This is a genomic window from Micromonospora mangrovicola, from assembly GCF_047200535.1.
Lineage (GTDB): Bacteria > Actinomycetota > Actinomycetes > Mycobacteriales > Micromonosporaceae > Micromonospora.
The window spans coordinates 1-114,569 of sequence record NZ_JBJZOG010000008.1; the positions used below are offsets into that span (position 1 = coordinate 1).

98 protein-coding genes, 2 pseudogenes and 1 riboswitch (1 of these 101 running past the window's edge) are annotated in these 114,569 nt (G+C 74.3%); of the genes and pseudogenes, 28 read left to right on the top strand and 72 right to left on the bottom strand.

Annotation, left to right across the window (positions count from 1 at the left end):
• Window positions 1-108: 108 nt before the first annotated feature.
• From recA to ACL02O_RS05260, 5 genes are all read right to left on the bottom strand, one after another.
• On the bottom strand, window positions 109-1,158 hold the full coding sequence (gene recA / locus ACL02O_RS05240) for a recombinase RecA (RefSeq protein ID WP_412816898.1): 1,050 nt from the start codon (window positions 1,156-1,158) through the stop codon (window positions 109-111).
• 185 nt (window positions 1,159-1,343) lie between these two features.
• Window positions 1,344-1,544 carry a DUF3046 domain-containing protein gene (locus ACL02O_RS05245; RefSeq protein WP_073832642.1) on the bottom strand — a complete coding sequence of 67 codons (201 nt, stop codon included), beginning with the start codon at window positions 1,542-1,544 and terminating at the stop codon, window positions 1,344-1,346.
• 5 nt (window positions 1,545-1,549) lie between these two features.
• Window positions 1,550-2,932 carry an MFS transporter gene (locus ACL02O_RS05250; RefSeq protein WP_412816800.1) on the bottom strand — a complete coding sequence of 461 codons (1,383 nt, stop codon included), beginning with the start codon at window positions 2,930-2,932 and terminating at the stop codon, window positions 1,550-1,552.
• 68 nt (window positions 2,933-3,000) lie between these two features.
• The gene (locus ACL02O_RS05255) at window positions 3,001-4,143 is read right to left on the bottom strand and encodes an acyl-CoA dehydrogenase family protein (protein WP_412816801.1); all 1,143 of its coding nucleotides are present in this window, start codon (window positions 4,141-4,143) and stop codon (window positions 3,001-3,003) included.
• Between the two features lie 96 nt (window positions 4,144-4,239).
• Window positions 4,240-4,968 carry a GNAT family N-acetyltransferase gene (locus ACL02O_RS05260; protein ID WP_412816802.1) on the bottom strand — a complete coding sequence of 243 codons (729 nt, stop codon included), beginning with the start codon at window positions 4,966-4,968 and terminating at the stop codon, window positions 4,240-4,242.
• A gap of 94 nt (window positions 4,969-5,062) precedes the next feature.
• Here ACL02O_RS05260 and ACL02O_RS05265 point away from each other — a divergent pair, with 94 nt between their 5' ends.
• Window positions 5,063-5,716 (top strand): 4a-hydroxytetrahydrobiopterin dehydratase, encoded by a 654-nt coding sequence (locus tag ACL02O_RS05265; RefSeq protein ID WP_412816803.1) that lies wholly within the window; start codon window positions 5,063-5,065, stop codon window positions 5,714-5,716.
• Window positions 5,717-5,724: 8 nt separating this feature from the next.
• Here the strand turns inward: ACL02O_RS05265 and ACL02O_RS05270 are convergent, their stop codons facing one another.
• The gene (locus ACL02O_RS05270) at window positions 5,725-6,426 is read right to left on the bottom strand and encodes a UdgX family uracil-DNA binding protein (protein WP_412816804.1); all 702 of its coding nucleotides are present in this window, start codon (window positions 6,424-6,426) and stop codon (window positions 5,725-5,727) included.
• Window positions 6,427-6,644: 218 nt separating this feature from the next.
• The gene (locus ACL02O_RS05275) at window positions 6,645-7,982 is read right to left on the bottom strand and encodes an aminotransferase class I/II-fold pyridoxal phosphate-dependent enzyme (RefSeq protein WP_412816805.1); all 1,338 of its coding nucleotides are present in this window, start codon (window positions 7,980-7,982) and stop codon (window positions 6,645-6,647) included.
• 38 nt (window positions 7,983-8,020) lie between these two features.
• Here ACL02O_RS05275 and ACL02O_RS05280 point away from each other — a divergent pair, with 38 nt between their 5' ends.
• Together ACL02O_RS05280 and leuE are read left to right on the top strand one after the other, a co-directional pair.
• On the top strand, window positions 8,021-9,268 hold the full coding sequence (locus ACL02O_RS05280; protein WP_412816806.1) for a bifunctional pyridoxamine 5'-phosphate oxidase family protein/GNAT family N-acetyltransferase: 1,248 nt from the start codon (window positions 8,021-8,023) through the stop codon (window positions 9,266-9,268).
• Window positions 9,265-9,933, top strand: coding sequence for a leucine efflux protein LeuE (leuE, locus tag ACL02O_RS05285; protein ID WP_412816807.1), 669 nt, complete (start codon window positions 9,265-9,267; stop codon window positions 9,931-9,933). The genes ACL02O_RS05280 and leuE overlap by 4 nt, the downstream gene beginning before the upstream one ends.
• A gap of 23 nt (window positions 9,934-9,956) precedes the next feature.
• On the opposite strand, the gene ACL02O_RS05290 is transcribed toward leuE, so the two are convergent.
• The 10 genes from ACL02O_RS05290 to ACL02O_RS05335 all read right to left on the bottom strand — a co-directional run bounded on the left by ACL02O_RS05290 (window position 9,957) and on the right by ACL02O_RS05335 (window position 20,361).
• Window positions 9,957-10,880, bottom strand: coding sequence for a sporulation protein (locus ACL02O_RS05290; protein ID WP_412816808.1), 924 nt, complete (start codon window positions 10,878-10,880; stop codon window positions 9,957-9,959).
• Window positions 10,881-11,025: 145 nt separating this feature from the next.
• Window positions 11,026-12,090, bottom strand: coding sequence for a hemolysin family protein (locus ACL02O_RS05295; protein WP_412816809.1), 1,065 nt, complete (start codon window positions 12,088-12,090; stop codon window positions 11,026-11,028).
• Entirely contained in the window at window positions 12,087-13,442 is a 1,356-nt protein-coding gene (locus ACL02O_RS05300; protein ID WP_412816810.1) for a hemolysin family protein, read from the bottom strand. The genes ACL02O_RS05295 and ACL02O_RS05300 overlap by 4 nt, the downstream gene beginning before the upstream one ends.
• A 161-nt stretch (window positions 13,443-13,603) precedes the next feature.
• Window positions 13,604-13,936, bottom strand: coding sequence for a monovalent cation/H(+) antiporter subunit G (mnhG, locus tag ACL02O_RS05305; RefSeq protein ID WP_412816811.1), 333 nt, complete (start codon window positions 13,934-13,936; stop codon window positions 13,604-13,606).
• Entirely contained in the window at window positions 13,933-14,196 is a 264-nt protein-coding gene (locus ACL02O_RS05310; protein WP_412816812.1) for a monovalent cation/H+ antiporter complex subunit F, read from the bottom strand. Before ACL02O_RS05310 ends, mnhG begins: the two co-directional genes overlap by 4 nt.
• Window positions 14,193-14,852: a Na+/H+ antiporter subunit E gene (locus ACL02O_RS05315; protein ID WP_412816813.1), complete on the bottom strand. Its 660-nt coding sequence runs from the start codon at window positions 14,850-14,852 to the stop codon at window positions 14,193-14,195. The genes ACL02O_RS05310 and ACL02O_RS05315 overlap by 4 nt, the downstream gene beginning before the upstream one ends.
• Complete coding sequence (locus tag ACL02O_RS05320) at window positions 14,849-16,357, bottom strand: Na+/H+ antiporter subunit D (protein WP_412816814.1); 1,509 nt, start codon at window positions 16,355-16,357, stop codon at window positions 14,849-14,851. The genes ACL02O_RS05315 and ACL02O_RS05320 overlap by 4 nt, the downstream gene beginning before the upstream one ends.
• Window positions 16,358-16,532: 175 nt before the next feature.
• Window positions 16,533-17,015: a Na(+)/H(+) antiporter subunit C gene (locus ACL02O_RS05325; RefSeq protein WP_412816815.1), complete on the bottom strand. Its 483-nt coding sequence runs from the start codon at window positions 17,013-17,015 to the stop codon at window positions 16,533-16,535.
• Window positions 17,012-19,846, bottom strand: a complete 2,835-nt coding sequence (locus tag ACL02O_RS05330) for a Na+/H+ antiporter subunit A (protein WP_412816816.1) — start codon at window positions 19,844-19,846, stop codon at window positions 17,012-17,014. The genes ACL02O_RS05325 and ACL02O_RS05330 overlap by 4 nt, the downstream gene beginning before the upstream one ends.
• Before the next feature lie 170 nt (window positions 19,847-20,016).
• Complete coding sequence (locus ACL02O_RS05335) at window positions 20,017-20,361, bottom strand: hypothetical protein (RefSeq protein ID WP_412816817.1); 345 nt, start codon at window positions 20,359-20,361, stop codon at window positions 20,017-20,019.
• Window positions 20,362-20,538: 177 nt separating this feature from the next.
• Here ACL02O_RS05335 and ACL02O_RS05340 point away from each other — a divergent pair, with 177 nt between their 5' ends.
• From ACL02O_RS05340 to ACL02O_RS05355, 4 genes are all read left to right on the top strand, one after another.
• Entirely contained in the window at window positions 20,539-25,176 is a 4,638-nt protein-coding gene (locus tag ACL02O_RS05340) for an ATP-dependent helicase (RefSeq protein ID WP_412816818.1), read from the top strand.
• Window positions 25,177-25,319: 143 nt separating this feature from the next.
• The gene (locus tag ACL02O_RS05345) at window positions 25,320-26,114 is read left to right on the top strand and encodes an SAM hydrolase/SAM-dependent halogenase family protein (RefSeq protein ID WP_412816819.1); all 795 of its coding nucleotides are present in this window, start codon (window positions 25,320-25,322) and stop codon (window positions 26,112-26,114) included.
• A gap of 78 nt (window positions 26,115-26,192) precedes the next feature.
• Complete coding sequence (locus ACL02O_RS05350; RefSeq protein WP_412816820.1) at window positions 26,193-27,011, top strand: DNA-formamidopyrimidine glycosylase family protein; 819 nt, start codon at window positions 26,193-26,195, stop codon at window positions 27,009-27,011.
• 187 nt (window positions 27,012-27,198) lie between these two features.
• Window positions 27,199-30,819: a hypothetical protein gene (locus ACL02O_RS05355; protein WP_412816821.1), complete on the top strand. Its 3,621-nt coding sequence runs from the start codon at window positions 27,199-27,201 to the stop codon at window positions 30,817-30,819.
• Window positions 30,820-30,826: 7 nt separating this feature from the next.
• Here the strand turns inward: ACL02O_RS05355 and pspM are convergent, their stop codons facing one another.
• The 7 genes from pspM to ACL02O_RS05390 form a co-directional block, all read right to left on the bottom strand.
• The gene (gene pspM, locus ACL02O_RS05360) at window positions 30,827-31,606 is read right to left on the bottom strand and encodes a phage shock envelope stress response protein PspM (protein ID WP_412816822.1); all 780 of its coding nucleotides are present in this window, start codon (window positions 31,604-31,606) and stop codon (window positions 30,827-30,829) included.
• Window positions 31,607-31,623: 17 nt separating this feature from the next.
• Window positions 31,624-32,484, bottom strand: a complete 861-nt coding sequence (locus tag ACL02O_RS05365) for a PspA/IM30 family protein (protein ID WP_412816823.1) — start codon at window positions 32,482-32,484, stop codon at window positions 31,624-31,626.
• A gap of 173 nt (window positions 32,485-32,657) precedes the next feature.
• Window positions 32,658-33,107, bottom strand: a complete 450-nt coding sequence (locus tag ACL02O_RS05370) for a helix-turn-helix domain-containing protein (RefSeq protein ID WP_412816824.1) — start codon at window positions 33,105-33,107, stop codon at window positions 32,658-32,660.
• Between the two features lie 221 nt (window positions 33,108-33,328).
• Complete coding sequence (locus ACL02O_RS05375) at window positions 33,329-33,910, bottom strand: CinA family protein (protein ID WP_412816825.1); 582 nt, start codon at window positions 33,908-33,910, stop codon at window positions 33,329-33,331.
• 55 nt (window positions 33,911-33,965) lie between these two features.
• Complete coding sequence (gene pgsA, locus ACL02O_RS05380; RefSeq protein ID WP_412816826.1) at window positions 33,966-34,547, bottom strand: CDP-diacylglycerol--glycerol-3-phosphate 3-phosphatidyltransferase; 582 nt, start codon at window positions 34,545-34,547, stop codon at window positions 33,966-33,968.
• A 47-nt stretch (window positions 34,548-34,594) separates the two neighbouring features.
• The gene (rimO, locus tag ACL02O_RS05385; RefSeq protein ID WP_412816827.1) at window positions 34,595-36,091 is read right to left on the bottom strand and encodes a 30S ribosomal protein S12 methylthiotransferase RimO; all 1,497 of its coding nucleotides are present in this window, start codon (window positions 36,089-36,091) and stop codon (window positions 34,595-34,597) included.
• Between the two features lie 59 nt (window positions 36,092-36,150).
• On the bottom strand, window positions 36,151-37,077 hold the full coding sequence (locus ACL02O_RS05390; protein ID WP_412816828.1) for an ornithine cyclodeaminase family protein: 927 nt from the start codon (window positions 37,075-37,077) through the stop codon (window positions 36,151-36,153).
• A 95-nt stretch (window positions 37,078-37,172) separates the two neighbouring features.
• Window positions 37,173-37,237: riboswitch (guanidine-III (ykkC-III) riboswitch) on the top strand.
• A gap of 56 nt (window positions 37,238-37,293) precedes the next feature.
• On the opposite strand from ACL02O_RS05390, the gene ACL02O_RS05395 reads away from it, so the two are divergent.
• Window positions 37,294-37,608: a DMT family transporter gene (locus ACL02O_RS05395; protein WP_412816829.1), complete on the top strand. Its 315-nt coding sequence runs from the start codon at window positions 37,294-37,296 to the stop codon at window positions 37,606-37,608.
• 99 nt (window positions 37,609-37,707) lie between these two features.
• On the top strand, window positions 37,708-37,953 hold the full coding sequence (locus ACL02O_RS05400) for a hypothetical protein (protein ID WP_412816830.1): 246 nt from the start codon (window positions 37,708-37,710) through the stop codon (window positions 37,951-37,953).
• Between the two features lie 126 nt (window positions 37,954-38,079).
• On the opposite strand, the gene ACL02O_RS34515 is transcribed toward ACL02O_RS05400, so the two are convergent.
• Window positions 38,080-40,509, bottom strand: coding sequence for a DNA translocase FtsK (locus ACL02O_RS34515; protein ID WP_459560881.1), 2,430 nt, complete (start codon window positions 40,507-40,509; stop codon window positions 38,080-38,082).
• A pseudogene (locus ACL02O_RS34520) lies at window positions 40,492-42,015 on the bottom strand (DNA translocase FtsK 4TM domain-containing protein); the annotation flags it as partial. The pseudogene ACL02O_RS34520 and the gene ACL02O_RS34515, both read right to left, overlap by 18 nt.
• A gap of 113 nt (window positions 42,016-42,128) precedes the next feature.
• On the opposite strand from ACL02O_RS34520, the gene ACL02O_RS05420 reads away from it, so the two are divergent.
• Genes ACL02O_RS05420 through ACL02O_RS05430 form a run of 3 tightly spaced genes read left to right on the top strand, consistent with a single transcriptional unit; the run spans window position 42,129 to window position 44,485 of the window.
• Window positions 42,129-42,608, top strand: a complete 480-nt coding sequence (locus ACL02O_RS05420) for a type III secretion system chaperone family protein (protein ID WP_412816831.1) — start codon at window positions 42,129-42,131, stop codon at window positions 42,606-42,608.
• The gene (locus tag ACL02O_RS05425; protein ID WP_412816832.1) at window positions 42,605-44,185 is read left to right on the top strand and encodes a type III secretion system chaperone family protein; all 1,581 of its coding nucleotides are present in this window, start codon (window positions 42,605-42,607) and stop codon (window positions 44,183-44,185) included. The genes ACL02O_RS05420 and ACL02O_RS05425 overlap by 4 nt, the downstream gene beginning before the upstream one ends.
• A 9-nt stretch (window positions 44,186-44,194) precedes the next feature.
• The gene (locus tag ACL02O_RS05430; RefSeq protein WP_412816833.1) at window positions 44,195-44,485 is read left to right on the top strand and encodes a YciI family protein; all 291 of its coding nucleotides are present in this window, start codon (window positions 44,195-44,197) and stop codon (window positions 44,483-44,485) included.
• A gap of 58 nt (window positions 44,486-44,543) precedes the next feature.
• On the opposite strand, the gene ACL02O_RS05435 is transcribed toward ACL02O_RS05430, so the two are convergent.
• The 5 genes from ACL02O_RS05435 to ACL02O_RS05455 form a co-directional block, all read right to left on the bottom strand.
• Window positions 44,544-46,232 carry a ribonuclease J gene (locus ACL02O_RS05435; RefSeq protein WP_412816834.1) on the bottom strand — a complete coding sequence of 563 codons (1,689 nt, stop codon included), beginning with the start codon at window positions 46,230-46,232 and terminating at the stop codon, window positions 44,544-44,546.
• Between the two features lie 52 nt (window positions 46,233-46,284).
• Window positions 46,285-47,211 (bottom strand): 4-hydroxy-tetrahydrodipicolinate synthase, encoded by a 927-nt coding sequence (gene dapA / locus ACL02O_RS05440; RefSeq protein WP_412816835.1) that lies wholly within the window; start codon window positions 47,209-47,211, stop codon window positions 46,285-46,287.
• Window positions 47,212-47,264: 53 nt separating this feature from the next.
• A complete protein-coding gene (gene thyX, locus ACL02O_RS05445; protein ID WP_412816900.1) occupies window positions 47,265-48,002 on the bottom strand; it encodes an FAD-dependent thymidylate synthase in 738 nt (245 codons plus the stop codon).
• A 289-nt stretch (window positions 48,003-48,291) separates the two neighbouring features.
• On the bottom strand, window positions 48,292-48,852 hold the full coding sequence (locus ACL02O_RS05450) for a DUF2752 domain-containing protein (protein ID WP_412816901.1): 561 nt from the start codon (window positions 48,850-48,852) through the stop codon (window positions 48,292-48,294).
• Window positions 48,853-48,985: 133 nt separating this feature from the next.
• Window positions 48,986-50,215 (bottom strand): winged helix-turn-helix domain-containing protein, encoded by a 1,230-nt coding sequence (locus tag ACL02O_RS05455; RefSeq protein WP_412816836.1) that lies wholly within the window; start codon window positions 50,213-50,215, stop codon window positions 48,986-48,988.
• A gap of 168 nt (window positions 50,216-50,383) precedes the next feature.
• On the opposite strand from ACL02O_RS05455, the pseudogene ACL02O_RS05460 reads away from it, so the two are divergent.
• Window positions 50,384-50,728 (top strand): annotated as a pseudogene (locus ACL02O_RS05460) (GNAT family N-acetyltransferase); the annotation flags it as partial.
• Window positions 50,729-50,743: 15 nt separating this feature from the next.
• Here ACL02O_RS05460 and ACL02O_RS05465 read toward each other — a convergent pair.
• Window positions 50,744-52,054 (bottom strand): glycosyltransferase 87 family protein, encoded by a 1,311-nt coding sequence (locus ACL02O_RS05465; RefSeq protein ID WP_412816837.1) that lies wholly within the window; start codon window positions 52,052-52,054, stop codon window positions 50,744-50,746.
• 35 nt (window positions 52,055-52,089) lie between these two features.
• Here ACL02O_RS05465 and ACL02O_RS05470 point away from each other — a divergent pair, with 35 nt between their 5' ends.
• Window positions 52,090-52,668 (top strand): GNAT family N-acetyltransferase, encoded by a 579-nt coding sequence (locus ACL02O_RS05470; RefSeq protein WP_412816838.1) that lies wholly within the window; start codon window positions 52,090-52,092, stop codon window positions 52,666-52,668.
• A 105-nt stretch (window positions 52,669-52,773) separates the two neighbouring features.
• On the opposite strand, the gene ACL02O_RS05475 is transcribed toward ACL02O_RS05470, so the two are convergent.
• From ACL02O_RS05475 to truB, 8 genes are all read right to left on the bottom strand, one after another.
• The gene (locus ACL02O_RS05475) at window positions 52,774-53,241 is read right to left on the bottom strand and encodes a GNAT family N-acetyltransferase (RefSeq protein ID WP_412816839.1); all 468 of its coding nucleotides are present in this window, start codon (window positions 53,239-53,241) and stop codon (window positions 52,774-52,776) included.
• A gap of 49 nt (window positions 53,242-53,290) precedes the next feature.
• The gene (locus ACL02O_RS05480) at window positions 53,291-54,217 is read right to left on the bottom strand and encodes a helix-turn-helix domain-containing protein (RefSeq protein WP_412816840.1); all 927 of its coding nucleotides are present in this window, start codon (window positions 54,215-54,217) and stop codon (window positions 53,291-53,293) included.
• Between the two features lie 204 nt (window positions 54,218-54,421).
• Entirely contained in the window at window positions 54,422-55,189 is a 768-nt protein-coding gene (gene dapB / locus ACL02O_RS05485; protein WP_412816841.1) for a 4-hydroxy-tetrahydrodipicolinate reductase, read from the bottom strand.
• A gap of 218 nt (window positions 55,190-55,407) precedes the next feature.
• Window positions 55,408-56,781, bottom strand: coding sequence for a M16 family metallopeptidase (locus ACL02O_RS05490; protein WP_412816842.1), 1,374 nt, complete (start codon window positions 56,779-56,781; stop codon window positions 55,408-55,410).
• A gap of 147 nt (window positions 56,782-56,928) precedes the next feature.
• Window positions 56,929-59,283 carry a polyribonucleotide nucleotidyltransferase gene (locus ACL02O_RS05495; protein ID WP_412816902.1) on the bottom strand — a complete coding sequence of 785 codons (2,355 nt, stop codon included), beginning with the start codon at window positions 59,281-59,283 and terminating at the stop codon, window positions 56,929-56,931.
• 224 nt (window positions 59,284-59,507) lie between these two features.
• Window positions 59,508-59,777, bottom strand: coding sequence for a 30S ribosomal protein S15 (rpsO, locus tag ACL02O_RS05500; RefSeq protein WP_043962418.1), 270 nt, complete (start codon window positions 59,775-59,777; stop codon window positions 59,508-59,510).
• 205 nt (window positions 59,778-59,982) lie between these two features.
• Complete coding sequence (locus tag ACL02O_RS05505; protein ID WP_412816843.1) at window positions 59,983-60,909, bottom strand: bifunctional riboflavin kinase/FAD synthetase; 927 nt, start codon at window positions 60,907-60,909, stop codon at window positions 59,983-59,985.
• A 44-nt stretch (window positions 60,910-60,953) separates the two neighbouring features.
• Entirely contained in the window at window positions 60,954-61,838 is an 885-nt protein-coding gene (gene truB, locus ACL02O_RS05510; RefSeq protein WP_412816844.1) for a tRNA pseudouridine(55) synthase TruB, read from the bottom strand.
• A 111-nt stretch (window positions 61,839-61,949) separates the two neighbouring features.
• Here truB and ACL02O_RS05515 point away from each other — a divergent pair, with 111 nt between their 5' ends.
• Entirely contained in the window at window positions 61,950-62,963 is a 1,014-nt protein-coding gene (locus ACL02O_RS05515) for a hypothetical protein (RefSeq protein WP_412816845.1), read from the top strand.
• A 43-nt stretch (window positions 62,964-63,006) separates the two neighbouring features.
• Here the strand turns inward: ACL02O_RS05515 and ACL02O_RS05520 are convergent, their stop codons facing one another.
• From ACL02O_RS05520 to rimP, 12 genes are all read right to left on the bottom strand, one after another.
• On the bottom strand, window positions 63,007-64,338 hold the full coding sequence (locus ACL02O_RS05520; RefSeq protein ID WP_412816846.1) for an MATE family efflux transporter: 1,332 nt from the start codon (window positions 64,336-64,338) through the stop codon (window positions 63,007-63,009).
• 51 nt (window positions 64,339-64,389) lie between these two features.
• Window positions 64,390-64,947 (bottom strand): P-loop NTPase family protein, encoded by a 558-nt coding sequence (locus ACL02O_RS05525; protein ID WP_412816847.1) that lies wholly within the window; start codon window positions 64,945-64,947, stop codon window positions 64,390-64,392.
• Window positions 64,948-65,480: 533 nt separating this feature from the next.
• Window positions 65,481-65,690 (bottom strand): DUF6186 family protein, encoded by a 210-nt coding sequence (locus ACL02O_RS05530; RefSeq protein WP_412816903.1) that lies wholly within the window; start codon window positions 65,688-65,690, stop codon window positions 65,481-65,483.
• The gene (locus tag ACL02O_RS05535; protein WP_412816848.1) at window positions 65,690-66,097 is read right to left on the bottom strand and encodes a hypothetical protein; all 408 of its coding nucleotides are present in this window, start codon (window positions 66,095-66,097) and stop codon (window positions 65,690-65,692) included. The genes ACL02O_RS05530 and ACL02O_RS05535 overlap by 1 nt, the downstream gene beginning before the upstream one ends.
• Before the next feature lie 65 nt (window positions 66,098-66,162).
• Window positions 66,163-67,209, bottom strand: a complete 1,047-nt coding sequence (locus ACL02O_RS05540; protein ID WP_412816849.1) for a DHH family phosphoesterase — start codon at window positions 67,207-67,209, stop codon at window positions 66,163-66,165.
• Window positions 67,206-67,688: a 30S ribosome-binding factor RbfA gene (gene rbfA, locus ACL02O_RS05545; protein WP_412816904.1), complete on the bottom strand. Its 483-nt coding sequence runs from the start codon at window positions 67,686-67,688 to the stop codon at window positions 67,206-67,208. Before rbfA ends, ACL02O_RS05540 begins: the two co-directional genes overlap by 4 nt.
• Window positions 67,689-67,881: 193 nt before the next feature.
• Entirely contained in the window at window positions 67,882-68,175 is a 294-nt protein-coding gene (locus ACL02O_RS05550) for a DUF503 domain-containing protein (RefSeq protein ID WP_412816850.1), read from the bottom strand.
• Window positions 68,176-68,249: 74 nt separating this feature from the next.
• A complete protein-coding gene (locus tag ACL02O_RS05555; protein ID WP_412816851.1) occupies window positions 68,250-69,317 on the bottom strand; it encodes a TRM11 family SAM-dependent methyltransferase in 1,068 nt (355 codons plus the stop codon).
• Between the two features lie 80 nt (window positions 69,318-69,397).
• Window positions 69,398-72,373, bottom strand: coding sequence for a translation initiation factor IF-2 (gene infB / locus ACL02O_RS05560; RefSeq protein ID WP_412816852.1), 2,976 nt, complete (start codon window positions 72,371-72,373; stop codon window positions 69,398-69,400).
• A 93-nt stretch (window positions 72,374-72,466) separates the two neighbouring features.
• Entirely contained in the window at window positions 72,467-72,802 is a 336-nt protein-coding gene (locus ACL02O_RS05565) for a YlxR family protein (RefSeq protein ID WP_412816853.1), read from the bottom strand.
• Between the two features lie 16 nt (window positions 72,803-72,818).
• Entirely contained in the window at window positions 72,819-73,862 is a 1,044-nt protein-coding gene (gene nusA / locus ACL02O_RS05570; protein ID WP_412816854.1) for a transcription termination factor NusA, read from the bottom strand.
• Complete coding sequence (gene rimP, locus ACL02O_RS05575) at window positions 73,859-74,572, bottom strand: ribosome maturation factor RimP (protein WP_412816855.1); 714 nt, start codon at window positions 74,570-74,572, stop codon at window positions 73,859-73,861. Before rimP ends, nusA begins: the two co-directional genes overlap by 4 nt.
• 231 nt (window positions 74,573-74,803) lie before the next feature.
• On the opposite strand from rimP, the gene ACL02O_RS05580 reads away from it, so the two are divergent.
• From ACL02O_RS05580 to ACL02O_RS05610, 7 genes are all read left to right on the top strand, one after another.
• The gene (locus tag ACL02O_RS05580; RefSeq protein WP_412816905.1) at window positions 74,804-75,256 is read left to right on the top strand and encodes a hypothetical protein; all 453 of its coding nucleotides are present in this window, start codon (window positions 74,804-74,806) and stop codon (window positions 75,254-75,256) included.
• Entirely contained in the window at window positions 75,253-75,705 is a 453-nt protein-coding gene (locus tag ACL02O_RS05585; protein ID WP_412816856.1) for a ferritin-like domain-containing protein, read from the top strand. The genes ACL02O_RS05580 and ACL02O_RS05585 overlap by 4 nt, the downstream gene beginning before the upstream one ends.
• Before the next feature lie 70 nt (window positions 75,706-75,775).
• A complete protein-coding gene (locus ACL02O_RS05590) occupies window positions 75,776-76,357 on the top strand; it encodes a PadR family transcriptional regulator (RefSeq protein ID WP_412816857.1) in 582 nt (193 codons plus the stop codon).
• Between the two features lie 43 nt (window positions 76,358-76,400).
• On the top strand, window positions 76,401-77,117 hold the full coding sequence (locus ACL02O_RS05595; protein ID WP_412816906.1) for an ABC transporter ATP-binding protein: 717 nt from the start codon (window positions 76,401-76,403) through the stop codon (window positions 77,115-77,117).
• Entirely contained in the window at window positions 77,114-79,816 is a 2,703-nt protein-coding gene (locus tag ACL02O_RS05600) for an FtsX-like permease family protein (protein ID WP_412816858.1), read from the top strand. Before ACL02O_RS05595 ends, ACL02O_RS05600 begins: the two co-directional genes overlap by 4 nt.
• 43 nt (window positions 79,817-79,859) lie before the next feature.
• Window positions 79,860-80,345, top strand: coding sequence for a nitroreductase family deazaflavin-dependent oxidoreductase (locus ACL02O_RS05605; RefSeq protein WP_412816859.1), 486 nt, complete (start codon window positions 79,860-79,862; stop codon window positions 80,343-80,345).
• A gap of 195 nt (window positions 80,346-80,540) precedes the next feature.
• Complete coding sequence (locus ACL02O_RS05610) at window positions 80,541-81,278, top strand: nucleotidyltransferase domain-containing protein (RefSeq protein ID WP_412816860.1); 738 nt, start codon at window positions 80,541-80,543, stop codon at window positions 81,276-81,278.
• A gap of 71 nt (window positions 81,279-81,349) precedes the next feature.
• Here the strand turns inward: ACL02O_RS05610 and ACL02O_RS05615 are convergent, their stop codons facing one another.
• Both ACL02O_RS05615 and map read right to left on the bottom strand, forming a co-directional pair.
• On the bottom strand, window positions 81,350-82,066 hold the full coding sequence (locus ACL02O_RS05615; protein ID WP_412816861.1) for a VIT1/CCC1 transporter family protein: 717 nt from the start codon (window positions 82,064-82,066) through the stop codon (window positions 81,350-81,352).
• The gene (map, locus tag ACL02O_RS05620; RefSeq protein WP_412816862.1) at window positions 82,063-82,920 is read right to left on the bottom strand and encodes a type I methionyl aminopeptidase; all 858 of its coding nucleotides are present in this window, start codon (window positions 82,918-82,920) and stop codon (window positions 82,063-82,065) included. The genes ACL02O_RS05615 and map overlap by 4 nt, the downstream gene beginning before the upstream one ends.
• A gap of 65 nt (window positions 82,921-82,985) precedes the next feature.
• On the opposite strand from map, the gene ACL02O_RS05625 reads away from it, so the two are divergent.
• Complete coding sequence (locus ACL02O_RS05625; protein WP_412816863.1) at window positions 82,986-83,330, top strand: STAS domain-containing protein; 345 nt, start codon at window positions 82,986-82,988, stop codon at window positions 83,328-83,330.
• Window positions 83,331-83,367: 37 nt separating this feature from the next.
• Here the strand turns inward: ACL02O_RS05625 and ACL02O_RS05630 are convergent, their stop codons facing one another.
• The 7 genes from ACL02O_RS05630 to ACL02O_RS05660 all read right to left on the bottom strand — a co-directional run bounded on the left by ACL02O_RS05630 (window position 83,368) and on the right by ACL02O_RS05660 (window position 94,216).
• Window positions 83,368-87,024 (bottom strand): SpoIIE family protein phosphatase, encoded by a 3,657-nt coding sequence (locus tag ACL02O_RS05630; RefSeq protein ID WP_412816864.1) that lies wholly within the window; start codon window positions 87,022-87,024, stop codon window positions 83,368-83,370.
• Window positions 87,025-87,289: 265 nt separating this feature from the next.
• On the bottom strand, window positions 87,290-87,994 hold the full coding sequence (locus tag ACL02O_RS05635; protein ID WP_412816865.1) for a gamma-glutamyl-gamma-aminobutyrate hydrolase family protein: 705 nt from the start codon (window positions 87,992-87,994) through the stop codon (window positions 87,290-87,292).
• 105 nt (window positions 87,995-88,099) lie between these two features.
• Complete coding sequence (locus ACL02O_RS05640) at window positions 88,100-88,867, bottom strand: 3-oxoacyl-ACP reductase (RefSeq protein ID WP_412816866.1); 768 nt, start codon at window positions 88,865-88,867, stop codon at window positions 88,100-88,102.
• Between the two features lie 5 nt (window positions 88,868-88,872).
• Entirely contained in the window at window positions 88,873-90,228 is a 1,356-nt protein-coding gene (locus ACL02O_RS05645; RefSeq protein ID WP_412816867.1) for an aldehyde dehydrogenase family protein, read from the bottom strand.
• A gap of 120 nt (window positions 90,229-90,348) precedes the next feature.
• Entirely contained in the window at window positions 90,349-91,713 is a 1,365-nt protein-coding gene (locus tag ACL02O_RS05650) for a glutamine synthetase family protein (RefSeq protein WP_412816868.1), read from the bottom strand.
• A gap of 63 nt (window positions 91,714-91,776) precedes the next feature.
• Window positions 91,777-92,580 carry a FadR/GntR family transcriptional regulator gene (locus ACL02O_RS05655; protein WP_412816869.1) on the bottom strand — a complete coding sequence of 268 codons (804 nt, stop codon included), beginning with the start codon at window positions 92,578-92,580 and terminating at the stop codon, window positions 91,777-91,779.
• Between the two features lie 70 nt (window positions 92,581-92,650).
• The gene (locus tag ACL02O_RS05660) at window positions 92,651-94,216 is read right to left on the bottom strand and encodes an amino acid permease (protein ID WP_412816870.1); all 1,566 of its coding nucleotides are present in this window, start codon (window positions 94,214-94,216) and stop codon (window positions 92,651-92,653) included.
• A gap of 362 nt (window positions 94,217-94,578) precedes the next feature.
• On the opposite strand from ACL02O_RS05660, the gene ACL02O_RS05665 reads away from it, so the two are divergent.
• Window positions 94,579-95,511, top strand: a complete 933-nt coding sequence (locus tag ACL02O_RS05665) for a sulfotransferase domain-containing protein (protein ID WP_412816871.1) — start codon at window positions 94,579-94,581, stop codon at window positions 95,509-95,511.
• A gap of 33 nt (window positions 95,512-95,544) precedes the next feature.
• On the opposite strand, the gene ACL02O_RS05670 is transcribed toward ACL02O_RS05665, so the two are convergent.
• The 5 genes from ACL02O_RS05670 to pcaF form a co-directional block, all read right to left on the bottom strand.
• On the bottom strand, window positions 95,545-96,291 hold the full coding sequence (locus ACL02O_RS05670) for an MBL fold metallo-hydrolase (RefSeq protein WP_412816872.1): 747 nt from the start codon (window positions 96,289-96,291) through the stop codon (window positions 95,545-95,547).
• Window positions 96,292-96,336: 45 nt separating this feature from the next.
• Window positions 96,337-96,837, bottom strand: a complete 501-nt coding sequence (locus tag ACL02O_RS05675; RefSeq protein ID WP_412816873.1) for a DUF456 domain-containing protein — start codon at window positions 96,835-96,837, stop codon at window positions 96,337-96,339.
• Between the two features lie 79 nt (window positions 96,838-96,916).
• Window positions 96,917-99,079 carry a putative bifunctional diguanylate cyclase/phosphodiesterase gene (locus tag ACL02O_RS05680; protein ID WP_412816874.1) on the bottom strand — a complete coding sequence of 721 codons (2,163 nt, stop codon included), beginning with the start codon at window positions 99,077-99,079 and terminating at the stop codon, window positions 96,917-96,919.
• Between the two features lie 6 nt (window positions 99,080-99,085).
• Window positions 99,086-99,904 (bottom strand): SAM-dependent methyltransferase, encoded by an 819-nt coding sequence (locus tag ACL02O_RS05685; protein ID WP_412816875.1) that lies wholly within the window; start codon window positions 99,902-99,904, stop codon window positions 99,086-99,088.
• Between the two features lie 230 nt (window positions 99,905-100,134).
• Entirely contained in the window at window positions 100,135-101,340 is a 1,206-nt protein-coding gene (gene pcaF / locus ACL02O_RS05690) for a 3-oxoadipyl-CoA thiolase (RefSeq protein WP_412816876.1), read from the bottom strand.
• A 108-nt stretch (window positions 101,341-101,448) separates the two neighbouring features.
• Here pcaF and ACL02O_RS05695 point away from each other — a divergent pair, with 108 nt between their 5' ends.
• The 4 genes from ACL02O_RS05695 (at window position 101,449) to ACL02O_RS05710 (ending at window position 105,710) form a co-directional block, all read left to right on the top strand.
• Complete coding sequence (locus ACL02O_RS05695) at window positions 101,449-102,414, top strand: glutathione S-transferase family protein (protein ID WP_412816877.1); 966 nt, start codon at window positions 101,449-101,451, stop codon at window positions 102,412-102,414.
• The gene (locus ACL02O_RS05700; RefSeq protein ID WP_412816878.1) at window positions 102,407-103,021 is read left to right on the top strand and encodes a DUF998 domain-containing protein; all 615 of its coding nucleotides are present in this window, start codon (window positions 102,407-102,409) and stop codon (window positions 103,019-103,021) included. Before ACL02O_RS05695 ends, ACL02O_RS05700 begins: the two co-directional genes overlap by 8 nt.
• Window positions 103,022-103,288: 267 nt before the next feature.
• Window positions 103,289-104,581: a dicarboxylate/amino acid:cation symporter gene (locus ACL02O_RS05705; protein ID WP_412816907.1), complete on the top strand. Its 1,293-nt coding sequence runs from the start codon at window positions 103,289-103,291 to the stop codon at window positions 104,579-104,581.
• A 61-nt stretch (window positions 104,582-104,642) separates the two neighbouring features.
• Window positions 104,643-105,710, top strand: coding sequence for an NADH:flavin oxidoreductase/NADH oxidase (locus tag ACL02O_RS05710; protein ID WP_412816879.1), 1,068 nt, complete (start codon window positions 104,643-104,645; stop codon window positions 105,708-105,710).
• Window positions 105,711-105,804: 94 nt separating this feature from the next.
• Here the strand turns inward: ACL02O_RS05710 and ACL02O_RS05715 are convergent, their stop codons facing one another.
• From ACL02O_RS05715 to ACL02O_RS05740, 6 genes are all read right to left on the bottom strand, one after another.
• Window positions 105,805-109,308, bottom strand: a complete 3,504-nt coding sequence (locus ACL02O_RS05715) for an ATP-binding cassette domain-containing protein (RefSeq protein WP_412816880.1) — start codon at window positions 109,306-109,308, stop codon at window positions 105,805-105,807.
• Window positions 109,309-109,406: 98 nt separating this feature from the next.
• Window positions 109,407-110,000, bottom strand: a complete 594-nt coding sequence (locus ACL02O_RS05720) for a TetR/AcrR family transcriptional regulator (RefSeq protein ID WP_412816881.1) — start codon at window positions 109,998-110,000, stop codon at window positions 109,407-109,409.
• 86 nt (window positions 110,001-110,086) lie between these two features.
• Entirely contained in the window at window positions 110,087-112,237 is a 2,151-nt protein-coding gene (locus ACL02O_RS05725; RefSeq protein ID WP_412816882.1) for a YhgE/Pip family protein, read from the bottom strand.
• A complete protein-coding gene (locus tag ACL02O_RS05730) occupies window positions 112,234-112,953 on the bottom strand; it encodes an ATP-binding cassette domain-containing protein (RefSeq protein WP_412816883.1) in 720 nt (239 codons plus the stop codon). The genes ACL02O_RS05725 and ACL02O_RS05730 overlap by 4 nt, the downstream gene beginning before the upstream one ends.
• A 121-nt stretch (window positions 112,954-113,074) precedes the next feature.
• A complete protein-coding gene (locus tag ACL02O_RS05735; protein WP_412816884.1) occupies window positions 113,075-113,914 on the bottom strand; it encodes a GNAT family N-acetyltransferase in 840 nt (279 codons plus the stop codon).
• Window positions 113,915-113,993: 79 nt separating this feature from the next.
• Window positions 113,994-114,569, bottom strand: the end of a protein-coding gene (locus tag ACL02O_RS05740) for an MFS transporter (protein WP_412816885.1). It continues 651 nt past the right edge of the window; only the last 576 of its 1,227 coding nucleotides appear in the window; the start codon falls outside the window, past its right edge — the gene reads right to left on this strand; the stop codon is at window positions 113,994-113,996.

Genomic DNA, 114,569 nt, shown 5'->3' on the forward strand with positions numbered 1-114,569 from the left:
GACCGCCACGGCGGGGCCGGGGCGTGGTGTTGGTGTCACCCGCGCGAGGCGGGCTGGCGTCCCAGCCGCGTCCCGTACGGGCGCGTCGTCCTGCCATGGATCAGCAGATCAGAAGTCGACCGGCGGCAGCTCCGGGCCGCCGGCGGCGTCGCCCGCGCCGCCGATCCCGACGCCGAGCTTCTCCAGGATCTTCTTCTCGATCTCGGCGGCCACGTCCGGGTTCTCGCGGAGGAACTCGCGGGCCTTCTCCTTGCCCTGGCCGAGCTGGTCGCCGTCGTAGGTGTACCAGGCGCCGGACTTGCGGATGATCGCCTGCTCCACGCCGACGTCGATCAGCGAGCCCTCCCGGGAGATGCCCTTGCCGTACATGATGTCGAACTCGGCCTGCTTGAACGGCGCGGCGACCTTGTTCTTCACGACCTTGACCCGGGTCCGGTTGCCGACCACGTCGGTGCCGTCCTTGAGGCTCTCGATGCGGCGCACGTCGAGCCGGACCGAGGCGTAGAACTTCAGCGCCCGACCACCGGTGGTGGTCTCCGGGCTGCCGAACATCACGCCGATCTTCTCGCGGAGCTGGTTGATGAAGATCGCCGTGGTGCCGGTGTTGTTGAGCACACCGGTGATCTTCCGCAGCGCCTGGCTCATCAGCCGGGCCTGGAGACCCACGTGGCTGTCGCCCATCTCACCCTCGATCTCGGCGCGCGGCACCAGGGCGGCGACCGAGTCGATCACAATGATGTCGAGCGCGCCGGAGCGGACCAGCATGTCGGCGATCTCCAGCGCCTGCTCACCGGTGTCGGGCTGGGAGACCAGCAGGGCGTCGGTGTCGACACCGAGGGCCTTCGCGTACTCCGGGTCGAGCGCGTGCTCGGCGTCGATGAAGGCGGCGATGCCGCCGGCCCGCTGGGCGTTGGCCACGGCGTGCAGGGCCACGGTGGTCTTACCGCTGGACTCCGGGCCGTAGATCTCGATGACCCGGCCGCGGGGCAGGCCGCCCACGCCGAGTGCCACGTCGAGCGCGATGGAGCTGGTCGGGATGACGGCGGTCTGCACGACCGGCCGCTCCCCCAGCCGCATCACCGAGCCCTTGCCGAACTGCTTGTCGATCTGAGCGAGAGCAAGGTCGAGCGCCTTCTCCCGGTCCTGGCCTGCCGCCATCGTCGCCACCCCTGCCTTCGCCGGCGTCTTACCTGAGCTTCGCGTCACGCGGGACACGCTAGGCGCTGGGTCCGACAGAAAACCAGCCGACGGGCCGCGAGCTGTGGACGAGCACCCCGCTGTGGACAATAGCCGAACAGGTGTACGACTCGACAAGCGACACGCCGAAGTAGTGAACGGGCCGCTCAGCGTAGTCGCGCGGGCACCCGGTCGGGATAGGCGGCGACCACCGCCCGCCAGACCACGTGGGTCTCCTCCCCCGCCGCCAGGGCCTGCTCGATGGTCCGCCCACCGAGCTGGGACAGCACCTGGTCGCTGGCGATGCTGGCCGCGTAGCCCGGCCCGAACGCCTCCTCCAGCCGCGCCCAGAAGTCGGTCAGTCGCACCGTGGTCAGCCTTCCTCGCCGAGTGTGGCCTCCTGCGGAAGCCGGAGCCCGTCCGGTGCCGTCGACGGCACCGGACGCAACGCTAGCGCCACCAGCGGCGCCACCGCGATCGCCGCCAGCAGGGTCAGCGTCGGATAGCCCGCGGTCCGCATGACAAACCCGCTGGCCGCCGCCGCGCCGGCCCCGGCCAGGCCCATGGTCAGGTCGGAGAGCCCCTGCACGCCCGGCCGCGCGGCGGTCGGCACCGACTCGGACAGCAGGGTCGAGCCGGCCACCATGGTCCCCGACCAGCCCAGCCCGAGCAGGGTCAGCCCCACCGAGAGCTGCGGCGTGTGGTGCCCGGCGGTGCCGGCGACCGCGCACGCGGCCAGCAGCAGCGCCACCCCGCCGAGGATCACCGGGCGGCGGCCCACCCGGTCGGTGAGCCAGCCCACCACCGGGGAGAGCGCGTACATGCCGGCGATGTGCAGGCTCAGCACGATGCCGACCACCCGGAGCACGTCCGCGTCGGAGTGCGACTCCCCGAGGCGTACCGGAGTCATCGACATCACCGCGACCATCACCAGGTGGCCCACCGCCACCGCGGCCATGCCGAGGCGCGCGGCCGGCAGCCCGCGCACCGTGCGCCAGGCCGCCACCATGCCCGCGCCGCGCCGGGCCGACGACGACCCGGGCTCGGCGCGTCCGGCGTCGCGCTGCGCCCCGGAGCCGCCGGCGACCGGGTCGGCCGGGGTGTCGGCGGCCGCCAGCCGGCGCGCGGTGAGCAGCGGATCCGGCCGGAGCAGCACCAGGAGCACGACGGCGGCCAGGGTGAACGCGGCGGCGCTGAAGGCGAACGGGCCGGCGAGCGCGGGCAGCCCCCAACCGCTGGTGGTGTGGTCGGCGAGCGCGGCGAAGTTCGGTGCGGCCACCGCGCCGATGGTGGTGGCCCAGACGACCAGCGAGAGCTGGCGGGCCCGGCGGGCCGGCTCGGCCAGGTCGACGGCGGCGTAGCGGGCCTGGAGGTTGGCCGCCGTGCCACCACCGAAGAGCAGCATGCCGAGGAAGAGCAGCGGCACCAGGTGGACCACGGTGGCGACCACCACCACCACGCCCCCGACCGCCCCGGCCAGGTACGCCGTCGCCAGGCCCGGCCGCCGCCCCCGGGCTGTCATGATCCGGGTGACCGGGATGGCGAGCAGCGCCCCGCCGACCACCGCGGCGCTCTGCGCCAGCCCGGCCAGGGCGGTGCCGGCGACCCGGGCGGCGAGCAGCGCCCCGACCGAGATGCCGATGGTGACGCCGATGCCGCCGATGATCTGGGTGAGGAAGAGCAGGCGCACGGTGCGCCGCTGGATCGGGGCGACATCGAGCCGGGCCGGGGCCGGCGCGGTCAGTTCGGTGGCCATGCGGGTGCTCCTCGGTAAGGGGTGACCCATCCTCCCGCACCCGACCGGGCCGGCGACACCCGGTTCTGCTAGAGGCCGAGGCCGCGGCCGATGATCTCCTTCATGATCTCGGTGGTGCCGCCGTAGATGGTCTGCACCCGGCCGTCCAGCCAGGCCTTCGCCACCGGGTACTCGAGCATGAAGCCGTAGCCGCCGTGCAGCTGGAGGCAGCGGTCGGCGACCTTGTTCTGCAGCTCGGTGGTCCACCACTTGGCCTTCGCCGCGTCGGTCACCGAGAGCCGCCCGGCGTTGAACTCGGCGACGCAGTGGTTGACGAAGGTTCGCGCGATGGTGACCTCGGTGTCCAGCTCGGCCAGGAGGAAGCGGTTGTGCTGGAACTTCCCGATCGGCCGGCCGAACGCCTCGCGGGAGCGGGCGTAGTCGAGGGTGAGCGCGAGCAGCTTCTCGGTGGCGGCGACCGCGGCCACGGCGATGCTCAACCGCTCCCGGGGCAGGTTGGCCATCAGGTGGTAGAAGCCGTGGTTCTCGGTGCCGATCAGGTGCTCCGCCGGCACCCGGCAGTCGTCGAAGAACAGCTCGGCGGTGTCGTTGGCCTTCAGGCCCACCTTCTCCAGCCGCCGGCCCCGGGTGAAGCCGGGGGTGCCGGTCTCCACCACCACCAGGCTCACCCCGTGCGCGCCCTGGTCGGGCGCGGTCCGCACCACCACCACGACGAGGTCGGCCTGCTCGCCGTTGGTGATGAACGTCTTCTGCCCGTTGATCACGTACGTGTCGCCGTCGCGGACCGCGGCGGTGCGGATGCCGGCCAGGTCGCTGCCGGCGCCCGGCTCGCTCATCGCGATGGCGGTGACCAGGTCGCCGGAGCAGAACCCCGGCAGCCAGCGCTTGCGCTGGTCCTCGGTGGTCAGCTCGGTCAGGTACGGGGCCAGCACGTCGTTGTGCAGCCCGAAGCCCAGCCCGGAGCAGCCGGCCGCGACGACCTCCTCGACCAGCACCGCGTTGAACCGGAAGTCCCGCTGGCCGCCACCGCCGTACTCCGGGTCGACGTCCATGCCGAGCAACCCGGCCGCGCCGGCCTTGCGCCACACCTCGCGGTCGACGATCCCGGCGGCCTCCCAGCGCGCGTGGTGCGGCACGGCCTCCCGGGCGAGGAACTCACGGCACAGGTCCCGGAACTCTTCGTGGACGGGCTCGTACAGATGCTGCTCCATGCGGGCCAGTGTGGCACCGCCCACCCGCCCTGCCCAGAGGCGAGCCGGGCACGCAGCCGGCACACCCGGTACAACGTGCGCGCCGCGGCGGACCGGTCAGCCCCACCAGGTGGCGTCGGCGACCGGGACGAAGCCGAGGGACTCGTAGAGCGGCCGACCGGCGCGCGCCGCGGTGAGCGTCATCGGCACGTCGCCGAAGCGGCCGAGCACGTCGTGCAGCAGGGCCCGGCCCACGCCCCGCGACCGGTGCTCGGGGAGGCTGGTCATCCAGTAGAGGCCGACGCCCTCGTCCCGGATGGTCAGGCAGGCGCCGGCCGGCCCCCCGGTGGCTTCGGTGACGTCCCGATGGACCAGGAAGAACCGGGTTTCCGGCCGGTCCAGCAGCGCGGCCGGGAACGCCGCGCCCGGGCGGTACGGCTGGAACCGCTCCAGCGGGAAACCGTGCACCACCACCTCCTCGGCGGCGGCGAGCTGGTCGGGGTGCTCGACCGGGGTGACCGGCAGGGACGGGCCGGGCACCGGCCCGGGGCGGCGGATCAGCACCGGCAGGGTTCGCGGGGTCAGGCCGAGGTCGGCGAGGTCGAGGCGGGCGAACTGGTCCTCGACGACGACCGGGCCGGTCCGCGCGCGGACCAGCGTGGCCAGCTCGACCCGGTCGTCCCGGGCCGGCTCCGGGTCGAGCAGGAGGATCCGCAGCCCGGCACGCTCGTCGCCGGCGACGGCGAGGAACCCGGACCGGCGCAGCAGCGCGTGCCCCCGGGCCTCGGCGAGCGCGGCCCAGAGGGCGGCCGCGTTCCGGACGGACAGCTCAAGATCGCTCGTCATGTCCCCGACGCTAGGTCCTCCGCCCGGCCCGGCGCAGGTCCATTCCGCCGTCGCCGCGCTGGTCCATGTCACCCGGGCAGGCCAGCATGACGGGATGACCACACTCACCGGATCACAGATCGCCGACGAGAAACTGGACGGCTGGACGTACCTGCTGGGTGCCCTGCAGACCCGGATCCGCACGCTGAACTTCGCGGCCGGGCTGTCGATCGTGGACGCGATCGGCGCGGCGGCCGAGCGGCTGAACCACCACCCGGACCTGGACCTGCGCTACGCCCACGTCGACGTGCGGCTCTGGTCGCACGACGTACGCGGGGTCACCGCCCGGGACGTCCGGCTGGCCCGGGCCGTCTCGGCGATCGCCGCGGCCGCCGGGGTGGACCTGGCGCCCACCGGCGTCTCCCGACTCGAACTCGCCCTGGACAGCCCGGACTTCGCGGCGGTGTTGCCGTTCTGGCGGGCGGTGTTCGGCACCGGGCACCTGGCCGGGCCGGGGTTCGGCGACGAGCTGCGCGACCCGGCCGGCACGCTGCCCACGGTGTGGTTCCAGGAGTCCGGCCGGGAGGAGCCCCGGCAGCGCTGGCACCCGGACGTGTGGGTCGACCCGGCGGAGGTGCGGTCGCGGATCGACGCCGCCCTGGCGGCCGGCGGGACGCTGGTCAGCGAGGCGGCGGCACCGCACTTCTGGGTGCTGGCGGACGCGGACGGCAACCGGGTCTGCCTCTGCACCTGGCAGGGCCGTGACTGACCGGCGCCTCAGCCGGCCAGGGCGCGGGCGGCCACCGTCAGGTCCTTGACCAGACCGTCGTACGCCACATCCTGGTTGTCGGCGCGCAGCACCGCGGACGGGTGGATGGTGGCCAGCAGCCGGGTCTCGGGGGCGTCGGCCACCTTCCCGTCGCTGTCCACCGGCACCCGGGCGAAGTCCTCCGGACGTTGGGCGGCGGCGGGCCAGGGCATCAGTTCGCCGCGCTGCTTCGTCACCCGGAACGCCGGGCCGAGCAGCGCCTTGGCGGCGGTGGCGCCGAGCACCACGATCATCTCCGGGCGGAGCCGGGCGAACTCGGCGACCAGCCACGGCCGGCAGGCGGTGATGTGCACCCGGTCCGGGGTCTGGTGGATGCGCCGCTTCCCGCGCAGCTCGAAGCGGAAGTGCTTCACGGCGTTCGTGATGTACACCCGTCCCGCGTCGATGCCGGCGTCGTCCACCGCGCGACGCAGCACCCGGCCGGCCGGTCCGACGAACGGCAGGCCCTGCTTGTCCTCCATGTCGCCGGGCTGCTCGCCGACGAAGACCACCTGAGCGCTCTCGTCGCCCCGGCCGAAGACGGTCTGCGTGGCGTCGTGGTAGAGCTCGCAGCCCCGGCAGCCGGCAGCGGCGGCGCGTAGCTGGTCGATGGTGTCCGCCTGCGGCGGGATGAACTCCTGGGCTCCGGGCGGGCTGTCGGTGTCGGCCATGCCGACTTTATATACCGGTTTCGTCAGCGACGCCCGGCCCGGGCATCAGTAGCCGCCGCCACCACCGCCGCGCGAGGCCAGCGCGATCGCGATGATCACCAAAATGAGCACCACCACCGCCACACCGATCCAGACCCCCTTGCGGGACCCGTTCGAAGCCACGTCGCCCACCTCCCAGCCGGTGATACCCGTCGGAGCCCGGGACATGCGGGCCCGGGTCAGGCGGTGAAGCCGGCGGGGGTCGGGCGGAGCGCGCGGGCGACGGCCTCGGCGAGCGGGTCGAGATCGGACCCGTCGAGCGGGCTGACGGTGATCCGCACCCCGGGCGCGGCGGCGATGCGGTGCGGCGCGCCGGGTGCGACCGACCAGCCGGCGTCGCGCAGGGCGGTGACCGCCAGGGTCTCGTCCGGCACCGGGATCCAGATGTTGATCCCGGTGCGGCCGTGGGCGGAAACCCCGTGCGCCGCGAGGGCCTCGACGAGGCCGTCCCGGCGACGCTCGTAGCTCTCCCCCGCCCGGCACACGAGGTCGGCGGTGGCCGGGTCGCGCCACAGCGTCAGGACCAGGCGTTGCAGCACGGTGGAGACCCAGCCGGCGCCGACCCGGGCCCGGCCGGCCACCCGGGCCACCGTGGCCTCGTCGCCGGCCAGCACCGCGAGCCGCAGGTCGGGGCCGTAAGGCTTGCTCACCGACCGGACGAAGGCCCACGTCGGGGTCGCCCCGGCGAGCGGGTGCAGGGGTACGCGGGCCAGTTCGGCGGCGTGGTCGTCCTCGATCAGCAGCAGGTCGGCGCGGCCGGCGAGCAGTCTCCGCAGCGCGTCGGCGCGGGCGGCGGTGACGGCGGCGCCGGTCGGGTTCTGCGCCCGGCTGGTGACCACCAGGGCGCGCGCCCCGGCGGTCAGGGCGGCCCGGACGCCCGGCTCGGTCGGGCCGTCGTCGTCGACGGGCACCCCGATCACCCGCAGCCCGAGGGCGGCGACCAGGTCGAGCAGGTTGGCCCAGCCCGGGTCCTCGACGGCCACCGCGTCGCCGGGGCGCAGGTGCGCGGCGAGCAGCCGCTCGATGCCGTCCAGCGCGCCCCCGGTCACGGTGATCTCCTCGGCCGGTACGCCGTCGGCGGTGAGCCGGTCGCGGGCGACGGCGGCCAGTTCGGGCAGGACGGCGCTGGCCGCGTAGCCGGTGGGGGGCCCGATCTCGGCGGCGAGCGCGGCCAGGTGCGGGCCGAGCGGCGGCAGCAGCCGGCTGTCGGGCTGACCGGTGGAGAGATCGCGGGCGCCGGGCAGCGGCGGCGGCAGCAGCGCGGCCCGGCGGGTGGCCACCGGCGGACGGGGCCGGACCCGGGTGCCGTGCCGGCCCGCGGTGACGACCAGGCCGCGCTGCCGCAGCTCCTGGTACGCCCTGGCGACGGTGGCCGGGCTGACGGCCAGCTCGGCGGCGAGGGCGCGGACGGCGGGCAGGGGGTCGCCGGGGGCGAGCGCGCCGGTGCGGATACCGCTCTCCACGCTCGCCGAAATGGCGGCCGACGTCGCGCCGCCGATCTGATAATGTGCTGCCACAGTTCGGTGATTGTACTAGAACAAAGGTGGGATGTCTCATGTACCCCCGGACCGAACGGACCACCGCCACCCGCTACCGCGACCGGATGCACTACGACCGGGCCACCGCACACGACCTGCTCGACGAGGGGTACCACTGCGCGCTGGCGTTCACCGTGGACGGTGAGCCGCGCGTCCTGCCCACCCTGCACGTCCGGATCGACGACACCCTCTACGTGCACGGCTCCACCGGCAGCCGGCCGCTGCTCGCCGCCCGCGGTGAGGCGGGGCTGCCCGTCTGCGTCGCCGTCACCCACCTCGACGGCCTGGTCCTGGGCCGGTCCCAGTTCCACCACAGCGCCAACTACCGCTCGGTGATCGCGCACGGCACCGCCCGGCCGGTCACCGACGAGGCGGAGAAGGCGCGGGTGCTGACCGCGCTGGTGGAGAAGCTGGTCGCCGGCCGCAGCACGGACAGCCGGCCGCCGACCCGCCGGGAACTGGCCGAGACGGCGGTGCTGGCCCTCCCGCTGCGGGAGGTCTCGGTCCGGATCCGGGCCGCCGGGGTGCTCGACGAGCCGGCCGACTACGACCTGCCGTACTGGGCCGGGGTGCTGCCGCTGTGGCTCACCCGGGGCACGCCGCAGCCGGATGCGGGGGTGGACGTGCCGCTGCCGGCGTACCTGCGGCCGGCCCGCTCGCCCTGGCTGGAGCCGGTGGTGCTGCGCGGCGAACACGTGGTGCTGGAGCCGCTCGACCTCGCCCACGCCGAGGACCTGTACGCCGCCCTCGACGACGAGGAGGTGTGGCGGCACGTCGGCAGCCCGCGCCCGGAGAGCGCCGAGCAGATGGCCGGCTACGTCAGCGCCGCGCTCGACGCCAACCGGCGCGGGGTCCGGACGCCCTGGGTGCAGCGCTGCGCGGTGACCGGGGCAGTGGTCGGCACCACCTCCTACTACGAGCCCGACCCGGAACTGCGCGCCGTGGAGATCGGCTTCACCCAGCTCGGCCGCACGTGGTGGCGTACCGGGATCAACACCGAGGCGAAGCTGCTGCTGCTCACCCGGGCCTTCGAGGAACTGGACGCGGTCCGGGTCACCTGGCAGACCAGCACGCTCAACGAACGGTCGCAGCGGGCGATCGAGCGACTCGGCGCCACCCGGGAGGGGACGCTGCGGTCCAACCGACGGCGCGCCGACGGCACCTGGCGGGAGTCGGCGCTCTATTCGATGCTCGCCGAGGAGTGGCCGAACGCACAGGCCAGGCTGCGGGAAAGGCTTCGACCGGCGGTGCCCGCGGCGTCATGATGTCCGGCGTGCTGGGTATCACCGACATCTGGACGTACGTGCTGGGGACCGTGGCGATCGTGCTGCTCCCCGGGCCGAACTCGCTCTTCGTGCTCTCCACCGCCGCCCGGCGCGGGGTGGGGACCGGCTACCGGGCCGCCGGCGGAGTGTTCGTCGGCGACTCGGTGCTGATGTTCCTCTCCGCCGCCGGGGTGGCGTCGCTGCTCAAGGCGTACCCGCCGCTCTTCCTGGTGATCAAGTACGCCGGTGCGGCGTACCTCGGCTACGTGGGGTTGACCATGCTGCGCGGCGCGTGGCGGCGCTGGCGCGACCGCAACGACCCGACCACGCCGCGGCTGATCGACGCGGCGGAGCCGGCGGCGCTGCGCAGCCCGTTCCGGCGGGCCCTCGTCATCAGCCTGCTCAACCCGAAGGCGATCCTCTTCTTCATCTCCTTCTTCATCCAGTTCGTCGACCCCGGGTACGCCTGGCCGGCGCTGTCGTTCCTGCTGCTCGGGCTGATCGCCCAGGTGGCCAGCGCGCTCTACCTGACCGCGCTGATCTTCGCGGGCACCTTCCTGGCCACCCAGTTCCACCGCCGCCGGCGGCTCGCCGCCAGCGGCACCACCGCCGTGGCGATGCTCTTCCTCGGCTTCAGCCTCAAGCTCGCCACCTCCTCCGCGTAGCCGGCGGCCGGGACGGGCGCGGCTCAGGTGCCGTCGCCGCCCCCGCCGCCGACACCGGCGGCACCGGCGGTGCCACCGAGGCCGTAGCCCGGTGCGACGGGCTCGTCGGGCGGGCGGCTGACGTGGGCGGACTCGCGGATCGCCGCGGACCGGTCGGAGTGTGCGGCGGCGGCGGCGTGCCGGTTGATGGCGTGCCGCAGCCAGCCGTCCACGGTGGCGACCCAGTCCCGCCGCTCGGCCCCGGCGTGCGAGACCCGGAACCGGCTGATGCTCTGATGGGTGACCCCGGCCAGGGAGAGCCGGCGGTCCGCCCAGAGCAGCACCTCCAGCCCGGACGCGCCGGTCACGAAGATCACCTCAAGCTCGGTGATCGGGCCGGCGTACAGCGGGGCCACCCAGTAGCCCAGCCGCTCGTGGAACGGCAGCGTCTGCTCCACCCCGGGCAGGCGGCCCTGCTGCAGGCCCGCCTGCCGCATGACGAAGCCGAGGCTGTCCAGCGCGGCGAGCACGTGCTGCTGGGTCGGCAGCGGGTGGACGAAGACCGGCACCATCGCGCCCTGGTCCAGGTCGGGATCGACCGACACCTCGGTCCGCAGCCCGGTGCGCAGGCTCATCAGCGGGACTCCGCCGAAGATGGTCACCGGGGTCTCCCACGGCAGCGGAAGGGCGAACTCCACCGCCCGCCGCCGCCCCGCCGGCACCACGAACCGGCCGGCGATCGGCACCTGGTGATACTGCATCAGCCGCCGGGGCGAGCCCGGATCCTCCGGCTCGACCTGGGCGACCAACCCGAGCCGGATGTGCCGGACCGCGACGTCCGTGCCACCGGCGGCGAGGGTCACCCGGCCGGGCAGGCGCAGCCCCGGCCGGCTGCTCGGGTTGGGCAGGGTGGTGCTCACCGAGAGGCCGGTCCACACCGACTCCGACGACACCCCGGTCAGCCGCATCCCGCGCTCCTCCCGTCCTCGCCCGGCGTTTTCCCGCTGGCCGTCCGACCACTCCTGGCGGTCGGGGGGCGGCGTCGCGCGGGCCCGGAGACGGGCCGGCCGCCGGTCCTCGGCGGACCGGCGGCCGGACGGAACGGGACGGGTGTCAGCGCATCCGGCGGCCCCGGGGCACCGGGTCGGTCTCGTCGTCGAACTCGCCGATGACCTCCTCGAGGAGGTCCTCCAGCGCGACGAAGCCGACCGGCCGGGTCGGACCGCCGCCGTTGCGGACCAGCGCCAGCTGGGCCTGCCGGCCGCGCATCGCCGCGACCGCCTCGGTGACCGTGGCCTCCCCGGGCAGGGTGAACGCCGGCGTCATCAGTTCCCCGGCGGTGGCCGCCCGGCCGGTGGTGACGGCCCGGACGGCCTCGCGTACGTGGACCAGGCCGCAGACCTCGCCGCCGCCGTCCACCACGGCCAGGCGGGACCGGCCACTGTCCCGCGACACGTGCTCGATCCGCTCGGCGGTGTCCTCCCGCCGAACCGTGACGATCCGGTCGAACGGCTCCATCACCTGCGCCACGCGGGTGCCCTGCAGCTCCAGCATGCTGGTGAGCAGCTGGTGCTGCTCGGCACCGAGCAGCCCGTGCTCCCGGGACTGCTCGAGCAGGATGCGCAGCTCGTCCGGGCCGTGCACCTGGGCGAGCTGGTCCTGCTGGCGTACGCCGACCAGCCGCAGGACCGCGTTCGCGAGGGCGTTCAGCGCGGAGAGCACCGGGCGGGCGACCCGGGCGAAGGCCCGGAACGGCAGCGCCAGCAGCATCGCCGAGCGCTCCGCGTCGGTGATCGCCCACGACTTCGGGGCCATCTCGCCGACCACCAGGTGCAGGAAGGTCACCAGCGCCAGCGCGAAGAGCAGCCCGACCAGCTGGCTGACCGCGGCCGGCAGCCCGACGGCGTGCAGCAGCGGGCTGAGCAGATGCTCGATCGCCGGCTCGGCGAGGGCACCGAGCCCCAGGGTGCACAGGGTGATGCCGAGCTGCGCGCCGGCCAGCATCAGGGTCAGCTCGCGGACGCCGTCCAGCGCCGCACGGGCCGCCCGCCCGCCGCCGGCGGCCAGCTGCTCGAGCCGGTACCGCTTCGCCGCGACCAGCGCGAACTCGGCGGCCACGAAGAAGCCGTTGAGCGCCAGCAGCACCACGGAGAAGAAGAGCGCGAAGCCGGGGCTCATGCCGCCTGCTCCCCGCGCTCGGCGGCGGCCATCCGCAGCCGCACCGAGTCGGCCACGTGCCGGTCCACGGCCAGCACCTCGACCAGGGCGCGCGGCTCGACGTCCGGCTCTTCGCCGTCGGCGGCGAGGGCGATCTCCAGCTGGTCGCCCACCTCGGGCACCCGCCCCAGCTCCCGCATGACCAGCCCGGAGAGGGTGTCGTACTCGGGTGCCTCGGGCAGCGCGATGCCGGTGCTGTCGGCCACCTCGTCGATCCGCCAGCGCGCCGGCACCACCCAGGAGCCGTCCTCCTGCCGGGCCGGGGCGCGCTCCGGCGGGTCGTCCTCGTCGCGGATCGGCCCGACCAGTTCCTCGGCGATGTCCTCCAGCGTGATCACCCCGGCGAAGCCGCCGTACTCGTCGACCACGCAGGCGAGCTGCCGGTGCCCGACCCGCAGCCGGTCCAGCACCGTCGGCAGCGGCAGCGTCTCCGGCACCAGCAACGGGGGTACGGCCACCGCGTCGACCGGGGTGGTGGCCCGCTCGGCCGGAGGCACGCCGAGCACGTCGGCGATGCCGATGACACCGACCAGGTCGTCGACGCCCTCGGCGCCCCGGACGGGGAAGCGGGAGTGGCCGGTGTCGAGCAGCTCGACGACCCGGCTGACCGGCTCGTCGGCCCGTACGGTGTGCACGTCGACCCGGGGGACCATGGCCTCGCCGGCGGTCAGCTCCCGGAAGTCGAGGCCCCGGTCGAGCAGGTCCGACATCGCGGCGTCGAGGTGCCCCTCCTCCCGGGACTCGGCGATGATCTGTTCCAGGTCCTCCGGGGTGGCGCCGCTCGGCAGCTCCTCGATCGGCTCGATGCCGACCCGGCGGAGCAGCCGCACGGCGGCCCGGTCGAAGAGATTGATCAGCGGTCCGGCGACCTTCAGGTACATCAGGGTGGACCGGGCGAGGGCCCGGGCCAGGGGCTCGGCACGGGCGATGGCGAGGTTCTTCGGGGCCAGCTCGCCGAGGACCATCTGCACCACGGTGGCGATGATCAGGGCGAGCGCCACCGACAGCGGCAGCGCCACCGCACCGGCGACCCCGGCGAGGCCGAACAGGTCGGCCAGCCCGGCGCCCAGGTACGGCTCGGCGACGTAGCCGACCAGCAGGGCGGTCACGGTGATGCCGAGCTGCGCGCCGGAGAGCATGAACGACAGCCGTCCGGTCACCTCCAGGGCGCGGGCTGCGGCCTGGTCGCCACCGTCGGCGAGCTGCTTGAGCTTGCCCCGGTCCACGGCGACGTAGCCGAACTCCTGCGCCACGAAGTAACCGGTGGCGGCGGTGAGCACGATGATGAGGACGAGTCCGACGAGGATCAGCACGGGAGGTTCAGGGCTCCCGGGGCCGTCGGGGCGAGAGGTAGCCGGGCACGACCCGGCTGGCTACTGCTGCCCTCCTGGGCAGAGGAGTCGATCATGCACCCATTTTATCGGCGTCGGCTGGGCGTCCGCTGAGGGTGCCCGGAAGCCTCCCCACCGTCCGCTTACCGACCGGCCAGCTCGTCGGTGTCCAGCAGGTCCGGGTCGGTCCGGCCGGACCGGTACGCGGCCCGCCCGATCATCTGCGCGGCGACCGGCGCGGTGGCCAGCTGAAAGAGCGCGACCAGCCCGATCATCCCCAGGTCCGCGGGGCTACGCAGGCGCAGCGCCAGCCCGAGGAGGAGCAGCAGCACGCCGAGCACCTGCGGCTTGGTGGCGGCGTGCATCCGGGCCAGCACGTCCGGGAAGCGCAGCACGCCGATCCCGGCGGCCAGGCTGAGCAGCCCGCCGGCCACCAGGCAGGCTGCGCCCAGCCAGTCGGCGACGACGGCGCTCACGCCTCCTGCCGGAGGGCGAAGCGGACAAGCGAGACCGAACCGACGAAGCCGAGCAGGGAGAGCACCACCAGCACGGGCACCGTGGTGGGGTGCCGGTTGATCGCCGCCTCGGCGCCCACCGCGCCGAGCATGGTGGAGAGCAGCAGGTCGGCGGCGACGATCCGGTCCAGCAGCGACGGCCCCCGGTAGATCCGGGCCAGGGCGAGCAGCGCGGTGACCGAGAGCAGCCCGGTCAGCGCGACGGCGAGGAGCGTGGTCACGGGTGGGTCCTCCTGTCGACGGGTTCGGTGCGGAGTTGGCGTACCTCCTCGGCGGAGCCGACGGCGCGGACGATGCGCCGCTCGACGGTGAGGACCCGGTTCCGGCTGCGGGCCAGGTCCTCGGGGCCACGGACGTCCAGAACGTGCACGTAGAGGACGCCGTGCCTGCGGTCCACCTCGATGATCAGGGTGCCCGGGACCAGGGAGATCACCTCGGCGGTGAGGGCCAGGTTGAGGTCGGTGCGGACCCGCAGCGGAACCGCGATGATCGCGCTGCGTGGCCGGCAGCCGGGGCGGACCGCGATCGCGGCGACGTGGATGCTGGCGATGACCAGCTCCGCGCCGAAGGTGACCGCGAGGACCAGCAGCGCGCCGGGGCGCAGCCGGCCACCGAAGGTGACCGGCGGGAGTGGGAAGAAGAGCAGCACGGCGACGCCGACGACGATGCCGCCGAGCAGGTTGCCCCAGGAGAGCTCGCCCCAGAGCAGCAGCCACACGACCACCAGCCAGCCGAGCGCGACGGCCTGGTCCCGGCGCCGCCCGCCGCGACCGACCGCGGGTGGGGGCGGGCCGTCGTCGGCGGCCGTCGGCCGGCCGGCCGACGCCAGTGCCTCGTCGTCGCGGGCCTGCCGGCCCGGGGGCAGGTCGTCGGTCATCGCCGCTCCATCGGCAGCACGGCCCGCACGTACGGGGTGCGTAGGCGCAGGTCGGTGGCGGCGTCCGTGGTGACCCGGAACAGCGGCCCCGCGGCCAGGGTGAGCGCCACGCCGAGCGCCACCAGGGCGGTGGTGGCGCCGACCATCAGCCCCGGCAGCCGGACCGTCGGTCGGGTGGTGGCCAGCCGGGGCGCCCGCCAGAACGCGATGTTCCACACCCGGGAAGCGGCGTAGAGGGTGAGCAGGCTGGTCAGCGCCCCCGCACCGACCAGCACGCCGGGCAGCACCCCGCCGGCCGCCACGCCGGCCTGGAGCAGGCCGAGCTTGCCGAGGAAACCGGAGAACGGCGGGATGCCGGCCAGGTTCATCGCCGGGACGAAGAAGAGCACGGCGAGCCACGGGGCGATCCGGGCCAGCCCACCGAGGCGACGCAGGTCGGTGCTGCCGGCCCGCTCCTCGACCAGGCCGGCGACCAGGAAGAGGGTGGTCTGGATGGTGATGTGGTGCACCACGTAGAAGATCGCCCCGGTGAGGCCGGCGGCGGTGCCCAGCGCCACCCCGAAGATCATGTAGCCGATGTGGCTGACCAGGGTGAAGGAGAAGAGCCGCTTCATGTCGTGCTGGGCGACCGCGCCGAGGATGCCGACCAGCATGGTCAGCCCGGCCAGGACCAGCAGCAACGGGTCGACCCGGCCGCCGGGGAAGAGCAGCGTCTCGGTGCGGATGATCGCGTACACGCCGACCTTGGTGAGCAGGCCGGCGAAGACCGCGGTGACCGGGGCGGGCGCGGTCGGGTAGCTGTCCGGCAGCCAGGCGGAGACCGGGAAGACCGCCGCCTTGATACCGAAGGCGAGCAGCAGCATCAGCTGCAGGGACAGGCGTACGCCGCCCGGCAGGGCGTCCAGCCGTCCGGCGAGCTGGGCCATGTTGAGGGTGCCCGTGGCCGCATACACCAGGCCGACCGCCGCCAGGAAGATCATCGAGGAGAGGACGCTGACCACCACGTACGTCGAGCCGGTCCGGATCCGGACCTCGGTGCCGCCGAGGGTGATCAGCACGAAGCTCGCCGCCAGCAGGATCTCGAAGCCGACGAAGAGGTTGAACAGGTCACCGGCGAGGAAGGCGTTGGTCACGCCGGCGGTGAGCACCAGATAGGTGGGGTGGTAGATGCTCACCGGAGCGGTCTCGCCGGTCTCCCCACGCCCCTGCCCGATGGAGTAGAGCAGCACGCAGAGGGTCACCGCCGAGGAGACCACCAGCATCAACGCGGACAGCTGGTCAGCGACCAGCACGATGCCGACAGGTGGCGGCCAACCACCCACCCGGACCACCACCGGCCCGTGCCGGTACGCCTCGACCAGCAGCACCGCCGCGATCACCACGTTGCTGGCCAGGCCGACCACGCTGACCGTCCGCTGGATCTGGGGCCGGCCGGCCAGGATCAGGGTGAGCGCGGCGCCGAGCAGCGGCACCACCACCGGCAGCGGCACCAGGGCGGGGGTCATGGGCCCCCCTCCGCCCGCGACTGCGGGGCTCGCAGAACCGGCTCACTCCTCGCGCTCACGGTGCCGGCCTCTGCTCGCGACTGCGGGGCTCGCAGAACCGGCTCACTCCTCGCGCTCACGGTGCCGGCCTCTGCTCGCGACTGCGGGGCTCGCAGAACCGGCTCACTCCTCGCGCTCACGGTTGCTTCCCCCGCCGGCGTAGCCGGCGCAGCGCCGGCCCGGGATCCACCTGCTCGGGGTCCCTGTCGGGCCCCTCTCCGCCGAGGTCCGCGGTGGACACCTCGTTCCGCTCGGCCAGCCGGGCGACCTGCCGGTCCTCCAGGTCGTCCTGCACCTCGTCGTCACCGCTGAGATGCCAGCTCCGGTAGGCGACCGCGAGCAGGAACGCGGTCAGCCCGAACGTGATCACCACGGCGGTCAGCACCATGGCCTGCGGCAGAGCGTCGCTCATCTCGCCGTTCGACACCGTGCCCACCAACGGCGCGGCACCGGACCGGCCACCGAGCAGGATCAGCAGGTTCACCCCGTTGCCCAGCAGGATGACGCCGAGCAGGATCCGGGTGAGGCTGCGTTCCAGCAGCAGCGCTCCGCCGGTGGCGACGAGCACCCCGACGGTGATCACCAGGACCAGGGTGGGTCCGGTCGCGCCCCTCGTCATGTCGGATTCCCCTCCCGCTCGACCACCAGCCCTCGGGCCGGCTCGCCGGCCGCCTCCACGTGCCGGTCCACCTCGGCGCCGAGGCTGCGCAGGATGTCCAGCACCAGCCCGACCACGATCAGGTAGACGCCGATGTCGAAAAAGAGCGACGTGACCAGGTAGTAGTGGCCGATCAGCGGCAGCCAGAGGTTGACCTTGACGCTCTGCAGCACGTCGCCGGTGAGCAGCAGGCCGAGCACGCCGCCGCCGACCGAGACGGCCAGCCCGGTGCCGAGCACCGTCCCGGCCCCGACCGGGGCCGCCTCGGCCAGCTCATACCGGCCGCCGGCCAGGTAGCGGAGGATCAGCGCGAGGCTGGCGACCAGCCCGCCGGAGAAGCCGCCGCCCGGGGCGTTGTGGCCGGAGAAGAGCAGGAACAGCGAGAAGAGCAGCACGGTGTGGAAGATCAGCCGGGTGACCACCTCGAAGACGATCGAGCGACGACGCGCGTGCAGGGTGGCCCCGCCGCGCAGCCACACCGTGCGCCGGTCGCGGCGGGGTCCGGCGGGGCGGGGACGGCGGGGCCGGGGACCGGTGCGGGACCGCTCGAAGATCAGGCTGGCCACCCCGGTCGCGGCCACCACCAGCACCGCGATCTCCCCCATGGTGTCCCAGGCCCGGATGTCCACCAGAGTCACGTTGACCACGTTGTGTCCGTAGCCCTCGGCGACCGCCAGGTCGGGGAAGGCCGGCGAGATCGACGGCGCACGGCGGGCGCTCGCCGCGGCCAGGGCGAGGCCCGCCGTCACCAGCCCGGCCGCGACCCCGATGCCCCGGCGTACCCAGCGGCTGCGGCGCAGTGGGCGGGCCGAGAAGCGTTCCGGCAACCGCCGCAGCACCAGCACGAAGACCGCGATGGTGGCGGTCTCCACCAGGAACTGGGTCAGCGCCAGGTCCGGCGCGCCGTACAGGACGAACATCATCGCGGTGCCGTAGCCGGTGACCCCGACCAGGAGCATCGCGGTGAGCCGGCGTCGGGCGCCGACGGCGAGCAGCGCGGCCACCGCGATCACCACGCAGACCACCAGCTGCACCGGGGTGTCCCAGACCGCGATCTCGTTGCGCCACGGCCGGGTGAGCAGCATCGCCGAGCCGGGCACCAGCACCAGGGCGAGCAGGACCGTGCCGAGGTACTGCGGCAGCGAACCCCGCTGGGTCGCGCTGGTCACCTCGATGGCGAACCGGTCGAACCGGTGGGTCAACCACTCGTACCCCTGGTTCCCGCCGACGGGGAAGCGCAGCCGGGCCAGCGCCGGGGTGAGCGGGCCACGGACCAGGTGCAGCAGCACGCCTCCGCCGACGGCCACGGCGGACAGACCCAGCGCCGCGGTCGGCCCGTGCCAGAGCGCCAGGCGCTCGCCGACCGGGCCGAAGAGTTCGGCGTACGGGCTGAGCAGGTCGCCGAGCGGGCCGGCGGCGGGACCGGCGGCGAGCCCGGCCACCGCGAGCAGGCCGGCTGGTGCCAGCATCGCCGCCGGGGGCCGCTCGATCGCGGTGGCCGGAAGATTGGGGCGCGTGGCGAAGGCCCCCCAGAGAAACCGGATGCTGTACGCGACGGTGAGCGTGGTGCCCGCCACCAGCCCGGCGAGCACCAGGGGCCGTCCGGTGAACGCGGCGAGCACCGCCTCCTTGGCCACGAAGCCGAGCAGCGGCGGCAACCCGGCCATCGAGGCGGCGGCCAACGCGGCGATTGCGGCCAGCGTCGGGGCGGCGCGGGCCACGCCGGACAGCCCACGCAGGTCCCGGGTGCCGGCGCTGTGGTCGAGGATGCCCACGACGAGGAAGAGCGGCGCCTTGAACAGCGCGTGCGCCAGCAGCATCGCCGTGCCGGCGAGCGCGGCCTGCGGGGTGCCCGCCCCGAGCACCAGGACGATCAGGCCGAGCTGGCTGACCGTGCCGTACGCCAGCAGCAGCTTCAGGTCGGTCTGCCGCAGCGCCGCCCAGCCGCCGATGATCAGGGTGACCAGCCCGGCGAGCACGGTCACCGGACCCCACGGCCCGACCGGGGCGAGCGCGGGGCCGAGCAGCCCGACCAGGAAGACGCCGGCCTTCACCATCGCCGCCGCGTGCAGGTAGGCGCTGACCGGGGTGGGCGCGGCCATCGCCACCGGCAGCCAGGAGTTGAACGGGAACACCGCGGACTTGGCGAGGGCCCCGGCGAGGATCAGCAGCACGGCCAGGATGAGGTACCCGCCGCCGGACAGCGGGACCGTGGTGATCAGGGACCACCGGTAGCCGCCCGCGTGGTGGCCGAGCAGCAGGAAGCCGACGAGCATGGCCAGCCCGCCCAGGGTGGTGACGGTGAGCGCCTGGGCGGCCGCCCAGCGGCTGGACCGCCGTTCGGTGCTGTGCCCGATCAGCAGGTAGGAGAAGACCGTGGTCAGCTCCCAGAAGACGTAGAGCAGCAGCAGGTCGTCGGAGACGACCAGCCCGAGCATGGCCCCGGCGAAGGCGACCATGACGGCCGCGAACTGGGCCAGCCCCACCGAGCCGGCGTGGAAGTAACGCGCGGAGTAGACCAGCACCAGCGCACCGACGCCGCCGACCAGCAGCAGCATCAGCCAGGACAGGGTGGTCACCCGCAACGCCACGTCGAGCCGGAGCTGCGCGATCCACGGGTACGTCTCGATTACCGCGCCGCCGTGGCGGACCGCGCCGGTGTGGGCGACCGCCCAGCCGAACGTGGCGGCCGGGGCGAGCGCGAGCAGGTGGCAGGCACGCGGACCCCACCGGCGGACCAGCAACGGCGCGAGCAGGGCCGCCACCAGGTGCAGGATCAGCAGGACGAGCACGCGCACTCCACGGTCGAGGTGGCAGCGCGCGGGGCACGCTGCGGCCACGACCGATCAGACGTCACATCGCCGCCGCTGCGGGCGCTTTTCCGGAAACCCACCCGCCGGGCCCGCCTGCCCCGGCCCGGCCCAGGTCGGGTGGAGCTCGGATCTCATCGCGAACGCCTCGGTCAGCGACGGGACGGGTGGCTCTCCACCAGCAGGTCGGGGCGGTCGAGCTGGCGGGCGACCTTGTTGACCATCCGTTGGGCGGCGGCGAGGGAACGGACCGGAAGCAGCTTGCCCCGGCTCTCCCGGCGCAGCACGAAGTAGTGCACCGCGGCACGGACCAGCCCTCGGTCGGCGGCGCTGGAATGGGCGGTGGCGACGACGAGTTCGCGCAGGCAGCGGGCCAGTTCCTCGGCCAGCTCCAGCTCGGGGCCGTGCAGGCCGGTGCGGAGCACGGCGAGATGGCCGTCGACCTTGCGGATGAGCACGTCGGTCCCGGGCCCGGAGCCGCGCTCCTCGACGATCATCCGTGCCCTCCACCCGACGTGCGTTGGGAGTGAAGTTACTTTATGTTGTGCGTCACAAGCAAGCAGTTAAGTAAGACTTAACGTAAGTAATATCCCAAGCGCGACGTAAAACACCGACCCGGACAGAACAGCGCTCGGCACCGAGTGAATGTCACATCCGCGAGGCAGGATGGAGGCGTGGCGAACGAGGTGACCGGCGGGGACGCGGCCGTGCTGGCGGATTTCGGCTCCGCGACCCGGGAATGGTTCGGCGCCGCCTTCGCCGCCCCCACCGCCGCCCAGGCCGGTGCCTGGCGCTCCGTCGCCGCCGGGCGCAACGCCCTGGTCGTCGCCCCGACCGGCTCCGGCAAGACCCTGGCCGCCTTCCTCTGGTCGCTGGACCGGCTGGCCAAGGAGTCGCCACCGGCCGAGACCCGACACCGCTGCCGGGTGCTCTACGTCAGCCCGCTCAAGGCCCTCGCCGTCGACGTCGAGCGCAATCTGCGCGCCCCGCTCGCCGGCATCCGGCAGGCCGCCACCCGGCTCGGCCTCACCCCGCCGGACATCACCGTCGGCATGCGGACCGGCGACACCCCGGCCGACGAGCGGCGCGCCTTCGCGCGCACTCCGCCGGACATCCTCATCACCACACCGGAGTCACTCTTCCTGCTGCTCACCTCCGCCGCCCGGGACTCGCTGCGCGGGGTGCGCACAGTGATCGTCGACGAGGTGCACGCGGTCGCCGGCACCAAGCGCGGCGCCCACCTGGCCCTCTCCCTGGAACGTTTGGACGCGTTGCTGGAGACACCGGCCCAGCGCATCGGGCTGTCGGCCACCGTCCGGCCGATCGACGTCTGCGCCCGGTTCCTCGGCGGCGCCCGGCCGGTCGACGTGGTGCAGCCGCGCAGCGGCAAGACCATCGAGGTCAGCGTGCAGGTGCCGGTGGAGGACATGACCCGCCTAGACGAGCAGGAGTCGCCGGAGGACGACCTCGGCGGCATCGGCCCGCGCCGGGCGTCCATCTGGCCGGCGGTCGAGGAGCGGGTCTTCTCGCTGATCCGGTCGCACCGGTCGACCATCGTCTTCACCAATGCACGGCGCAGTGCGGAACGGCTCTGCGCCCGGCTCAACGAGCTGGCCGCCGAGGAGCTGGCGGCGGCGTCCACGGCCGCCGGCAGCCGCACCGCGCAGGGCGGCGGTCCGGACGCCGCCGGGGCGTCCGGTGGGCCGGCGGGGCCGTTGCGGGCACCGCGCCAGCCGGCGGAGATGATGGCCCAGTCCGGGGCGGCGACCGGCGCGCCGCCGGTGATCGCCCGGGCCCACCACGGCAGCGTCTCCCGGGAGGAGCGCAAGCACATCGAGGAGGCGCTGAAGTCGGGGCAGCTACCCGCCGTGGTCGCCACCTCCAGCCTGGAGCTCGGTATCGACATGGGCGCGGTCGACCTGGTGGTGCAGATCGAGGCCCCGCCCAGCGTCGCCGCCGGTCTGCAACGCGTCGGCCGGGCCGGGCACCAGGTCGGTGCGGTGTCCCGGGGCGTGGTCTTCCCGAAGCACCGGGGCGACCTGCTCTCCTGCACCGTGGTCGCCGAGCGGATGGCCGACGGCGCCATCGAGGAGCTGCACTACCCGCGCAATCCACTCGACGTGCTGGCCCAGCAGATCGTCGCGATGGTGGCGCTGGAGCCGTGGCGGCTCGGCGACCTCGCCGTGCTGGTCCGCCGGGCCGCCCCGTTCGCCGAGCTGCCCGACTCGGCGCTGCACGCGGTGCTCGACATGCTCTCCGGGCGGTACCCGTCGACCGCTTTCGCCGAGCTGCGGCCCCGTCTGGTCTGGGACCGGGCCACCGACCTGCTCACCGGCCGTCCCGGCGCGCAGCGGCTCGCGGTGACCAGCGGCGGCACCATCCCCGACCGGGGGCTGTTCGGCGTCTTCCTGGCCGGTGCCGAGCGCGCCGCCCGGGTCGGCGAGCTGGACGAGGAGATGGTCTACGAATCCCGGGTCGGCGACGTGTTCCTACTCGGCTCGTCGTCCTGGCGGATCGAGGAGATCACCCCCGACCGGGTGCTGGTCTCGCCCGCCCCCGGCCAGGCGGCCCGGATGCCGTTCTGGAAGGGCGACCAGCTCGGCCGGCCGGTCGAGCTGGGCCGGGCCATCGGCGCCCGGGTCCGGGCGCTGCTGCGCCAGGGCGACGACGACGCCGTCGCCACGCTGCGCGCCGGCGGGCTGGACGACTGGGCCGCCGGCAACCTGATGGCGTACCTGCGGGAGCAGAAGGCGGCCACCCGCTCCCTGCCCGACGACCGGACCGTGGTGGTCGAGCGGTTCCGCGACGAGCTGGGCGACTGGCGGCTCGCCGTGCACTCGGTGCTCGGCGCCCGGGTCAACGGCCCGTGGGCCCTCGCGATCGGCCGTCGCCTCGCCGAACGGTACGGAGTGGACGCCCAGGTCATGCCCTCCGACGACGGCATCGTGGTCCGCCTGCCGGACACCGCCGACTCCCCGCCCGGCGCCGACGTGGTGGTCTTCGAGCCCGACGAGATCGCCCAGCTCGTCGAGGAGTCCGTCGGCACCTCCGCGCTCTTCGCCGCCCGGTTCCGCGAGTGCGCGGCCCGGTCCCTGCTGCTGCCCCGCCGCGATCCGCGCCGCCGGCAGCCGCTCTGGCAGCAGCGCCAGCGCGCCGCGCAGCTGCTCGACGTCGCCCGCGAGTACGCCGACTTCCCGGTGACCCTGGAGGCCGCCCGGGAGTGCCTGCAGGACGTCTTCGACCAGCCGGCGCTCGCCGAGCTGATGCGCGACCTGGCGGCCCGCAGGGTACGCCTGGTCGAGGTCGAGTCCGAGCGTCCGTCGCCGTTCGCCCGCTCGCTGCTCTTCGGGTACGTCGGCGCGTTCCTCTACGAGGGCGACGCGCCCCTGGCCGAGCGCCGGGCCGCCGCCCTGGCCCTCGACTCGGCCCTGCTCGGCGAGCTGCTCGGCCGGGTCGACCTGCGTGAGCTGCTCGACCCGGCGGTGCTCACCGAGACCGAGCGGCAGCTGCGCTGGCGCACCGAGCAGCGGCGCCCCCGCGACGCCGAGGACGTGGTCGAGCTGCTCCGGGTGGTCGGCGACCTGAGCGAGCCGGAGCTGGCCGAGCGGGGCGTGCCGGTGGCGTGGCTGGCCGAGCTGGAGGCCGCCCGGCGGGTGCTGCGGGTCCGGATCGCCGGCGCGGAGCGCTGGGTGATCGTCGAGGACGCGGCCCGACTGCGCGACGCGCTCGGCGTGGCGCTGCCGGTCGGGGTGGCCGAGGCGTACCTGGCGCCGGTGGCCGACCCGCTCGGCGACCTGGTCGCCCGGTACGCCCGTACCCACGGCCCGTTCGCGGCGGCCACCTGCGCCGCCCGGTTCGGGCTCGGCGTGTACGTCGTCGAACAGGCGCTGCGCCGGCTCGGCGGCACCGGTCGGGTGGTCTCCGGCGAGTTCGCCCCGGACAGCGTCGGCACCCAGTGGTGCGATGCCGAGGTGCTGCGCCTGCTGCGCCGCCGCTCCCTGGCCGCGCTGCGCCGGGAGATCGAGCCGGTGCCGCCCCGGGCGCTCGCCGGGTTCCTGCCCCGCTGGCAGCAGGTCGGCTCGTCGGCCCGGGGTGTGGAGGCCCTCGCGGCCACCCTCGAGCAGATGCAGGGCGCCGCGGTGCCCGCGTCCGCGCTGGAGCGCCTCGTGCTGCCCGCCCGGGTGGCCGACTACTCCCCGGCGCAGCTCGACGAGCTCTGTGCCAGCGGCGAGGTGGTCTGGGCCGGGTCCGGGGCGATCTCCGGCGGCGACGGCTGGGTCATCCTGGCGTACGCGGACACCGCCCCGCTGCTGCTGCCGCCGCCGGACGAGGCGCTGGCCCTGACCCCGCTGCACGACGCCGTGCTGGAGGCGCTCGGCGACGGTCAGGCACTCTTCTTCCGCTCGCTGTCGGACCGGGTGGGGTCCACCGACGACACCGCCCTGGCCGCCGCGATCTGGGACCTGGTCTGGGCCGGGCACCTCACCAACGACACCCTCGCCCCGCTGCGGACGGTGCTCGGCGGGGGCGGGGCCCACCGCGCCCGGCCGTCCGCGCCGCGGACCCGCTACCGCCGGCCCGGCCGGGTGGCGCTGCCCAGCCGGGGCGGGCCGCCCACCGTGGCCGGCCGCTGGTCCCGACTGCCCGAACGTGACCTCGACCCGACCCGCCGGGCCGCCGCCCTCGCCGACCTGCTGCTGGAGCGGCACGGCGTGGTCACCCGCGGGGCGGTCGTGGCCGAGCAGGTGACCGGCGGGTTCGCCGCCGTCTACCCGGTGCTGTCCGCGTTGGAGGAGCGCGGGGCGGCCCGGCGCGGCTACTTCGTCGAAGGGCTGGGGGCCGCCCAGTTCGCGGTGCCCGGGGCGGTCGACCGGCTCCGCGCGCTGGCCGACCCAACGGACGAGAGGCGGGGGCGGGGCGGGCCCACGATGGTGCTCGCCGCCACCGACCCGGCCAACCCGTACGGAGCGGCGCTGCCCTGGCCGGAACGGGTGGTCGACTCGGGTGACGGGGCGACCCCGGCCACCGGGCACCGGGCCGGACGCAAGGCCGGCGCGCTGGTCGTGCTGGTCGGCGGCGACCTGGTGCTCTACGTGGAGCGGGGCGGGCGGACCATCCTCTCCTTCACCGACGACACCGACGCGCTCGCGGCCGCGGGCAAGGCGCTCGCCGACGCGGTGCACTCCGGGGCGCTCGGGGCGATCTCGGTGGAACGCGCCGACGGCGAAGCGGTGCGCTCCTCGCCGCTGCGCGACGCGCTGACCGCCGCCGGCTTCCGCGCCACCCCCCGCGGCCTCCGCCTGCGCGGCTGACCTCCGCGGCGGCGGACGGGTGTGGGAAGTCCACGGGCGCGGCCGTCAGGGTGTGCCGGGCGCCGAACGGCGGGCCGGGCGGGCACCGCCGGTCGACCGCGCATGCCGGTCCGTGGCTCCCGGTCACCCGTTAGCCTTCCGGCATGGCCCCGACCGCCTGGATCTCGCTGACCACCGACTACGGCCTGAGCGACGGCTTCGTCGCCGCCTGCCACGGAGTGATCGCCCGGATCGCCCCGGCGGCCCGGGTGATCGACGTGACCCATCTGGTGCCGCCGGGAGACATCCGGCGGGGCGCCACGGTGCTCGCCCAGACCGTGCCACACCTGCCGTACGCCGTTCACGTCGGCGTGGTCGACCCGGGCGTCGGCACCGCCCGACGCGGGATCGCCCTGGTCACCCCGGGTGGTGTGCTCGTCGGGCCGGACAACGGGCTGCTGCTGCCGGCCGCCGCGGCGCTCGGCGGCGTCACGTCGGCGGTGGCGCTGACCGATCCGGGCTGGCAGGCCCCGGAGGTGTCCCGCACCTTCCACGGCCGGGACGTCTTCGCGCCGGTCGCGGCCCGGCTGGCCACCGGCGGGGCACCGGCCGACGCCGGCCCGGCGGTGGACCCGGCGACGCTGGTCCGTCTCCCGGCGCCGATGCTGCGCCGGGAGGCCGGCGGGTTCACCGCCGAGGTGCTCACCGTGGACCACTTCGGCAACGTGCAGCTCGCCGCCGGACCGGCGCTGCTCGACGAGGTCGGGCCGGCGCCGCTCGTCGCGGGCCGGCCGACCGTCCGTGGCCGGACCTTCGGCGACGCGCCCGCGGGTGGGCTGGTGCTCTTCGTCGACTCGGCCGGGCTGGTCGCGGTGGCGGTCAACGGCGGCCGGGCCGCCGACCGGCTCGGCCTCGCCCCCGGCGACCTGCTCACCGTGCGCGCACCCGACGCCGGCTGACCCGCCCCCGGCCGTCGGGTCCGATGTGCGGCACGCCGGTCAGGGCCGGTCCGGTCGGGGGTGAGGGAGGATGGAGGGGTGCCCGAAGGCGACACCGTCTGGAACACCGCCCGCGTCCTCCAGCGCGCCCTGGCCGGTGCCCGGCTCACCGGCAGCGACTTCCGCGTGCCGCAGCTCGCCACGACCGACCTGACCGGCTGGACCGTCCGGGAGTCGGCCAGCCGGGGCAAGCACCTGCTGCTCCGGCTCACCGCCCCGGCCGAGGCCGGCGGGCCGGCGGCCGCGCGGGACTGGACGCTGCACTCGCACCTGCGGATGGACGGCGCGTGGCGGGCGTACACCCCGGGCGAGCGGTGGGCCGCCCGTCCGGCGCACCTGATCCGGGTCGTGCTCCGCTCCCCCGGCGCGGTCGCGGTCGGCTATCACCTGCACGAGCTGGCGCTGATCCCGACCGCCGAGGAGGAGTCGCTGGTCGGCCATCTGGGTCCGGACCTGCTCGGCCCGGACTGGGACCCAAACGAGGCGGTCCGCCGGCTGGCCGCCCACCCGGACGCGACCATCGGCGAGGCGCTGCTGGACCAGCGCAACCTGGCCGGGGTGGGCAACCTCTACAAGTGCGAGCTGCTCTTCCTGCGCGGGATCTCCCCGTGGACCCCGGTCCACGCGGTGCCCGACCTGCCCGGCACGGTCGCCCTCGCGCAGCGGCTGCTGGCCGCCAACCGCGGACGGTGGACGCAGAGCACCACCGGCTCGTTGCAGCGGGGGCAGACCAGCTACGTGTACGGCCGCCGGGCCCAGCCGTGCCGGCGCTGCGGCACCGCCGTCCGCAGGGAGGAGCAGGGCGAACGGGTGACCTACTGGTGCCCGACCTGCCAGCCGGAGCGCCTCGCCGGCTGACCGCGACGCTCCGGTCCCGTGGAACTTCCACGAACCGGCAAGATCCCCCCGAGATACGGACGATTGGGTACTTCCCTCCCCACCGGCCGGCGTCGCATGCTGCGGTGGAGTGCTCACCGATCGTCAGCAGCACGTACGTCCATCACGCCGGGGTGGTGGACGGCGCGCCCCGACCCCGGGGAGAGCCATGGCCCTGTTCCGCAGATTCCGGCCGGGCTGGGCGGACCGTGCCGTCCGGACCGCCGAGGACCCCACGCCGACCGTGCCCGCCGCCCGGGCGGCCGAGGTGGCCGAGGAGACCGGCGCGGCGACGCCGACCAGCCTGGATCCGGCGGCCGTGCCGCGCTGCTTCGGTCCGGTGCCGAACTTCGCCGGGTCGCCGCTGCCGGCGCTGGACCCGGACGGACGACCGGTGCCCGGCACCGGCATCCGCAAGTTCGTCGACGCGCTGCCGGTGCCGGGTTCGCTCGCCACCCCCGGGCTCGGGGCCCGGCTGCCGGTGGCGGTAGCCGACACCATCACCTGGCCGGGCTGCGACTACTACGAGATCGGGTTGCAGGAGTACACCCAGCGACTGCACCGGGACCTGCCGGCCACCCGGCTGCGCGGCTACCGCCAGCTCAACCTGGGCACCGACGACGCCGGGCACAACACGGTCAGCCCGCCGGACCGGCCGTGGCACCTCGGCCCGATGATCATGGCGCGGCGCGGCCGGCCGGTCCGGATCAAGTTCATCAACCAGCTCCCCACCGGACGGGCCGGCGAGCTGTTCCTGCCGGTCGACGAGACCGTCGACGGGGCCGGCGTCGGGCCGCTGGGCGGTCCCGCGCCCTACCCGCAGAACCGGGCGGTACCGCACCTGGCCGGGTCGCAGACCGCCTGGATCAGCGCCGGCAACCCGTGGCAGTGGGTCACCCCGGCCGGCGAGATCACGCCGTACCCGACCGGGGTGGGGACGACGCCGGTGCCGGACATGCCGGCGCCGGGCGCCGGAGCCACCACGCTCTACTTCCCGAACGACCAGAGCGGCCGGCTGATGTGGCTGCACGACGACACCCTCGGCCTGTCCCGGCTGACCGTCTACTCCGGGCAGCTCGCGCTCTACCTCCTCACCGACCCGGCCGAGGAACGACTGGTCGACGACGGCGTGCTCCCCACCGACCAGCTTCCACTGGTGATTCAGGACAAGACCTTCGTGCCGGACGACGCCCAGCTCGCGGCGCAGGACCCGACCTGGGACCGGGACCGCTGGGGCGCCAAGGGCAGCCTCTGGCACCCGCACGTCTACCAGCCCCGGCAGAACCCGTACCGGAGCACCGGGAGCAACCCCACCGGCCGCTGGGACTACGGCCCGTGGACGCACGACCCGGACGGCGGCGCCAGCCCGTGGGTGGCCCCGGTGCCGAACCCGCACCACGACCCGGTCGCCGAGCCGGACGAGCCGCCGCTGGCGCCGGGCGTGCCGCACCCCTCGGCGGTCCCCGCGGCATACGGGGACACCCCGCTGGTCAACGGGGTGGCCTACCCGTATCTGGAGGTGGAACCGCGGGCGTACCGGTTCCGGATCCTCAACGCCTGCGCGGACCGCAGCCTCAACCTCCAGCTCTACCGGGCCTGCTCGGACGAGCCGATGTGGACCGACGCCGGCGGCCCGGCCGAGCCGGAGGCCGGCGAGGTGCCGATGGTCGACGCGGTGCGAGCGGCCGGGCGGCCGGCGTACTGGCCCACCGACGGGCGCGAGGGTGGGGTGCCCGACCCGCGCGCCGCCGGCCCGGACCTGATCCAGATCGGCAACGAGGGCGGCCTGCTGCCCGCCCCCGTGATGCTGGTCAACCGCCCGGTCGGCTTCCGGTACGACCGGCAGGACCCGACCGTGCTCAACGTGGACGGGCACACCCTGCTGCTCGCCCCCGGCGAGCGGGCCGACGTGGTGGTGGACTTCGCCACCGTCCCGCCGGGCAGCACGTTGATCCTCTACAACGACTGCCCGGCCCCGCTGCCCCGCTTCGACCCCCGCTACGACCACCACACCGACGCCCCGGACCGCACCCCCACCGGCGGCCTGCCCGCCACCCTGCCCGGGTACGGCCCGAACACCCGCACCCTGCTCCAGTTCCGGGTGGCCGGCACCCCGGCCGCGCCGTACGACCGGGCCCGGCTGGCCGCCCGCCTCCCCGGCGCGTACGCGCAGAGCCAGCGACCGCCGATCGTGCCGCAGCCGGCGTACGACGCGGCGTTCGGCACCCGCACCCCCCGGGAGACCCTGGTGCCGGCGCGCGGCACCTCGGTCACCTTCACCCCGGCCGGGTCGGTCGCCCCGGTGACCCTGCCCCTCGAGGTCAAGTCGCTCGGGCAGGTCTTCGAACCCCGCCACGGCCGGGCGGTGGGCCGGCTCGGCGTCGGCCACCCGCTCGCCGGTCCGATCGCCCCGGGGACGCTCCCGCTCGGGCCGGTCGACCCGGCCACCGAGGTGCTGTACGCGACCGATCCCGCCACCCCGGTCGGCGGGCCGGCCGACGGCACCCAGTTCTGGCGGATCGTGGGCGACGCGCCGGCCACCCACCCGGTGCACGTCGAGGGCGGCGACCTGCAAGTGGTCAACCGGGTCGGCTGGGACGGCACCATCCGCCCGCCCGACGGCGGCGAGCTGGGCTGGAAGGAGACCGTCCGGGTCAACCCGCGCGAGGATGTGATCGTGGCGCTGCGCCCGGTCCCGCCCACCCTGCCCTTCAAGATCGGCGACAGCGTACGGCTGCTCGACCCGGCCCGCCCGCCCGGCGTACGGCTCGACGCCAGCCCGGTCAGCCCGGTCGACGGGCGGCCGTCGATCGTGGTCAACCAACCGGTCAACCTGGGCTGGGAGTACCGCTGGGGGAGCCGCGCGGCGGGGCTGCGCGACCAGGGCATGAGCCGGCCGCTGGTGCTGCGGGTCGCGCCGAAGGCCCCGACCGGGCTGACCGCCACCCCGGCGCCCGGCTCGGCCACCGCGCTGCCGGCCATCGCGCTCGCCTGGACGGGCAACGGCAGCCGCCCGCCGGCCACCAGCCACCGGCTGCAACGAGCCACCGACGCCGGCTTCACCGCCGGGCTGACCGAGATCACCGTGGCGGCCACCGCCACCCGGTACACCGACGCGACGGTGACCCCCGGGGTCACCTACCACTACCGGATCCGGGCGGAGAACGCGGTGAGCTGCTCGGCCTGGTCGAACAGCATCCCGGCCGCCGTGCGGCTCAGCTCCCCGGCGAAGCTGACCGCGGCCGTGCCGCCGGCCGCGCCGCTGCGGGTCGCGCTGCGCTGGGCGAACCGGTCGTTCGCCACCGGGGTGGACGTGCAGCGGGCGACCAACCCGACGTTCACCAGCGGACCGGGCACCACCGCCATCACGGTCGGCGAAGCCCACCTCGACCCGGCGGTCGCCCCGGACACCACGTACTACTACCGGGTCCGCACCACGTACCTGGGTGCGGCCTCACCCTGGTCCACGGTGGCCACGGTGACCACCCCAGCCCGCCCGGCGGTGCCCACCGCGGTGTGCGCCACCGCCACCGCGCCCACGCCGGACACCGCCGTGGTGATCCTGAACTGGGCGGCCGACACCTCGACCGGCCCGGGCTCCGGCTTCGTCGTGCAGCGGGCCACCGACCCGGGCTTCAGCCGGGAGGTGGAGAACTTCACCGTCACCGGCCGGGGGTTCACCAACACCGGTCTGGCCCGGGGCGTCGTCTACCACTACCGGATCCGCGCGTACAACGTGGTCGGCACCTCCACCTGGACCACCCCGGTCCCGGTCACCACCCCCGACTGACCGCGGGTCAGGGGGTGCGGAGCGGCGGGTGTGCGGTGCGGAGTTCGGCGAGGGCGGCGGCGACGCCGTGCAGAAGGTCGGTGGCCTCGGTGAGGCGGGACGCGGCCGGATGTTCGGTGGTCGGCCGGGCGTCCTCGGCGAGGTAGCCGGCGGCGGCCACCACCAGCCGCTCGTACGCGGCCACGCCGCTCTCCAACTGGGCGGCCAGGGTGGCGTGCGCCTCGGCGAGCGACCCCCGGGCCTCCGCCGGGGCCAGCTTGAGGGCGCGTTCGACACCGGCCACCCGGTGGGCGAGGTCGCGCAGCGAGCGGTCGGCCTCCGCGGCCTCGCGGACGGCCGGCTCGGCCAGCCCGTCGAGCCGAACGGCCATCCCGGCCAGGGTCGACGACGCCCGGTCCAGCCGGGCCCACGCCTGCGCCACGGTGGTGCCGCGCAGCGCCAGGCGGGACCGGGCCCGGCGTACCTCGGCGAGGACGCCCGGGCCGACGGGGAGGCGCTCCACGGCGGCGACCAGCCGGGCGCGGGAGCGGGCCGCGGCCTCGGCCGGATCGAGGGCGGGCGGTGCCGGCACGGCGGCGAGGGCCCGCAGGTCGGCCCAGCGCCAGGCGGCGACCGCGATGGCGCTGCCGGCGGCGCCGGCCCAGACCGCGTCCGGCAGGCCGAGCCCGGCGTACGGGGTCAGCACCGCCGCCGCGCCGCCGAGCCCGCCGGCCAGGACGCTCCACCGGCGTGCGGAACGCCGCAACCGGCGCAGTCGACGAAAGTGTCGCGCCCGCTCGTCCGCCATCGTCCGCTCCCCGCGTCTCAGCTGGTGGTGGTCTCCCCGGTGCCGCGCTCCCGGCTCATGCTGGCCCGGATCTGGTCGAGGCGGGCGGCGGCCGCCGGGTCGGCGGCCGGGGCGGGCTGCCCCACGGCCGGGCGCTCCTGCCCGCCGGTGAGCTGCTCGCCGGCCATGCTCGACCGGATCTGCTCCAGTCTCGCCGATCCGGCCGAGTCGAGCGTCGCCTTCTGGATCTCCAGCATCCGGCCCTCGACCGAGTTGCCGGCCAGTTCGGCCCGGCCCATCGCGTCGGCGTACCGGCGCTCGATGCGGTCCCGGACCTCGTTCAGGGACGGGGTGCTGCCCGGGGCGGTGAGCGAGGACATCGACTCCAGCGAGCGGGCCACGCTCTCCTGCATCTTGGCCTGCTCCAGCTGGCTGAGCAGCTTGGTCCGCTCGGCCAGCTTCTGCTGGAGGATCATCGAGTTGTTCTCGACCGCCTTGCGCGCCTGAGCGGCCGCGCCGAGCGCCTGGTCGTGCAGGGTCTTCAGGTCCTCGGTGGCCTGCTCGGCGGAGACCAGCTGGGTGGCGAGGAGCTGGGCGGACTGCTCGTACCGGCCCGCCTCGGTCTCGTCACCGCGGGCACGGGCCTGGTCGGCGAGGACCAGGGCCTGCCGGGCGTTCGCCTGGAGCTGCTCGACCTCGGACATCTGCCGGGACAGCTTCATCTCGAGCTGGCGTTGGTTGCCGATCACCGCCGCCGCCTGCTGGACCAGCGCCTGGTGCTGCCGCTGGGCCTCCTCGATGGCCTGCTGGATCTGCACCTTCGGGTCGGCGTGCTCGTCGATCTTCGCGCCGAAGAGCGCCATCAGGTATTTCCAACCCTTGACGAACGGGTTCGCCATCTCCGCGTTGTCCCCTCAGTAGCGTCGCGCCGCCTCGACCGGGCCGGGCGGGATCGACCGGTGAGTCGCGCGGTGTGCCTCCATCGTCCCAGGCGTACACCAGCGTGACACCTGGACAACCCTGATCAACAGTACGCGGCGGCCGCCACCGGAGGCCATGCCCTGACGCGGGTTCAGGCGGCGCAGACCACGTCGCGGTCCGCGGGGCGGACCCGGGTGCTGCGCAGCGTCGCCTTGAGCGGCGAGTCCTGCCGGACCTGGACCGACACCGACCCGTCCGAGGAGACCTGCCGGACGCCCCGGTTGGTCGCCTTGCGGACCACCGGCGGGGCGACCGGCGTCGGCTCGACCGGCTCGCCGGCCACCGGCACCAGCACGCCCGGCATCTGCTCGGCCAGGGCGACCGTGTCGCTGACCTCACGGAGCAGCTCGGAGAGGCGGGCGCCGAGCGCGTCGCAGATCGCGGCCAGCAGCTCGCTGGACGGCTCCTTCTGACCCCGCTCGATCTCCGAGAGGTAGCCGAGGCTCACGTTGGCGGCGGAGGAGACCTCACGGAGGGTGCGGTGCTGCCCCTGCCGGCGCGCCCGCAGTGCGTCACCGATCACCCGGCGTAGCAGGACCATCGCACCTCCCCCTGACGGGACCACCATCTCCGGCCGACCGTACCGCGCCGGACGCGGTCGCCCGCCCCCGACGCCGACCGTCGGAGCCTTCCCGCAACCGTACCCGTTGCCGGGCCCGCCGACATCCCGCCCCACCCCTCGAATTGCGCCGTTCCGGCCGCCGGGACGGTTTCCGGCCCGGCCGGCCGGCGCGCCCGCGGTCGGGCGTGTCGCCACCCGGCTCACCGGCGGCCCGCTCCGGCCGGGTCGGCAGCGTCGACCAGGCCGGTCGCGGTCGGGTCCGCCGCGTCGGGACCGCCGTTCGCGGCCTGGATCCGTTCGGTGAGCAACCGCAGCGCCTCGATCACCGCGGCCCCACGGATCCGGTCCCGCCCGCCGTCGAGGTCGAGCCGGCGGACCGTGGTGCCGCCGGGCCCGGCGGCGGCGACGTACACCAGGCCGACCGGCTTGCCGTCCTGCGGCTCCGGCCCGGCCACGCCGGTGGTAGCCAGGCCCCAGTGGGCGCCGCACCGCCGACGCCCACCCTCGGCGAGCGCGGCGGCCACGTCCGGGTCCACCGGTCCGCGCTCCCTGAGCAGGTCCTCGGGTACGCCGGCCAGCTCCGACTTCAACTCGGTGGCGTAGACCACCAGGCCGCCCCGGTAGACGCCGCTCACTCCGGCGATCTCCACGATCGTGCTGGCGAGCGCCCCGCCGGTGAGCGACTCGACGGTCGCCAGGGTCTCGCGCCGTTCGTGCAGGCTGTGCACGACGAACGCGGCCCGACCCGCCTCGACCCGCTCGTGCGTCGCGTCCGTCCCCATGGTCAACACCTCTTCCCCGGCGACCCGGCCCTCATCCTTGCAGCCGCAGGGGCGGTCAGGGAGTGGGGCGGCGCAGGCGCACGGCCTGGGCGACGTAGTCGAAGCCGGTGACCACGGTGACCACGACCGCCGCGCCCATGATCCACGGACCGACCTCGGCCAGCGCGGCGGGCATCGGCCAGAGGTACCAGGTGATGGCGAGGATCTGGAGCGCAGTCTTGATCTTGCCGCCCCGGCTGGCGGCGATGACGCCGTGCCGGATCACCCAGAACCGCAGGGCGGTGATACCCAGCTCACGGGCGAGGATCACCGCGGTCACCCACCAGGGCAGGCGGTCGTAGACGGAGAGCAGCACCAGCGCGGCGCCGGTGAGCGCCTTGTCGGCGATCGGGTCGGCGACCTTGCCCAGCGAGGTGACCAACCCGAACCGGCGGGCGATCCAGCCGTCCACCAGGTCGGTCACCGAGGCGATCACGAAGATCAGACAGGCGACCATCCGCCAGCCGGCGTGGCTCATCCCGGACGCGACCACCGTCGCGGCGAAGACCGGCACCAGCACCAGCCGCACCGCGGTCAGCACGTTCGCGGCGTTGAACAGGGGCACCCGGGACGCCACCGTCGACTCCGCCCCGGTCATACCTGGCACCGCACCACGTGGCTCCCCCGCTCCGTCCGGGCCCGTCGTCACCGTGCCGCGCCGGGCGCCGCCGAGATCATCTCATCCGGCACGGCGACCAGGTCGACACCCTCGGTCGCGGTGACCGTGGCCCGGACCAGGTCGCCCGGTCGCAGCGCGGCCAGGTCGACCCCGCCGTCGGCCGGCGCGACCAGGGTGGTCGAGCCGTCGACCTCGGGCGCCTGGTGGGCCGCACGCCCCTCGACCACGCCGTCGGTGACCGTGTCGACCAGCACCTCGACCGTCGAGCCGAGCCGCTCCTCGGCCCGCTGGGAGCAGAGCTCGTCGGCGAGCGCGGCGAGCTTGTCGTACCGCCGCTTGACGGTGGCGGCGCTGACCTTGCCGGGCAGGCCGGCGGCCTCGGTGCCGTCCTCGTCGCTGTAGTCGAACACGCCGATCGCGTCCAGCCGCGCCTCGGTCAGGAACCGGACCAGCTCGTTGACATCCTGCCGGGTCTCGCCCGGGAAGCCGACGATGAAGTTGCTGCGCGCGCCCGCCTCCGGCGCCAGGGCGCGGGCGGAGGCGAGCAGCTCCAGGAAGCGGTCGGTGGAGCCGAACCGGCGCATCCGGCGCAGTACCGGCTCGCTGGAGTGCTGGAACGACAGGTCGAAGTACGGCGCGACGCCGGGCGTGGTGGCGATCACCTCGACCAGCCCGGGCCGGGTCTCGGCCGGCTGGAGGTAGCTGGCCCGGACCCGGACGATCCCGTCGATCGCGGCGAGCTGCGGCAGCAGCTTCTCCAGCGCCCGGGGGTCACCGAGATCCTTGCCGTACGAGGTGGAGTTCTCGCTCACCAGCACCAGCTCGCGGACGCCGGTCTTGGCCAGCCACTCCGCCTCGGCGAGCAGCTCGTCCGGGGTGCGCGAGACGAACGCCCCGCGGAACGCCGGGATGGCGCAGAACGCGCAGCGCCGGTCGCAGCCGCTGGCCAGCTTGAGCGAGGCGACCGGCCCGGTGTCGAGCCGGTGCCGCAGCACCTGCCGCAGATGCGCCGGGGTGCGCTCGTCGGGCTCGGTGGTCACCCGGGTCGGGGTGCCATGGCCGGGCAGCGACACCGCCGCCTCGCGCCGCTTCACCGGGGTGAGCGGCAGCAGCTCCCGGCGGTCCCGCGGGGTGTGCGCGTCGATGGCCTCGCCGGCCACCACCGCGTTCAGCCGGGCGGAGATCTCCGGGTAGTCGTCGAAGCTCAGCACCGCCTGCGCCTCGGGGAGGCTCTGCGCCAGCTCGCGGCCGTACCGCTCGGCCATGCAGCCGGCGGCGACCACCCGGGCGCCGGTGTCGGCGGCGGCGAGCAGCGTCTGGATCGAGTCCTGCTTGGCCTTCTCCACGAAGCCGCAGGTGTTCACGACCACCACGTCGGCACCCTCGCCGTCGGTGGTCACCTGCCAGCCGTCGGCGTGCAACCGGGCGGCCAGCTCCTCCGAGTCGACCTCGTTACGGGCACAGCCCAGCGTCAGCAGGGCGACGCGGCGGCCGTTGTCGTTAGGGGAGGTGGCAGACACCATCCGAGGGTACCGGGCCGCGCCGGGAACCCGACGACACCCGCCCGCCGGCATCGGCGACCTCACACCACCGGCGCGGCGCCCACCCGGGCCAGGCGGTCGAGCAGGAAGACCTCGGTGCCGGCCAGGCCGGTGGAGCAGAAGACCGAGATCTGGTCCGCGCGGGTGCGGCCCGGCGCCGCCCCGGCCAGCACCGCACCCAGGTCGCGCAGCCGGCCGGCGTACGGCTCGACGGCGGCCAGCATCGGCGGGCTGTACGCGGCGGCCTGCGCGGGCGAGTCGGTGACCAGCACCTCGGCGGCGTCCAGCAGGTCGGGGCCGAACTCGTGCCGGTTGACCTGCTTGAAGCCGACGGTGTTGACGTGGGTCCCCGGGGCGAGGTCGGACGCCGCGAGCACGGGGGTGGTGCTGGTGGTGGCGAGCACCACCACGTCCCGCTGCCGCACCGCCTCGGCGGCCGAACCGACCGCGCGGGCGGGCACGCCCAGCTCGGCCCGGACCCGGGCGGCGAACGCCTCCCGGCGAGCCGACGAGCGGCTGTGCACCGTCACCTCACGCAGGGGGCGGACCGCGGCGGCGGCCCAGACCTGGCTCCACGCCTGGCGGCCCGAGCCCACCACGCCGAGGGTGGCCGCGTCCGGGCGGGCCAGCGCGTCGACCGCGACCCCGCCCAGTCCCCCGGTACGCCGGGAGCCCAGCTCCTCACCCACGGCGATGGCCCGTACCGCGCCGGTGCCCGCGTCGTGCAGCACGACGAGTTGGCCGCTCTCCGGGTGCCCGAAGGTGTCGTACGACCGGAATCCGTACCACTCGCCGGTGAGGTGGCCGGCGGTGAGCACCATCCGGCCGCCGCCGAGCGGCGCGGACGCCCGGGGCGGGGCGATCAGCCGACCCTCGTACGCGGCCAGCAGCGCGTCCCGCATGGCGGCGACGGTGAGCGGGGCGTCCACGGCGGCGGCGACGTCCTCGTCGGAGAAGAGCACGGTCATGAGGACCATGATGCAACCTGAAGTTCGCGTTAACTCCAGTGGTGGTGGTCTTCGTCACCGTACCGGCCCCGTCGTCCCGCCGGTGCTACCGTCGGGCTCGGCGGCCCCTGCCGCCCCGGACGAGTGGTGGGCGTACCCGGTGAGGCCAAGACGCCCCGCGTGACCCCGCCCCGTCCCGGCCACCACGGCCGGGCCCACCCGTCAGAGGTGATCGTCATGGCCTGGTTCGTGCTGGTGCTGTCCGGACTGCTGGAGGCAGCGTGGGCGGTCGCCCTCGACCGCAGCGCCGGCTTCAGCCGCCTCCTCCCCTCGACCGCCTTCGTCGTCTCGCTGGCGGCGAGCATGGCCGGCCTGGCGTACGCGCTGCGCGACATCCCGCTCGGCACCGCCTACGCGGTCTGGGTCGGTATCGGGGCGATGGGCACGGCACTGGTCGGCATGGTCGCGCTGCGTGAGCCGGCCACTCTCCCCCGGATCGGCTGCCTGCTGCTGGTGGGCGCCGGTGTGGTCGGGCTGAAGCTCTTTCGCTGAGCTGCCTGAAACAGCCTCCGCGTCCGGTTTGGTGGCGGGTGCGTCGCGGGTAGTGATTGCTCACCCCACCAGAAGGATCGATACATTACGGAGGACACCATGGCTGACCTGCATGCCACCGCCCGCCCGCGCAGCAGCGCGGCACGCGTCTGCACGATCATCGCGTTCGTGTTCGCGGTCATCGCGATCTTCTTCCTGCCGCCGCTGTTCGGCCTGGTCGGCCTGGTGCTCGGCATCGTCGGCGCGGTGCTCGGCGACAAGCCGCTCGGCTGGTACGCCGCCGCCGCGAGCGTGGTCGGCGCCATCCTCGGCATGATCATCGGCTACGCGATCATGAACTCCTGAGCCACGCCTACCAGCGAGGGCCCGCCGGTCTCCGGCGGGCCCTCGGCGTGCGCGGACCGTCCCCGACTCGGCGCCACCTCGCCGTCCCTGAGCCGAGCCGAAAGGGCCGGGCAGGGGCCGACCGGGTCAGTCCTCGGCACCGCGCAGGCCGACCAGGACCTCCTCCAGCTCGTCCGGCTTCACCAGGACGTCGCGGGCCTTCGAACCCTCGGACGGACCGACCACGCCCCGGGTCTCCATCAGGTCCATCAGCCGGCCCGCCTTGGCGAAGCCGACCCGCAGCTTGCGCTGGAGCATCGAGGTCGAGCCGAACTGCGAGGTGACCACCAGCTCCACCGCCTGCACCAGCAGGTCCAGGTCGTCGCCGATGTCCTCGTCGATCTTCTTCTTGCTGTCCTGCGCGACGGTCAGCACGTCCGGACGGAACTCCGGCTCGCGCTGGTCCTTGCAGAACTTCACCACGTCGGTGATCTCGCGCTCGGTCACCCAGGCGCCCTGGATGCGGATCGGCTTCGACGCGCCCATCGGCAGGAAGAGGCCGTCACCCCGGCCGAGCAGCTTCTCCGCGCCCGGCTGGTCGAGGATGACCCGCGAGTCGGCCAGGGACGAGGTGGCGAACGCCAGCCGGGACGGCACGTTCGCCTTGATCAGGCCGGTGACCACGTCCACCGAGGGGCGCTGGGTGGCCAGCACCAGGTGGATACCGGCGGCCCGGGCGAGCTGGGTGATCCGGACGATGGAGTCCTCCACGTCCCGCGGCGCGACCATCATCAGGTCCGCCAGCTCGTCCACGATCACCAGCAGGTACGGATACGGCCGCAGCTCCCGCTCGCTGCCCGGCGGGGTCTTGATCTCGCCGTTGCGCACCTTGCGGTTGAAGTCGTCGATGTGCCGGACCCCGTTGGCGGCGAGGTCGTCGTAGCGCATGTCCATCTCGCGGACGACCCATTCCAGGGAGTCGGCCGCCTTCTTCGGGTTGGTCACGATCGGGGTGACCAGGTGCGGGATGCCCTCGTAGCCGGTCAGCTCGACCCGCTTCGGGTCGACCAGCAGCAGGCGTACCTCGTCCGGGGTGGCCCTGGTCAAGATGGACACGAGCAGGGAGTTGAGCAGACTGGAGTTGTGAGTCGGGACGAGGGTGCGACCGGCCAGAAACAGATGACTCGGGCTGTCCACCTGGATGCACCGCACCGGGACCGACGGCACCGGTCGCACATCCACGATAAAACGCCGTGAGGTGCTCGGACGACTTTCCGTAACCTGGCGGACCAGCTTCCGGGTGAGCCGGAAGACCTTGTCCTTCGGGGTGAAGTGGATGCGGTAACAGGTCGAAGTCTCGGGGCGTCTGCCCTTGACCGCCCTCGTGGTCATGGTCGCCTGGTAACCGAGGCCGAGAACGAGATCGAGGGCATCGTGCGCGAGCCGCTCGCAGGTGAGTGCGAGTTCGACACCACCGCGCTTCGACACCGTACCGTCGGTGTCCAACAAGCCGGCCAGCAGTGCCCGTCGCTGGCTCTCGGACGCCCGCAGGTAGGCCGGCGGAATGTGCTTCTCACCGATTTCTCGGAAGAGAGCGCCCATCGTGCGGTACGGCACACGATCCTCGACCGGAACCGACTCCGCCGGCAGGTCGCCCTCTGGCACCGCCCCCTTGCGGGCCCAGTAAACGGCAGTGACAGACACCCCGACCCGTCGGGCGGCGGCCGGCCCGCTCATGCCCTGCTCCGTCAGGCGCAGGGCTTCCAGGATGCGGAGCTTGCGTTCCTGCCGGTTGGAAATCGTGTACTGGATCCGGCCGCCGGGCTGCTTGATGACCTCGTAGCCATCCAGCCGGATCTGGTCCAGGATCTCGTCGTCGGCACAGGTCAAGCTGGCCGCGCCTGTCGTTCCGTCCCCTAGCCAGCAGCCCAGGGTGTACGGCGCGATGGGCAGCTCCTGCTCGGGGCAGAGCAGCGGCCGAGCCACATCGACCGCGTGGTTCGCCCACTGGCCGTTGGGGCCTACGCGCAGGCTCGCCGCGATCTCCCGGGTTGTCACAGTCTCTTCGTCGTGGTGCCTTCTACCGCCCGAACGGCCGGGGGCAAGGATCCGCTGGGACAGCGCCTCATACACGCGGTGGCGAGAGTAGGTCGGCACCCATCGGGTGATCCGGCGACCGCCACGGTGGTACGGCATCCGGCCAAGTGACTGTTCCTTCGGCACCTCCCGGAGCACCTGGTAGAGGAGGTTCCGGAACTGCTCGCCGAGATCCGTCACCACCTCGCTGGTGGATACCGGCCGATCAGGCTCGTCCAGCACCTCTCGAGTCCGACGAGAGATCAGCTCACGATCAGCTTCCGCCCAGTAGGAGCCGTCCTTCCACCGGTGCTTGCGCTGAGTGCGTCCGGCCCGAGTTGTCGTCCGCCACTCGTGGCCGGCGTCGGCCACGATGACCGTGCCGTCCGAGAACTCGACCTCGTAACACGGGCGACCGTGCATGACAGGGGTCGCCGCAAGCACCGTGCACGGCCGCCCGTCTTCGTCGAACACCTGATCGCCCACACGCAGGCCACCCATCGTGGACCAACCGACAGGCGTGGCGATCGGCGTGTCCATGGCCAGAGCCTTACCGGCTCCGGTCGCGCCTGCCACAAGAATGTGCGGCATCTTGGCCAGGTTGGCGACGACGTAACCGCCCTCGATGTCCTTGCCCAGCGCCACCACCATCGGGTGGTGGTCGCTGGTGGCCGCCCGCGACCGCAGCACGTCGCCGAGCGCCACGTTCTCCGGGTCGGTGTTGGGGATCTCCACGCCGACCGCGCTCTTGCCCGGGATCGGGCTGAGGATCCGCACGTCCGGCGACTTCACCGCGTACGCGATGTTGCGGGAGAGCTGGGTGATCCGCTCGACCTTGACGCCCGGACCCAGCTCGACCTCGTACCGGGTGACCGTCGGCCCGCGGGTGAACCCGGTGACCGCGGCGTCCACGTCGAACTGGTCGAAGACGCCGGTCAGCGCCGCGATCACCTCGTCGTTGGCCTTGCTCCGGGTCTTCGGTGCCGCGCCGCTGCCCAGCATGTTGGCCGGCGGCAGGGTGTAGTCGCCGGCCATCCCGGTGAGCGCGAGCTGCTCGGCCCGGGTGGGTAGCGGCGAGTGCTCGGGCGGCTTGCGGCTCGCCGGCACCTTGCCGGGCCGCTTGCGCGGCAGTACCAGGGTGTCCTGCAGGTCGACGCCGTCGAGGTCGTCGGCCGGGTCCTCCTCGGGGTCCAACGGCGGCGGCAGCCGCTTGGCCGGCCGCTTCCGGGCCGGCTTCGGCGTCTCCTCGGTCTCGGCGTCCGGCCCCGCCGGCGACGCGACCAGGGTGCCGGCGAGCAGCCCGAGCCGCTCGGGGATCTTGTTGATCGGGGTCGCGGTGACCACCAGCAGGCCGAAGAGCAGCAGCAGGACGAGCAGTGGCACCGCCACCCAGGCGGTGACCGCGGACTCCAGCAGGTTGCCGACGCCGGCGCCGATCAGGCCGCCCGCGTAGTCGCGCTGAACCGCGTCGACCGGCTCCTGTCCGATGTGCAGCATCGCCGCGGTGGCGAGCAGCATCGAGCCCCAGCCGACCAGGCCGCGACCGCGGTGCGCGGGGTCGGCGGGGGTACGCAGCAGCCGCCAGGCGCCGATCATCAGCAGCACCGGCAGCACGATGGCGATCGCGCCGAGGAAGAGCCGGACGGTGTCGGCGAGGCGGGCGCCGACCGGGCCGGCGCCGCCGAACCAGATGGCCACCGCACTGAGAATGGCGAAGCCGAACAGCAGCAGCCCCGCGCCGTCGCGGCGATGCTCCGGGTCGAGGTCACGGGCGGAGGCGGCCTGCCGCCCGGCGGCCCGGACCGCCCAACCCAGGCCGTGCGCCAGCCCCATCCACAGGGCGCCGACCGCCCGTCCGACGTAGACGGCCGGGCCGGGCCGGGCCGCCGGCCGCCGCCGGGGAGCCGCCCTGGTGGACTTCTTGGCCGGCTGGCGGGCACGGCTGTTCGTGGTACCGCGCGGCGACGCGCCGCGCCGCCGGCTCGCCTGAGAGGTACGGCCCGCCATAGAGTCACCGTAACGGCGGGACCCGGCAGATCGCCGCTTTTCCGGGTCGTGTCCGCGCGTCGCAGCACGGACCGGGCCGTCGTCTGTGTTATTCGCCTCAGAAGGGATGCCCGATGGCGTCGCCGGAGATCGAGGACGGTCCGGACGGCCCCCTGGCCGGACACCCGCAGACGCTGCGGCCACTGACCGTGCAACTGGTCGCCGCCGTGCTGGCCGCCCGCGGGTACGCGGTGGTCCAGGACGCCGACGGCGACCTGGTCGGCCGCTGGGCGGAGAGCCTGATCTGGTTCCACCGCCGGGGCGCCGACGGGGAGCTGCTCCAGATCCGCACCGTCACCGCGCCCCGCTTCGGCATCGAGCAGGTGCCCGCCCTGTACGCCTTCTGCAACTCGTGGAACCACGACCGGCTCTGGCCGAAGGCGTTCGTGCACGTCGCCGACGACGGGCTGGCCCAGGTCTGCGGCGAGGTGACCACCGACCTGGAACGCGGGGTCACCCCGCACCAGCTCGACCAGCTCATCGACTGCGGCGTCTCGGCCGGCTGCCAGCTGGCCACCGCCGTGGACGGCCTGCCCGGCGGGTCGGTCCCATGACCACCTCCCGCGACCGGGGGCTGGCCGACGCCCTCGCCGACGCCCTCGACCTGCCCGACGGGGAGGCCCGCTGCGCCGAACTGGACCGGATCGCCGCGCGGGCCGACGCCACCGGCGACGTGCGAACCGGGCTGGCGGCGCGGCTCGCACTGATGGAGGCGTACCTGCACCTGGGCGAGCGGTGGCGGCTGGTGGAGGCGGTCCACCGCTGTCTGGCTGTGCTGGACGGCACCCCCGGGCTGGCCGACAGCCGCCCCGGCGACGTCGACCGGCTGCACCGGCACCTGCGGCAGGCGGTCGAGGCGGTCCTCGGCACCCCCCGGGTCGGCCTGGACCAGGCCCGGTCTCTGTTGGACGACCTCGCCGACCGGCTGGGCCCCGACGCCGAGCCCGTGGCCGAGCTGCGCTGCCGGCTCGCCGACCACCTCGGCGACGAGCCGACCGCCCGGCGGGAGTACGACCGCTGGCGCGCCGCCCTCCCCCACCCGGCCGCCGGCTGCCCCGGCTGCGCGCCGGCCCGGCAGGCCGAGCTGCTGGCCGGCTGGGGCGAGGCGGCCGAGGCCCTGGCGGCGCTGGCTCCGGTGCGCGACGGCGCGGTGGACTGCACCGACCAGCCGGAACGGGCCCTGGTGGCCGGGCTGCTGCCGTGGCTGCGCACCGGCGAGGCGGCGCGGGCCGCCCGGGCGCACGTCCGGGCGTACCGCCGGCACCGCCGGGAGGGCGCGGCGTTCCCGCTGCTCGCCGGGCACCTCCGGTTCTGCGCGCTGGGCGGGCACCTGGCGCACGGGCTGGACGTGCTGGCCGAGCAGCTGCCCCGGCTGGACCACCCGGCGGACGACCTGTCCGCGATGGAGTTCGCCGCCGCCGGGTCGCTGCTCTGCGCGCTCGCCGTCGAGGCCGGCCTCGGCGAGCGGCGGATCCACCGACCCGGTCACGGCGCCCGGCCGGCGGCCGAGGTCGACGTGTCCACCCTCGGCGCACACCTGCAGACCCTCGCCACCACCCTCGCGGGCAGCTTCGACGCCCGTAACGGCACCGGGCACCAGTCCGGCCGGATCGCGTCCTGGCTGGCCGGGCGGCCGCTCGCCGAGCCGGTGCCGCTGCCCACCGAGGACGAGGTCGACGACGGTCCCGAAGACGAGCCGGGCCCGCCGGGCGAGGAGGAGCTCGCCCCGCTGAGCCTGGCGCTGCTCACCGCCGCCCTGGACGCCCGGGGCGACGGGTACGCGGTGGAGCCGGACGGCACGGTGGTCGGGCGGTGGGGCTCGGCGGTGGTCCAGTTCCGCCGGATCGGGCAGCAGGGGGAGATCCTGCACGCCCGGGCGGTGGCGACCCGCCGGCTCCCGGCCACCCGCCGGGCCGAGGCGTACGCGTTCTGCAACGCCTGGAACCACGACCGGCTGCTGCCCGCCGCGTACGTGCACGACCCGGGCGACGGGGCGCTGGTGCTGGCCGCCGACGTCACCACCGACCTGGCGTACGGGGTGGCCCCGGCACAGCTCGTCGTGCTGGTCACCGCCGCGGTGAGCACGGGGGTGGCGTACGCCGACGCGGTCACCGCACTGCCCGGCGGCTAGCATGCCCGGGTGTTCGTGGTGACCCTGAGCTACCTGACCGGCCTGGACCGGGTCGACGCCGCCCTGCCCGACCATCTGACCTGGCTGGACCGCCAGTACACCGACGGCATCTTCCGCGCCTCCGGCCGCAGGGTTCCCCGCACCGGCGGGGTGATCCTGGCCGCCGGGGTGGACCGCGCCGAACTGGACCGCCGGCTCGCCACCGACCCGTTCGCCGAGCGGGGCGTGGCCGCGTACGAGGTCACCGAGTTCGTCGCCAGCCGGGTCGCCGCCGGCCTGGAGCCGATGCGCGAGGGCTGACCCGGCCCGGACCGTGGCGAGGCCGGCCCACCGCGGACGGCGGGCCGGCGGGCGACGGTCAGACCTCGACGACGGTCGGGACGATCATCGGGCGTCGACGGTACGCGTCGTTGACCCAGCGACCGACGGTGCGCCGGACGATCTGCTGGAGCTGGTGCGGGTCGGTGATGCCGTCCGCGGCGGCCCGGTTCAGCGCCTCGGTGACCAGCGGGACCACCGGGCTGAACGCCGCCGGGTCCTCGGAGAAGCCCTTCGCCGAGACGGTCGGGCCGCCGACCACCTTGCCCGTGACCGAGTCGACCACGACGGTGGCGGCGATGAAGCCGCCGTCGCCGAGGATCCGCCGCTCGGTGAGCAGCGACTCGCTGACGTCACCGACCGCGAGCCCGTCGACGTAGACGTACCGGCTCTTCACATGGCCGACCAGGCTGGCCCGCCCGTCGACCAGGTCGACGACGTCGCCGTCCTCGCAGAGCACCACCCGGTCCGGCGCGACGCCGGACTCGATGCCGAGCCGGGCGTGCGCCCGCAGGTGCCGCCACTCGCCGTGCACCGGCATCAGGTTGCTCGGGCGGGTGACGTTGAGCAGGTAGAGCAGCTCGCCGGCGGGGGCGTGGCCGGAGACGTGCACCTTGGCCACGTCCTTGTGGATCACGGTCGCGCCGGCCCGGGCCAGCCGGTTGATCACCCGGTAGACCGAGGTCTCGTTGCCGGGCACCAGCGAGCTCGCCAGCACCACGGTGTCGCCCGGCGCGATGGTGATGTGCCGGTGGTCGCCGCTGGCCATCCGGCCCAGCGCGCTCATCGGCTCGCCCTGCGAGCCGGTGGACATCAGCACGATCTGCTCGGGCGGCAGCGCGGTCGCCTCCTCCAGCCCGACCACCAGGCCCGGCGGGATGTTGAGCAGGCCGAGGTCGCGGGCAATGCCCATGTTGCGGACCATGGACCGGCCGATCAGCGCGACCTTGCGGCCGTGCTCGGCGGCCGAGTCGAAGACCTGCTGCACGCGGTGCACGTGCGAGGCGAACGACGCGACGATGATCCGGCCCCGGGCCTTGGCGAAGATCGAGTCGAGCACGGGCCCGATCTCCCGTTCCGGGGTGACGAAGCCGGGGATCTCCGCGTTGGTGGAGTCGGACAGCAGCAGGTCCACGCCCTCGGCGCCGAGCCGGGCGAACCCGGCCAGGTCGGTGATCCGGCCGTCCAGCGGGAGCTGGTCCATCTTGAAGTCGCCGGTGTGCAGGACCAGGCCCGCGCCGGTGCGGATGGCGACGGCAAGGGCGTCCGGGATGGAGTGGTTGACCGCGAAGAACTCGCACTCGAACGGGCCGAGCCGCTCGCGCCCGCCTTCGGCGACGGTCAGCGTGTACGGCTGGATCCGCCGCTCGGCCAGCTTCGCCTCGACCAGCGCCAGGGTGAACTGCGAGCCGACCAACGGGATGTCCGGCTTGTGGGCGAGCAGGTAGGGCACCGCGCCGATATGGTCCTCGTGGCCGTGGGTGAGGACGATCGCCTGGACGTCGTCGAGCCGGTCCAGGATCGGGCCGAAGTCCGGCAGGATCAGGTCCACGCCCGGCTGCTCGACGTCGGGGAAGAGCACCCCGCAGTCGACGATCAGCAGCTTGCCCTCGTACTCGAAGACCGTCATGTTCCGGCCGATGGCGCCGAGTCCGCCGAGCGGGATGATCCGCAGTCCGCCCTCCGGCAGCGGCGGGGGAAATTCACCCTCGATGTGCGCCTCGGTCACGCGTCCACCTCATTCTGCGACGCCGTCAGCCGGCGTCCGTCGTGTCGTTCGGTCATTCGGGAAGGGTCAGGCCCGCCGCCGCGCAGTCGGCGCGCAGCTGGGCCAGTTCGTCCGCGGTGGCGTCCACCAGGGGCGGCCGCACCGGGCCGGCCGGCAACCCCTTGGCCGCCAGGCCCGCCTTCACCAGGATCACGCCCTGGGTACGGAAGATACCGGTGTACAGCGGCAGCAGACGCCGGTGCAGCGCCAGCGCGGCGGCGGTGTCGCCCGCCTCGTACGCCTCGATCATCTGCTTGGTCTGCGCCCCGGTGAAGTGGGTCGAGGTGCCGACCACACCCACCGCGCCGACCGCGAGGGCGGGCAGGGTCAGCGAATCCTCACCGCTGTAGTAGGCCAGGTCGGACCGGCTGAGCACCCAGGACGTGGCGGTGAGGTCGCCCTTTGCGTCCTTGACCGCGACGATCCGGCCGTGCTCGGCCAGCTTGACCAGGGTGTCGGTGGCGATCGCCGTGCCGGCCCGGTGCGGAATGTCGTACAGCATGATCGGCAGCCCGGTGGCGTCGGCGACCGCGGTGAAGTGGCGCAGCAGCCCGCTCTGCGGGGGCTTGTTGTAGTACGGGGTGACCACCAGCAGGCCGTGCGCGCCGGCCTTCTCCGCCTGCCCGGCCAGCTCGGTGGTGTGCCGGGTGTCGTTGGTCCCGACGCCGGCGAGGATCCTGGCCCGGTCGCCGACCGCCTCCGCCACGGCGCGGATCAGCGACTCCTTCTCCGCGTCGGTGGTGGTCGGCGACTCGCCGGTCGTGCCGTTGAGCACCAGCGCGTCGTTGCCCTGCTCGTCGACGAGATGCTGAGCCAGCCGGATGGCGCCGTCCAGGTCCAGGGAGCCCTCGGCGGTGAACGGGGTCACCATGGCCGTGATCAGTCGCCCGAACGGGCGGGACGCGCCCCGTTCGGGGGCGGCAGGGTGGTCGTGCGTCATGTTCACAACCTAGCGGACGACCACCGGGAGCCCGGTGGCGAAGGGCGCAGGACTCACTCGGCGTGCGGGCTGGCCGCCACCTCCGTGCCGTCGGGCAGCGTGGAGATCGCGAAGTCGGCGAAGACGTTCGGCGCGACCCCCTGGAGCTGCCGCAGGCACTCGATCGCCAGCTCGCGGATCTCCACGTCGGCGTGCTCGGTGGCGCGCATCTTGATGAAGTGCCGCCAGGCCCGGTAGTTGCCGGTGACCACGATCCGGGTCTCGGTGGCGTTCGGCAGCACCGCCCGGGCGGCCTGCCGGGCCTGCTTGCGGCGCAGCGTCGGGTTGGGCTCGTCGACGAAGCGGGCCTCCAGGCCCTCCAGCAGTTCGGTGTACGCCCGGACGGACGCCTCGGTCGCCTCGACGAACTTCTTGTGCAGCTCCGGGTCGTCGGCGATCACCGCCGGCTCGACCATGGCCGCGTCCCGCTCCGGCACGTAGCGCTGGGAGAGCTGGGAGTACGAGAAGTGCCGGTGCCGGATCAACTCGTGGGTGAAGGACCGGGAGACCCCGCTGAAGTAGAAGCTCACCGAACCGTGCTCCAGCACGGAGAGGTGGCCCACCTCGAGGATGTGCGCCAGGTAGCCGGCGTTGGTCGCGGTGGAAGGGTTCGGCTTCTTCCAGCTCTGGTAGCAGGCCCGGCCGGCGAACTCGGCGAGGGCCTGGCCGCCGTCGGCGTCGGTCGACCACGGCACCTCGTCCGGGGCCTGGAACTGGGTCCACGCGATCAGCTTGACCTGGGGCTGCACCATCTCCGGCATTCCTGCGACTGTAGTGGCCCCCGGCCCGGTCGCGAAACTTGGGCGCGCGGACGTGAAACGGCGCACCAGCAGCGAATCTTGGACACTTTCCGTCCGTCCCGCGCGGCAAGTGTCCAAGATCTCGCAGCGCTCCCGGCGCCGCGCGACCCACCTCGATCAACTCGACCTGCCGCGGAGGGCGGAATCCGACGCGCCGGACACCACGCTCTGCCGTACAACGAGTGGATCACCAGGCGAATGCCGGTCGCGGCGGCGCGGCGCGGCGCGGTCGCGGGAGCGGTCAGACGTAGAGCGAGGTGAACGGGGCCCAGGGCAGGTTCCGGGCCACCGAGAAGGCGAACCAGATCGCCAGGAAGCCGCCGATCACCTTGGGGCTGATCTGCAGCTCCGGCAGCCGCCAGCCGAAGGCCCGGTTCCCGGCCCAGGTGACGAAGAGGTACGCCAGGAAGGGCAGCGAGAAGACGAAGAGGAAGTGGTGCCGGGCGGCGGCCGGCAGGTCGCCGTGCAGCACATACCAGAGCGCGCGGGTGCCGCCGCAGCCCGGGCAGTCCAGCCCGGTGGTGAGCTTGAGCAGGCAGGTCGGGCGGGCGTCCGGGTCGCTGTGCGTGGGGTCGCTGACCAGCGCGTACGCCATGCCGACGCCCACGCAGCCGAGCGCCGCGAGGGGCACCGCCCAACGGGGGGCGCGGGCGTGCAGGCGCAGCACGAGCCGGGTGAACCGGTCCGGCTCGACCTGGTAGCTCGCCCCGGCGGGCCAGATCGGCGAGCTCCCGGCGGTCATGCTCGCCTCGCCCGGCCCACCGGCGGTCATGATCGCCTCGCCCGGCCCACCGGCGGTCATGATCGCCTCGGCGTGCGGACCGGCGGGGAGAACCGCCTGGGCAGCCGGGGCCGGGCCGCCGGGGCCGGTCGGTGGGACGGGGACCGTCTGCGGGTCGGCCGGGGCGCCGGGCCGGTCAACGCTCGTCACGCGCTCACCGTACACCCGCCACGCCCGCCAGCGCGGCGGCCAGCGGGACCGCCAGGTCGCCGGCCCCGGGCGGGGCCACCGCATCCAGGCCGAGCCAGCCGGCGAGCCGGTGCAGCTCGGCGGCCAGGGCCACCGCCGTCTCCCCCGGATCCGCCCCCGGCTCCAGCCAGGCCGCCGGCACCAGCAGCACCCCGGACCTCCGGTCGGCCTTGAGGTCGACCCGGGCGGTGAACCGCTCGCCCTGCAGGAACGGCAGCACGTAGTAGCCGTACACCCGCTGCGGGGCGGGCACGTAGATCTCGATGCGGTAGGTGAAGCCGAAGAGCCGCTCGGCGCGGGTCCGCTCCCACACGATCGGGTCGAACGGGCTGACCAGGGTGTTGCCGCGCACCCAGCGGGGCAGCCGGGCCTGGGCGTGCAGGTACGCCGGCTGCCGCCAGCCCTGAACGGTGACCGGGGTCAGCTCGCCGGCCTCGACCAGCTCGGCGACCGCCCGCCGGGCACCGGCCACCGGCAGCCGGAAGTAGTCGCGCAGCTCCGGCTCGGCCGCCACGCCGAGCGACCGGGCGGCGACCGCGACCAGGGTGCGGTGGGCGTCGGCCTCGGTCGGGGTGGGAGCGTCGAGCACGGCGGCCGGAAGCACCCGTTCCGGCAGGTCGTAGCGGCGGGCGAAGGAGGGGGTGCGGTCGGCGGCGGTCACCTCGCCGGCCCAGAACAGGTATTCCAGGGCCCGCTTGACGGTCGACCAGTTCCAGCCCCAGTTGCCGGTCTCCCGGGGCGCGTCGTGCTCGATCTCGGCGGCGGTGAGCGGCCCCCGGTCGGCCACCTCGTCGCGGACCCAGGCGACCAGCTCGGGCTGCTCCTGGGCGATCCGGCGCATCCCGCCCCAGGACTCGTCGCGGGCCCGGGCCATCCGCCAGCGCAGCGCCGGGTGCAGGCCGACCGGGACCAGCGACGCCTCGTGCCCCCAGTATTCGAAGAGGTCGCGGGGACGCCGGTAGGCGGCGGCGTCGAGCAGGGCCGTCGGGTAGGGCCCGAGCCGGCTGTAGAGCGGCAGGTAGTGCGCGCGTTGCAGGACGTTGACCGAGTCCATCTGGATCAGCCCGACCCGGTCCAGCACCCGGCGCAGGTGGCGGCGGGTGGGCGCGCCGGTGGGCGCCGGGTCGGCGAAGCCCTGGGCGGCGAGCGCGATCCGCCGGGCCTGGGCGAGCGAGAGCGATTCCGGTGCGGCCATCGTCGGGGACCCTAGTCGACCGGTGCGACACGACAGCGGACGCTGGACCGGTCACCGCCGGGGGCATAGAACGGACAGATGCTCACCATCCGCCGGGAGGAGCCGGACGACGCCGAAGCGATCGCCCGGGTGCACGTGCACAGTTGGCAGGCCGGGTACGCCGGGATCATGCCGGACGAGGTGCTGGGCCGGCTCAACCCGGTCGCCTGGGCGCAGCGCCGCCGCGACCTCGGCACCGCCGATCCGGAACACCCGTTCACCACGCTGCTCGCCGAGGCCGACGGGGCGGTCACCGGCTTCACCACCTTCGGGCCGTACCGGAACAACCAGGACCGGGGCGACCTCGACCCGAGGTACGGCGAGATCGTGGCGATCTACCTGGAGCCGGCGCACTGGGGCACCGGGACCGGACGGGCGCTGTTCGCCGCGGCCCGGGCCGGGATGGCCGGGCGGGGCTGGACGGAGTACCGGCTCTGGGTGCTCGCCGACAACGCCCGGGCCCGCCGCTTCTACGAGCGGGCCGGCCTGTCACCGGACGGCGAGGAGTCCACCTATCCGGTGCCGCTGCACGGCGGGCGCGACCCGGTCCGGCTGCGGGAGCTGCGCTACACCGCCCGGCTCGACGGCTGCCCCGGACGGCCCGCCCCGGCCGGCGGGACCGCCGCCGGTCGGCGTGGCCCAGCGGCGGATCGGCAGGCCGAGCAGCAGCGCCAGGCTGACCCAGACGTACGTGTTGCTGCCGAGGAAGCCGCCGACGCCGGTGAAGTCCCCCTCCCAGGCCCACACGATCCGGCTGATCAGGAACGCGTACCCGACGAGCGCGCCGGCCAGCGGGAGACGGCGCCGCAGGCTGCGCGCCGGCGCCGCCACGCCGTTGTCGACCAGCAGGATCAGCGCGGGCAGCAGCCAGACCAGGTGGTGCACCCAGGTCACCGGGCTGACCAGGCACATGGCGGCACCGGTCAGCGCCAGGCCGGTGGCCTCGTCGCCGACGGCGACCGCGGCCCGCGAGCGCCACGCCCAGACGGCCAGGGTGACGAGCACCAGCCCCAGCCAGGCCAGGATGCTCGGGTGCTCCGGGTTCAGCCGGGCCACCACGCCGCGCAGCGACTGGTTGGAGACGAAGGCCAGCTCACCCACCCGGTCGGTGTTCCAGAGCGCCTCGGTCCAGAACTCCCGCGAGGCGTCCGGGAAGAGCGCGCCGGCGAGCAGGGTCGCCCCGGCCGCCGCGCCCATCGCGGTGAACGCCGCCCGCCAGCGCCCGGTGACCAGCAGGTAGACGATGAAGATGCCCGGAGTCAGCTTGATCGCGGTGGCCAGGCCGACGCCGACCCCGGTCCACCGGCTGCCGGCCGGCAGCAGCCGCAGCAGGTCCACCGCCACCAGGAAGAGCAGCAGCATGTTGACCTGGCCGAAGTTGACCGTCTCCCGCATCGGCTCGAACGCGGCGGCCAGGCAGAGCGCGACCGCGAGGGTGAACCAGCGGGCCCAGCCGGCGCGGCGGGCGATCGGGTCGACCAGCCACCAGAGCACCACCGTGCTGACCAGCACGGTGGCGACCACGCTCACCGTGATCGCCGCCGGCCAGGCCAGGTACGCCATCGGCAGCATCACCAGCGCGGCGAACGGTGGGTAGGTGAAGCCGTACTGGGTGTTGGGCCGGAGGAAGTCGTAGATCTCCCCGCCGTCGTGCACCCACCAGTTCAGTGCGCCGTAGTAGACCCGCAGGTCGAAGAAGCCGTGCCGCGCCGCCGCCACCGAGAGGAAGGCGGTCACCGCGACGGCGAGCCCCACGACCGCGGCGACCTGTCCGATCGCGCGCCGGGCACCCTGCGCCACCGTCGCCTCCCTCGCCCTGCGTAGGCTCACGTGCCATGGCTCTCGGGTACGTCCGCCCCGCGCGTCCTTCGGACGCCGGCGAGATCGCACGCCTCCAGCTCGCCACGTGGCGGGTCGCGTACCGCCGGATCCTGCCCCGGCACGTGCTCGACAACCTGGACGAGGCGTACCTCGCCCGGCGGTGGAGCGCGGCGGTGCAGGAGCCGCCCTCGGGCGCGCACCGCGTGCTGGTCGCCGTCGAACAGGCCGAGCAATCCTATCTGGTGGGGTTCGCAGCTTCCGGTCCGGCCGACGCCGAGGCGCTCGCACCGGGCGAGCCGGCCGACGCGCTGGGCGACGGCGTGGCGGCGGTGACCGACCTGCTGGTCGAGCCGCGCTGGGGCCGGCGCGGGCACGGTAGCCGGCTGCTCGCCGCAACCGTCGACGGCTGGCGGGAAGACGGTTTCACCCGGGCGGTGGCCTGGACGTTCGACGCCGACGCGGCGACCCGGAAGTTCCTCACCTCCACCGGCTGGGAGCCGGACGGCGCGGCCCGCGCCCTGGACGTGGACGACATGCTGGTCCCCCAGCTCCGCCTGCACGTGGCCGTCCCCACCGAGCCGGTCGCCTCCTGAGGCCGTCGCCGGACGCCGGCGGGCCCGCCCGCCCCCGTTCGGCCGGCCGCTTCCGCGAGCCGGCGACAGGTTCCGCCCCCGGGAGGCGGGACGGCCGGTCGCCGGTCAGGCCGGGGTGAGTTCGGCGACGACCTCGTCGTCCTCCAGCTCGCCGGTGGGCTGGAAACCGAGGGAACGGTAGAGGGCGGCGGCCGGCTCGTTGTCCGGGTGGTAGCTGAGGCGGACCGGGTGACCGGCCCGCGCGAGCCAGTCGGCGAGGGTGCGGACGGCGGCCCGTCCCACGCCGCGTTCCTGCTCGGCGCCGTCGATCAGCATGCCGCCGATCCAGCGGGAGCCGTCGTCGTCCACGCCCCACATGATGTGCCCGACCACCGTCTCGTCCGCGTACACGGCGAGCGAGGTCCACACCGGCGACCGCATGGTCAGCACCAGGTAGCGGGCGGCCAGGGCGGGCACCCAGGCCCGCTGGTCGTCGCGGGGCGCGACGTCCGCCACGGCCCGCCAGTTGTCGTCGTCCACCGGTCGCACGGTCACCTGGCGACCCGCGCGGTCGCGCATCCCGGAATCGATCACGCGGGCGAGCCTAGGTGTACGCGGTCCCCGCGACGAACGGTTTCCGCCGTCAGCGGGCCGCCGCGGCGTCCAGGAAGGGTCGGGGGTCACCCGCGCCGAGATCGGTGATGCCCGCGCTGTGCAGGGCGCCGATGGCGAGGGTACGCCGGACCGCGGCGAAGGTGATCACGTGACCGATCGTTCCACCCAGGGTGTGGCTGGTGGGCGGTGTGCAGGTGGTGTCGACGAAGGTGTCCGCGAGGGTCCCGTCGGCCAGCGTCCGGGCCACGAACGCCCGCCAGTCCCGGCCGGCGACCGCGTGCCGGGCGGCCAGGCCGGCCAACGTCCGGTCGCTCTCGTTCGGCCACTCGCCGCCGCGCAACGCCGAGAGCCAGTGCTCCTCCTGGGTGACCATCGCGTTGATCAGCGAGCGGAGGGTCGGCTGCTCGTCGATGGTCTCCACCGACACCGTGATGGGCCGGTCGAGCATCGCGTCGTCGAGCGTGTCGGCGCGCTCGATGATCGCGGTGAGGGTGTCGACGTGGTGGTCGACCAGGTGCTGGAGAACGTTCATCGGGGTCTCCTGACGGGCGGCCGGCAGCCGCAGGCCGCCGGGGGGCTGGAAGTGGACGCCGCTGGGGCAGGGCAGCTCCAGCTCGCGGAAGGTGAGCGGCGGGCGACTCCGGATTGACGTCGGGGCCACTCCGTACGACCGCTGGAAGGCGCGGGTGAACGCCTCGTGCGAGCCGTACCCGGCCTCGACGGCGATGTCGAGGACGGTGCGGTCGCCGGTGGTGAGCCGGTGCGCCGCGCGCTCCAGCAGCAGCCGTCGACGCAGGGCACCGGGCGGTTCGCCGGTGGCCGCGGCGACCAGCCGGTCGAAGTGGAAGCGGGACAGCTGGGCCCGGGCCGCGATGTCCGTCGGGCTGACGCCCGGGTCGTCGAGCGCGACCTGGAGCCAGTCGAGGATGCCGGTGAGCCCGTCCGTCGAGGTCATGGCGTCAGCCTGCACCCGAGGGCGGGCACCGCGCTTGATCGCCGTTGCGGACCTGCGCGCCGGACGGCGTCGACCCGGGCGCGGGCCCGCCGCCCGTTCCCGGGACGGGCGGGCGGCCGGGCCGGTGGAGCAGTTGAGGCCGACCAGGTCCACGCCGCGGGCGGGCGGCGGGCGGGCGGCCGCGTCGGGGCCGGGTGGGGTGGCTCAGTCGAGCAGGGCATCCAGGCCGACGGTGAGGCCCGGCCGGTTGCGCACCGCGCGCACGGCGAGCAGCACCCCGGGCATGAAGGAGGCCCGGTCCAGCGAGTCGTGGCGGATGGTCAGCGTCTCGCCGGTGGTGCCGAAGAGCACCTCCTGGTGGGCGACCAGGCCGGCCGCGCGGACGGCGTGCACGCGTACCCCGTCGATCTCGGCGCCGCGGGCGCCCGGCACCTCGTCCTTCGTGGCGTCCGGCGCGGGGCCGAGACCGGCTTCGGCGCGGGCCCGGGCGATCAGCCGGGCGGTGTGGGTGGCGGTGCCGCTGGGGGCGTCCAGCTTGCGCGGGTGGTGCTGCTCGATGATCTCGACCGACTCGAAGTGGCGGGCCGCCTTCGCGGCGAACTGCATCATCAGCACCGCGCCGATGCCGAAGTTCGGCGCGATCACCACGCCCACCCGGGGCTTGCGCTCCAGCCAGCCGCGCACCTGGTCGAGGCGCTGCTCGGTGAAGCCGGTGGTGCCGACCACCACGTTGATGCCCTGGTCGATGCACCAGCGCAGGTTGTCCATGACGACGTCGGGGGTGGTGAAGTCGACGACCACCTCGGCGGCCGACGTGGTGGCGAGGCCGTCGCCCTGGTCGACCGTCGCCACCAGGTTCAGGTCGGCGGCCGCGTCGACCGCCTTGCAGACCTCCATGCCCATCCGGCCGCGGGCGCCCAGCACACCGACGCGGGTCGGCTCGGCCGGGCTCTTCTCCTGCTCGTCAGTCACGGGGCACAACCTATCCCAATCGGGACGCCGCCCTCGCGCCGGACGGCCCACCGTCCCACCCGGGCGCACCGTGATCGACTCGGCCTGCGGCGATCCGGGCCCACCTCGCCGAAGGACTCCGCGACCTGCCGCATCCCGAGACTGCCGAGCACCGGTCGGCCGGCGGGCAGCGCGACCCGGCGCAGCGCGGGGACGGGTCGGCCGGCCGGCGGGCCGGGTCAGGCGAAGGCGGACTCGTCGAACGGGCCGACCACCGCGAGGGACATCGGCCGGCCGAGCAGCTCGGCGGCGAGCTTGTTCACCTCGTCCAGGGTGACCGCGTCGACCCGGGCGAGCAGCTCGTCCACCGGCATCAGGTTGCCGTAGAGCAGCTCGCCCTTGGCCAGCCGGCTCATCCGGGAACCGGTGTCCTCCAGGCCGAGGACGAAGGAACCCTTGCTCATCCCCTTGCCCCGCGCCAGCTCCGCCTCGGTGATCCCGCCGGCGGCCACCTTGGCCAGCTCGGCCCGGGTCAGCTCCAGCACCTCGTCCACCTTGCCCGGCGCGCAGCCGGCGTAGACGGCGAACAGTCCGCTGTCGGCGTACTGGCTGGCGTAGGAGTAGACCGAGTAGGCCAGGCCGCGCCGCTCGCGGATCTCCTGGAACAGCCGGCTGGACATGCCCCCGCCGAGGACGTTGTTGAGCACGCCGAGGGCGAAGCGCCGCTCGTCGAGCCGGTCGATACCGGGGCAGCCGAGGATGACGTGCGCCTGCTCGCTCTCCTTCGGCTCGACCAGGGTGGCGGTCGGCCTGGTGCGTACCGCCGGGCCGGCCGGCCGGTGCTCGGCCGGCACCGCCGGGCCGGTGTCCAGCGGGGTGCCGCGCAGCGCCTGCCGGACCAGCTTGACCACGGCGGCGTGGTCGAGGTTCCCGGCGGCGGCGATGACGATCTGCGGAGGCGTGTAGCGGCGGCGGTAGAAGCTCTGGATCTGCCGCCGGGACATCGGGGTGACCGTCTCCTCGGTGCCCGAGATCAGCCGGCCGAGGGGGTGGTCGCCGTAGACGGCGCGGGCGAAGAGGTCGTGCACCTCGTCGCCGGGCTCGTCGTCGTGCATGGCGATCTCTTCGAGGATGACGCCCCGCTCGGTCTCCACGTCGGCGGGATCCAGCACCGAGTCGGCGACCAGGTCGCACATGACGTCGATGGCCAGCGGCAGGTCCTCGTCCAGCACGCGGGCGTAGTAGCAGGTGTATTCCTTCGTGGTGAAGGCGTTGGTCTCGCCGCCCACCGCCTCGATCTCGGCGGAGATGTCCAGCGCGGTGCGCTTCCGGGTGCCCTTGAAGAGCAGGTGCTCCAGGAAGTGCGCCGCGCCGGCCTGCGGCCCGGTCTCGTCCCGCGAGCCGACCGCGACCCAGACGCCGAACGAGACGCTGCGCATCGCCGGGATCGCCTCGGTCAGCACGCGCAGGCCGCTGGGCAGGACGGTACGGCGGGCGGTGCCGCCCAGCGGGTCCTCGCTGAGCGTACGGGTGACCGCCCGGGTCGCACCGCCGCCGGACGACGCCACCCCCCGTCGAGCCGCCGGATAGGACGAACGCCGGGTCCGACTCACGAAAACCTGCTCCCAGTTCGACGAGGGGTGGGTGGTGCGCTGGTGAACGAGCGACGGCTCCAGCCCGGCGCGTCTCACGCCGCGCCGGCATCTGGAGCCGGAGGCCGGCCGGGCGACGCCGTCGACGTCACCCGGCCGGTCGGTGGATCAGCTGTGCCGGGTCCGGCGACGCGGGCGGGACTCGCCGCCACCCTCGCCGCCCTCGCCGCGCTCCGGACGGCCGCCGCGCTCGCGGTCGCCCCGGTCGCGCGGGCCACGGTCGCCCCGGTCCCGGCCGGCCGGACGCTCGCCACCGGCGGCCTCGCCGGCGGCCGGCGCCTCGGCGCCCTCCGGCCGGACCTTGTCCAGGTAGATCTTGCCGCGCTGGTCGATGTCGGCGATCTCCACCTCGACCTTGTCGCCGACGTTGAGGAAGTCCTCGACCTTCTCGACCCGCTTGCCGTCGCCCACCTTGGAGATGTGCAGCAGGCCGTCGCGGCCCGGCAGCAGCGAGATGAAGGCGCCGAACGCGGCGGTCTTCACCACGGTGCCGAGGAACCGGTCGCCCATCTTCGGCAGGGTCGGGTTGGCGATCGCGTTGATCCGCTCGACCGCGGCCTGGGCGGACGGGCCGTTGGTCGCGCCGACGTAGATGGTGCCGTCGTCCTCGATGGAGATCTCGGCGCCGGTCTCGTCCTGGATGGCGTTGATGGTCTGGCCCTTCGGGCCGATCACCATGCCGATCTTGTCGACCGGGATCTTGACGGTGGTGACCCGCGGGGCGTAGTCGCTCATCGCGGCCGGCGCCTCGATCGCCGACTGCATCACGTCGAGGATGGTCTGCCGGGCCTCGTGCGCCTGCTGGAGCGCGGCGGCCAGCACGTCCGACGGGATGCCGTCGAGCTTGGTGTCGAGCTGAAGCGCGGTGACGAACTCCCGGGTGCCGGCGACCTTGAAGTCCATGTCGCCGAACGCGTCCTCGGCGCCGAGGATGTCGGTCAGCGTCACGTACTGGGTCTTGCCCTCGACCTCGTCGGAGATGAGGCCCATGGCGATGCCGGCGACCGGCGCCTTCAGCGGCACACCGGCCGAGAGCAGGCCCAGCGTCGAGGCGCAGACCGAGCCCATCGAGGTGGAGCCGTTGGAGCCGAGCGCCTCGGAGACCTGGCGGATGGCGTACGGGAACTCCTCGCGCGAGGGCAGCACCGGGATCAGCGCCCGCTCGGCCAGCGCGCCGTGGCCGATCTCGCGCCGCTTCGGCGAGCCGACCCGGCCGGTCTCACCGGTGGAGTACGGCGGGAAGTTGTAGTTGTGCATGTAGCGCTTGGACTTCTCCGGGGAGAGGGTGTCCAGCGACTGCTCCATGCGCAGCATGTTCAGCGTGGTGACGCCCAGGATCTGGGTCTCGCCCCGCTCGAACAGCGCCGAGCCGTGCACCCGCGGCAGCACGCCGACCTCGGCGGTCAGCGGACGGATGTCGCGCGGGCCGCGGCCGTCGATGCGGACCTGCTCGCGCAGCACCCGGCTGCGGACCTCGGACTTGGTCAGCGAGCGGAACGCGGCGGAGAGCTCCTTCTCCCGGCCCTCGAAGCGCGGGGCCAGCTCCTCGGCGACCTTGGCCTTGACCCGGTCCAGGGCCTCCTCGCGGGCCGCCTTGCCGGCGATCTGGAGGGCCTCAGCGACCTCGGCGCGGGCCACCTGGGCCACCGCCTCGTACGCGTCGTCCTGGTAGTCGAGGAAGACCGGGAACTCGGCGACGGGCTTGGCGGCCACCTCGGCCAGCTCGCTCTGCGCCCGGCACAGCTCGCGGATGGCCGGCTTGGCGGCCTCCAGGCCGCTGGCCACGACCTCCTCGGTCGGGGCGGGCGCGCCGTCGGCGACCAGCTTCACGGTGTTCGGGGTGGCCTCGGCCTCGACCATCATGATCGCGACGTCGCCGTCCGGCAGGGCGCGGCCGGCCACCACCATGTCGAAGGTGGCCCGCTCCAGCTCGTCGTGGGTCGGGAAGGCGACCCACTGGCCGTCGACGTGCGCCATCCGGGTGGCCCCGATCGGGCCGGAGAACGGCAGGCCGGAGAGCTTGGTCGACATCGAGGCGGCGTTGATCGCCACGACGTCGTACGGGTGCTGCGGGTCGAGCGCGAGGACGGTCTCGACGACCTGGACCTCGTTGCGCAGGCCCTTGACGAACGACGGGCGCAGCGGCCGGTCGATCAGCCGGCAGGTGAGGATCGCGTCCTCGCTGGGGCGGCCCTCGCGGCGGAAGAACGAGCCGGGGATCCGGCCCGCGGCGTACATCCGCTCCTCGACGTCGACGGTCAGCGGGAAGAAGTCGAACTGCTCCTTCGGCTGCTTGCCGGCGGTGGTGGCGGAGAGGACGACCGTCTCGCCCAGCTGGGCGATGACGGAGCCGGCGGCCTGGCGGGCCAGCCGCCCGGTGGAGAAGGTGACCTCACGGGTGCCGAAGGACCCGTTGTCGATCACGGCGGTGCGGGATTCGGTGCCGAGGTTGGTCTCGGTCATGGTGCTGTCGTGCTCCTTCGCGTCGGGGGCCCACGACACGGGGAGCTGCTCAGACGGCCGGTCTTCGATCGAAGCGCCCGGGTGGCCGGCATGATGCCGGGGTGCCCGGAGGCCACTACCGGAGACCGGTACGCTGACCGGCTCCCTACTCGGGTCGTCGCGCGGCCCTGTTTACTTGTGGCACCGGAACGGGGGAGCGGCCCGCAGGCCACTCCCCCGTCACGTCACCGGCGCAGACCGAGCCGCTCGATGAGCGACCGGTAGCGGTTGATGTCCTTCTTCTGGACGTAGTTGAGCAGCCGACGGCGGCGGCCGACCAGCAGCAGCAGCCCGCGGCGGCTGTGGTGGTCGTGCTTGTGCACCTTCAGGTGCTCGGTGAGCTCGGCGATCCGCTTGGTCAGGACCGCGACCTGCACCTCCGGCGAACCGGTGTCGCCCTCGGCGGTCGCGTACTCCGCGCGGATCTTGGCCTTGGCTTCCTGGTCGAGCGCCATGTTCTCCCTTGTTTCGTGGGTCGTTCGATGAGGTCCGTCAGAGCGGTCGGAGCGACCGGGGACGGACCGGTTCCTCGCACCCGCGGCGTCGTGCAGGCACGCGAGGCCCCGCGTCGGTCAGCCGACGTCCCTGCCAGACTACCAGCCCGGCCGGAAAGCACCCGGTGAAGGGCCGTGCGACGCCCCGGGCGCGGGCCTGCGGGACTCAGCCCAGCGCCCGGCGGGTCCGCTCGACGTCCTCGGCGATCTGGGCCACCAACGGCTCGATCGCGTCGTACGTCCGTTGTTCCCGCAGGTGTGCCACGAAGTCCAGAGCCAGCCGCTCGCCGTACAGGTCGCCGGTGAAGTCCAGCGCGTACGCCTCCACCCGGCGCTCACGGCCGGAGAAGGTCGGGTTGGTGCCGATCGACACGGCCGCCGCGAGCGGCTCCCGGCCACGGCGGACCAGCCGGGCGGCGTACACCCCGTCGGCGGGGACCGCCGCGTACCGGTGGCAGAGCAGGTTGGCGGTGGGGTAACCCAGCTCACGTCCGCGCTGGTCGCCGCGGACCACCACGCCCTCCACCCGGTGCGGGCGGCCGAGGGCGGCGGCCGCCGCGGCCACGTCCCCGGCGTCGACGCAGGAGCGGATGTACGTGGAGGAGAAGACCGTGCCCGCCTCGGCCACCAGCGGGGCACCCTGCACCGCGAAGCCGAAGGTGCGGCCCAGCCGCTCCAGCAGGGCCACGTCGCCGGCCGCCTTGTGCCCGAATCGGAAGTTGGCGCCGACCACCACCAGCGCGGCGTGCAGGTGCTCGACCAGGATGTCGTGCACGAACGCCTCGGCGGGCAGCCGGGAGAACTCCGGGGTGAACGGCACCACGCAGAGCACGTCGACGCCGAGCGCCTCGATCAGCTCCGCCTTGCGGGCCGGCTCGGTGAGCACCGCCGGGTGCGAGCCGGGCCGGACCACCTCGGCCGGGTGCGGGTCGAACGTGACCACCACCGACTTGACGCCCAGCTCCCGAGCGCGCGCGACGGCGTGGCCGATGGTGGCCTGGTGCCCCTTGTGCACCCCGTCGAAGACGCCGATGGTGACCACCGAACGGCCCCAGCCACCGGGTGCCGCCTCGTACCCCCGCCACCGCTGCATTCCCGCTCCTCCCCTGCTCGCCCTGGTGCTCCACGCCGCGGCCGTCAGGCCGGGGCGAGCACGATCTCCGCGCGGGCCCGGCCGTCCCGCTCGCTGACGATAGCGATCAACCCGCCGTCCGGGCCGAACACCGCGTACGGCCCGGCGATGTCGGCCGGGTTCAGCGGACCGCCGTGGGAGAGGATCCTCGCCTCCTCGGCGGTGGCGTCCCGGCGCGGGAAGAACCGGTCGGCGGCGGCGTCCAGCGGCAGGTTGACCACGTCGGGCGCGCGCTGCTCGAGCTCGTCCAGGGTGGCCGCCTCGGCCAGCGGGAAGCCGCCGACCGCGGTGCGGCGCAGCGCGGTCAGGTGGCCGCCGACCCCGAGCGCCAGTCCCGCGTCCCGGGCGATGGCCCGGATGTACGTCCCGGACGAGCAGGTCACGTCGACGTCCACGTCCACCACGTCCGGGCTGTCGCGGCGGATCGCCAGCACGTCGAGCCGGGAGACGGTGACCCGGCGGGCGGGCAGCTCGACGCTCTCCCCCTCCCGGACCCGCTTGTACGCCCGCTCACCGTTGATCTTGATGGCGCTGACCGCGCTCGGCACCTGGTCGATCTCGCCGGTGAGCGCGAGGAGCGCCGCCCGGACCGCGTCGTCGGTGATCCCGCTGGTGGGGGTGGTGGCGAGCACCTCGCCCTCGGCGTCGTCGGTGACGGTGGCCTGACCGAGCCGGATCGTCGCGGTGTAGCTCTTGCCCGCACCGATCACGTAGGTGAGCAGCCGGGTGGCCCGACCCACCCCGATCACCAGCACCCCGGTGGCCATCGGGTCGAGCGTGCCGCCGTGCCCGACCCGCCGGGTACGCGCCAGCCGCCGGATCCGCACCACCACGTCGTGCGACGTCATGCCGGCGGGCTTGTCGACCACGATCAGACCGTCTGTGCTCACGGCCGCCAAGCCTGCCAGACCCCGGTCCCGGTCCGGGCGGGGGATACCGCGCGACGCGACGAGGTGTCACAGTCAGGGACACCTCGCCCATTTCGCGCACCGGGAACCGCGATGACCAACGATCGGCCGGACTCCGCAGCACCGCGTAACCCCGACCCGCCGTTCATCCCCGGCGACGGGCCGGGGCCGGCCCCGGAGTGGCTGCGCCGGCCCGGCGTCGACGCCGGGTCGAGCCGCGCCGCCCGGCTACGGCTCCGACTGAGCCGCCACTCCGGCAAGCTGCTTGGTGTCGCGACCGCGCTGCTGCTGCTCGCCTTCGTCGGGGTGGTCGGCGGCGCCGTGCTGGTGTCGATGCCGCAGGCCCGGGGGCGGCCGGTGGTGGTGTACCCGACGATCAGCCAGCCGGCCGGCGAGCAGGCCGGCACGTCCGCCCCGCCGCCCCTGGTGACCGACCCGTTCGACGGCACCCCGGCCGCCGCGTTCCCGCAGGGGCAGGCGGGGATCGCCCTGCCGGCCGCGAAGCGGACCGGCCCGTTCACCGGGAAGCAGGTGGCCGCCGCCCTGGCGAAGGTTCGCACGGCCCTGGTGACCGCGCGGCTGGACCGCCGGTTCATGACCACGCGGGACGCCGAGCCGCTGATCCGGCAGTTCGCCCCGGACGCCCGCGCCGACCTGCGCAAGGACTTCGCCTCCGACAAATTCGCCGCGTACGCCACCCGGCTGGCGCCCGGCGCCCGGCTCACCGCCGATCAGCCCCGGGCGAAGGGCCGGATCGCCTACCGGGCCACCAGGGACGCCGACGGCATCCGGATCCTGGCGGTGACCACCAACTTCGTCTGGGCGTACGCCTTCGAGACCGACAGCAGGGTGCCCGGCGACGGGGTGGTCGTGGTACACGACACAGTCGTCTGGAGCGTGCCGCATCCCGACGACGTCGACCGCGGTTCGAACGGGCTGTGGATCGAGCAGGCGGACTCCTACGCCGCCAACATCGACTGCGCGGCCTTCGACGAGGGCCTGCTCGACCTGGGCGCGCCCAGCTACAGCGGCGCGGACGACCCCGACCCCGACCCGGACGCGGTCTTCGACCCGGACAAGGCCCTGGACCTGCCGGACACCTGCTGAACCGGGAACCGGGTCCGGATGCTGACGGCGACGGCGGTGGTGGTCAGCGGACCGCGCCGACCACCGCCCAGCCGCCGGAGCGCAGCCGCAGCAGCAACGCGGCCAGCCGGAGGACCACGAACAGCGTCAGCCCGGCCCAGATCCCGCCGAGGCCGAGGTCGAGCCCGTAGGCCAGCCAGATCGCCGGAAGGAAGCCGCCGAGCGCCGCCACGATGGTGAGGTTGCGCAGGTAGCGGACGTCCCCGGCACCGATCAGCACGCCGTCGAGGGCGAACACCACGCCGCCGATCGGCTGGAGCGCGACGAACCACGGCCAGGCGATCATCGCCTGCTCGCGTACCTGCGGGTCGGCGGTGAACCAGGACGGCACCAGGCCGGCGCCGGCGGCGATCAGCACCGCGAAGACCACGCCGCAGAGACCGCCGAGCAGGGCGATCCGACGGGCGAGGAACCGGGCACCGGCCGCGTCGCCGGCGCCGAGCGCGGCACCGATCAGCGCCTGCGCGGCGATCGCCAGGGCGTCCAGCACCAGGGCGGTGAAGAACCACAGCTGTACGGCGATCTGGTGGGCGCCGACCGCGGCGGCGCCGAACCGGGCCGCGACCGCGGTGGCGGAGAGGAAGCTCGCCTGGAAGGCGACGCCCCGGATGAGCAGGTCCCGGCTGAGCACGAGCTGCTGGCGGATCATCCGGGGCCGGGGGCGCAGGGCGACCCGCTCGCGCATCAGCGCCGCCGCGAAGAGGCCGCCGGAGAGGGTCTGCGCGACGGCGTTCGCCACCGCCGAACCGGCCAGCCCCAGCCCGGCCGGGTAGACCAGCAGCGGGCAGAGCAGCGCCGAGAGCAGGTTGGGCGCGAGCACGAAGAGCAGCGGGCGCCGGGTGTCCTGGATGCCGCGCAGCCAGCCGTTGCCGGCGGCGGCGAGCAGCAGCCCGGGCGCGCCCAGCGCGGCGATCCGCAGCCAGCCGGCGGCGGCGTCGGCCACCGCCCCGGGGCCGCCGACGAGGGTACGCGCGAGCCAACCGCCCCCGATCCCGATGGCGAGGGCGACCAGCACGCCGACGGTCAGCGCGAGCCAGGACGCCTGGACGCCCTCGGCCACCGCGGCGGACCGGTCCCCCGAGCCGAAGCGGCGGGCCGACCGTCCGGTGGTGCCGTACGCGACCACGGTGCCGATCCAGGCGGTCAGCGTCATGACCGTGCCGCCGACGGCGAGCGCGGCGAGCGGCACCCGGCCCAGGTGACCGACCACCGCCGTGTCGACCAGGACGTAGAGCGGCTCGGCGGCGAGCACCACCAGGGCGGGCAGGGCGAGCGCGGCGATCCGCCGGGGGGAGGCGGCGGGGGCAGGCGCGGTGGCGGCGGCGGTCTGGCTCATCGCCGCCGATCCTGGCACGCGCCAGGTAAGGGATGCAAGCGGCTGCATCACTTACCTATGCGCGCCGGGAGGAGCCGGCCGCCCGGCGGCGTAACGAGGCGCGTCGGGCAGCGTGGCCAGGAAGTGGCGGATGTCGCGGGGGGTGCGGAGACGGATCAGCGGCAGGGTGGGGGCCAGGACCCGGGCGGCGGCCAGGACCCGGGGGCGGGAGCGGCGCGGATAGCTCCAGACGTAGTGGAGGAGCTGGACGTCGATCTGCTCGGGGCACCCCTCGGGGAGGTCCGGTCGGGGTGTGACCCGGTGCGTCCAACGCCGGCGGAGCACCCGGACGAGGCAGCGCAGCGGGGACGGGTCGCAGAGCACGAGCAGGTCCGCGCGGGGCAGGCGGAGGTCGAGAGTGCTGGCGTAGTTGCCGTCCATCACCCAGACCGGGCGGGCGGCGAGCGCAGCCACCTCGGCGCGGAAGTCGGCGTCGGCGGGGGCGGCCCAGCCCGGACGCCAGTAGTGCCGGTCGAGGTGAATCAGGGGAAGGTCGAGCCGGCGGGCGAGCTCACGGGCGAGGGTGCTCTTTCCGGCGCCCGAGCTGCCGACGATCAGGATGCGGCGCACCGGGCGACGGTAGCGCCGGGCGTCTCGCAGGAAGACGCGGGTGACCGGTGCGGCGGTGACGTCGTCTGACCCGACGTCACCGCCGGACGGCCTGCGTCACTGACGGGTGTCCATCGACGTCTGCAGCGCGCGGCGCATCTGCTCGCGCGCCTCGTCGGCGGTGGTCTCGGTCTGCGGCTTGCGCTTGGTCGCCATGGGAGGTCCCTTCCAGGGTGCGGACCACCGACGCGGTGGCCCTACGGGCGTGCGACCACTCCGGCTCGGCGCGTCTGACGGCGCGCCCCGGCCTGGAGCCGTCGGCCTGCTGAGCGCCGGGCAGCGGTCCGGGATCACCGGAGCGGCTCGCCGGGCGTCGTGAGCCCGGGTCGGTCTGACCCTGGAGGGTGGCGGCACCGGGTGTGGCGCCACCGCCCGTGACCAGCGTCGAAGCGCCGGTCACGAAACCCAAGTTAACGTTAATTTTCCACATGCTGCCCAGTGTTCCCGCGATACGGACAACGGGCGACGGCCGCCGGGCGACGCTGGAGCCGACGTCAGCGGGCCAGGAAGTGCCAGCCCAGCCACCACCAGAAGCCGAACAGACCGATCCGGCCCACCGGCACCGGGCCGACCTCGTATCGCATCACGAAGGCGCAGACGTCGGCGAGGGACGGGATCCGCGAGCCCTCCCGCCGGGCGGCCCACTCGACAGCCGCGAAGAGCAGCAGCGCGATCGCGAAACCGCCGATCGCCAGGGCGCGCATCATCGCCGGACCAGTCCCCAGAACGCGGACAGCCAGGCGAACCAGGCCGCCGACCGGACCAGCTCGTCCTCGAGGAACGGGTCGGCCAGCCGGGAGAAGGTGGGAAACTCGTCGCCCGCCGCCAGGAAGAAGGTCACCCCTTCGAACACCCCGAAGACGGTCACCGGCAGCAGCCACCAGACCGCGCCCCCGGGCAACCGGCGGGGCGCGGGCCGGCGGGGCACCCGGTTGCTGAGGCCGACCCAGATCAGCGCGCCACCGGTGCCGAGGGTGTAGAGGTTGGCCCCGGCGGAGAAGGACGGCAACTGGCCCCCGACCAGGGAGAGGCAGATCAGCACCGGCACGGACACGACCGGGCGGTCCCAGACTCGGGGCGCTTCGACGGCGAGTTCTCGGGGATGATCCATCTCCCGATTGTCCCCAGCGTCACACAGCGCGGGAAGACCCGCACGCCCCGGAGCCGTCCCTGATCTCAGCCGGCCAGCAGGGCACCGCCCAGTTCGGCGCGGATCCGGTCCACCACCTCGTCGACGCTGCCCCGCCCGGTGAACCCGGCCGCGAAGCGGTGACCGCCACCACCGAGCGCCACCGCGACCGCGCTGACGTCCACCGCGCCCTTGCTGCGCAGCGAGACCGCCCACTCCGCCGCGGACACCTGCTTCAGCACGCAGCTCACGTCCGCCTCCGCCGTGCAGCGGACCGAGTCGATCAGTGCCTCCAGCACGTACGCCGGCTGGTCGTGCCGGGCCAGGTCCTCCTGGGTGGCGTACGTCCAGACCAGGCCGCGCCCGGCGGCGGCCGCCGGCTCCAGCCGGGCGCGGACCAGCACCTCGCCGAAGAGCCGGACCGCGCCGAACGGTCGGGTGTCGAAGATCCGTCGCGAGATGTCGCCGGGGCGGATGCCGGTGGCCAGCAGCCGCGCCGCCGTCTCGTGCACCGCCGGGGTGGTGGCCTCGAACCGGAACGAGCCGGTGTCGGTGCTCAGCGCGACGTAGAAGCAGGCCGCGATCCCCGCGTCCAGCGCCACCCCGAGCCGGTCCAGCAACCCCTCGGCGACCACCGAGGTGGCCGCCGCGTGCGGATCGACCAGGTGGATCCCACCGAACCGGGTGTTCGAGGCGTGATGGTCCAGCACCAGCGCCGCGCCGGCCTTGTCCAGCCGGTCGACCAGGTCACCCAGCCGGGACTCGCTCGCCACGTCGAAACAGATCACCAGGTCCGGGTCCGGATACGCCTCGTCCTCCGGAACCAGCAGTTCCAGCCCGGGCAGCCAGCGGAACGGCTCGGGCACCCCCGGCGGCCCGGGGAAGGTCGCCTGCAGCTGCCTTACGCCGAGCCGGCGCAGGCCCAACCCGAACCCGAGCATGCTGCCCAGCGCGTCGCCGTCCGGGTTGACGTGGCAGATCAGCAGCACCCGCGCGTCGACGGGGAGCTCACGCACCGCTGCGACGGCGCTCGCCCAGTCGGTGTCGGTCGGGCCGGCACCGGCCGGCGTGCCGCCCTCGGCGGGACCGGTCACCGGTGGTCGCCGCCGCGCGGCTCGTCGTCCTCGGTCTCCTCGTCGGAGTCCTCGGCGTCCTCGCCGTCCAGCCGGTACGGCTGGGCCTCGCCCGCGTACTGCGCCCTGGCGGCCAGCCGCTGCACCTCGGCGTCCGCGGTACGGGCCGCCGCCAGCAGGTCGTCGATGTGCTTGACCTGGTCCTGCACGTCGTCGAGGACGAAGGTGAGGGTCGGCGAGTGGCGCAGCCCGAGCGCCTTACCGACGGTGCTGCGCAGCATGCCCTTGGCGCTCTCCAGCGCGGCCGCCGTGCTCGCCTGCGCCGCCGCGTCGCCGAGCACCGTGTAGAAGACGGTGGCGTCGCGCAGGTCGGCGGTGATCCGCGCGTCGGTGATGGTGATCATGCCGAGCCGGGGGTCCTTGATCTGGCTCCGCACCACCGACGCGACCAGTTCACGGATGCGCTCCGCGTGCCGGCGTACCTTGGCCGGATCCGTCATGTCCCCCACCTCCAGGGTCACCCTGCTCACGGCCGGAGGCGACGGCGTGCCTGCCGTCGGGCCCGACCGCCCAACCCCTCGAACACTACCTGCGCGATCCCGGCCCCCGCGCGGGGCCGTCGGCTTGCAAAGGGCGCCCGCTCAACGCTCCCCGCGGGGTAACGGGGCCCGTCCCGACGCGGCTGCCCGGGGGTCAGTCCTCCGCGCCGTACAGCCGGCGGCGGGCCGAGAGCAGCTCGGTCTCCGGACGGCCGGCGACCAGGCGCTCGCAGGAGTCCAGCACCTCCCGCACGTGCGCCGCCTCGGCGGCCACCACGGCCACCCCGATCTGGGCCCGACCGTGCAGGTCGAGCGCCCCGACCTCGGCGGCGGAGACCTCGAACCGGCGTAACGCGGCGACGATCGGCCGGACGTACGACCGCTTGGCCTTCAGGGACCGGGAGTCCCCCGGCAGCAACAGGTCGAAGTGCGCGGTTCCCGTGTACACGGCGAGCAACGGTACGGCAGGGCAACGCTCCGGTCACCCGTTTTCCACCGACGACTCCAGGTCGCTGCGCGGCGTCAGACGTGCCCGGCCGGAGTCGTCCCCGGGTCGACCGCCACCAGCACGTCCCGCTCGATCGCCTGGTCGACCCGGTGCGCCAGCCCGAGGTAGCCCGGCCCGTCCACCACCCGCAGGCCGGCACCGGCCAGCACCGCCTCGGCGGCGGCCCGCGGCGCCACGTGGGTGTTCCAGGACAGACCCAGCGCCCCGCCGGGGCGCAGCAGCTCCCGCCAGACCGGCACGGCGGCGGTGAGCAGGTCCAGCGGGCTCCGGGACAGGCCCTGCCCGGTGCGGCTGCCATGGGCCACCCCGTACGGGGCGTCGGTGACGATCACGTCCGCGCAGCGGGGGCGCAGCACCTCCCGGGCCCGGGTGGTGTCGGTGTGCAGCACGGTGACCCGCTGGGTCGCCCCGGCCCGGTGCTCGTCGCGGGAGGGAGCGAGCACCGCCTCGAAGCGGCGGGCCACCAGCCTGCGGTCCCGGCGCACCGGCACCGTCTCGGCGGTGTGCTTGAGCCGCTTGCGCCGCAGCCAGGTACGCAGGAACGCCGCGTACGCGTCGATGTCCTTGCCGTCGTGCTCGACGCCGATGCCGTCGTAGCCGTACATCAGGGCCTGGTTGAGGGTGGTGCCCCGGCCACAGAGCGGGTCGAGGACGACCAACTGCCGGTCCAGCATCGCCCCGGCCGAGGCGGACGCGAGCAGGGTGGCGTTGAGCAGTAGCCGGGTGAACTGCTCGTTGGTCTTACCGGCGTACTTGGGGATGGTGATCAGGTCGGAGTCGTACCGGGCGAGGGGACGCAGCGGCACCGGCCGCAGCAGGTCCTCCCCCACCCGCTCGAACAGCGCGTACGCCGCCGACAGGTTCGCCAGGTGGGCCAGGTCCCGCCCGCCCAGGCCGGTGCCGGGGGCGGCGAAGGTCAGGTACTCCACTCCGCCGATCCGCTCCACCGCGGCGTCCACGGGGGGCGCGTCGAGCACCCCCGAGCCGGCGAAGATCTCCAGTTCGGCGCGGGCGAGCCGGCCGGCGGCGTCGGCGTAGACACGGTTGGTGGACGGGGCGAGGAGCAGCGCGTACCTGAGCACGCCGGAGATTGTCCCAGCCTGCGGAGACGGCGACGGCCGGGGCCCGCAGGCCCCGGCCGTCGACCGGTCGTTCACGCCGCTCAGGCGCGCGGCTTCTCCCGCATCTCGAAGGTCTCGATGATGTCGCCGACCTGGACGTTGTTGAAACCGCCCAGCGTCAGACCACACTCGAAGCCCTCGCGGACCTCCGTCGCGTCGTCCTTGAACCGCTTGAGGGAGCTGATCGTGAGGTTGTCCGCCACGACCGCCCCGTCCCGCAGCAGCCGCGCCTTGGCGTTGCGGCGGATGATGCCGGACCGGACGATACAACCGGAGATGTTGCCGATCTTGGACGAGCGGAAGATGTCGCGGATCTCCGCGGTCCCCAGCTCGACCTCCTCGTACTCCGGCTTGAGCAGCCCCTTGAGCGCGGCGTCGATCTCCTCGATGGCCTGGTAGATGACCGTGTAGTACCGGATCTCCACGCCCTCGCGGTCGGCGATCTCGCGGACCTTGTTCGCGGCCCGCACGTTGAAGCCGATGATCGTGACCGCCTCGGACGAGGCGCTCGCGAGCATGACGTCGCTCTCGGTGATCGCACCCACGCCCCGGTGGATGATCCGCAGCTGGACCTCCTCCGGGATGTCGAGGTTGAACAGCGCGTCCTCGAGGGCCTCCACGGAACCGGAGACGTCGCCCTTGAGCACCAGGTTGAGCGAGGTCTTCTCGCCCTCCTTGAGCTGCTCCATGAGCGTCTCGAGGGTGGCCCGGCCACGGGAGTTGGCGAATGCCGCCGCCCGCCGTCGCGCCTGCCGCTGCTCGGCGATCTGCCGCACGGTCCGGTCGTCCTCGGCCGCCAGGAACGTGTCACCCGCACCCGGCACCGTGGTCAGACCGAGCACCATGACCGGACGCGCCGGACCGGCCTCGTCGACCGGCTTGCCGTTCTCGTCCAGCATGGCCCGGACCCGGCCGTGCGCACCACCGGCGACGATCGAGTCGCCGGCCCGCAGGGTGCCCTTCTGCACCAGCACGGTCGCCACCGCGCCGCGGCCCTTGTCCAGGTGCGCCTCGATCGCGACACCCTGCGCCGGCCCGTCGACCGGAGCGGTCAGCTCCAGCGACGCGTCGGCGGTCAGCAGGACCGCCTCCAGCAGGGCGTCGATGCCGATGCCCGGCTTCGCGGCCACGTTGACGAACATGGTGTCGCCGCCGTACTCCTCGGCGACCAGGCCGTACTCGGTCAGCTGCTGGCGGACCTTGTCCGGGTTGGCCTCCGGCTTGTCGACCTTGTTGACCGCGACCACGATCGGCACCTCAGCCGCCTTGGCGTGGTTGAGCGCCTCGATGGTCTGCGGCATCACGCCGTCGTCGGCCGCGACCACCAGCACCACGATGTCCGTCACCTGGGCACCACGGGCACGCATGGCGGTGAACGCCTCGTGACCCGGGGTGTCGATGAAGGTCACCGCCCGGTCCTCGCCCTCGTGCGGGACGTGGACCTGGTACGCGCCGATGTGCTGGGTGATGCCACCCGCCTCGCCGGCCACCACGTTCGCCTTGCGGATCGCGTCGAGCAGCTTGGTCTTACCGTGGTCGACGTGACCCATGACGGTCACCACCGGCGCACGGCTGACCAGGCGGTCCTCCGACACTGCCGCGTCGAGGTCGATGTTGAACTGCGCGAGCAGCTCGCGATCCTCGTCCTCCGGGCTGACGATCTGCACGTCGAAGCCGAGGTGCTCACCCAGCAGCAGCAGGGTGTCGTCGGAGCACGACTGGGTCGCGGTCACCATCTCGCCCAGGTTGAACATCTCCTGGACCAGCGAGCCCGGGTTGGCGTTGATCTTGTCGGCGAAGTCCGACAGCGAGGCGCCACGGGACAACCGGACGACCTGACCCTGACCCCGGGGGGCACCCGAGGACATGGTCGGGGCCGACAGGTTGTCGAACTCCTGTCTGCGCTGCTTCTTCGACTTGCGACCACGGGTCGGCCGGCCACCCGGACGCCCGAAGGCACCCGCGGCGCCGCCGCCACGGCCACGACCGCCACCACCCGGACGGCCACCGCCGCCGGCCGGGGCACCCGGACGGAAGCCACCGCCGGGAGCACCGCCGCCGCCACCGGGACCGCCGCGGTAGCCACCGCCACCGCCACCGCCGGGACCGCCGCGGTAGCCACCGCCACCGCCACCGCCGCCGCCGCGGAAGCCGCCGCCACCACCGGGGCGGCCGGCCCCACCGCCGGGACGACCCGCACCCGGGCCGCCGGGGCGACCGGGACGCTGGCTCGGCATGGAGGCCGGGCTGGGCCGCGGCGGCATCGAGGCCGGGCTGGGCCGCGGCGGCATCGACGCCGGGCTCGGCCGCGGGCCACCGGCACCGGCGGCCGGCGGCCGCTGCTGCTGGCCGCCCTGGATGCCGAACGGGTTGTTGCCGGCGCCGCGCGCCGGCGGACGACCGCCCGGACGCCCACCCGGACCCGGGGTCGGCCCGCCGGGACGACCGGCGGCCGGGGAACCCGGACGGGGCGGCATCGCGGCCGGACCCGGACGCGGGCCGGGACGGACACCACCCTCGGTCGGGGGCTCCCGGCGGACGTTCTCGCGCTGCTGCTGGCGGGCGGCCTGAGCGGCCTTGACCGCGGCCTCCTGCTCAGCCTTCAGCGCGGCGGCACGCGCCTCGGCGGCCGCCACCTCGATGTCGTGCGCGCTCGCCGGCTTGGCCACCGGGGCGGCCGGCTGCGGCGGACCCGGAACCGGACCCTTGGGCTTCGGCCCAGGGGTCGGGCCCGGCCGCCGGGGCGGCATGGGCTTGGCCGCGACCCGGGGTGCACCCGGGGTCGGGCCTGGCGTCGGGGTCGGTGCCGGGCTGGGCGCGGCGGCCGGCGGGGCCGCCGGCGCCGACGAACCGGCGGACGCTACGAACGCGCCCCGCAGCCGCCGGGCGACGGGCGCCTCGACGGTGCTGGAAGCGGACTTGACGAACTCGCCCATCTCCTTGAGCTTGGCGAGAACGGTCTTGCTTTCGACCCCGAGCTCCTTGGCAAGCTCGTGTACGCGGGCCTTTCCTGCCACTGCACTCCTCACTCCGAGGTCGTGCGGGCAGCACCCGCAGCGACCTCACTCGTGCACTTGAAGCCTGGTCATTTCTGCGACTTCATCGTGTGCTCATGTCGGTCGTCCTACCTTGCTAGCGACCCTCGACCGGTCGGGTTGACCGGTCGTCGGGGGTTGCGCGTCAACGTGCTCCGCCAGCGCACCGGGATCGACGATCCCGGTGACACGCAGCGCTCGCCCGAAGGCGCGCCGCCGCACCGCTTGCGCGAAGCAGGCCGGATCCGGGTGCATGTTCGCTCCCCGACCCGGCAGTCTGCGGGCCGGATCGGGTCGGAGGCTGTAATGACCAACCTCGTCGCCCACCGCGACGATCCGCAGCAACTCGCTGGCCGGCGCTCGCCTCCGGCAGCCCACACAGGTGCGCTCCGGCAGCGCGCGTCGTACCACTGGAAAGAGTCTACCCCTAGCTGTTCGAGATCGCGCCGCCCGGCTCGGGTACGTGATCAGCTCCGCTCCCACCGGCCGCACCGGCCTGCTCGGCGTCGGACCGGATGTCGATCCGCCAACCGGTCAGCCGGGCAGCAAGTCGGGCATTCTGCCCCTCCCGCCCGATCGCGAGCGAAAGCTGGAAGTCCGGGACGGTGACCCGGGCGGTCCGGCTGGCCAGGTCGACCACCTCGACCCGGAGCGCCTTGGCCGGCGAGAGCGCGTTGCCGACGAAGGTGGCCGGGTCGTCCGACCAGTCGATGATGTCGATCTTCTCGCCGTGCAGCTCACTCATCACCGCGCGCACCCGCTGGCCCATCGGGCCGATGCAGGCGCCCTTGGCGTTCACACCCGGAGCGGTGGAGCGCACCGCGATCTTCGTCCGGTGACCCGCCTCACGCGCGATGGCACCGATCTCCACGGTGCCGTCGGCGATCTCCGGCACCTCGAGGGCGAAGAGCTTCTTCACCAGTGCCGGGTGCGAACGGGACAACGTGATCTGCGGGCCGCGCATTCCCTTGGCCACGTGCACCACGACGCAGCGGATCCGCTCGCCGTGCGCGTACCGCTCGCCGGGGACCTGCTCGGACTGGGGCAGGACGCCCTCCAGCTTGCCCAGGTCGACGCTGACGATGCCCTTCTCGGCGCGCGCCTCGTGGGCCTGCACCACGCCGGTGACCAGGTCACCGTCGCGGCCGACGTACTCGCCGAAGTGCACCTCGTCGGTGGCCTCCCGCAGCCGCTGGAGGATCACCTGCTTCGCCGTCATGGCGGCGATCCGCCCGAAGTCGTGCGGGGTGTCGTCCCACTCCCGCACCACGGTGCCGTCGGCGTCCAGTTCCTGGGCGTACACCGAGGCGGCCCCGGACTTGCGGTCGATCTCCACCCGGGCGTGCGGCTCGGCGCCGTCGGTGTGCCGGTAGGCGGTCAGCAGCGCGGTCTCGATCGCCGCGAGGATCGTGTCGAACGGGATCTCCCGCTCGCGCTCCAGTGCGCGCAGCGCCGCGAGGTCGATGTTCACCTCTCCTCGTCCTCCAGATCTTCGTCGTCGATGTCGTCGTATGTCCCGCCGGCTTCGCCGGCGTCATCGTCCTCGTCGGCGCCGAACTCGTCGTCCGCCACCTCGTCGAGGCGGCTGAACTCCACCTGGACCCGGCCGGGTCCGAGTTCGGCGTAGGAATGCTCCGCGCGGCCGGCGTCCGTCTCCAGCACCACGCGCTCGTCGTCGGCCTCGACCACCCGGCCGGTGAGCTGCCGGTCCCCGGCGGTGCGCTGCTCGGGCAGCCCCGCAGCGCCCCGCACGGTCACCTTGACCAGCCGGCCGACGTTGCGCCGCCAGTGCCGGGGCAGGGTGAGCGGCCGGTCCACGCCCGGGGAGCTGACCTCCAGCTGGTACTCGCCGGCCACGATGTCCCCGCCGGCCTCCTCGGCCGCGTCCAGCGCCGCCGAGACCGCCCGGGAGACGTCCGCGACGGCGTCCAGGTTGATTCCGCCGTCGGCGTCCACGATCACCCGGACCACGTGCCGGCGACCGGCGCGGGAGACGGAAAGGTCCTCGAGGTCGTACCCGGCGGCGGTGACCACGGGCTCGATCACCTCGCGCAGGCGGGCCCGGCGGGCGGCAAGATCGCCGCGGGGCGCGCCGCCCCGGTCCCCGGCACGGGGCCCGGCGGACCGCCGGGGTCGCCCGGAGGGCCCCGTCGGTCTGGTGGCACGGCCACGCTGCGTCATCTGGCGCACCCTTTCGATGGTCGAGCGGGCCGGTCGGCCCGCCATGCCGGCACGCCACCGGGGCGTACGCGCCCGGTGGCTGCGCAGAGCGTAACGCGCGGGGCGGGCGACGGACCCGGCGGCGCACCGACGCCACTGGCCCACGAGGCGGCGCGGATGGTGTTGACTTGTCCGGTGGCGAGGGGCAGAACGACAGGACATCAGGGATCACCGGGACATTCCCGGCGAAATCTGCTGCGCACGGGGGCGCTGGTCGCGCTCGGCGGCACCGCCGTACCGCTGACCGGCTGTGATCTTTTCGACCGGGACGACCCGCCACCACCGCCCGATCCCCTCGAACCGCTCGCGGCGGAGTCGCTCGCACTGGAGGCCCGGTACCGGGCGGCCGTCGCCGCCGCACCGACCCTGGCCGGGCTCACCCCGATCGCCGAGGCCCACCGTGCGCACGCCGAGGAACTGCGCAAGGTGATCGGGCGGCCGGCCCCCAGCGGCTCCCCCGCCGCCACCGCCCCGACACCGGCCGCCAACGACGACCCCGACGGCCTGCTGTCCGAGCTGCGCCAGGCGGAGCAGCAGGGTCGGGAGAACGCGGCAAAGGCGTGCGCCGCCGCGCCGGTCGAACGGGCCGCGCTGCTCGGCTCGATCGCCGCCGCCCGCGCGACCCACGTGGAGGCGCTGAAGTGAGCCCGCGTACGGCACCGACCGGCGGGCCGGCCCAGACCCTCGCCGAGGCGCTCACCGCCGAGTACGCGGCGATCTGGGCGTACGGGGTGATCGGGGTGCACCTGACCGGCGACGCCCGACGGGCCGCCCGGAGCGCGGAAGCGGCACACCGGGCACGCCGGGACGCCCTCGTCCTCCAACTCAGCGGCAACGGCGGCCAGGTGCCCGCCGATCAGGCCGGGTACGCCCTGCCGTACCCGGTGACCGACCGGACGAGCGCGCTCAAGCTGGCGGTCGAGATCGAGGAGCGGGCCGCCGGCCACTGGCGGGCGGCGCTGCCGCACACCACCGGCGCCGACCGGAACCGGGCGCTCGCCGCGTTGACCGACTGCGCGCTGCGGGCCACCCGCTGGCGCCGCACCGCCGGCGTGACCCCGATCACGGTGCCGTTCCCCGGTCGTCCGGTCTGAGCCGAGGGATCCGTCACCGGGCGGATCGCTCCGGTTGCGGTCCGCATACCAGGTATGCATACTCCTCGCCATGTCCATCCGCCACGGCCTGCTCGCCCTGCTCGAACGCGGCCAGATGTACGGCTACCAGCTGCGCGCCGCGTTCGAGGAGTCGACCGGCTCCACCTGGCCGCTGAACATCGGGCAGGTCTACACCACGCTCGCCCGCCTGGAACGCGACGGCCTGGTCCACCCGCTGCCCGAGAGCGACACCGGGCAGCGGCCGTACGAGATCACCGACGCCGGGCGGGCGGACCTGGCCCTCTGGTTCGCCACCCCGATCAGCCGTGCCGACCGGCCCCGCGACGAGCTGTCGATCAAGCTGGCCCTGGCGCTCACCACCCCGGGCGTGGACGTGCGCGCGGTGGTGCAGACCCAGCGCAGCGCCACCATGCGCGCGCTGCAGGAGTTGACCCGGTTGAAGTACGCCAGCGAAAAGCCGGAGGACCTGCCCTGGCGACTGGTGCTGGACGCAATGATCTTCCAGGCCGAGGCCGAGATCCGCTGGCTCGACCACTGCGAGACCAGCCTGGTCCGCTACCGCCCCGCGCCGAGCCGAACCGCCGGCCAACCGGAGGCGGTGGACCGGACCGACGAGGCGGCCCGCCGGTGAGCCACGGGCCGGTCCGGCGCAGGACGGAGGGACCACGGTGAGCGTGGTGCTGGAGCTGCGGGACGTGCACCGGACCCACGGCGCCGGGGAGGCGGCCGTGCACGCCCTGCGCGGGGTGAGCCTGACCGTCCGGGCGGGCGAACTGGTCGCGGTGATGGGCCCGTCCGGCTCGGGCAAGTCGACACTGCTGGCGCTGGCCGGCGGGCTGGACCGCTCGACCGGTGGGGACGTGCTGGTCGAGGGGGTACCGCTCGGCACCCTGGGCGCGCGCGAGCTGGCCCGGCTCCGGCGCCGCCGGATCGGGTACGTCTTCCAGGATCTGAACCTGCTCGGCAGCCTCACCGCGGTGGAGAACGTCGCGCTGCCCCTGGAACTCGACGGCGTCGGCGTCCGGGCGGCCCGCCGGTCGGCGCTGGCGGCGCTCGGCGAGGTGGGCGTGGCGGGGCTGGGCGACCGGTTCCCCGACCAGATGTCCGGCGGCCAGCAGCAACGGGTGGCGATCGCCCGGGCGCTCGTCGGCGAGCGCCGCCTGGTACTCGCCGACGAACCCACCGGCGCGCTCGACTCGCAGACCGGAGAGGCGGTGCTGCACCTGCTGCGCCGCCGGGTGGACGCCGGCGCCGCCGGGGTGCTGGTCACCCACGAGGCGCGGCACGCCGGGTGGGCCGACCGGGTGGTCTTCCTCCGGGACGGTGACCTGGTCGACTCGACGGCGCCGTTGATCGGCGTCGAGCAGCTGCTCAGCGGCAGCGGGCGGTGAGCCGGGGGCGGATCGTCCCCGCGCTCGGCTCGTGGCGGGCGGCGCTGCGGATCGCCCGACGCGAGGCCCGCCGGTCGCGCGGGCGCACAGCGCTGGTGCTCGCCATGATCGCCCTGCCCGTGCTGGGGCTCACCTTCGCCGCCGCGAGTTACGACATGGCGCAGCTGACCCGGGCGGAACGTCTGGACCGGCGCCTCGGGGCGGCCGACGTCGAGCTGCGCTGGGTCGCGGAGAACCCGCAGGTGCAGGACGCCTGGGGGACCAGCTACTGGCCGGCCGACGAGCCCGCCGTGCCGCGTACCCGCCCGCTGAGCGCCGACGAGGTGGCCGCCCAGCTGCCCGCCGGCAGCCGGGTCACCCGGATCCGCTGGTGGGTGCCGTTCGAGACCCGCATCGACGGCCGCCCGGTCTCCCTCGACGCCCGGGCGCTCGACCTCACCAACCCGCTCGCCCGCCCCCTCGCCACGCTGCGGGCCGGCCGGCGGCCGACCGCCCCCGACGAGATCGCGGTCAGCCCGCAGGCCCGGCGCCGGTTGGGCGTACGGCTCGGCGACCCGGTGCGCACCACGGACGGCACGACGTACCGGCTGGTCGGAGTGGTGGAGTTCCCGGACGACCTGCGGGAGCTGGTCACGTTGCGGCCGGAGACACCGCCCGGGCCGGTCGCCCCGTCGGACGAGAGCTGGCTGGCGGACCTGCCCGGGCCGGTGAACCGGGCACTGGTGGACCGGCTCAACGCGCACGGGATCGTGGTCGGCGGCCGGGTGCGGCTGCCCGGGCGGGACGAGTCCGTCCCCGGCCCGAACCTGCCCAACGCGGAGGAGACGGGCAACGCCGTGCTCGTCGGCGGGCTGGGCCTGCTGGAGGTGGTGCTGCTGGTCGGCCCCGCGTTCGCGGTCGGCGTGCGTCGGCGGCGCCGCGACCTGGCCCTGGTGGCGGTGGCCGGCGGGGACGCCGCGCACCTGCGCCGGATCGTGCTCGCCGACGGGGTGGTGCTCGGTGCCGGTGGCGCGGCGCTCGGGCTGCTGCTCGGCGTCGGCACCGCGTTCGCCGGCCGGCCGCTGGTCGAGCAGTACGTGATGTCCGCCCGGTTCGGCGCCTACCGGGTCTTCCCGGCCGCGCTGGCCGCGATCGCTGCGGTGGCGGTGCTGGCCGGCGTGCTGGCCGCGCTGGCCCCCGCCTGGACCGCGGCCCGGCAGGACGTGGTAGCGGGGCTGGCCGGCCGGCGCCAGCCGCCCCGGCGCCGCCGGCGCTGGCTGGTGCTCGGGGTGCTGCTCACCGTGATCGGCGCCGCAGTCGCCGCGCTGGGTGCCTCGCGCACCTCCCCGACCGTGGTCCTGGCCGGGCTGGTCCTCGGCGAGCTGGGTCTGGTCTTCGGCACCCCGACGCTGATCGGACTGCTCGCCCGGGCCGGCCGGCTGCTGCCGCTGGCGCCCCGGCTGGCGCTGCGCGACGCCAGCCGCAACCGCTCCTCGGCCGCGCCGGCCATCTCCGCGGTGATGGCGGCGGTCGCCGGCAGCGTCGCCCTCGGCATGTACGTGGCCAGCGACGAGGCCCGCCAGCGGGCGCAGTGGCAGCCCGGCCTGCCGCCGGGCCACGTGCTGCTGCTGCGCACGGACGACCCGGACGCCGGCACGCTGCCACCGGCCGGCGAGGTCGCCGAGCGGGTTCGGGTGGTTCTGCCCACCGCGACGGTCGCCCCGCTCGTCGTCCCGGTCTGCGCGAAGCCCGCCTCCCCGGAGGACTTCTGCCAGGTGTCGGCGATGCTGCCGCCCGAGCGGCGCTGCCCGTACGGGCCGCGAGACACCGTCACCGACGCCGAGCGCGTCCGCGCCCTGGCCGACCCGCGCTGCGTCCGCCCGTTCCGCGACCCGGATGGCTTCTACCAGCCCGCGTACGTGGACGACGGGGCGGCGCTGGCCGCGCTCACCGGCGCCCCGGCGACGGAGATCACCGCCGCGGCCCGGGTGCTCGCCGCGGGTGGGGTGGTGGTCACCGACCCCCGGCTCCTGCGGGACGGCCGGGTGACCGTCGTCGCCGGCCACGGTTCCGTCGACGGCTCGCCCACGGCCAGCGCCACCGTGCCCGGACACCTGCTGCGCGGTGGTCTTTCGGTCGACCGGCTCGTCCTCTCGCCGGCGGCGGCAAGCGCGGTCGGGCTGGCCGGCGGGCAGGTCGGGTACGCGGTCGACACCACCGGGCCACCCTCGGCGGCGCAGCGGGACCGGCTCGCCGCCGAACTCTCCCCGCTCGCCGCGTTGACCGTGCAGGTGGAGGAGGTGCACCGGTCCGACCAGCGGCCGTTGCTGCTGCTGCTCTCCATCGGCGCCGGGCTGATCACACTCGGCGCGGCCGGGGTGGCCACCGGCCTCGCCGCCGCCGAGGGCCGCCGCGACCTGTCCACGCTCGCCGCGATCGGCGCCGACCCCCGGGTACGCCGGGTGCTGTCGGTCTGCCAGGCCGGGGTGATCGCGGTGCTCGGGTCGGTGCTCGGGCTGCTCGCCGGCCTCGGCTCGGCCGCCATCATCCTCATCTCGCTGAACCGGCGGTACGCGCAGGCGTGGCCGGTCGAGGAGCCGTACCCGCTGGTGGTGCCCGGTTTGACCATCGCCGTGCTGGTGGTGGTGCCGCTGGTGGCCATGCTGGGCGCGGGCCTGCTCACCCGGTCCCGGCTGCCGGTGGAACGAAGGCTGGACTGAGCCGGGGGTGTCCCTGCGGGGCGGCGGCCGGCACACTGGGCGGGTGTCCGCCCTGGGAACCCTCACCCGCCGCCTCGGTCACCAGAAGTGGTTCGGCGCCACCATGCGGCTGCTCGTCCCCGCCGACCGGCTCGTCGGCCGGCTGACCAAGGGCCGCGTGGTCGCGTTCGGGCTGGTGCCCTCCCTGGTCATCACCACCACCGGCCGCCGCTCCGGCAAGCCGCGCAGCAACCCCCTGCTGTACGTGCCGGACGGCGACACGTACGTGGTGATCGGCTCGAACTGGGGCCAGCAGCACCAGCCGGCCTGGTCGTTGAACCTGCTCGCCCAGCCCGCCGCCGAGATCGACGTCCGGGGACGCCGCATTTCCGTGCGCGCCGACCTGATCAGCGGCGACGAGCGGGAGCGGCTCTTCACCCGCCTGGTCGACGAGTGGCCGGCCTACCGGACGTACGTGGAGCGGGCCGGCGGCCGGGAGATCCGCGTCTTCCGCCTGGTCCCGGTCGACCCGCCCGGCCCCACCACCTGACGCTGGAACCAGCCGCGCCGGGACAGCAGACGATCTTGAACGGGAAAGGCCCCCGGAGGGCCGGCTCCTGCCAGCACCTCCGGGTGTTCTGCTGCTGCGTGGCGCGGCGTGCGGGCGCGTACACGCCGCGTGGCTACGCTGGTCCGGGTGCGCCGGCCACCGGCCGGCGGACCGCCCGCGGAACGGAGGTGGACCGTGGACGCCAGCGGTGCCGAGCCGGAGACCGACCGCTACCTGGACGATCCACGGTGGCGGGTCGCCGAGCAGGTCAGCGACGCGGCGTTGCGCCGGTTCGCGGCCGACATCCTCGCCGTGGCGGTACACGGTCCCCTCGCGCACGGCGACGACGACGGCGGTGGGGACCGTGAGGTGGGGCTGCTGCTGGTCACCTACCGGCCGGGCGGCGGCCCGGCGCCGGCCACCCGCCGGGTGGACGGGGTGCTGGTCGACCTGACCGTCGCCGGAGCCGACGACTACCTGCGGCAGGCCCGGACGATCAGCCCGCTGTGGCCGCTGACCGCCGACCGGTACGTCAGCACCCGCGCGCTGCACGACCCGACCGGTTGGCTGCGCACCCTGCGCGACGAGCACCTTGCCCGGCTGGCCCGGGCCCGCCCGCCCGAGTTCACCGCCGCCGCCCGGCAGGCCTGGTACCGGGGCAGCGCCGCGCACGCCCGGGCGCTGCGCCTCGCCGAGTGGTACGAGACCGACCAGGCGCTGCTCATGCTCGGCGAGGCCCGCCTCGCGGCGGCCACCGTGCAGGGCCTGTTCAGCCGCACCTACTTCCGGGACCCCGGCGACGCGGTGCGGCGTACCGGGCTGGCTGGCGCGGACATGACCGAGGTGGGCGCCGTGCTGGCCCGGCAGGCCGAGGAACTGGCCGCCCGTGGCCGCCCGGTCGACGGCACCGTCGACGACCTCCTCACCACCTGACCCGCCCGCCCCCGGGTCGACCCGGGGCGACGCCGGGGGGCGGGCGACGCCGCGGGTGGGCTGGGGTGGGGTCAGCCCAGGCCGCCCTGGATGCCGATCAGCTTGCCGACCAGGTAGGTCGCGCCGGCCGCCAGGGCGCCGAGCAGGAGTTGGCGCAGGCCGCCGGACCACCAGGGCCGGTTGGTGAACCGGGCGACGATCGCGCCGGCCACGAAGAGGCCCACCCCGCCGACGCCGAGCGCCAGCCACAGGCTGGTGAAGCCCAACAGGTATGTCAGCAACGGCACCAGCGCGCCCAGGGAGAAGCAGAGGAAGGACGAGATCGCCGCCGCCCACGGGCTCGGCTGCTCGTCCGGATCGACGCCCAACTCCTCCCGGACGTGGACCCGCAGCGCCTCCTCCGGGTTGCGCCGGACCGCCTCGGCGACCTGCATCGCCAGATCGCGCGGCAGGCCCCGGGCAACCCACGCCTCGGCCAGTTCGCGGGCCTCCGCCTCGGGGTGGCGTTCCAGCTCACGCCGCTCCTTGGCCACCTCGGCGGCCACCTGTTCGTTGGCCGACCGGACGCTGGTGTACTCCCCCAGCCCCATCGAGATGGCCCCGGCGACCAGGCCGGCGGCGCCGGTGAGGATGACGCTGCGCGGCGAGACGCCGCCGCCGCCGACGCCCGCGATCAGGGCGATGTTGGTGACCAGTCCGTCCATCGCGCCGAACACGGCCGGCCGGAGCCAGCCGCCCGACACGTCCGCGTGGTGCGCCTCGCGCAGCGCCGCCGGAGTCTCGGTCACGGCAGGGTCAGGATCTCGTAGCCGTCGTCGGTCACGACGATGGTGTGCTCGAACTGCGCCGTCCACCGGCGGTCCTTGGTGACCACCGTCCAGCCGTCGTCCCACATGTCGTACTGATGGGTGCCGAGGGTGATCATCGGCTCGATGGTGAACGTCATGCCCGGCTCCATCACGTCGGTGGGCCGCGGGCTGTCGTAGTGCGGCACGTACAGGCCGCTGTGGAAGGACTCGCCGATGCCGTGGCCGGTGAAGTCGCGGACCACGCCGTAGCCGAACCGCTTCGCGTACGACTCGATGACCCGGCCGATCACGTTGATCTGCCGGCCCGGGGCGACCGCCTTGATGCCGCGCATCATCGCCTGATGGGTCCGCTCGACCAGCAGGCGGGCCTCCTCGCTCACCTCGCCCACACAGAAGGTGGCGTCGGTGTCGCCGTGCACCCCGCCGATGTACGCGGTCACGTCGACGTTGATGATGTCGCCGTCCTGGAGCACGGTGGAGTCCGGGATGCCGTGACAGATCACCTCGTTGAGGCTGGTGCAGCAGGACTTCGGGAAGCCCTTGTAGCCCAGCGTCGACGGGTAGGCGCCGTGGTCGCAGAGGAACTCGTGGACCACCTTGTCGATCTCGTCGGTGGTCACCCCCGGCTTGCAGTGCTCGCCCGCCAGCTGGGTGGCCTGCGCGGCGAGCCGGCCGGCGACGCGCATCCTCTCGATGGTCTCCGGCGTCTGCACGTGCGAGCCGCGCCACTCCTGCGGACGCTTCTTGCCCACGTACTCGGGGCGCGGGATGTGGACGGGTACCGCTCGCCACGGGGAGAGCGTGCCAGGGGTCAGCGGCGCACGGACGGTCATGACCACAGCCTATCGCCGGGCAGCGGGGTGACTCCCGCCACGGCCCGCCCGGCCAGGTTGTTGCCGTGCCGCAAGCGCTGTGCCATTGTTGCTCCGTGGATCAAGGGGGCGCATCTCCCGTCTTCTCCGCGACGGCGGAGGTCGACGGCGATCACCTTCATGTCGTGGTGACCGGCGAGGTCGACATGGCGACCGCCGACACGATGTTCCAGACCGTTCTCCACGAGCCGGCCCGGCAGGTCACGCTCGACCTACGGGCGGTCACCTTCTTCGATTCCGCCGCCATCCACGCGGTGGTCCGGCTGGCCCAGCGCTTCCCGAATGCGCTGACCGTGCTGCCGTCCCGCCAGGTACGCCGGGTGCTGGAGATCTCCGGCCTCGGCGAGCAGGACTGGCTGCTGCCCGCCTGAGCGGCCGGCCGCCCGAGCCATCCGCGGCGGCGCGACCTCAGTCCGCCAGCCGACGCCACAGCGTCACCTCGGTCCCCTCGTTGGTCCGGGACACCGAGAGTTCACCGAGCGCCTGGATCAGCGCCAGGCCGCGACCCCGGAAGCCGGATCCGGTCGACTCCCGCCAGTGGCCGGTGTCCCGGATCGTGGCGGTCACCGTCCGGTCCTCGATGGTCACCTCGACCGCGATCACCGCCTCGGTCGGGGCGACCGGGTGCTCGATCGCGTTCGCGGCGGCCTCGGAGATCGCCACGGTGAGGTCGAACAGGTCGGTCTCGCCGACGTGGTGGGCGACCAGGAAGTCCTCCAGTCGCTTGCGCAGCACGCTGAGCCGGGTCGGGTCGGCCGGCAGCCGCAGGGCGAAGCGGTTCAACTCGGCCGCCTCCAGCGCCAGCACCGCCACGTCGTCGTGCCGGGTCCGCCCGGCCACCCGCTCGACCACCGCGTCGACCAGGTCGGCCACGTGCTCGCCCCGGGCGGCCGCGTCCAGGCGCAGCTGACCGATGCCCGCGTCGATGCCGAGCTGCCGGTCCTCGATCAGGCCGTCGGTGTAGAGCAGCAGGCGACCGCCGGGGGCGAGTTCGCCCTCGATGGTCCGGTACTCGGCCTGCGGAATCGCCCCGATCGGCGGGCCGAGGGCCTGGTCGTGCAGGAACGCCACGTCGTCCCCGCGGATCAGCAGGGGTGAGGGGTGGCCCGCGCTGGCGTACCGGAGTCGGCCGGTGCGCGGCGTGAACCAGAGGCAGACCACGGTGGCGAAGGAGCCGTCCTCGGCGGACCCGACCAGGTGGTTGAGCCGGGTCAGCGCCGGACCCGGGACGAACCCCTCCAGCACGTACGCCCGCAGCGCGTTGCGCAGCTGCCCCATGACTGCCGCGGCCCGGACCCCCTTGCCCACCACGTCGCCGATCACCAGCGCCAGCTCGTCATCCGGGGTGCGGATCACGTCGTACCAGTCGCCGCCGACCTCGACGTCGGCGCTGCCGGGCAGGTAGCGGCTGGCCACCACCGCGCCGGGCAGCTGCGGCAGCGTACGCGGCAGCAGGCTGTGCTGCAGGGTGGTGGCGATCCGGTGCTCGGCCTCGTACAGCTGGGCGTTCTCCAGCCGCACGCCGATCAGCCGGGCCAGCTCGGTGAGCACGGCCTGCTCGGTGCCGCCGCCCTCGCGGCGCCAGACCCGCAGCTCGCCGAGCTGCTCGCCGGTGGTCCCGGTCAGCGGGAGCACCGACGACGGCTCGAGCGGCGTGTCGCCGCCGCCGTCGGCCTCGTACCGGGCGCCGGTCGCGGTGACCACCACCCGCGCGGCCTCGGCGAGGCCGAGTGCGTGCCGGGCGGCGACCTGCACCACGTCGGCCGTGGACCGGGCGGTGTTGATCGCGACGGCCGCGTCCGCGAGGCCACGCAGCCGTCGGATGATCTGCCCGCGCAGCTGTCCCAGCTCGACGTTGGCCCGGATCCGGGCGACCAGCTCCTGGCTGGAGAAGGGCTTGGTCAGGTAGTCGTCGGCGCCGACGGCGAGCCCGGCGACCGCTTCGGCCGAGCCGGCCCGGGCGGAGAGCAGCACGATCGGCACGTGCCGGGTGACCGGGTTGGCGCGCAACGCGCTGACCAGCCCGAAGCCGTCCAACCGGGGCATCATCACGTCGGTCAGCACCAGGTCGAACGGTGAGTCGACGGCCAGCCGCAGCGCCTCCACCCCGTCCGCCACGGCGACCACCTCGTACGAGGGGGACAGCAGCCGGCTGACGTGCTCGCGCAGGTCGGCGTTGTCGTCGGCGACCAGGATCCGGCCCGAACCGGCCGGCGCGGCGGCGGGCTCCGGCAGACCACCGGGCACGGCGACCTCGTCGGTCCAGAGTGCGGTCTCGGCGACGTAGAGCCGGGCCTGCTCCGATTCACTGAGCGGCACCGGCGAGAGCACGGCCACCCGGTCGGCGGGCAGATGCCCGTACCCGAGCGGGACGCTCACCGTGAACGTGGTGCCCTCGTCGACGACGCTGCTCACCCGGACCGTGCCGCCGTGCATCTCGACCAGCTCACGGACCAGCGCCAGCCCGATGCCGGTGCCCTCGTGGGTGCGGGAGCGGGCCCCGGGCACCCGGTGGAACCGCTCGAAGACGTGCGGCAGCTCGTCCGGCGCGATGCCGACGCCGGTGTCGACCACCTCCAGCACCGCGACGCCGGCACCGGCGCGGATCCGGACCCGGATCTCGCCGTCGAAGGTGAACTTGACGGCGTTCGACAACAGGTTGAGGACGATCTTCTCCCACATGTCCCGGTCGACGTAGACCGGCGCGGGCAGCGGCGGGCAGTCGACCACCAGCCGCAGTCCGGCCCGTTCCGTGGCCGACCGGAACGTGCTGGCCAGCCGGGAGGTGTAGTCGGACAGGTCGGTGGGCTGGAAGCGGGCGGCCAGCCGGCCGGACTCCAGGCGGGAGAAGTCCAGCACGGTGTTGACCAGCTTGAGCAGCCGCAGCGCGTTGCGGTGCATCATGCCCAGTCGCTCGAGGTACGGGACCGGCAGCGCGGGGTCGGCGAGCAGGTCCTCCAGCGGGCCGAGCACCAGGGTGAGCGGGGTGCGGAACTCGTGGCTGACGTTGGCGAAGAAGTTGGTCTTGGCCCGGTCCAGCGCGGCCAGCTCGGCGGCCCGGGCGCGCTCCTGCTCGTACGCCCGTTGCTGGCCGACCGCCCGGGAGATCTGGGCGGCAACCAGCTCGACGAAGTCGCGGTAGTCGTCGCCGAACGGCAGCCGGCGGGCGACCCCGACCAGCAGCGCGCCGGCCGGCTCGTTGGTGGCGGTCAGCGGGAGCACCAGGGCCTGGTCGGCGGCGTCCGGCGGCACCTCGCCGAGCAGGTCGGCGACGGAGACCCAGCGGGCGCCGCTCTCCGCGTCGCCCGGCGCGGGCGGCCCGCCGGCGAACGCCTCCGGCGCCACGCCCGCGCAGCCCGCCAGCACCGGGGCACCGGCCTCGTCGTGCAGCCAGATCGCGCTGAACGGCAGGTCCGCCCGGTGCGCGTCGAGCACCCGGGCGACCGCCCGGCCCAGCTCGATGGTGCTCTGCACGTCGGCGAGCTCGCTGCCCAGCTCGGCCAGCGTACGCAGCCGGCGCTCGCCGAGCACCCGGCCGGTGGTCTCGTTGACGAAGCAGAAGACGCCGTTGACGCTGCCGTCGGCGTCGCGGATCGGGTCGTACGAGATGTCGAAGTAGACATCCTCCAGGAAGCCGTGCCGGTTGAGCACGAAGGGGTGGTTCTCACCCCGGTACGGCACGCCGGTGCGGCGCACCCCGTCGAGGAGGGGGCCGAGGACGTCCCAGGTCTCCGCCCAGTACTCGCGAGCGGTCTGGCCGATGACCGCCGGATGCTTGTCGCCGATGGTCGGCCGGTAGGCGTCGTTGTAGAAGGCGAGGTGGTCCCGGCCCCAGAACACCACCATCTGGGCCCGGGACGAGAGCATGGTGCTCAGCGCGTGGCACAGCGCGGGCGACCAGGAGTCCGGGGTGCCGAGCGGAGTGGTCGACCAGTCGAAGGCGCGCAGTCGCTCACCCATCTCGCCGCCGACGGCGAACGCCGCGGCCAGCAACGGTGGAAGCTGTGCGTCACCGGTCCCCGAGGACGCGTGCCCCCCGCCCTCGCCCCCCTGGGCCGAGCCCATGCAGCCTCCTGCTCCGGCCTTGCTCGTGACGCCCGGCGCGCCTGCGCCGGCCATCCCGGTCTGCTACCCCGACGGAGGAGCAACGTAACGCATTTCCGTTGGTCTTCGCTGGTTACCGATGCCTCATCCTGACGTATCCGTCGCCGGACGGCGAGTCGGGCGGTGCGCCGTCGGCCCGGGCCCGCAGGGTTGATCATCGCGCAAGAGGCCGCCCGGACGCCGAAATCGCGCCCCCATTTCACGAACTTCCGGTATGTGATCCCCATTACACGTCGTTCCGGCCGCCGCCGGCGGCCCGGACCAGGGCACTCACCGGACGCGGGTCCCGGTCGTTCTCCGGATGCCACTGCACCCCGAGCAGGAACCGCCGCGCCGGATCCTCCACCGCCTCCACCACCCCGTCGTCGGCCCAGCCGGTCACGGCCAGGCCGCCCGGGTCCGCCACCCCCTGATGGTGGTACGAGTTGACCCGGTCCACCCCGGCCGTCACCGCCCCCGCCCGGCTGCCGGGAGCGAACCGGACCGGATGCGACCCGTACACCCCGGGGGCCGGGCGGTGGCCGTCGTGGCCGACCACGTCCGGCAAGTGCTGGTGCAGCGTGCCACCGTGGGCGACCGCGAGCAACTGCATGCCCCGGCACACCCCGAGCACCGGCAGGTCGGCGGCGAGCGCGGCGGTCAGCAGCGCCAACTCCCCCGCGTCCCGGTCCGGCCGGCTCTCGGTGCGCGGGTCGGGCGGCCGGCCGTACCGCTCCGGACCGACGTCGGCGCCGCCGGCCAGCAGCAGCCCGTCCAGCACCCGCAGCACGTCGGCGTCCCTTTCGTCCGGGGGCAGCAGCACGGCCCGGCCACCGGCGGCGGTCACCGCCCGGACGTACGCCTGCGGCACCAGCACCGCCGGGACGTCCCGCCACACCGCCCAGCCGGCCGGCTCGACGTACGCGCTGATCCCGATCAGCGGCCGGCTCACCGGCCCGACACCGATCGCGACTGCGGGGCTCGCAGACCCGGCTCACTCCTCGCGCTCACCAACCCGACACCGATCGCGACTGCGGGGCTCGCAGACCCGGCTCACTCACAGGGGGGTGACGTACGCGCCGGTGATGCCGCCGTCCACCACGAACTGCGCGGCGGTCATGAACGAGGCGTCGTCGCTGGCCAGGAAGGCCACCGCGGCGGCGATCTCCTCCGGGTTGCCGAACCGGCCCATCGGCACGTGCACGAGCCGGCGGGCGGCCCGCTCCGGGTCCTTGGCGAACAGCTCCAGCAGCAGCGGGGTGGCGACCGGGCCGGGGCAGAGCGCGTTGACCCGGATCCCCTCCCGGGCGAACTGCACGCCGAGTTCCCGGGTCATCGCCAGCACCCCGCCCTTGCTCGCGGTGTACGCGATCTGCGACGTCGCCGCGCCCATCAGCGCGACGAACGACGCGGTGTTGATGATCGAACCCTTCCCCTGCCGCCGCATGTGCGGGATGACGTACTTGCAGCAGAGATAGACGCTGGTGGTGTTGACCCGCAGCACCCGCTCCCAGGCGTCCAGCCCGGTCGCCAGGATGGAGTCGTCGTCCGGCGGTGAGATGCCGGCGTTGTTGAACGCCACGTCCACCCGCCCGTGCCGGGCGACCACCCCGTCGAAGAAGTCCCGCACGGCCGTCTCGTCGGCCACGTCGGCCGCGACGAACTCCCCGCCCACCTCCTCGGCGGCCCGCTTGCCGGCGTCGGCGTCGATGTCGACGCACACCACCCGCGCCCCCTCGGTGGCGAACCGCCGGACCGTGGCCAGCCCGATCCCGCTGCCCGCGCCGGTCACCACGGCCACCCGGTCCGTCAATCGACCCTGCACTCTGCTCACTCCTCGGTGCCGATGAACACGTTCTTGACGTCGGTGAAGGCGTGCAGCGCGTCCGGGCCCAGCTCCCGGCCGAGGCCGGAGCGCTTCATCCCGCCGAAGGGGGTCCAGTAGCGCACCGAGGAGTGCGAGTTGACGCTCAGGTTGCCCGATTCGACCGCCCGGGCCACCCGCACCGCCCGGCCGACGTCCCGGGTCCAGATCGAGCCGGAGAGTCCGTACTCGGTGTCGTTGGCCAGCCGGACCGCGTCCGCCTCGTCGTCGAACGGGAGCACCGACACCACCGGGCCGAAGATCTCCTCGCGCCAGTGCCGGTCGGCCGGCGAGTCGGCGAGCAGCACCGTCGGGGCGTACCAGAAGCCGGGTCCGTCGGGGCGGGAGCCGGTGAAGGCCACCTTCGCCCCGTCGACGTACCCGGCCACCCGGTCCCGGTGCCCCGCGGAGATCAGCGGGCCCATCTCGGCGCCCTCGGTGGCCGGGTCCTCGACCCGGAAGGCACGCACCGCCGGTTCGAGCAGCTCCAGGAACCGGTCGTACACCGGGCGCTGGACGAGGATCCGGGAGCGGGCGCAGCAGTCCTGGCCGGCGTTGTCGAAGACCGCGTACGGCGCGGTGGCCGCCGCCTTCGCCAGGTCGGCGTCGGCGAAGACCAGGTTCGCCGACTTGCCGCCCAGCTCCAGGGTCACCCGCTTCACCTGGGCGGCGCAGCCCGCCATGATCCGCGTGCCGACCTCGGTGGAGCCGGTGAAGCAGACCTTGCGGACGGCCGGGTGGGTGACGAACCGCTCCCCGACCACGCTGCCCTGCCCGGGCAGCACGGTGAACACGTCGGCCGGCAGGCCCGCGTCGACGGCCAGCTCGGCGAGCCGCAGCGCGGTCAGCGGGGTGAGTTCGGCCGGCTTCAGCACGACGGTGTTGCCGGCCGCGAGGGCCGGGGCGAAACCCCAGGCGGCGATGGGCATCGGGAAGTTCCACGGCACGATCACCCCGACCACGCCGAGCGGCTCGTGGAAGGTGACGTCGAGGCCGCCGGGCACCGGGATCTGCCGTCCGGTCAGCCGCTCGGGCGCGCCGGCGTAGTAGTCGAGGACGTCCCGGACGTTGCCCGCCTCCCAGCGGGCGTTGCCGACGGTGTGCCCGGCGTTGCGCACCTCCAGCAGCGCCAACTCCTCCAGGTGCGCGTCCACCACCGCGGCGAACCGCCGCAGCAGCCGCGCCCGGTCCCCCGGCGCGACGTTCCGCCACGACTCGTACGCCTTCGCCGCCCGCGCGATCGCCGCATCCGTCTCCCCGGCCGAGGTGCCCGGCACCTCCCGCAGCACCCCACCGGTCGCCGGGTTGATCACCTCCGTCACGCCCCGCCCCCTCTCCCCACCGTCTTTCGCGATCGTGGCGTTGTGGCACCTGACAACGGCCGCCCATTGCCGCGAATCGGGAACCACGTGTCCATGATCGGCGAGGCGGTGCGGCGGCGGTCAGAGGCGTTCGAAGCCACGGACCAGTTCCCAGTCGGTGACGGCGGCGTCGAAGGCGGCCAGCTCGACCTTGGCGTGGTTGGCGTAGTGGGCGACCACCTCGGAGCCGAACGCCTGCTCGGCGACCGCGGAACCCTCCCAGAGGGCGAGCGCGTCGCGCAGCGTCCCGGGCACCCGCTCGGCGGCGGCGTCGTCGTACGCGTTGCCGGTGCACTCGTCGGCCAGTTCCAGCTCCGCCTCGATGCCGTGCACCGCCCCCGCCACCAGCGCGGCGATCGCCAGGTACGGGTTGACGTCCGCCCCGGGCACCCGGTTCTCCACCCGCATCCCCTGGCCGTGGCCGACCAGCCGCAGCGCGCAGGTGCGGTTGTCGGTGCCCCAGCGCAGCGCGGTCGGGGCGAACGAGCCCGGCTGGTAGCGCTTGTAGGAGTTCACGTTCGGGGCGAGAAAGAGGCTGAACTCGCGCATCGTGTCGAGGAGCCCGGCCAGCACCCGCCGCCCGGTCGCCGACAGGTCCGCCGGGCCGTCGCCGAGCATCGCCGAGCGGCCGTCGGCGTCGCGCAGCGAGAAGTGGATGTGGCAGGAATTGCCCTCGCGGGCGTTCGGCTTGGCCATGAAGGTGATCGACATGCCCTCCTGGGCGGCGATCTCCTTGGCCCCGTTCTTGTAGATGACGTGGTGGTCGGCGCAGGCCAACGCGTGGTCGTAGCGGAAGGCGATCTCGTGCTGGCCGAGGTTGCACTCGCCCTTGGCGCTCTCGGGGGTGAGCCCGGCGCCGGCCATCTCGGTGCGGATCCGGCGCAGCAGCGGCTCGACCCGGGCGGTGCCGAGCAGGGAGTAGTCCACGTTGTACTGGTTGGCCGGGGTCAGCTCGCGGTAGCCGCGCCGCCACGCCTCCTCGTACGAGTCGCGGAACAGCACGAACTCCAGCTCGGTCCCGGCGTACGCGGTCAGCCCGTGGGCGGCCAGCCGGTCGAGCTGGCGGCGCAGGATCTGCCGGGGCGAGGCGATCACCGGCCCGGAGCCGTCCAGCCACTCCAGGTCGGCCAGGAGCAGCGCGCTCCCCGGCTGCCAGGGCATCCGGCGCAGGGTGTCCAGGTCGGGCCGCATCGCGAAGTCGCCGTAGCCGCGTTCCCAGCTCGACATCGCGTACCCGTCGACGGTGTTCATGTCGACGTCGACCGCGAGCAGGTAGTTGCAGCCCTCGCTGCCGTGCCCGACCACCTGGTCGAGGAAGTAGGGGGCGTGGAAGCGCTTGCCCTGCAACCGGCCCTGCATGTCGGTCAGGGCCAACACGACCGTGTCGATCTCGCGTTCGGCGACCGCGACCCGGAGCTGTTCGAGCGTGAGCGGAGCTTTCCTCATCGGCGAGCCTCCATAGGAAAGGTCTACTACCGGACCTTTGCATCCGTCAATGGTCGGCCCGGTTCACACGAGCAGCCCGCGTAGCAGCTCCGCCGTGCCGTCGCAGTGCTCCTCCATCATCGACCGCGCCCGGTCCGGGTCGCCACCCAGGATCGCATCGACGACCCGGGTGTGCTGGGTGTCGGAGTGGTCGAGGTTGCGGTCGATCACCGGGATCGCGGCGAGCAGCCGGTCGAGGGTCAGCTGCACGTCGGCGATCGCCGCGGCCAGCGACGGGGAGCCACTGGCCGCGGCGATCGCCAGGTGCAGGCGGGAGTCCGCGACGCGCCGGGTGAGCGGGTCCCGGTCGCGGGACGCGGTCAGCGCGGCGACCAGGTGCTGCCGTTCCGGGGCCGACAGGCTGCGGTTGGCCGCCAGGGACGCCGCGCCCGACTCCAGCACCCGCCGGAAGTCCAGCGCGTCGTGCAGGCGCTCGCCCATCTCGCGGGCCAGCTCGCCCGGGTCCGGGCGCGGGGCGCCGACACCGGTCGCGGGCAGCGCCGACACGACGAAGGTGCCGCCGGTTCGCCCGCGCCGGGACGCCAGATAGCCGGCATCCCGCAGGGCCGCGATCGCCTCCCGCAGCGTCACCCGGCTGACCTGCAGTCGTTCGGCCAGCTCGCGCTCGGCCGGCAGCCGCTCCCCGACCCGGACCATGCCGAGCTTGATGGCCTGGACGAGCCGCGCGACGGTGATCTCGAAGGCGTTGCCGCCGCGCACCGGGCGCCACACCGGCAGGGCGGGTACGGCTCCCCCGGTCGGGGCCGCAGCGCCGCCCGCCACCCGGGCGGCGGCGGACGGCTCGGCGGTCCCGGCGTCGCTCCGCATCGGCGTCCTCCCCGCAGCGTCCGGTCCGCGTGGCGGGCGCGCCGACGCGCCCCCGCCACGCCCCGGCAACCTACTCGGCGCTCGGCTCGGTGACGGGCTCGGCACCCGCCGCCGGTCTGGGGATCACCGGATCCGGCACGTTGTGCCGGGGACCGGTGAACCAGCGCCGGGCACTGAGCACCCACCAGAGCCAGGCGCCCCCGAGCACCACGCCGACCGCGACGATCGTGTAGTTGAAGGTGCCGGCGGTGATGGGGCTGCCGGTGGGCAGCACGAACAGGATGCAGATGATCACGACCCAGACGATCGCCGCCCACCCGACCGGCGCGCTCCACCGGCCCAGGTTCCACGGCCCGACCGCGAAGTCCGCCGTCCGCCGGCGTAGGAAGACCGGGGCGACGTACGCGATGTAGAGGCCGATCACCGCGATGGAGGTGGCCGCCAGGTAGGCGGTGGTGTTCCACAGCGACGGCAGGACCAGCAGCGACGAGCACGCCACGCAGAGCCAGATGGAGTTGGTCGGCGTACCGGTGCGCGGGTTGACGCGCTTCCAGATCCCGGAGCCGGGCAGGGCGCCGTCCCGGCTGAACGCGTACGCCATCCGGGAGTTCGCCGTGACCGACGCCATGCCGCAGAAGAACTGGGCGACCACGCAGATGAAGAGCAGGAACGTGCCGAGGTCGCGCCCGGCGGCGTCGATGAAGATCTGCGCCGGGGGCAGCCCGAGCGCGGTCGTCCGCTCCGCCTCGTAGTCCTGGATGGACCAGGTGATGGCGAACAGCAGCACGAAGCCGGCGACGACCGAGACCACCACCGACATCACGATGCCGCGCGGGGCGGAGCGGGCGGCGTCGTGCGTCTCCTCCGCCACGTGCGCGCTCGCGTCATAGCCGGTGTAGGTGTACTGGGCCATCAGCAGGCCGATGAGGACGGCGTACCCGGCGGCACCGGCGAAGGTGAAGCCGGTCTCGTTGCGCACCTCGAGGAAGACCTCGGAGACGGGCTTGTGCTGGTCCGGCACGATCGCGAGCGCGACCACGATGATCGCCACGCCGACGAGGTGCCACCAGGCGCTGACGTCCGACAGGACCCGCACGAGATTGACACCGAAGGTGTTGAGCAGGCCGTGGGCGACGATGATCAGCAGGAAGATCAGGAAGGTGCGCCCGGCGGTCACCTCCATGTCGAAGGCCAGGCCCAGGAAGGCCGACGTGGTGATCGCCGCACCGAAGTCGATCGCGGCGGTCACGGCCACCTCGCCCAGGAAGTTGAACCAGCCGACGAACCAGGCCCAGGCGGCCCGGTTCCGCTTGGCGAGCGCGGCGGCCCACCAGTAGAGGGCGCCGGCGGTGGGATAGACCGAGCAGATCTCCGCCATGGCCAGCGCGACGAGGACGACCATCGCACCGACGAAGAGCCAGCCCAGGGTGATCGCCAGCGGGCCGCCGGCCGTCATGGCGATGCCGTACGACGTGATCGCGCCGGCCAGGATGGAGATGATGGAGAACGAGACCGCGAAGTTGGAGAAGCCGGAGAGCTTCCGCCGCAACTCCTGCTTGTATCCCAACTGCGCGAGCCGTTCCTCGTCGCTGACGGGGGATGTCGGGGGTACGCCGTCCTGGATCGCTGAGCTCATCGGTGTCTCCCTTGGACCGCGGGGATGGAGACTGTGACCTGGGCCACTGCCTGACGGGATAATCGCCCCGCACGCTCAACGAGGTCAATGGATGTCGACCGAAAATTCGACCGGGAGCAGACCATTGACCGATGCCGGTGTCGCGCTTCCCGCCCGGGGGGCCAAATCCGGTTGCCGGGCCCCGCGATCCGGCGGCATTCTTGAGCACGTGACCAGGCCCGATCGCGACGGGCCTCCACCGGGCGCTCGGCAACGCCCGGTCCGCGGCGGCGCGGGGCGTCCACCTCTCTCTCACTCCGTACGGCGCGCTGCGCCGTACCCTCCGGACGTCCCGCGCCGTACGCCTCGACTACCGTGTGGCGATGACCGTTCCGCGCGTCCGGTACCGCACCGGGCTCACCGACAGCGGCTGGTGGGACGGCTTCGAGTTCCGGCCCGACGACATCGTCGTCAGCACACCGTCCAAGTGCGGCACGACCTGGGCGCAGATGATCTGCATGCTGCTGGTCCTCGGCAGCCCCGACCTGCCCGCCCCGCTCACCGCCCTCTCCCCCTGGCTGGACATGTGGCTGCGCCCGGTCCGGGAGGTGCGGGACCTGCTGGACCGGCAGACCCACCGTCGTGTCATCAAGACGCACACCCCGCTCGACGGCCTGCCCGTGGCGCCCGGCGTGACGTACGTCGTGGTCGGGCGGGACCCGCGCGACGTGGCCGTGTCGATGAGCCACCACCGGGCCAACCTGGACTCCGCCGTCCTCGCCCGCCTCCATGACGCCGCGGGACTGGAGCTGGACCGGCCCCGGCAGCCCCGCGCGACCGACCCGAGGCTGCGGGTGCTGGAGTGGATCGACGCGGACCAGCCCCCGGCCGAGAACCTCTCCTGCCTGCGCGGCACCGTCTGGCACCTGGCCGACGCCTGGTCCCGCCGTCAGGAGGACCGCGTCGTGCTGCTGCACTACACCGATCTCTCCCGGGACCTGGCCGGACAGATGCGGCTGGTCGCCGCGCGACTGCGCATCGAGGTGCCCGAATCGCGCTGGCCGGACCTGATCAGGGCCGCGACCTTCGGCAAGATGCGGCAACGGGCGGCGGAACTCGCACCGGACGAAGGGCTCGGCCTCTTCTCCGACCGCGACCGCTTCTTCCGCAGCGGGTCCTCTGGACAGTGGCGGCAGCTCCTCACCGAGGCGGACCAAACCCACTACCAGCGACGGCTGGCGGCACTGGCTCCGGCGGACCTGCGGCACTGGCTGCACCACGGCAGCGGCGCGGCCGTGCCCTCCCCGCCCCGCTGACCTGCCCGCCGCGCCCGGCCGTCCGGACCCGGGTCAGGATCCCAGCCGCACCACCAGACCCGGTCGCGCCACCTCGACCCGGCCGTCGTACGCCCGTCCGGCGGCTGCCACGGCCGCCGACGGCTCGGTGCCGGGCCACAGGTGGGTGAGCAGCACCTGGCGCGCCCCGGCCGCGGCGGCGTACCGGCCGACCTCCGCGGCGCTGGACAGGTGGCCGACGTGCCGGTCCGGCACGTCCGCCGGGTACGTCGCGTCGGCGATCAGCAGGTCGGCGTCCCGGGCCAGGTCAACGAGTTCCGGGCTGGGGCCGGTGTCTCCGGTGTACGCGAGCACCAGGTCCCCGACGGCGAACCGGGCGCCGGCGTTGGGCACCCAGTGCGGCAACGCCCAGGTCCGCACCGCGAACGGCCCGAGGTCGAACGCGTCGCCCGGGGCGAAGGCGTGCCAGCCGTACGCCGGGTCGACCAGACCCGCCTCGTCCAGGGCGAACAGCCGGTCCAGGCTGCCGGCCGGGGCGTGCACGGGCAGCGGCGGGCCGGACCGGTCGGCGAGCACCCGGGCCCGCAGCAGCGGTTGCAGGTCGGCGCAGTGGTCGGGGTGGCCGTGGCTGACGTAGACCGCGTCCAGCCGGGCCGCCGGGACCCGGGCCAGCAGCGGTTGCAGCGTCGCGTAGCCCGGGTCGATCAGCAGCCGGAAGCCGCCGTGTTCGACGAGGAAGCCGGAGCAGCCCTGGTCGGCGGTCGGCCAGGCGCCGAGGCCGCCGAGGACGGTGATCCGCATGGGCCGACCCTAGGCCACGCCGGGTCGCCGCGCGGCCGGGGCCGGTCAGGTGAACAGCAGGCCGGCCACCCAGAGGGCGGCGATGACCAGGCCGGCGAGGAACTCGACCAGCATGGACAGCCCGGCCGCCTTGAGCGCGTGCACGGTGGCGGGCCAGGCGAGCTGGTTGCTGCCCAGCCGGAGCCGCTCCGCGCCCCAGATCCCGCCCACGAAACCGATCGGTAGTCCGACGACCGGGATGACGAAGAACCCGACCAGCCCGAGCAGGCCGCCGGCCAGCAGCGACGAGGTCGGCACCCCGGTCCGTTTCAGGTTCCGCCCCGGCCAGGCGTACTTGACCACCGAACCGCCGGCGGCGACCACGGTGGCGGCGGCGAGCACCGCCCAGCGGCCCGGGCCGGCCTCGCCGAACAGCGCCCACACGAGCACCCCGCCCCAGCAGAGCGGCAGCGCCGGCAGCCCGGGTACCACCACCCCGGCCAGCCCGGCCAGGATCGCCAGCGCGGCGACCAGCGACACCACCGCCTGGGTGTCGGTCAGACCCACGGCGCCACCTCCCGTCGCGTGCCGGCCCGACCCGGCGTCGGTCCGGTCACCCCGCCGTCATGCCCGGAAGTCGGCCCGCTCACGCCGCCTCCTCGCCGCCGGCCAGGCGGGCGCGGATCCGGTCGGCCGGCACCGGCCCGCCGAACCAGCGCCCCTGCCCGGTGTCGCAGCGCAGCGCCCGCAACCGCTCGGCCTGCGCCTCGGTCTCCACCGCCTCGGCGGTCACCCACAGCTCCAGCGCGTGTGCCAGCCGGACCAACGCGTCGACGATCCGCTCGTCCCGGTGGTCGGCGGCGTCCGCACCGTCGGCCCGGATCCCCTCGACGAACGGGCCGGCCAGCTTCAGACAGTGGATCGGCAGCCGCCGCAGGTACGCCAGGTTCGAGTAGCCGGTGCCGAAGTCGTCGATGGCCAGGCGGATGCCGAGGTCGGCGAGGCGGCGCAGGGAGCGCAGCGGCTCCCCGGCGGTCCCCATCACGGCGCTCTCGGTCAGCTCCAGCTGCAGCAGCTCGGCGGGGAGCCCGGTGTGCTGCAACGCCTCCGCGACGGTCTCCACGATGGCCGGGTCGTCGGCCTGCCGGGCGGCCAGGTTGACGCTGACCACCAGCCGCGTCCCCGGGTACGCCCGGCGCCAGCCCTCGGCGTCGCGGCACGCCTGCTTCAGCACCCAGGCGCCGAGCCGGACGATCAGGCCGGTCTCCTCGGCCAGCCCGATGAACCGGTCCGGGCCGATCAGCCCCAGCTCCGGGTGCTGCCAGCGGACCAGCGCCTCCACCGCGACCATCGACTCGTCGAGCAGGGCCACGATGGGCTGGTAGTGCAGCACGAACTCGCCCCGGTCCAGCGCGGCCGGCAGCCCGGCGGCCAGGGCCGAACGGGCGATGTCGGCCGCGCTGCGTTCCGGGTCGTAGACCGCCCAGCGGCCGCGCCCCTCGGCCTTCGCCCAGTAGAGGGTAATGTCGGCGGCCTTCATCAGCTCCGACACGCTGGTCTCCCCCGCCGGGCACTCCACGATGCCGATGCTGGCCGAGACGGCGACCTGCTGGTCCCCGAGATGGACCGGGGCCGAGACCGCGGCGAGGGCCAGCTCGGCCACCTCCACCGCGTCGTCGAGGCCACCACCGGAGTCGACCAGGATGACGAACTCGTCGCCGCCCATCCGGGCCACGAGGTGGCCCTGGCCGACCACGCAGTCGGCCAGCCGCCGGCCGATCACCTTGAGCAGCCGGTCCCCGACGTCGTGGCCGAGGCTGTCGTTGATCGCCTTGAAGCCGTCCAGGTCGATGAAGCAGAGCCCGATCCGCTGCTCCGGCCCGGCGGTGCCGAAGACCTCACCGAGGGCCTCGAAGAAGAGCGTCCGGTTGGGCAGGCCGGTGAGCGGGTCGTGCAGCGCCTGGAAGCGCAGCCGCTGCTGGAGCTCGTACCGCTCGGTGATGTCCTCGATCATCGCGACGGTGAACCGGGGCCGGCCGTCGTCGTGCCGGATCAGCGTGACGGCGAGGTCGGTCCAGACGATGCTGCCGTCCTTGCGGTGGTAGCGCTTCTCCACCCGCACGGTGTCGTGCTTGCCCTCGATCAGCTCCTGGTACAGCCCCCACATGCCGGCCGCGTCGTCGGCGTGGAACAGCGCCGCGACGTTGATCTCGCGCAGCTCCGCGACGGGATAGCCGAGCATGTCCGCGAAGGACTGGTTGACGTCCAGGATGGCACCCTCGACGTCGGCGATGCCGATCCCGATCGCGGCGCCCGTGAAGACCGCCCGGAACCGCGCCTCGCTGTCCCGCAGCGCCCGCTCCACCGCGTCCCGCGCCTGCCAGGCCGAGCGGGCGATCCGTTCCTGCTGGCTGAAGGTCCGGTCGCGCAGCGCCCGGGCGAAGCCGGCGGCGAGGGCGCCCTGCATCGCGGCGACCCGCTCGCGCGCCTCGGGCTGCTCCGCGAGCGAAGCCAGCACCCAGGGCAGAAACCGGTCGCCGAGCGCCTGGACCGACCAGTCCAGCACACCCGGCTCGGCGAGGTGCGCCTCCACCAGGGCCCGACCCACTTCCTCCGCCGCCTCGGCGGAGAACGCCGGGGCGAGCAGAGCCTGCCCGAGGCGTACGGTGTGCACCAGCAGCAGCCGCTCGGTCTCGGCCGCGCTGAGCGGCACGAACCCGATGCGTCGCACCGCCCGGGCCCACTCGGCGGCGTACGCCTGGGCGCCCGGTCGGCTGAGCCCGCCCCCGCCGGGGTCCGGGGCGCGCATCTCGGCTCAGCCGGCGGGCCGGTCGTACCGGGCGACACCGCCGAACGCCCCGAACCGCTCGGGGTGCTCGTCCACGTCCGACGGCGAGTCGGGCCGCCACAACGGCATGTGCACCACCCCGGGTTCGAGGACGGTCCAGTCGCCGAAGTAGCCGGTGATCTCGGCGCGGGAGCGGAGGGTGATCTCGGTGGCGGTACGCGCGGAGAGCCGCTGCGCGTCCAGCATCTCCTGCGGCTGGTCCTCGAAGGTCGAGTGCGAGATGACCAGGAAGCTGCCGGGCGCGGCGGCGGCCCGCAGGGTGGCCAAAATGTCGCCGGGCCGGTCGACGTCGGGGATGAAGTGCACCACCCCGGCGAGCAGGATGCCCAGCGGCCGGTCGAAGTCGATCAGGCCGCTGGCCCGGGCCTGGTCCAGGATCACCTTCGGCTCGCGCAGGTCACCGTGGATGGCGGTCGCCCGGCCGTTGCCGGCGAGCAGATCCCGGCTGTGCGCCACCGCGACCGGGTCGATGTCGACGTAGGCGATGCGCGCCTCGGGGTTGGCCGCCTGGGCCACCTCGTGCACGTTGCCCACAGTGGGAATTCCGGAGCCGATGTCGAGGAACTGGTCGATGCCCGCGTCGAGCAGCGCCCGCACCGCCCGGCGCAGGAACTCCCGGCCGGAGCGCATGGTGGCGGCCAGGTTCGGGGTCATCGCCGCGATCTGCTCGGCGAGCTGCCGGTCGATCTCGAAGTTGTGCGCGCCGCCGAGGAAGTAGTCGTAGACCCGGGCGGCGCTGGGCCGGCTCAGGTCGATCTCGGCGGGAAGTCCGTCCGGCGTCTGCATCGCTCGGTCCCCCAGGTCGTCGCCGCGTACGCGGGCAGCCCGTAACCGGGCCGACCCGCGGAGTGATCGCGTGGTCCACACCACTCTATGCGCGTGCTTCCAGCTGTGGGAGATCCACTGTCGACGATGCCCGGCGCCGGTCGCGGCGGCGGCCCGGATCCTGGACGGTTCCCGTCCGCCGGGAACGAGAACCGTCCAGCATCCACCGGCCGGCGCCCGGGGAGCCGGCGTCAGGCGGCGGACTCCAGCAGGAGGGAGATGCCCTGGCCGACGCCGATGCACATGGTGGCGAGGGCCCGCCGGCCGCCCCGGCGGCGCAGTTCGAGCGCGGCGGTCAGCGCCAGCCGGGCGCCACTGGCGCCGAGCGGGTGGCCGAGGGCGATCGCGCCGCCGTTCGGGTTGACGTGCTCGGCGTCCACGGGCAGTCCCAGCTCGCGCAGCACCGCCACGGACTGGGCCGCGAACGCCTCGTTCAGCTCGATCACGTCGACGCCGGCCAGATCCAGGCCGTACCGGTCGAGCAGCTTGCGGGTCGCCGGGACCGGGCCGATCCCCATGATCCGGGGCGGTACGCCGGCTGCCGCCGCGCCGGTCACCCGGGCCAGCGGCGTGAGGCCGTACCGGGCGACGGCCGCCTCGGAGGCGACCAGCAGGGCCACCGCGCCGTCGTTGACGCCGGAGGAGTTGCCGGCGGTCACCGTGCCGCCATCGCGGAACGGGGTGGGCAGCGCGGCGAGCTTCTCCAGGGACGTCTCCCGGGGGTGCTCGTCGACCTCGACCAGCTTCGTCTCGCGCTTGCCGGCCGGCACGGTGACCGGCACGATCTCCTCGGCCAGCCGGCCGTTCGCCTGCGCCTTGGCGGCGCGCTGCTGGGAACGGAGGGCGAACTCGTCCTGTGCGGCCCGGTCCACGCCGTAGTCGGCAGCGACGTTCTCCGCCGTCTCCGGCATCGAGTCGATGCCCCAGCCCTTCTTCATCAGCGGGTTGACCAGCCGCCAGCCGATGGTGGTGTCGAAGACCTCGGCAGTGCGGGCGAACGCGGTGGTCGCCTTCGGCATGACGAAGGGCGCGCGGCTCATGCTCTCCACCCCGCCGGCCACGACCAGGTCGGCCTCCCCCGCCACGATGGCCCGGGCGGCGGTGGCCAGGGCGTCCAGGCCGGAGCCGCAGAGCCGGTTGACCGTGCTGCCGGGCACCGCCTCGGGCAGCCCGGCGAGCAGCGCCGCCATCCGGGCCACGTTGCGGTTGTCCTCGCCGGCCTGGTTGGCGCAGCCCAGGATCACGTCGTCGGTACGGGCCCAGTCCACCGCGGGGTGGCGGGCCACCAGTTCGCGGATCACGTGGGCGGCCAGATCGTCGGGGCGGACCCCGGCGAGGGCGCCGGCGTACCGGCCGATCGGGGTGCGGACTCCGGCCACGAGATATGCCACGGTCATGATGCTGCGTCCTTCGGGGGTGGGAAGGGGCGGGCGGCGGGTCGCCCGCCGGGTCACGGGGACGCCCGGCGCCAGGATATCCACGCCCGGAACGGATAGGTTGGCGGCATGGCCCGGGCCCAGTTCAGCGCAGAGACCACCGGCAGCGGTGCGTTCGTCCGCCAGCCCAACCGGTTCACCGGTCGGGTCACCCCGCACTCCACCTCGCCCGAGGGCGGCGGCCCGGACGACCAGGACCGCTGGCCGCTGGAGGCGGGCCGCTACCGGTTGATCTGGTGCCGGGCCTGCCCGTGGGCGCACCGGGCCCGGATCGTGCGCAGCCTCCTCGGCCTGGAGGACGTGATCTCGCTGGGCACCGTCGACCCGGTCCGGGACGAGCGGGGCTGGCGGTTCACCCTCGACCCCGACGGCTTCGACCCGGTGCTCGGCATCGGGTTCCTCTCCGAGGCGTACCTGGCCACCGACGCGGACTACACCGGCCGGGTGACCGTGCCGGCTCTGGTCGACACGCTGACCGGCCGGGTGGTCACCAACGACTACCCGCAGCTCACCCTGGACCTGTCGACCGAGTGGCGGCGGTTCCACAAGCCGGGCGCGCCGGACCTGTACCCGGTCGAGCTGCGCCCGGAGCTGGACGCGCTGATGGCGGAGATCCACCGGGACGTCAACAACGGCGTCTACCGGTGCGGCTTCGCCACCTCCCAGGAGTCGTACGACGAGGCGTACACGGCGTTGTTCGCCCGGCTGGACACGCTGTCGGAGCGGCTGGCCGGGCGGCGGTACCTGATGGGTGACGCGATCACCGAGGCGGACGTGCGGCTGTTCACCACGCTGGTCCGCTTCGACGTGGCGTACCACGGGCACTTCAAGTGCAACCGGCAGAAGCTGACCGAGATGCCGGTGCTCTGGGCGTACGCCCGGGACCTGTTCCAGACCCCCGGCTTCGGCGAGACGGTGGACTTCGAGCACATCAAGCGGCACTACTACGCCACCCACGAGATGATCAACCCGACCCGGATCGTGCCGCTGGGCCCGGACCTGCACGGTTGGACCACGCCGCACGGGCGTGGCTGAGCCGGGCGTCGCCCGGGCCGCCGCCGCTTCCGCCGCCGCCGGCTGCATCCTGGCCGGGGCCGTCGCGGTGACGGTCGCCGTGGTCGCCGGTCCCGGTCCGGGCCTGACCGGGTACGTGAGCGAGGCCGGTGTCACCGACAGCGGGTACGCCGCGGCGTACCGGATCGGGGTCTTCGCCCTGGCGGCGGCGCAGCTGCTGCTCGCCGCGGCGCTGCCCCCGGCGCTGCGGACGGCGGCGGCGCTGCTCGCCGCCGGCGGGGTCGGCACCGTGCTGTCCGGGGCGGTGACGTGCAGCGCCGGCTGCCCGCTGCCGCCGTTCGAGGCGACCACCGTGACGGACCTGGTGCACGGCGGCGCGAGCATCGCGGCGACGGCCGCGGTGGTCTTCGCGATGCTGGCGCTGCTCGCCTCCCCGGCGGCGGCCCCGCCGGTGCGCCGGGTCGCCGGGGTCGGCGCGGCCCTCGCCCTGCCGCTCGCCGCGGCGGTCGGGCTGGCCATGCTGATCGTGGGCCGGGGCGGCCTGGTCGGGGTGCTGGAGCGGCTGCTGCTGGCGGTGGCCGCCGGCTGGGGTGTGGCCACCGCCGCCGCGCTGGGCCTCCGGCGGTGAAGCAAGGCCGCCCGCCGACGCCTCATCCGTGACAGGGGCACCTCCCCAACCACCGGACGTAAGGAGCGTCACGCCGAGCGCTCCTTCCAGGCTGGAGCCGGCCGGGAGTAGCGTCCCCAGGCGATGACCAACGTCTGGCACCTCACCGTGCGCCTGTACGTCGACCTCCGGCGGCAGGCCAGCAGCAGCTGTCCGGCGCAGCCGCGCCCCTGACCGCTGCCCTGTTCACCACCACCAGACCTTGGACACATCCTCATGGCTTCCGCCCTGCGCAAGATCCCCTTTTCCGTGCAGATCCTGCTCGGCCTCGTGCTCGGCGTGGCGCTCGGCTTCCTCGCCCGCGCCAACGATCTCGCCTGGCTGACCAGCACCCTCGACACCGTCGGCCACCTCTTCGTCCAGCTGCTCAAGCTGGCCGTGCCGCCGCTGGTCTTCACCGCCATCGTGGTCAGCGTGGTCAGCCTGCGCGGCGTGGCCAACGCCGCCCGGCTGGCCGTCAGGACGCTGCTCTGGTTCGGCATCACCGCGCTGATCGCGGTGAGCATCGGCATCGGCATCGGCCTGCTCACCGATCCGGGCAAGGGCGTCACGCTCGACCTGGCCGGCGCCGCCGCGCCGAAGAAGACCGGCTCCTGGACCGACTTCCTGACCGGCATCGTCCCGACCAACCCGGTCGGCGCGTTCGTCGAGGGCAACGTCCTCCAGATCGTCTTCCTCGCCCTGGTCGTCGGCGCCGCCGCGCTGCTCGTCGGTGACGCCGCCGAGCCGTTCGTGACGCTCAACCGGGCGGTGCTGACCATCGTGCAGAAGGCGCTCTGGTGGGTCATCCGGCTCGCCCCGATCGGCACCCTCGGCCTGATCGGCAACGCCGTCGCCTCGTACGGCTGGGACCTGCTGGCCCCGCTCGCCAGGTTCACCACCGCCGTCTACATCGGCTGCGCCATCGTGCTCTTCGTGGTCTACCCGGTGCTGCTGCTGGCCGCCGGCCGGCTCAACCCGCTGCGCTTCTTCGCCGGCGCCTGGCCCGCCATCGAGCTGGCCTTCGTCTCCCGCTCCTCGGTCGGCACCATGCCGGTGACCCAGCGCTCGGTCGAGCGGCTCGGCGTTCCCCGCGAGTACGCCTCGTTCGCGGTCCCGTTCGGCGCGACCACCAAGATGGACGGCTGTGCGGCCGTCTACCCGGCCCTGGCGGCGATCTTCGTCGCGCAGGTCTTCGGCATCCACCTGGGCGTGACCGACTACCTGCTGATCGCCTTCGTCTCGGTGGTCGGCTCGGCGGCCACCGCCGGCCTGACCGGCGCCATCGTGATGCTCACCCTGACCCTCAGCACGCTGGGCCTGCCGCTGGCCGGCGCCGGCCTGCTGCTGGCGATCGACCCGATCCTGGACATGATGCGCACCGCCACCAACGTGGCGGGCCAGGCCCTCGTCCCGACCATCGTGGCGGCCCGGGAGGGCACCCTCGACCGGACGGCGTACGACTCGGCGGGCAAGCGCGGCCTGGTCGACGCCGACCCGGCCGTGCGGCCGGCCCCGCGGCCGGAACCCGTCCCCGCCTGACACCGCTGATCGGGGAGGGGCCCCCGGCCGGGGCCCTTCCCCGTCGTTGGAGGATCACCCCATGACTGCCCTGTTCACGCCGCTCGCCCTGCGCGGCGTCACCCTGCCCAACCGGGTGGCGCTCGCCCCGATGTGCCAGTACAGCGCCGGCCCGGACGGGCTGCCCACCGACTGGCACCGCGTCCACCTCGGCGCCCGCGCGGTCGGCGGCGCCGGCCTGATCATCACCGAGGCCACCGCCGTACAGCCCGAGGGGCGGATCAGCCCGCAGGACACCGGGCTCTGGTCCGGCGCGCACGTCGACGCGTGGCGGCCGGTCACCGCGTTCGTCGCCGGGCAGGGCGCGGTGCCGGCCGTGCAGCTCGCCCACGCCGGGTTCAAAGCCTCGACGTACCGGCCGTGGGCCGACCACCGGGGCGGCGTGCCGGACACCGAGGGCGGCTGGACCCCGGTCGGCCCCGGCAGCGAGCCGTTCCTGCCCGACTACCGGCGGCCGACCGCCTTGGACGAGGCCGGGATCGCCGGGGTGGTCGAGGCGTTCGCCGCCGCCGCCGGACGGGCCCTCGATGCCGGCTTCGCCGCGGTGGAGATCCACGCCGCGCACGGCTACCTGCTGCACGAGTTCCTGTCCCCGCTGACCAACCACCGCACCGACGGCTACGGCGGCGACCGGGCCGGCCGGACGCGGCTCACGCTGGAGGTGGCCCGCGCGGTCCGCGCCGCGGTCGGCGAGTCGGTGCCGGTGCTGACCCGGATCTCCGCCACCGACTGGGTGGACGGCGGCTGGACCGTCGAGGACAGCGTGGCGCTCGCCGGCGAGCTGGCCGCCGCCGGCGTGGACCTGGTGGACGCCTCCTCCGGCGGGGCCTCGGCGGCGGCGAGCGTCCCCGTGGGCCCCGGCTACCAGGTGCCGCTGGCCGCGCGGATCCGCCGCGACGCGGGTGTGCCGACCGGCGCGGTCGGCCTGATCCTCGAGCCCGAGCAGGCCGAGCAGATCGTCGCCGGCGGCGAGGCGGACCTGGTGCTGCTCGGCCGGGAACTGCTCCGCGACCCGTACTGGCCACGCCGCGCCGCCGCCAAGCTCGGCGCCGAGCCCCACTGGCCCGACCAGTACACCCGCGCCTTCTGACCCACCCGGCGCCAGCCGCGACGCGCGGCGTCGGTCGAGATCCTGGACGGTTGCCGTTCACCGGGACCGGCAACCGCCCAGGATCGGCGCGGGCTCAGCCCGCCAGGTGACCCCAGTCGGCCTCCAGGTCGCGCCACGGCCCCTGCGCCGCCATCGTCCCGTCGATCAGCACCACCACGTGGTCCGCCCGGACCAGGGCGGCCCGCTTGGCGGTCGACCCGACCACCGTCACCCCGTGCTCCCGCAGCGCGGCCCAGAGCGCCACCTCGGTGGTGACGTCCAGCGCCGACGACACGTCGTCGGCGACCAGCAGCTCCGTACGGGGCGCGAGGGCCCGGGCCAGGGCCAGCCGCTGGAGCTGCCCGCCGGAGAGCCGGGTGCCCTTGTGCCCGATGAGCAGGCCGAGCCCGCCGCCCGCCGCGGCCAGGTCGTGGTCGAGCTGGGCGGTCGACACCGCCTCGGCGGCGTCCACCTGGTGCCCGAGCGCGATGTTGTCGGCCACGGTCCCGGAGAGCACCCGGGGCAGCTGGCCCACGTAGCCGACCTGGTTGGGGCGGAGGAACAGCTCCGGCTCGGTGACCGGCTCGCCGTTCCAGCGCAGCGAGCCGGTGTGGTGGACGATCCCCGCGAGGGCCCGCAGCAGCGACGACTTGCCGGACCCGACCGGCCCGACGACCAGCACCAGCTGCCCCCGCTCGACCGTGAGGTCGACGTCCCGGACCGCGAGAGTCCCGTCGGTGTGCAGCGCGCCGAACCCGGAGAGCTCCAACCGGCGCAGCGGGTTCCGGGGCGGCGGCTCCGGCGCGGGCGCGGTGCCCGCGGCCAGGTCGACCTCGGGCACCCCCGCCGAGTACACCCCCACCCCGGTCATCGCCACCGTCCGCCGGGTCCACACCCGCGCCGACGGGTAGTTGGAGACCAGCGACGCGGTGGTCCAGGCGAACCACCGGGCCGCACCCAGCGTGGAGACGGCCACCAGGGTGGCCCCGGCGGAGAGCCCGCCGGCCAGGTAGAGCGCCCACGCACCGAGCGGCAGCAGCCCGCTGGCCAGGGACGGGGTGGAACGGGCCCAGACCTGCATGGCGATCTCCCGGCGCTGCCGGTCGCTGCGCACGCGGTCCAACGCCGCCAGGTGATCCAGCACCGGGCGGGTGGCCCCCGCGAGCTTCACCGTACGGGCGGCGGAGAGCGAGGAGACCAGGGCGGTGGCGAACGCGGCGCGGGCCTTGACCGTGCCCCGGGCGGTGCGTTCCAGGCGGGGCGCGAACAGCGTCGCGGCCAGCCCGGAGACCACCATGGTGCCGAGGAAGAACAGCGCCGGCACGACACTGCCGGTCACCGCGGTCATGGTGACCAGGATGGCCACCGAGATGAACTGGTCCATCAGGTTGTCGGCGAGCTGCACCACCCGGTCGGTGTCGCCGCCCTGCGCCACCACCTCGGCCGGGGTGTGCCCGCTGACCCGGCGCGCCCCGGTCTGGCCGTACACCAGACGCGCGCTGATCCGCAGCATCTGCCGGATCCACCACTGCGGAAACCACAGGTTGGTCAGGTACGGCACCGGCAGCACCACCAGCAGCGCGGCGACGATGCCGAGCGCCGGCAGCCAGGGGTCGCCCCCGCCGACCAGCCCGGCCCAGAGCCAGGGCAGCACCGAGCCGTCCAGCCCGAGCAGCGTCATCACGATGAACAGCGCCACCGAGACCAGCCCGTACCGGGGATCGTTGGTGCCCAGCCGGAGGATCTCCCGCAGCGTCCGCGCGGGCGGCGGGTCGGGCACCGGCGGCGGGTCGGTGCGCGACCCGGCGGCCTGCCGCGGGGCACCGACCGGCACGGGCTCTCCCACCCGTTCGCCGTCCCACCCGTCGGGGGGACCGTCGAGCAGGTCCACCCCGCCGCCGCGGGCACCGGCGCCGGCACCGGCGTACGCGCCGGCATGGCTGGTCGCGAGCAGCTCGGCGAAGCGGACCGACTCGCTCAGCGGCGCGGCCTCCAGCACCGCGCCGTCGGCCATCACCACCACGTCGTCGCAGCGGCGCACCGAGGAGAGCCGGTGCGCGATGACGATGCCGATCCGGTCGGCGAGCAGCTGTTCGGTGGCCCGGCGAACCCGGATCTCGGTGACCGGGTCCAGCCGGGCGGTGGCCTCGTCGAGGATCACCACGCGCGGGTCCCGGACCAGGATCCGGGCGAACGCCACGAGCTGCTCCTGCCCGGCGGAGAGCACGTACCCACCGTCGCCCAGCCGGGTGTGCACCCCGTCGGGCAGTTCAGCGATCCAGCCGGCCAGGCCCAGCTCCTCCAGCGCCCGGGTGGCGTCGTCGAGCAGGGCGGAATCGAAGAGGGCGACGTTCTCGGCGAGGGTGCCGGCGAGGATCTCGGTGCGCTGGGGTACCACGGCGATCCACCGGCGCAGCGCCTCGACATCCAGGTCGACCAGGTCGGTGTCGCCGAGGAAGACGGCGCCGCGTGGCACGTCCACCGCCCGGGTGAGCACCTTCGCGAGGGTCGACTTGCCGGACCCGGTCCGCCCGACCAGGGCGTACGACCGGCCCCGGACGAAGGTGAGCCGCACGTCGCGCAGCGCCGGCCCGCGCTCGTCCTCGACGGTCGGGTAGCGGAAGGTGAGCCCGCGGACGGTGAGATCCCCGTCGGCCGGGGTGATGCCGCCGGCCGGCTCCTGGCGGGAGCCGGCGAGCAGCTGCACCCGCGCCCAGGCGCCGACCGCCTGTTGCAGGTGCGGCACCCAGCGCGCGATGTGCTCGACGGTCGCGCCGAAGGCGAGCACGAGCAGCCAGATGGCGGTGAGCCGGGCGGCGTCCACCCGGCCGGTGGTCAGCGCCCACGCCCCGGCCAGCACCACGCCGACGATGCCGAGCCGGACCCCGCCGGCGGCGAACGCGGTGACCCGGGCGGAGAGCCGGAACACCGTGCCGCACCGGCTGATCACCGCGGCTGCCCGTCTCGCATAGAGGCGCAGCACGTACGGCTGGGCGAGGCTGGTCCGGACGTCGTCCTGGCCGTGCACCGCCTCCTCCATCACGGCGGCGAGGTCGGACCACGCCTCCTCCTCGGCCATCCGGGCCGGGGCGATCCGCGCGGTGGGCCGGCGCAGCAGCACGCCGAGCAGCGCGGTCAGCATGATCATCCCGACGCCGGCCGGCCACCAGACGAACAGCGCGCTGACCGTGGCGAGCAGGCAGACGGCGACGCCCTGGACGAGCCGGACGCCGGTGTTCCGCATCTCGGAGCCGACCTGGTAGACGTCGTTGTCGATCCGGTCGAGCAGCTCGCCGACCGGGGTGGTCTCCAGCGTGGGCAGATCCTGCCCGAGCGCCACCCGGCACAGCCGGCGGCGCACGTCGGCCGACCAGTCGGCGGTGAGCCGGGCCATCAGCAGCCCGATCAGCAGGTCGGCCAGGACCGCGCCGACCACCGCGACCGCCAGCAGGGCGAACCAACCCGCCGAGCGGCGCACCAGCACCGGTCCGGCCAGCGCGGCTGCCGCCGCCTGTCCGGCGGCGCCGACCACGATCAGCAGGAGTACGGCCGCCACCTGGCGGGGCGCGGTGGCCCAGAAGTCTCGGAGCAGGCGCATGGGGAGTCCTCCGGACTCGGTCGGTGGGGGCGGTGACCCCAGCCTGGCCCGTCCGGACCCCCGGCTCAAACGATTTACGCCGGGGCTGACCCGGCGGCTCAGGTCTCGGCGACCCGGCGGACGATGCCGAGCAGCGACTCCTGCACGTCCTCGATCGGCCGGTCGGGTTGGAACACCAGCCAGTCGACGGCCACCACCAGACCCACGCCGAACAGCGCCGAGCTGGCCGTGCGCACGTCCAGGTCGGCGGGGAGGTCGCCGCTGGCGACGCCGGCCCGGACGGTCTCGGCGATCACCTCGATCGCCTCGCCGCGCAACAGCCGCAGGGTCTGCTGCCACTCCCGGTTGGTGCGCCACATCTCGGAGAGCAGCAACTGGGCGAAGGCACGGTAGCGGCGGATGTACTCCAGCTCGGCGCGGACCAGCGCGGCGAGCGCCGCGCGAGGCGGCAGCCCGTCGACGGCGGCCCGGAAGTCGGCGGTGAGCAGGCCGATGCCGTGCCGCAGCAACTCCTCGAAGAGGGCCGTCTTGGACTCGAAGTTGTAGTAGACCGTCCCCTTCGCCACTCCGGCCCGGGCCGCGATGTCGTCCACGGTGGTGGCGGAGAAGCCCTGCTCGGCGATGAGCTCCACCGCCGCCACGAAGAGGCGCTGGCGGGTGTCCTCCCGCCGGCGCGACCGTCCGTCCGTCACTCGCCCTCCCCGTCGACCGCGGTGCGGGCCGCCGGCGCGACCCGTACCGGGACCCGGCGGCACCGCCGTACGGCCCATCAGCATCCTCACATGGCCAGTTCGGGGTGCAGCTTGGCCGGGGTCAGCCGGCGGGACCGTCGCGCCGCGCCGACGGTGAGCACCATCGCGCCGGCCCCGAAGGCGAGCAGGAGCAGGGCGCCGGTGACCACGGGGGCGGCCGGTCCGCCGTTGATCGTGTGCCGCAGGCCGGCCACCACGTACGTCATCGGCAGCCAGGGGTGGATCGCCTGGAAGAAGCCGGGCGAGGTCTGCACCGGGTAGGTGCCGCCGGAGGAGGTCAGCTGGAGCATCAGCAGGGCCAGCGCGGCGAGCCGGCCGGCCGGGCCGAACGCCACTCCGAGCAGTTGCATGATGGCGGTGAAGGCCAGCGAGGCGAGCGCGAGCAGCCCGAAAGTCGCCGCCGGATGCGTCGGGTCGAGACCGAGCGCCAGGGTGACCACGGTGAACAGGACCGCGACCTGGGCCAGACCGATGGCCGCGGCGGGCAGCCAACCGGCGAGCGCGACCCGCCAGCCGGGCGCGCCGGACATCACGTGCCGACGGTTGACCGGCCGCAGCAGCATGTACGTGATCATCGCGCCGACCCAGAGGGCCAGGGCCAGGAAGTACGGGGCGAAGCCCACCCCGTACGAGCCGGCCGGGTGGTGCGAGTTGCGGATCAGGCCGACCGGGTCGCCGAGGATGCCGGAGCGGCTGTCCGCGTCGTGGTACCCGGGCAGCTTCCGTTCCCCCGCGGCGAGCCCGTCGGCGAGGTCACCGGCGCCGGCCTCCAGCTTGGTCAGGCCGCTGACGAGCCGGTCACTGCCGCTGCCGAGCTGGGCCAGGCCACCGTCGAGCTGCCGGGCACCGGTGGCGAGCCGGTAGAGGCCGCCGCGCAGCTGGTCGGCGCCGTGCGCGGCGTCGCCGAGGCCGTCGCGGAGCTCGGCGCTGCCCTGGGCGAGGGTGCCCAGCCCGCTGGCCAGCTGGTCGACCTTGGTGCGGGCGGAGGCCACGTCGGCGGCCAGGTGCGGCGCGGCGGCGGCGACCTCCCGGGCGGTCTGCGCGACCCCGGTCATCTGCTTCTTCAGCGCGGCCAGGTCGGTCTCGTCCAGGGCGGCGGCCATCGCCCGGGCCGTGCTCGCCGCCTTGTCGGCGGCCTGGCGGGCAGCCACGAAGTTCGGATCGTCGGCCAGCTCCGGGTGGGCCTCGGCCAGCGCGTCGAGGCGGTCGCCGACCTCCTCGGCCCGGTCCACCACCTCGTCGGCCCTGGCCGGCAGCGCGTCGATGCCGTCCGCGAGGGTCTGCGCGCCCTCGGCGACCAGGGTGGCGGCCCGCTGGATGTCGTCGGCGTTCTTGCGCAGCAGCGGCTCGTACCGGTCGGCGGCGGCGTCCACCTTGGCCGCGGCGGCCTTCGTCTCGGTCGCCGCGCGGTTGGCGCCGTCGGCGATCTGAGCCGCGCCGGTGTAGAGCTGGTCGAGGCCGCCGGCCAGCTTGTCGGCGCCCTGCACGGACTTGTCGAGTCCGCCGGCGAGCTGCCCGGCGCCGTCCTCCGCGCTGTCCAGGCCGTCGGCGATCTTCCCGGCGCCCTCCTCGGAGGCGCCGAGCCCGTCGTGGATCTGCCCGGCCCCGTCGGCGGCCCGGCCGGTCTCGGCCTTGGCGTCGGTGAAGCCGATCAGCATCTTGTCGAAGTACGAGGCGGCGGCGCTCTCCGCCGCGGCGGCCCGGATCTCGCTGAACGCGGAGCGGGCGAGCAGCCCGGAGAGGTAGTTGGTGGCGTCGTCGTTGACCACCTTCAGCTCGCCGCGGCGGGCCGGCTGGTCCGGGTCGGGGCTGGCCGCCAGGGTGGCGGAGAAGTCGGCCGGGATGGAGAAGACCAGGTGGTAGCGGCCGTCGCGCAGCCCTTCGCCGGCGTCGGCCTGGTCGGTCACGGTCCAGCCGAAGACCTTGCGGTCGAGCAGTTCGTCGGTGAGGTCCTGGCCGGCGTGCACCTCGCTGCCGTCGCCGGCCTTTGCCGGCCGGTCGGCGTTGATCAGGGCGACCGGGATGCGGTCGAGGTTCCCGTACGGGTCCCAGAAGGCGTAGAGGTAGAGGGCGCCGTAGAGCAGCGGGATGACGGTGAGGACGGCGAGCGCGGCGCGCGGCAGCCGGCCCCGGGTCATCCGGCGCAGCTCGAAGAGCGCGAGTCGAACGACACTCATGCGGTCACCTCGGGGGTCTGGTCCTGCGCCGCGCGCGGCGCGACGAGGGCGGGGGCGGGGAGGGTCGGGTCGCCGATCCGGTGCACGATCGCCGTGCCGCCCGGTTCGACGGCGCGGGCACTGGCGACCACCGCGTACCCCTGGTCGGCGAGGCGGGCCAGGGCGGACCAGATCCACTCCCGCTCGGGGGCGTCGGAGCCGGCGTCCACGTCGTCGGCGACGATCAGGTTCGGGCCGCTCAGGCTGGCCAGCACCAGGCCGAGCACCTGCCGTTCGACGGGGGTGAGGTCGCGGCCGTACCGGTCGGGGTCGAGCGGGACGTCGGTGAAGCCGGCGCCGGCGATGGCGGCGGCGAAGGCGTCCCGGCGGTAGGCCCGGCGGGCCCGCACCGCGGCGACCGGGACGAGCTGGCGGCGGCGGCGCGGCACCGGCCCGAGCAGCAGCAGCCGCTCCTGGATGTGCTCGGCGACGGTCAGCGTCGGGTCGGGCTCGTGCACCCCGGCGACCTGCCCGAGCGCGGCGGGTCCGCGGCGGCGCAGCTCGCCGTCGGTGTGCGGGAAGCGCCCGGCCAGGGCGAGCAGCAGGGAGGTTCGTCCGCTGCCGGGCGGGCCGGTGACGGCGTGCAGCTCCCCCGCCTCGGCGGTGAGGTCGACGTCCCGGTACACCCAGCCGCGGCGGGTTCGCAGCCCCAGCCCGCTGGCCTCGACGATCTGCACGGTCCCGCCCCGACTTCTAGACTGACTGGTCAGTACAAAAACATGGCCAGCATAGCGTCGGCTGTCCGGTTCGGCGCAATTCGACGGGACGTGATCCCGGCCATGCCGCGCCGGGCGTGGCTCAGAACAGCACGGTGGCGAGCGTGCCCACCGGCCGGAAGCCGCAGCGCTCGTAGACCCGCCGGGCGGGCAGGTTGAAGTCGTTGACGTACAGGCTGACCGTGGGCGCGAACCGGGCCAGCGCGTCGCGCACCACCGCCGCCATCGCCGCGGTGGCGATCCCCCGGCCCCGCCACTCCGGTGCCACCCAGACCCCCTGGACCTGGGCGGTACGCCGGGTCACCACGGCCAGCTCGGCTTTGAAGACCACCTCGCCGTCCACGAACCGCGCGTACGCCCGGCCGGCGCGGACCAGGTCGGCGACCCGCCGCCGGTAGCCCCGCCCGCCGTCCTCGGCCAGCGGCGACACCCCGACCTCCTCGGTGTACATCGCCACCGCCGCCGGGAAGAGCTGATCGACCTCGCCGCCGCGCACCGGACGCACCTCGGGATCGGCCACCACCGCGGGCAGCGCGTCCGTGGCCAGCAACGGCTGGTTGGGGCGTACGTCCCGGGCCGGCCCCCAGTACGCGGAGAGGCGGTCCCAGAGGCCGAGCACCGCGTCGGCGCGGCCCACGATCGAGGAGCAGAGCCGCTCCTCGGTGCTGAGCTGCTCGGCGAAGGCGGCCACCGCCGGCTCCGAGGCGAGCACCGGGGTCAGGTTGCCACCCAGCCAGCAGATCGACTCCAGGTTGCGCCGGGCGCCGTAGCCCAGGATCCGCCCCTCGGCCCGCCACCAGGCCAGCCCTCGGGCGGCGACCCGCTCGGCGACCGGCGCCCCGGCGTACGGGTCGAGGTCGAGCAGCCGTTCCACCGCACGGCGCTCCGACTCCCCGACTTGGCGTACCGGCACCGTCAGCACGGATACCAGCCTGCCAGATCGACCCGGTGCCGCGCGGGCCGACCTGAGGACCCCGACCGATCCGCCGGTGAGCGGCGGCTCAGCCGACCGGCACCGGCGTCGCGGCCGGCTCGACCGGCCGGGTCCGGGCGGCCCACCGCACCACCGGCGGCACCAGCAGTCCGAGCAGCAGGAACAGCCCGCCGAGCAGCAGCCAGCCCGGTACGCCCCAGCCGACGGCCAGGGTGGTCACCACCACCGGGGCCACCATCGAGCCGAGCTGCATGCCCATCCCGTACGCGCCCTGGTACTGGCCCTGTGCGTGGGCCGGGGCCAGGCCGAACGAGATGCCCCAGCCGGCGGCGGCGTGCCACAACTCCCCCACCACGTGCACCAGCGCCCCAGCGAGCAGCAGCGGTACGGCGACCGCGGCGGACACCCCGCCACTGGCCGCGAAGAGCGCGCAGGCAACCGCGATGACCGCGCCGGCCCGCCGGGCGGACCGGCCCGCGCCGGTCAGCTCCTCGGTGCCCCGCGAGGCCCGCACCTGGAAGAGCACCACCATCACGGTGTTGACCAGCAGGCATGCCGAGATCAGCCAGCGCGGCGCGGTGGTGTGCTCGGAGATCCAGAGCGGCAGGGCGATGTTGAGCAGCCCGAAGTGCATCGACATCAG

Excerpts from the sequence above, each read along its gene's own strand:
- recA (WP_412816898.1), bottom strand. The coding sequence starts at position 1,158 with ATGGCGGCAGGCCAGGACCGGGAGAAGGCGCTCGACCTTGCTCTCGCT.
- pgsA (WP_412816826.1), bottom strand. The coding sequence starts at position 34,547 with ATGACCGGGGCGGAGTCGACGGTGGCGTCCCGGGTGCCCCTGTTCAAC.
- ACL02O_RS05650 (WP_412816868.1), bottom strand. The coding sequence starts at position 91,713 with ATGAGGAAAGCTCCGCTCACGCTCGAACAGCTCCGGGTCGCGGTCGCC.
- ACL02O_RS05320 (WP_412816814.1), bottom strand. The coding sequence starts at position 16,357 with ATGACCCCCGCCCTGGTGCCGCTGCCGGTGGTGGTGCCGCTGCTCGGC.
- rimO (WP_412816827.1), bottom strand. The coding sequence starts at position 36,091 with ATGGTGTCTGCCACCTCCCCTAACGACAACGGCCGCCGCGTCGCCCTG.
- ACL02O_RS05255 (WP_412816801.1), bottom strand. The coding sequence starts at position 4,143 with ATGGAGCAGCATCTGTACGAGCCCGTCCACGAAGAGTTCCGGGACCTG.
- ACL02O_RS05680 (WP_412816874.1), bottom strand. The coding sequence starts at position 99,079 with ATGCGCGCCCCGGACCCCGGCGGGGGCGGGCTCAGCCGACCGGGCGCC.
- ACL02O_RS05470 (WP_412816838.1), top strand. The coding sequence starts at position 52,090 with ATGGCTCTCGGGTACGTCCGCCCCGCGCGTCCTTCGGACGCCGGCGAG.
- ACL02O_RS05425 (WP_412816832.1), top strand. The coding sequence starts at position 42,605 with ATGACCACCTCCCGCGACCGGGGGCTGGCCGACGCCCTCGCCGACGCC.
- ACL02O_RS05520 (WP_412816846.1), bottom strand. The coding sequence starts at position 64,338 with ATGAGCCAGACCGCCGCCGCCACCGCGCCTGCCCCCGCCGCCTCCCCC.
- pspM (WP_412816822.1), bottom strand. The coding sequence starts at position 31,606 with ATGGCGGACGAGCGGGCGCGACACTTTCGTCGACTGCGCCGGTTGCGG.
- ACL02O_RS05530 (WP_412816903.1), bottom strand. The coding sequence starts at position 65,690 with ATGCGCGCCCTGGCGATCGGCGGTTTCGCGATCGCGCTGCTGCTCTTC.
- dapA (WP_412816835.1), bottom strand. The coding sequence starts at position 47,211 with ATGACGCACGACCACCCTGCCGCCCCCGAACGGGGCGCGTCCCGCCCG.
- ACL02O_RS05250 (WP_412816800.1), bottom strand. The coding sequence starts at position 2,932 with ATGGCCACCGAACTGACCGCGCCGGCCCCGGCCCGGCTCGATGTCGCC.
- ACL02O_RS05590 (WP_412816857.1), top strand. The coding sequence starts at position 75,776 with ATGTCCATCCGCCACGGCCTGCTCGCCCTGCTCGAACGCGGCCAGATG.
- ACL02O_RS05290 (WP_412816808.1), bottom strand. The coding sequence starts at position 10,880 with ATGCGGCTGACCGGGGTGTCGTCGGAGTCGGTGTGGACCGGCCTCTCG.
- leuE (WP_412816807.1), top strand. The coding sequence starts at position 9,265 with ATGATGTCCGGCGTGCTGGGTATCACCGACATCTGGACGTACGTGCTG.
- ACL02O_RS05535 (WP_412816848.1), bottom strand. The coding sequence starts at position 66,097 with ATGGATCATCCCCGAGAACTCGCCGTCGAAGCGCCCCGAGTCTGGGAC.
- ACL02O_RS05660 (WP_412816870.1), bottom strand. The coding sequence starts at position 94,216 with ATGAGCTCAGCGATCCAGGACGGCGTACCCCCGACATCCCCCGTCAGC.
- ACL02O_RS05505 (WP_412816843.1), bottom strand. The coding sequence starts at position 60,909 with ATGCAGCGGTGGCGGGGGTACGAGGCGGCACCCGGTGGCTGGGGCCGT.
- ACL02O_RS05370 (WP_412816824.1), bottom strand. The coding sequence starts at position 33,107 with ATGGTCCTGCTACGCCGGGTGATCGGTGACGCACTGCGGGCGCGCCGG.
- thyX (WP_412816900.1), bottom strand. The coding sequence starts at position 48,002 with ATGGTGCAGCCCCAGGTCAAGCTGATCGCGTGGACCCAGTTCCAGGCC.
- ACL02O_RS05715 (WP_412816880.1), bottom strand. The coding sequence starts at position 109,308 with ATGCGCCTGCTCCGAGACTTCTGGGCCACCGCGCCCCGCCAGGTGGCG.
- ACL02O_RS05260 (WP_412816802.1), bottom strand. The coding sequence starts at position 4,968 with ATGACGAGCGATCTTGAGCTGTCCGTCCGGAACGCGGCCGCCCTCTGG.
- rpsO (WP_043962418.1), bottom strand. The coding sequence starts at position 59,777 with ATGGCGCTCGACCAGGAAGCCAAGGCCAAGATCCGCGCGGAGTACGCG.
- ACL02O_RS05315 (WP_412816813.1), bottom strand. The coding sequence starts at position 14,852 with ATGACCGACGACCTGCCCCCGGGCCGGCAGGCCCGCGACGACGAGGCA.
- ACL02O_RS05265 (WP_412816803.1), top strand. The coding sequence starts at position 5,063 with ATGACCACACTCACCGGATCACAGATCGCCGACGAGAAACTGGACGGC.
- pcaF (WP_412816876.1), bottom strand. The coding sequence starts at position 101,340 with ATGACCGTGGCATATCTCGTGGCCGGAGTCCGCACCCCGATCGGCCGG.
- ACL02O_RS05270 (WP_412816804.1), bottom strand. The coding sequence starts at position 6,426 with ATGGCCGACACCGACAGCCCGCCCGGAGCCCAGGAGTTCATCCCGCCG.
- rimP (WP_412816855.1), bottom strand. The coding sequence starts at position 74,572 with ATGACGCAGCGTGGCCGTGCCACCAGACCGACGGGGCCCTCCGGGCGA.
- ACL02O_RS05725 (WP_412816882.1), bottom strand. The coding sequence starts at position 112,237 with ATGAGTGTCGTTCGACTCGCGCTCTTCGAGCTGCGCCGGATGACCCGG.
- ACL02O_RS05280 (WP_412816806.1), top strand. The coding sequence starts at position 8,021 with ATGTACCCCCGGACCGAACGGACCACCGCCACCCGCTACCGCGACCGG.
- ACL02O_RS05365 (WP_412816823.1), bottom strand. The coding sequence starts at position 32,484 with ATGGCGAACCCGTTCGTCAAGGGTTGGAAATACCTGATGGCGCTCTTC.
- ACL02O_RS05355 (WP_412816821.1), top strand. The coding sequence starts at position 27,199 with ATGGCCCTGTTCCGCAGATTCCGGCCGGGCTGGGCGGACCGTGCCGTC.
- ACL02O_RS05395 (WP_412816829.1), top strand. The coding sequence starts at position 37,294 with ATGGCCTGGTTCGTGCTGGTGCTGTCCGGACTGCTGGAGGCAGCGTGG.
- ACL02O_RS05420 (WP_412816831.1), top strand. The coding sequence starts at position 42,129 with ATGGCGTCGCCGGAGATCGAGGACGGTCCGGACGGCCCCCTGGCCGGA.
- ACL02O_RS05455 (WP_412816836.1), bottom strand. The coding sequence starts at position 50,215 with ATGGCCGCACCGGAATCGCTCTCGCTCGCCCAGGCCCGGCGGATCGCG.
- ACL02O_RS05685 (WP_412816875.1), bottom strand. The coding sequence starts at position 99,904 with ATGCAGACGCCGGACGGACTTCCCGCCGAGATCGACCTGAGCCGGCCC.
- ACL02O_RS05495 (WP_412816902.1), bottom strand. The coding sequence starts at position 59,283 with ATGACCGAGACCAACCTCGGCACCGAATCCCGCACCGCCGTGATCGAC.
- ACL02O_RS05375 (WP_412816825.1), bottom strand. The coding sequence starts at position 33,910 with ATGGGGACGGACGCGACGCACGAGCGGGTCGAGGCGGGTCGGGCCGCG.
- ACL02O_RS05325 (WP_412816815.1), bottom strand. The coding sequence starts at position 17,015 with ATGACGAGGGGCGCGACCGGACCCACCCTGGTCCTGGTGATCACCGTC.
- ACL02O_RS05695 (WP_412816877.1), top strand. The coding sequence starts at position 101,449 with ATGGCCCGGGCCCAGTTCAGCGCAGAGACCACCGGCAGCGGTGCGTTC.
- ACL02O_RS05710 (WP_412816879.1), top strand. The coding sequence starts at position 104,643 with ATGACTGCCCTGTTCACGCCGCTCGCCCTGCGCGGCGTCACCCTGCCC.
- ACL02O_RS05630 (WP_412816864.1), bottom strand. The coding sequence starts at position 87,024 with ATGGGCTCGGCCCAGGGGGGCGAGGGCGGGGGGCACGCGTCCTCGGGG.
- ACL02O_RS05515 (WP_412816845.1), top strand. The coding sequence starts at position 61,950 with ATGACCAACGATCGGCCGGACTCCGCAGCACCGCGTAACCCCGACCCG.
- ACL02O_RS05295 (WP_412816809.1), bottom strand. The coding sequence starts at position 12,090 with ATGAGCCCCGGCTTCGCGCTCTTCTTCTCCGTGGTGCTGCTGGCGCTC.
- rbfA (WP_412816904.1), bottom strand. The coding sequence starts at position 67,688 with ATGACGGATCCGGCCAAGGTACGCCGGCACGCGGAGCGCATCCGTGAA.
- ACL02O_RS05655 (WP_412816869.1), bottom strand. The coding sequence starts at position 92,580 with ATGCGGAGCGACGCCGGGACCGCCGAGCCGTCCGCCGCCGCCCGGGTG.
- ACL02O_RS05335 (WP_412816817.1), bottom strand. The coding sequence starts at position 20,361 with ATGATCGTCGAGGAGCGCGGCTCCGGGCCCGGGACCGACGTGCTCATC.
- map (WP_412816862.1), bottom strand. The coding sequence starts at position 82,920 with ATGACCGTCCGTGCGCCGCTGACCCCTGGCACGCTCTCCCCGTGGCGA.
- ACL02O_RS34515 (WP_459560881.1), bottom strand. The coding sequence starts at position 40,509 with ATGGGTGGCCTGCGTGTGGGCGATCAGGTGTTCGACGAAGACGGGCGG.
- ACL02O_RS05450 (WP_412816901.1), bottom strand. The coding sequence starts at position 48,852 with ATGACCGCCGGTGGGCCGGGCGAGGCGATCATGACCGCCGGTGGGCCG.
- ACL02O_RS05670 (WP_412816872.1), bottom strand. The coding sequence starts at position 96,291 with ATGCGGATCACCGTCCTCGGCGGCCTCGGCGCCTGGCCGACCGCCGAC.
- ACL02O_RS05480 (WP_412816840.1), bottom strand. The coding sequence starts at position 54,217 with ATGACCTCGACGGACGGGCTCACCGGCATCCTCGACTGGCTCCAGGTC.
- ACL02O_RS05390 (WP_412816828.1), bottom strand. The coding sequence starts at position 37,077 with ATGACCGTGCTCTTCTCCGACGAGGACGTCGCCGCCGCCGTGGACGCC.
- ACL02O_RS05400 (WP_412816830.1), top strand. The coding sequence starts at position 37,708 with ATGGCTGACCTGCATGCCACCGCCCGCCCGCGCAGCAGCGCGGCACGC.
- ACL02O_RS05665 (WP_412816871.1), top strand. The coding sequence starts at position 94,579 with ATGACCGTTCCGCGCGTCCGGTACCGCACCGGGCTCACCGACAGCGGC.
- ACL02O_RS05345 (WP_412816819.1), top strand. The coding sequence starts at position 25,320 with ATGGCCCCGACCGCCTGGATCTCGCTGACCACCGACTACGGCCTGAGC.